General features: G+C 70.7%; 101 protein-coding genes and 1 other RNA gene (2 of these 102 only partly in view). 33 read left to right on the forward strand and 69 right to left on the reverse strand.

Going from position 1 to position 112,791, the window contains the following annotated elements; genetic code table 11:
• On the reverse strand, nt 1–436 hold the 5' portion of the coding sequence (locus AC2D80_RS10565; RefSeq protein ID WP_484632976.1) for a hypothetical protein. The gene continues 164 nt to the left of window position 1, outside the view; only the first 436 of its 600 coding nucleotides appear in the window; it begins with the start codon at nt 434–436; the stop codon falls past the left edge of the window.
• A 64-nt stretch (nt 437–500) separates the two neighbouring features.
• Between AC2D80_RS10565 and mpl the strand changes: the two genes are divergently transcribed.
• Nucleotides 501–1,913, forward strand: a complete 1,413-nt coding sequence (mpl, locus tag AC2D80_RS10570; protein ID WP_484632977.1) for a UDP-N-acetylmuramate:L-alanyl-gamma-D-glutamyl-meso-diaminopimelate ligase — start codon at nt 501–503, stop codon at nt 1,911–1,913.
• 15 nt (nt 1,914–1,928) lie between these two features.
• Here the strand turns inward: mpl and AC2D80_RS10575 are convergent, their stop codons facing one another.
• The 5 genes from AC2D80_RS10575 to AC2D80_RS10595 form a co-directional block, all read right to left on the reverse strand.
• Nucleotides 1,929–3,056 (reverse strand): 3-deoxy-7-phosphoheptulonate synthase, encoded by a 1,128-nt coding sequence (locus AC2D80_RS10575; protein WP_484632978.1) that lies wholly within the window; start codon nt 3,054–3,056, stop codon nt 1,929–1,931.
• 249 nt (nt 3,057–3,305) lie between these two features.
• On the reverse strand, nt 3,306–4,766 hold the full coding sequence (gene tldD / locus AC2D80_RS10580) for a metalloprotease TldD (RefSeq protein ID WP_484632979.1): 1,461 nt from the start codon (nt 4,764–4,766) through the stop codon (nt 3,306–3,308).
• Between the two features lie 64 nt (nt 4,767–4,830).
• Nucleotides 4,831–5,985 (reverse strand): rod shape-determining protein RodA, encoded by a 1,155-nt coding sequence (gene rodA, locus AC2D80_RS10585; protein ID WP_484632980.1) that lies wholly within the window; start codon nt 5,983–5,985, stop codon nt 4,831–4,833.
• Between the two features lie 9 nt (nt 5,986–5,994).
• Nucleotides 5,995–7,890 carry a sensor histidine kinase gene (locus tag AC2D80_RS10590; RefSeq protein ID WP_484632981.1) on the reverse strand — a complete coding sequence of 632 codons (1,896 nt, stop codon included), beginning with the start codon at nt 7,888–7,890 and terminating at the stop codon, nt 5,995–5,997.
• Nucleotides 7,869–8,525, reverse strand: a complete 657-nt coding sequence (locus AC2D80_RS10595) for a response regulator (protein WP_484632982.1) — start codon at nt 8,523–8,525, stop codon at nt 7,869–7,871. Before AC2D80_RS10595 ends, AC2D80_RS10590 begins: the two co-directional genes overlap by 22 nt.
• A 128-nt stretch (nt 8,526–8,653) precedes the next feature.
• On the opposite strand from AC2D80_RS10595, the gene AC2D80_RS10600 reads away from it, so the two are divergent.
• The 7 genes from AC2D80_RS10600 to ruvC are packed head-to-tail and all read left to right on the forward strand — an operon-like array spanning nt 8,654 to nt 15,174.
• A complete protein-coding gene (locus AC2D80_RS10600; protein WP_484632983.1) occupies nt 8,654–9,247 on the forward strand; it encodes a YqiA/YcfP family alpha/beta fold hydrolase in 594 nt (197 codons plus the stop codon).
• Nucleotides 9,248–9,279: 32 nt separating this feature from the next.
• Complete coding sequence (locus AC2D80_RS10605; RefSeq protein WP_484632984.1) at nt 9,280–11,364, forward strand: ribonuclease catalytic domain-containing protein; 2,085 nt, start codon at nt 9,280–9,282, stop codon at nt 11,362–11,364.
• Between the two features lie 7 nt (nt 11,365–11,371).
• Nucleotides 11,372–12,250, forward strand: a complete 879-nt coding sequence (locus tag AC2D80_RS10610) for an energy transducer TonB (RefSeq protein ID WP_484632985.1) — start codon at nt 11,372–11,374, stop codon at nt 12,248–12,250.
• A gap of 13 nt (nt 12,251–12,263) precedes the next feature.
• Nucleotides 12,264–13,010 (forward strand): monofunctional biosynthetic peptidoglycan transglycosylase, encoded by a 747-nt coding sequence (mtgA, locus tag AC2D80_RS10615; RefSeq protein ID WP_484632986.1) that lies wholly within the window; start codon nt 12,264–12,266, stop codon nt 13,008–13,010.
• Between the two features lie 17 nt (nt 13,011–13,027).
• On the forward strand, nt 13,028–13,624 hold the full coding sequence (locus AC2D80_RS10620; protein WP_484633323.1) for a lysophospholipid acyltransferase family protein: 597 nt from the start codon (nt 13,028–13,030) through the stop codon (nt 13,622–13,624).
• A gap of 10 nt (nt 13,625–13,634) precedes the next feature.
• Nucleotides 13,635–14,615 (forward strand): phosphatidate cytidylyltransferase, encoded by a 981-nt coding sequence (locus AC2D80_RS10625; RefSeq protein WP_484632987.1) that lies wholly within the window; start codon nt 13,635–13,637, stop codon nt 14,613–14,615.
• Between the two features lie 10 nt (nt 14,616–14,625).
• On the forward strand, nt 14,626–15,174 hold the full coding sequence (ruvC, locus tag AC2D80_RS10630; RefSeq protein WP_484632988.1) for a crossover junction endodeoxyribonuclease RuvC: 549 nt from the start codon (nt 14,626–14,628) through the stop codon (nt 15,172–15,174).
• A gap of 34 nt (nt 15,175–15,208) precedes the next feature.
• Here the strand turns inward: ruvC and AC2D80_RS10635 are convergent, their stop codons facing one another.
• From AC2D80_RS10635 to dapF, 26 genes are all read right to left on the reverse strand, one after another.
• Nucleotides 15,209–15,385, reverse strand: a complete 177-nt coding sequence (locus AC2D80_RS10635; protein WP_484632989.1) for a hypothetical protein — start codon at nt 15,383–15,385, stop codon at nt 15,209–15,211.
• 15 nt (nt 15,386–15,400) lie between these two features.
• Nucleotides 15,401–16,324, reverse strand: a complete 924-nt coding sequence (lpxC, locus tag AC2D80_RS10640) for a UDP-3-O-acyl-N-acetylglucosamine deacetylase (protein ID WP_484632990.1) — start codon at nt 16,322–16,324, stop codon at nt 15,401–15,403.
• Between the two features lie 245 nt (nt 16,325–16,569).
• The gene (gene ftsZ / locus AC2D80_RS10645) at nt 16,570–17,799 is read right to left on the reverse strand and encodes a cell division protein FtsZ (RefSeq protein WP_484632991.1); all 1,230 of its coding nucleotides are present in this window, start codon (nt 17,797–17,799) and stop codon (nt 16,570–16,572) included.
• A gap of 213 nt (nt 17,800–18,012) precedes the next feature.
• Nucleotides 18,013–19,242 (reverse strand): cell division protein FtsA, encoded by a 1,230-nt coding sequence (gene ftsA, locus AC2D80_RS10650; RefSeq protein ID WP_484632992.1) that lies wholly within the window; start codon nt 19,240–19,242, stop codon nt 18,013–18,015.
• Between the two features lie 11 nt (nt 19,243–19,253).
• On the reverse strand, nt 19,254–20,066 hold the full coding sequence (locus tag AC2D80_RS10655) for a cell division protein FtsQ/DivIB (RefSeq protein WP_484632993.1): 813 nt from the start codon (nt 20,064–20,066) through the stop codon (nt 19,254–19,256).
• An 8-nt stretch (nt 20,067–20,074) separates the two neighbouring features.
• Nucleotides 20,075–21,022 carry a D-alanine--D-alanine ligase gene (locus AC2D80_RS10660; protein WP_484632994.1) on the reverse strand — a complete coding sequence of 316 codons (948 nt, stop codon included), beginning with the start codon at nt 21,020–21,022 and terminating at the stop codon, nt 20,075–20,077.
• The gene (murC, locus tag AC2D80_RS10665; RefSeq protein ID WP_484632995.1) at nt 21,019–22,419 is read right to left on the reverse strand and encodes a UDP-N-acetylmuramate--L-alanine ligase; all 1,401 of its coding nucleotides are present in this window, start codon (nt 22,417–22,419) and stop codon (nt 21,019–21,021) included. Before murC ends, AC2D80_RS10660 begins: the two co-directional genes overlap by 4 nt.
• The gene (gene murG, locus AC2D80_RS10670) at nt 22,416–23,495 is read right to left on the reverse strand and encodes an undecaprenyldiphospho-muramoylpentapeptide beta-N-acetylglucosaminyltransferase (protein ID WP_484632996.1); all 1,080 of its coding nucleotides are present in this window, start codon (nt 23,493–23,495) and stop codon (nt 22,416–22,418) included. The genes murC and murG overlap by 4 nt, the downstream gene beginning before the upstream one ends.
• A gap of 144 nt (nt 23,496–23,639) precedes the next feature.
• The gene (gene ftsW, locus AC2D80_RS10675; protein ID WP_484632997.1) at nt 23,640–24,944 is read right to left on the reverse strand and encodes a putative lipid II flippase FtsW; all 1,305 of its coding nucleotides are present in this window, start codon (nt 24,942–24,944) and stop codon (nt 23,640–23,642) included.
• Nucleotides 24,944–26,707, reverse strand: coding sequence for a UDP-N-acetylmuramoyl-L-alanine--D-glutamate ligase (gene murD / locus AC2D80_RS10680; protein WP_484632998.1), 1,764 nt, complete (start codon nt 26,705–26,707; stop codon nt 24,944–24,946). Before murD ends, ftsW begins: the two co-directional genes overlap by 1 nt.
• Nucleotides 26,707–27,885, reverse strand: coding sequence for a phospho-N-acetylmuramoyl-pentapeptide-transferase (mraY, locus tag AC2D80_RS10685; RefSeq protein ID WP_484632999.1), 1,179 nt, complete (start codon nt 27,883–27,885; stop codon nt 26,707–26,709). Before mraY ends, murD begins: the two co-directional genes overlap by 1 nt.
• The gene (locus AC2D80_RS10690) at nt 27,875–29,299 is read right to left on the reverse strand and encodes a UDP-N-acetylmuramoyl-tripeptide--D-alanyl-D-alanine ligase (RefSeq protein WP_484633000.1); all 1,425 of its coding nucleotides are present in this window, start codon (nt 29,297–29,299) and stop codon (nt 27,875–27,877) included. Before AC2D80_RS10690 ends, mraY begins: the two co-directional genes overlap by 11 nt.
• Before the next feature lie 11 nt (nt 29,300–29,310).
• Nucleotides 29,311–30,816 (reverse strand): UDP-N-acetylmuramoyl-L-alanyl-D-glutamate--2,6-diaminopimelate ligase, encoded by a 1,506-nt coding sequence (locus tag AC2D80_RS10695; RefSeq protein WP_484633001.1) that lies wholly within the window; start codon nt 30,814–30,816, stop codon nt 29,311–29,313.
• A 1-nt stretch (nt 30,817) separates the two neighbouring features.
• Entirely contained in the window at nt 30,818–32,551 is a 1,734-nt protein-coding gene (locus AC2D80_RS10700; protein ID WP_484633002.1) for a peptidoglycan D,D-transpeptidase FtsI family protein, read from the reverse strand.
• Nucleotides 32,548–32,850, reverse strand: a complete 303-nt coding sequence (ftsL, locus tag AC2D80_RS10705; RefSeq protein ID WP_484633003.1) for a cell division protein FtsL — start codon at nt 32,848–32,850, stop codon at nt 32,548–32,550. Before ftsL ends, AC2D80_RS10700 begins: the two co-directional genes overlap by 4 nt.
• Nucleotides 32,851–32,902: 52 nt before the next feature.
• On the reverse strand, nt 32,903–33,823 hold the full coding sequence (gene rsmH, locus AC2D80_RS10710) for a 16S rRNA (cytosine(1402)-N(4))-methyltransferase RsmH (protein ID WP_484633004.1): 921 nt from the start codon (nt 33,821–33,823) through the stop codon (nt 32,903–32,905).
• Nucleotides 33,824–33,831: 8 nt separating this feature from the next.
• Nucleotides 33,832–34,257 (reverse strand): division/cell wall cluster transcriptional repressor MraZ, encoded by a 426-nt coding sequence (gene mraZ, locus AC2D80_RS10715; RefSeq protein ID WP_484633324.1) that lies wholly within the window; start codon nt 34,255–34,257, stop codon nt 33,832–33,834.
• Between the two features lie 278 nt (nt 34,258–34,535).
• Nucleotides 34,536–35,873: an ATP-dependent protease ATPase subunit HslU gene (gene hslU / locus AC2D80_RS10720; RefSeq protein WP_484633005.1), complete on the reverse strand. Its 1,338-nt coding sequence runs from the start codon at nt 35,871–35,873 to the stop codon at nt 34,536–34,538.
• A 34-nt stretch (nt 35,874–35,907) separates the two neighbouring features.
• Nucleotides 35,908–36,453, reverse strand: coding sequence for an ATP-dependent protease subunit HslV (hslV, locus tag AC2D80_RS10725; protein WP_484633006.1), 546 nt, complete (start codon nt 36,451–36,453; stop codon nt 35,908–35,910).
• A 108-nt stretch (nt 36,454–36,561) separates the two neighbouring features.
• Nucleotides 36,562–38,349 (reverse strand): STAS domain-containing protein, encoded by a 1,788-nt coding sequence (locus AC2D80_RS10730; protein ID WP_484633007.1) that lies wholly within the window; start codon nt 38,347–38,349, stop codon nt 36,562–36,564.
• 40 nt (nt 38,350–38,389) lie between these two features.
• The gene (gene dksA, locus AC2D80_RS10735; RefSeq protein ID WP_484633008.1) at nt 38,390–39,841 is read right to left on the reverse strand and encodes an RNA polymerase-binding protein DksA; all 1,452 of its coding nucleotides are present in this window, start codon (nt 39,839–39,841) and stop codon (nt 38,390–38,392) included.
• Between the two features lie 75 nt (nt 39,842–39,916).
• Nucleotides 39,917–41,011, reverse strand: a complete 1,095-nt coding sequence (locus AC2D80_RS10740) for a CobW family GTP-binding protein (protein ID WP_484633009.1) — start codon at nt 41,009–41,011, stop codon at nt 39,917–39,919.
• Nucleotides 41,012–41,083: 72 nt separating this feature from the next.
• Nucleotides 41,084–42,268 (reverse strand): class I SAM-dependent rRNA methyltransferase, encoded by a 1,185-nt coding sequence (locus AC2D80_RS10745; RefSeq protein WP_484633010.1) that lies wholly within the window; start codon nt 42,266–42,268, stop codon nt 41,084–41,086.
• 39 nt (nt 42,269–42,307) lie between these two features.
• Complete coding sequence (locus tag AC2D80_RS10750; RefSeq protein WP_484633011.1) at nt 42,308–43,258, reverse strand: tyrosine recombinase XerC; 951 nt, start codon at nt 43,256–43,258, stop codon at nt 42,308–42,310.
• A gap of 7 nt (nt 43,259–43,265) precedes the next feature.
• Nucleotides 43,266–43,967: a DUF484 family protein gene (locus AC2D80_RS10755; protein ID WP_484633012.1), complete on the reverse strand. Its 702-nt coding sequence runs from the start codon at nt 43,965–43,967 to the stop codon at nt 43,266–43,268.
• A complete protein-coding gene (gene dapF, locus AC2D80_RS10760; protein ID WP_484633013.1) occupies nt 43,964–44,848 on the reverse strand; it encodes a diaminopimelate epimerase in 885 nt (294 codons plus the stop codon). Before dapF ends, AC2D80_RS10755 begins: the two co-directional genes overlap by 4 nt.
• Before the next feature lie 86 nt (nt 44,849–44,934).
• Here dapF and AC2D80_RS10765 point away from each other — a divergent pair, with 86 nt between their 5' ends.
• Together AC2D80_RS10765 and AC2D80_RS10770 are read left to right on the forward strand one after the other, a co-directional pair.
• Nucleotides 44,935–46,656, forward strand: coding sequence for an MBL fold metallo-hydrolase (locus tag AC2D80_RS10765; RefSeq protein ID WP_484633014.1), 1,722 nt, complete (start codon nt 44,935–44,937; stop codon nt 46,654–46,656).
• Nucleotides 46,657–46,676: 20 nt separating this feature from the next.
• On the forward strand, nt 46,677–47,513 hold the full coding sequence (locus AC2D80_RS10770) for a metallophosphoesterase family protein (protein WP_484633015.1): 837 nt from the start codon (nt 46,677–46,679) through the stop codon (nt 47,511–47,513).
• Here the strand turns inward: AC2D80_RS10770 and rnpB are convergent.
• Nucleotides 47,508–47,887: RNase P RNA component class A (gene rnpB, locus AC2D80_RS10775), an RNA gene on the reverse strand. The genes AC2D80_RS10770 and rnpB overlap by 6 nt on opposite strands.
• An 87-nt stretch (nt 47,888–47,974) precedes the next feature.
• Here rnpB and AC2D80_RS10780 point away from each other — a divergent pair.
• Together AC2D80_RS10780 and AC2D80_RS10785 are read left to right on the forward strand one after the other, a co-directional pair.
• A complete protein-coding gene (locus AC2D80_RS10780) occupies nt 47,975–49,861 on the forward strand; it encodes an NAD(P)/FAD-dependent oxidoreductase (RefSeq protein WP_484633016.1) in 1,887 nt (628 codons plus the stop codon).
• Nucleotides 49,862–49,920: 59 nt separating this feature from the next.
• Entirely contained in the window at nt 49,921–50,697 is a 777-nt protein-coding gene (locus tag AC2D80_RS10785; RefSeq protein WP_484633017.1) for a glycine zipper 2TM domain-containing protein, read from the forward strand.
• A gap of 122 nt (nt 50,698–50,819) precedes the next feature.
• Here AC2D80_RS10785 and htpX read toward each other — a convergent pair whose 3' ends face one another.
• The 5 genes from htpX to AC2D80_RS10810 all read right to left on the reverse strand — a co-directional run bounded on the left by htpX (nt 50,820) and on the right by AC2D80_RS10810 (nt 56,718).
• Entirely contained in the window at nt 50,820–51,692 is an 873-nt protein-coding gene (gene htpX / locus AC2D80_RS10790; protein ID WP_484633018.1) for a protease HtpX, read from the reverse strand.
• A 140-nt stretch (nt 51,693–51,832) separates the two neighbouring features.
• A complete protein-coding gene (locus AC2D80_RS10795) occupies nt 51,833–52,642 on the reverse strand; it encodes a DUF3025 domain-containing protein (RefSeq protein WP_484633019.1) in 810 nt (269 codons plus the stop codon).
• The gene (gene pyrC, locus AC2D80_RS10800; protein ID WP_484633020.1) at nt 52,639–53,685 is read right to left on the reverse strand and encodes a dihydroorotase; all 1,047 of its coding nucleotides are present in this window, start codon (nt 53,683–53,685) and stop codon (nt 52,639–52,641) included. Before pyrC ends, AC2D80_RS10795 begins: the two co-directional genes overlap by 4 nt.
• A gap of 52 nt (nt 53,686–53,737) precedes the next feature.
• The gene (locus AC2D80_RS10805; RefSeq protein WP_484633021.1) at nt 53,738–54,658 is read right to left on the reverse strand and encodes a LysR substrate-binding domain-containing protein; all 921 of its coding nucleotides are present in this window, start codon (nt 54,656–54,658) and stop codon (nt 53,738–53,740) included.
• 92 nt (nt 54,659–54,750) lie between these two features.
• A complete protein-coding gene (locus tag AC2D80_RS10810) occupies nt 54,751–56,718 on the reverse strand; it encodes an ABCB family ABC transporter ATP-binding protein/permease (RefSeq protein WP_484633022.1) in 1,968 nt (655 codons plus the stop codon).
• A 37-nt stretch (nt 56,719–56,755) separates the two neighbouring features.
• Here AC2D80_RS10810 and AC2D80_RS10815 point away from each other — a divergent pair, with 37 nt between their 5' ends.
• A complete protein-coding gene (locus tag AC2D80_RS10815) occupies nt 56,756–57,184 on the forward strand; it encodes an acyl-CoA thioesterase (RefSeq protein ID WP_484633023.1) in 429 nt (142 codons plus the stop codon).
• Nucleotides 57,185–57,199: 15 nt separating this feature from the next.
• Here AC2D80_RS10815 and AC2D80_RS10820 read toward each other — a convergent pair whose 3' ends face one another.
• From AC2D80_RS10820 to AC2D80_RS10835, 4 genes are read right to left on the reverse strand one after another with little or no spacing between them, the layout of a single operon-like run.
• The gene (locus tag AC2D80_RS10820) at nt 57,200–57,934 is read right to left on the reverse strand and encodes a type 1 glutamine amidotransferase (RefSeq protein ID WP_484633024.1); all 735 of its coding nucleotides are present in this window, start codon (nt 57,932–57,934) and stop codon (nt 57,200–57,202) included.
• A 57-nt stretch (nt 57,935–57,991) separates the two neighbouring features.
• On the reverse strand, nt 57,992–58,783 hold the full coding sequence (locus tag AC2D80_RS10825) for a crotonase/enoyl-CoA hydratase family protein (protein ID WP_484633025.1): 792 nt from the start codon (nt 58,781–58,783) through the stop codon (nt 57,992–57,994).
• A complete protein-coding gene (locus AC2D80_RS10830; RefSeq protein ID WP_484633026.1) occupies nt 58,780–59,202 on the reverse strand; it encodes an AtuA-related protein in 423 nt (140 codons plus the stop codon). Before AC2D80_RS10830 ends, AC2D80_RS10825 begins: the two co-directional genes overlap by 4 nt.
• Nucleotides 59,199–60,593 carry an acyclic terpene utilization AtuA family protein gene (locus AC2D80_RS10835; RefSeq protein ID WP_484633027.1) on the reverse strand — a complete coding sequence of 465 codons (1,395 nt, stop codon included), beginning with the start codon at nt 60,591–60,593 and terminating at the stop codon, nt 59,199–59,201. Before AC2D80_RS10835 ends, AC2D80_RS10830 begins: the two co-directional genes overlap by 4 nt.
• A gap of 170 nt (nt 60,594–60,763) precedes the next feature.
• Between AC2D80_RS10835 and AC2D80_RS10840 the strand changes: the two genes are divergently transcribed.
• The 10 genes from AC2D80_RS10840 to AC2D80_RS10885 all read left to right on the forward strand — a co-directional run bounded on the left by AC2D80_RS10840 (nt 60,764) and on the right by AC2D80_RS10885 (nt 70,548).
• A complete protein-coding gene (locus AC2D80_RS10840) occupies nt 60,764–61,639 on the forward strand; it encodes a branched-chain amino acid ABC transporter permease (protein ID WP_484633028.1) in 876 nt (291 codons plus the stop codon).
• 58 nt (nt 61,640–61,697) lie between these two features.
• Nucleotides 61,698–62,774: a branched-chain amino acid ABC transporter permease gene (locus AC2D80_RS10845; RefSeq protein WP_484633029.1), complete on the forward strand. Its 1,077-nt coding sequence runs from the start codon at nt 61,698–61,700 to the stop codon at nt 62,772–62,774.
• Between the two features lie 117 nt (nt 62,775–62,891).
• The gene (locus tag AC2D80_RS10850) at nt 62,892–63,719 is read left to right on the forward strand and encodes an ABC transporter ATP-binding protein (RefSeq protein WP_484633030.1); all 828 of its coding nucleotides are present in this window, start codon (nt 62,892–62,894) and stop codon (nt 63,717–63,719) included.
• A 58-nt stretch (nt 63,720–63,777) separates the two neighbouring features.
• Nucleotides 63,778–64,566, forward strand: coding sequence for an ABC transporter ATP-binding protein (locus AC2D80_RS10855; protein WP_484633031.1), 789 nt, complete (start codon nt 63,778–63,780; stop codon nt 64,564–64,566).
• Nucleotides 64,567–64,606: 40 nt separating this feature from the next.
• Nucleotides 64,607–66,463: an AMP-dependent synthetase/ligase gene (locus AC2D80_RS10860; RefSeq protein WP_484633032.1), complete on the forward strand. Its 1,857-nt coding sequence runs from the start codon at nt 64,607–64,609 to the stop codon at nt 66,461–66,463.
• Between the two features lie 46 nt (nt 66,464–66,509).
• On the forward strand, nt 66,510–67,682 hold the full coding sequence (locus tag AC2D80_RS10865) for an ABC transporter substrate-binding protein (protein ID WP_484633033.1): 1,173 nt from the start codon (nt 66,510–66,512) through the stop codon (nt 67,680–67,682).
• Between the two features lie 66 nt (nt 67,683–67,748).
• Nucleotides 67,749–68,162: a DUF2784 domain-containing protein gene (locus AC2D80_RS10870; protein WP_484633034.1), complete on the forward strand. Its 414-nt coding sequence runs from the start codon at nt 67,749–67,751 to the stop codon at nt 68,160–68,162.
• Nucleotides 68,163–68,424: 262 nt separating this feature from the next.
• Nucleotides 68,425–68,943, forward strand: coding sequence for a hypothetical protein (locus AC2D80_RS10875; RefSeq protein ID WP_484633035.1), 519 nt, complete (start codon nt 68,425–68,427; stop codon nt 68,941–68,943).
• A gap of 113 nt (nt 68,944–69,056) precedes the next feature.
• Entirely contained in the window at nt 69,057–69,587 is a 531-nt protein-coding gene (locus AC2D80_RS10880; RefSeq protein WP_484633036.1) for a hypothetical protein, read from the forward strand.
• Between the two features lie 160 nt (nt 69,588–69,747).
• Nucleotides 69,748–70,548 (forward strand): SDR family NAD(P)-dependent oxidoreductase, encoded by an 801-nt coding sequence (locus AC2D80_RS10885; RefSeq protein ID WP_484633037.1) that lies wholly within the window; start codon nt 69,748–69,750, stop codon nt 70,546–70,548.
• 7 nt (nt 70,549–70,555) lie between these two features.
• Here AC2D80_RS10885 and AC2D80_RS10890 read toward each other — a convergent pair whose 3' ends face one another.
• From AC2D80_RS10890 to AC2D80_RS10925, 8 genes are all read right to left on the reverse strand, one after another.
• Complete coding sequence (locus AC2D80_RS10890; protein ID WP_484633038.1) at nt 70,556–71,044, reverse strand: thioesterase family protein; 489 nt, start codon at nt 71,042–71,044, stop codon at nt 70,556–70,558.
• A complete protein-coding gene (locus tag AC2D80_RS10895; protein ID WP_484633039.1) occupies nt 71,041–72,189 on the reverse strand; it encodes an acyl-CoA dehydrogenase family protein in 1,149 nt (382 codons plus the stop codon). The genes AC2D80_RS10890 and AC2D80_RS10895 overlap by 4 nt, the downstream gene beginning before the upstream one ends.
• Nucleotides 72,186–74,111 carry an acetyl/propionyl/methylcrotonyl-CoA carboxylase subunit alpha gene (locus AC2D80_RS10900; protein ID WP_484633040.1) on the reverse strand — a complete coding sequence of 642 codons (1,926 nt, stop codon included), beginning with the start codon at nt 74,109–74,111 and terminating at the stop codon, nt 72,186–72,188. Before AC2D80_RS10900 ends, AC2D80_RS10895 begins: the two co-directional genes overlap by 4 nt.
• The gene (locus AC2D80_RS10905; RefSeq protein WP_484633041.1) at nt 74,108–74,905 is read right to left on the reverse strand and encodes an enoyl-CoA hydratase/isomerase family protein; all 798 of its coding nucleotides are present in this window, start codon (nt 74,903–74,905) and stop codon (nt 74,108–74,110) included. The genes AC2D80_RS10900 and AC2D80_RS10905 overlap by 4 nt, the downstream gene beginning before the upstream one ends.
• 113 nt (nt 74,906–75,018) lie before the next feature.
• Complete coding sequence (locus AC2D80_RS10910) at nt 75,019–76,197, reverse strand: acyl-CoA dehydrogenase family protein (protein WP_484633042.1); 1,179 nt, start codon at nt 76,195–76,197, stop codon at nt 75,019–75,021.
• A 23-nt stretch (nt 76,198–76,220) separates the two neighbouring features.
• A complete protein-coding gene (locus AC2D80_RS10915) occupies nt 76,221–77,834 on the reverse strand; it encodes an acyl-CoA carboxylase subunit beta (protein WP_484633043.1) in 1,614 nt (537 codons plus the stop codon).
• A complete protein-coding gene (locus AC2D80_RS10920) occupies nt 77,831–78,721 on the reverse strand; it encodes an SDR family oxidoreductase (RefSeq protein ID WP_484633044.1) in 891 nt (296 codons plus the stop codon). Before AC2D80_RS10920 ends, AC2D80_RS10915 begins: the two co-directional genes overlap by 4 nt.
• Nucleotides 78,718–79,392 (reverse strand): TetR/AcrR family transcriptional regulator, encoded by a 675-nt coding sequence (locus AC2D80_RS10925; protein WP_484633045.1) that lies wholly within the window; start codon nt 79,390–79,392, stop codon nt 78,718–78,720. Before AC2D80_RS10925 ends, AC2D80_RS10920 begins: the two co-directional genes overlap by 4 nt.
• 106 nt (nt 79,393–79,498) lie before the next feature.
• Between AC2D80_RS10925 and AC2D80_RS10930 the strand changes: the two genes are divergently transcribed.
• The 3 genes from AC2D80_RS10930 (at nt 79,499) to AC2D80_RS10940 (ending at nt 82,909) form a co-directional block, all read left to right on the forward strand.
• A complete protein-coding gene (locus tag AC2D80_RS10930) occupies nt 79,499–80,101 on the forward strand; it encodes a hypothetical protein (RefSeq protein WP_484633046.1) in 603 nt (200 codons plus the stop codon).
• 32 nt (nt 80,102–80,133) lie between these two features.
• A complete protein-coding gene (locus AC2D80_RS10935; RefSeq protein ID WP_484633047.1) occupies nt 80,134–81,378 on the forward strand; it encodes a saccharopine dehydrogenase family protein in 1,245 nt (414 codons plus the stop codon).
• A gap of 112 nt (nt 81,379–81,490) precedes the next feature.
• Complete coding sequence (locus AC2D80_RS10940; RefSeq protein WP_484633048.1) at nt 81,491–82,909, forward strand: multicopper oxidase family protein; 1,419 nt, start codon at nt 81,491–81,493, stop codon at nt 82,907–82,909.
• A gap of 19 nt (nt 82,910–82,928) precedes the next feature.
• On the opposite strand, the gene AC2D80_RS10945 is transcribed toward AC2D80_RS10940, so the two are convergent.
• Nucleotides 82,929–83,483 carry a phosphatase PAP2 family protein gene (locus AC2D80_RS10945; RefSeq protein ID WP_484633049.1) on the reverse strand — a complete coding sequence of 185 codons (555 nt, stop codon included), beginning with the start codon at nt 83,481–83,483 and terminating at the stop codon, nt 82,929–82,931.
• Between the two features lie 69 nt (nt 83,484–83,552).
• Complete coding sequence (locus AC2D80_RS10950) at nt 83,553–84,710, reverse strand: flavin-containing monooxygenase (RefSeq protein WP_484633050.1); 1,158 nt, start codon at nt 84,708–84,710, stop codon at nt 83,553–83,555.
• Nucleotides 84,711–84,821: 111 nt separating this feature from the next.
• Between AC2D80_RS10950 and AC2D80_RS10955 the strand changes: the two genes are divergently transcribed.
• Together AC2D80_RS10955 and AC2D80_RS10960 are read left to right on the forward strand one after the other, a co-directional pair.
• On the forward strand, nt 84,822–85,730 hold the full coding sequence (locus AC2D80_RS10955) for a demethoxyubiquinone hydroxylase family protein (protein ID WP_484633051.1): 909 nt from the start codon (nt 84,822–84,824) through the stop codon (nt 85,728–85,730).
• 66 nt (nt 85,731–85,796) lie between these two features.
• The gene (locus AC2D80_RS10960; RefSeq protein WP_484633052.1) at nt 85,797–86,075 is read left to right on the forward strand and encodes a cupin domain-containing protein; all 279 of its coding nucleotides are present in this window, start codon (nt 85,797–85,799) and stop codon (nt 86,073–86,075) included.
• A gap of 9 nt (nt 86,076–86,084) precedes the next feature.
• Here AC2D80_RS10960 and AC2D80_RS10965 read toward each other — a convergent pair whose 3' ends face one another.
• Nucleotides 86,085–87,284, reverse strand: a complete 1,200-nt coding sequence (locus tag AC2D80_RS10965; RefSeq protein ID WP_484633053.1) for a class I SAM-dependent DNA methyltransferase — start codon at nt 87,282–87,284, stop codon at nt 86,085–86,087.
• A 13-nt stretch (nt 87,285–87,297) separates the two neighbouring features.
• The gene (locus AC2D80_RS10970; protein WP_484633054.1) at nt 87,298–88,062 is read right to left on the reverse strand and encodes an enoyl-CoA hydratase; all 765 of its coding nucleotides are present in this window, start codon (nt 88,060–88,062) and stop codon (nt 87,298–87,300) included.
• Nucleotides 88,063–88,227: 165 nt separating this feature from the next.
• Between AC2D80_RS10970 and AC2D80_RS10975 the strand changes: the two genes are divergently transcribed.
• Nucleotides 88,228–90,531 (forward strand): patatin-like phospholipase family protein, encoded by a 2,304-nt coding sequence (locus AC2D80_RS10975; RefSeq protein WP_484633055.1) that lies wholly within the window; start codon nt 88,228–88,230, stop codon nt 90,529–90,531.
• A 31-nt stretch (nt 90,532–90,562) separates the two neighbouring features.
• On the opposite strand, the gene AC2D80_RS10980 is transcribed toward AC2D80_RS10975, so the two are convergent.
• The 13 genes from AC2D80_RS10980 to AC2D80_RS11040 form a co-directional block, all read right to left on the reverse strand.
• A complete protein-coding gene (locus AC2D80_RS10980) occupies nt 90,563–91,372 on the reverse strand; it encodes an acyl-CoA thioesterase (RefSeq protein WP_484633056.1) in 810 nt (269 codons plus the stop codon).
• Between the two features lie 28 nt (nt 91,373–91,400).
• Entirely contained in the window at nt 91,401–92,609 is a 1,209-nt protein-coding gene (locus AC2D80_RS10985; RefSeq protein ID WP_484633057.1) for an acetyl-CoA C-acyltransferase, read from the reverse strand.
• A 1-nt stretch (nt 92,610) separates the two neighbouring features.
• A complete protein-coding gene (locus AC2D80_RS10990; RefSeq protein WP_484633058.1) occupies nt 92,611–93,117 on the reverse strand; it encodes a DUF4442 domain-containing protein in 507 nt (168 codons plus the stop codon).
• Nucleotides 93,117–95,528 (reverse strand): 3-hydroxyacyl-CoA dehydrogenase/enoyl-CoA hydratase family protein, encoded by a 2,412-nt coding sequence (locus AC2D80_RS10995; protein ID WP_484633059.1) that lies wholly within the window; start codon nt 95,526–95,528, stop codon nt 93,117–93,119. Before AC2D80_RS10995 ends, AC2D80_RS10990 begins: the two co-directional genes overlap by 1 nt.
• Nucleotides 95,529–95,667: 139 nt before the next feature.
• Nucleotides 95,668–96,108 (reverse strand): DUF2147 domain-containing protein, encoded by a 441-nt coding sequence (locus AC2D80_RS11000; protein WP_484633060.1) that lies wholly within the window; start codon nt 96,106–96,108, stop codon nt 95,668–95,670.
• Nucleotides 96,109–96,138: 30 nt separating this feature from the next.
• Nucleotides 96,139–97,935 carry an acyl-CoA dehydrogenase C-terminal domain-containing protein gene (locus tag AC2D80_RS11005; RefSeq protein ID WP_484633061.1) on the reverse strand — a complete coding sequence of 599 codons (1,797 nt, stop codon included), beginning with the start codon at nt 97,933–97,935 and terminating at the stop codon, nt 96,139–96,141.
• 42 nt (nt 97,936–97,977) lie between these two features.
• Nucleotides 97,978–98,670 carry a TetR/AcrR family transcriptional regulator gene (locus tag AC2D80_RS11010; RefSeq protein ID WP_484633062.1) on the reverse strand — a complete coding sequence of 231 codons (693 nt, stop codon included), beginning with the start codon at nt 98,668–98,670 and terminating at the stop codon, nt 97,978–97,980.
• Nucleotides 98,671–98,801: 131 nt separating this feature from the next.
• Nucleotides 98,802–99,509 carry a ligase-associated DNA damage response endonuclease PdeM gene (pdeM, locus tag AC2D80_RS11015; RefSeq protein ID WP_484633325.1) on the reverse strand — a complete coding sequence of 236 codons (708 nt, stop codon included), beginning with the start codon at nt 99,507–99,509 and terminating at the stop codon, nt 98,802–98,804.
• Nucleotides 99,506–100,183 carry a nucleoid occlusion factor SlmA gene (slmA, locus tag AC2D80_RS11020; protein ID WP_484633063.1) on the reverse strand — a complete coding sequence of 226 codons (678 nt, stop codon included), beginning with the start codon at nt 100,181–100,183 and terminating at the stop codon, nt 99,506–99,508. The genes pdeM and slmA overlap by 4 nt, the downstream gene beginning before the upstream one ends.
• Nucleotides 100,184–100,278: 95 nt before the next feature.
• Entirely contained in the window at nt 100,279–101,769 is a 1,491-nt protein-coding gene (locus AC2D80_RS11025) for an ATP-binding protein (RefSeq protein ID WP_484633064.1), read from the reverse strand.
• A complete protein-coding gene (locus tag AC2D80_RS11030) occupies nt 101,741–102,433 on the reverse strand; it encodes a response regulator (RefSeq protein ID WP_484633065.1) in 693 nt (230 codons plus the stop codon). The genes AC2D80_RS11025 and AC2D80_RS11030 overlap by 29 nt, the downstream gene beginning before the upstream one ends.
• 19 nt (nt 102,434–102,452) lie before the next feature.
• Nucleotides 102,453–103,349 (reverse strand): acetylglutamate kinase, encoded by an 897-nt coding sequence (gene argB, locus AC2D80_RS11035; protein WP_484633066.1) that lies wholly within the window; start codon nt 103,347–103,349, stop codon nt 102,453–102,455.
• An 82-nt stretch (nt 103,350–103,431) separates the two neighbouring features.
• Nucleotides 103,432–105,426: an SDR family oxidoreductase gene (locus AC2D80_RS11040; RefSeq protein WP_484633067.1), complete on the reverse strand. Its 1,995-nt coding sequence runs from the start codon at nt 105,424–105,426 to the stop codon at nt 103,432–103,434.
• Nucleotides 105,427–105,641: 215 nt separating this feature from the next.
• Here AC2D80_RS11040 and AC2D80_RS11045 point away from each other — a divergent pair, with 215 nt between their 5' ends.
• The 3 genes from AC2D80_RS11045 (at nt 105,642) to AC2D80_RS11055 (ending at nt 108,224) form a co-directional block, all read left to right on the forward strand.
• Entirely contained in the window at nt 105,642–106,226 is a 585-nt protein-coding gene (locus tag AC2D80_RS11045) for a phasin family protein (RefSeq protein ID WP_484633068.1), read from the forward strand.
• A 115-nt stretch (nt 106,227–106,341) separates the two neighbouring features.
• Complete coding sequence (locus tag AC2D80_RS11050; RefSeq protein ID WP_484633069.1) at nt 106,342–107,562, forward strand: patatin-like phospholipase family protein; 1,221 nt, start codon at nt 106,342–106,344, stop codon at nt 107,560–107,562.
• A 5-nt stretch (nt 107,563–107,567) separates the two neighbouring features.
• Nucleotides 107,568–108,224: a TetR/AcrR family transcriptional regulator gene (locus AC2D80_RS11055; RefSeq protein WP_484633070.1), complete on the forward strand. Its 657-nt coding sequence runs from the start codon at nt 107,568–107,570 to the stop codon at nt 108,222–108,224.
• 10 nt (nt 108,225–108,234) lie between these two features.
• On the opposite strand, the gene AC2D80_RS11060 is transcribed toward AC2D80_RS11055, so the two are convergent.
• Entirely contained in the window at nt 108,235–109,440 is a 1,206-nt protein-coding gene (locus AC2D80_RS11060) for a M20 aminoacylase family protein (RefSeq protein ID WP_484633071.1), read from the reverse strand.
• 108 nt (nt 109,441–109,548) lie between these two features.
• A complete protein-coding gene (locus tag AC2D80_RS11065; RefSeq protein WP_484633072.1) occupies nt 109,549–110,700 on the reverse strand; it encodes an ABC transporter substrate-binding protein in 1,152 nt (383 codons plus the stop codon).
• 133 nt (nt 110,701–110,833) lie between these two features.
• On the opposite strand from AC2D80_RS11065, the gene AC2D80_RS11070 reads away from it, so the two are divergent.
• Nucleotides 110,834–112,791, forward strand: partial view of a molybdopterin-containing oxidoreductase family protein gene (locus AC2D80_RS11070; RefSeq protein ID WP_484633073.1) — the 5' portion only. Its footprint extends 97 nt past the window's final position; 1,958 of the gene's 2,055 nt are visible here — the first part of the coding sequence; the start codon lies at nt 110,834–110,836; its stop codon lies off the right edge, out of view.

Here is a 112,791-nt window from a genome sequence, read left to right on the forward strand (position 1 = left end):
TCAGCGCGTCCACGCCCTCCCCCCGCACGCCCGGGGCCTGACCCGGGTGGTAGTCCACGCGGTGGTCGATCAGGGCCCATTCGGCCTGTTTGGGGTCGTCGCAGAAGAGGTGCATGTGGATGTCGTTGTGGCGGGTGGCGGTGCCGTGCCAGACGGCGCCGGCCAGGTGGGGACGGAAGTCGCGGAGTCGATCCATCCACACGAGCGCCAGTTCCCGCAACGCGCGAAGCTCGGTGGGCTGGGTGTCGGCGCAAAAGATGGCGATGTGCTCCCGCACGGCAGCCTCGATGGTCTCGTTGTCGGGCAGGGCCGCGCGTGCGCCCAGCCCGAGCTGGCGGGCTGCGTGGCGTTTGGCGGCGCCGTAGTCCATGCCTTCTTCGGCAATCATGCGCGCCGCCACGGCGGCGATGTCGGCGGCGGTGTCATCGCGGTGCATGCCCGGATTGTGCCCAGCCGCGTCCGCCGGCGCCGCCGCGGGGGCTCCTCCTAGAATCGCGGCCATGCACATCCACATCCTGGGCATCTGCGGCACCTTCATGGGCGGTGTCGCGGCCCTGGCCCGCGAGGCGGGCCACCGCGTGACCGGCTGCGACGCTGGCGTTTACCCGCCCATGAGCGACCAGCTCCGCGCGCTGGGCATCGACCTGATTGAAGGCTTCGGCGCCGACCAGATGGCGCTGGCGCCTGACGTGTGGGTCGTGGGCAACGTGGTGAGCCGCGCGCGCCACCCCGACGGCCGCCCGAAGTTTCCCCTGATGGAAGCCATCCTCGACGCCGGGGCCCGCTACACCAGCGGGCCGCAGTGGTTGTCAGAGCACGTGCTGCAGGGCCGCCATGTGATGGCCGTGGCCGGCACACACGGCAAGACCACCACCACGTCCATGCTCGCCTGGATCCTGGAGGCCACCGGCCGGCAGCCGGGCTTTCTGGTGGGCGGTGTGCCGCTGAACTTCGGCGTGTCCGCCCGGCTGGGCGGCCATGCGCAAGGCGCAAGCGCCGGGGCGCCGTTCGTGATCGAGGCCGACGAGTACGACACCGCCTTCTTCGACAAACGCAGCAAGTTTGTCCACTACCGGCCGCGCACCGCCATCCTGAACAACCTCGAGTTCGACCACGCCGACATCTTCGACAACCTCGCCGCCATCGAGCGGCAGTTTCACCACTTGGTGCGCACCGTGCCGTCGACGGGCCGGGTGGTGGTCAACGGGCTGGAGGAAAGCCTCGACCGGGTGTTACACATGGGCTGCTGGAGCGAGGTGCGCAGCTTCGGCGCGGCGGTGAGCGACATCACGGCGGACGGCGAACCGCACGACTTCGCCGTGCGCTGGGCGGGCGAGCCCGCCGGGCGCGTGCGGTGGGCGCTCAACGGCGTGCACAACCAACTCAATGCGCTGGCGGCCATCGCGGCGGCGGAGCACGTGGGCGTGGCACCGGCCGATGCGGCTCGCGCCCTGGCGGATTTCCAGAACGTGCGCCGCCGCCTGGAAGAACGTGGGCGCGCCGCTCGGCCTGGCGGCGACATCACGGTCTATGACGACTTTGCGCACCACCCCACCGCCATCCGCACTACGCTCGATGGCCTGGCGCGGCGGCTGGGTCACCCGCGCGGGCGCCTGCTGGCGGTGTTCGAGCCGCGCAGCAACACCATGAAGCTGGGCACGATGAAAAGCCAACTGCCCTGGGCGCTCGACAGCGCCGATCTGGCGTTCTGCCACACCGCCGGTCTCGACTGGGACGCGGGCGAGGCGCTGGCGCCGATGGGCGCTCGGGCCCAGGTGGCGGCCGACATCGACACGCTGGTGCGCCAGGTGGTCGCCGCCGCGCGCGACGGGGACCACGTGGTCTGCATGAGCAACGGCGGTTTCGGCGGCGTGCACCAGCGGCTGCTGGACGCCCTGCGCGCCGCTGGCTGAGGCGCGCGTGGCGGCTCAGCCGCGCGCGCGGGCCGCGGTGACGGCGTCGGCCAGGATCGCCAGCGCCTGCTCCGAATCGGCCCAGCCAAGGCAGGCGTCGGTGATGCTTTGACCGTAGGTCAGCTTGTCCACCGGGTCCTTGCCGGGCGTGAACTTCTGCGCGCCGGCCTCGATATGGCTTTCGATCATCACACCAAACACGCTGCGTGAGCCGCCGCTCACCTGCGCGGCGATGTCGCGCGCCACGTCAAGCTGCTTCTGGTGCTGCTTGCTGCTGTTGGCGTGGCTGAAATCCACCATCAGGCGGGGTACGAGGTGCGCCGCCTCCAGCTCCTTGACCGCCGCACCCACGCTGGCCGCGTCGTAATTGGGCGCCTTGCCGCCGCGCAGGATGACGTGGCAGTCCTTGTTGCCCTTGGTCTGGACGATGGCGACCTGACCATTTTTGTGCACCGACAGGAAGTGGTGGCCCCGCGCGGCGGCCTGGATGGCGTCGGTGGCGATCTTGATGTTGCCGTCGGTGCCGTTCTTGAAGCCGATCGGGGCGCTCAGGCCGGACGCCAGTTCGCGGTGAACCTGGCTCTCGGTGGTGCGCGCGCCGATGGCGCCCCAGCTGATCAGATCGCCGATGTATTGCGGGCTGATCACGTCAAGGAATTCGCTGCCGGCGGGCAGACCCAGGCGGTTGATCTCGATCAGCAGCTGGCGGGCGATGCGCAGGCCCTCGTCGATGCGGTAGCTCTCATCGAGGTACGGGTCGTTGATCAGCCCTTTCCAGCCGACCGTGGTGCGCGGCTTCTCGAAATACACGCGCATCACGATTTCCAGCCGGTCGGCGTAGCGGTCGCGCAGCGGCTTCAGGCGTCGGGCGTAATCGACCGCGGCCGCGGGATCGTGGATGGAGCACGGGCCGATGATCACCAGCAGGCGGTCGTCCTGCCCGTGGAGGATGCGGTGGATGCGGTGCCGCGTCTGGCTGATCAGCGCCTCGGTCGGCGTGCCAGCAATCGGGAAGAAACGGATGAGGTGTTCGGGTGGCGGCAGCACGGTGATGTCCTGGATGCGTTCGTCGTCGGTCTGGCTGGTCTTGTCGACGGGACGGGCGTACCAGGTGTCGCTGGCGTGGGACGGTTGGGCGGACATCGCGGGCTCCTGAGGGCGGTTGCGGGAAAGGGTGGGCGAAAAGCGGTGGCGGTCGGGGCGAAAAAAAACCGCCGGGCGTTGGGCCGGCGGTTTTGTCGAGATTCGGTGTGCGCTTACAGGCTCGCCTCTCGTCCGCCGGGGACAGAGAACCAAAAGTAAAAGCCAAAAAAGCCGTGGCAACGCATAGAGCCGCAATGTAGCACAGGCCGCATGACGGGGATCTGACGCGGGTGCGACGGCGCGGCGGCCTCAGGCGGTGCCACCAACGGTCAGGCCGTCGATGCGCAGCGTGGGCTGCCCCACGCCGACCGGCACGCTCTGGCCCTCTTTCCCGCAGGTGCCCACGCCGCTGTCGAGCCGCATGTCGTTGCCGATCATGCTCACGCGGGTGAGCGCGTCCGGGCCGTTGCCCACCAGCGTGGCGCCCTTGACCGGGTACTGGATCTTGCCGTTCTCGACCCAGAAGGCCTGGCTGGCGGAGAACACGAACTTGCCGCTGGTGATGTCGACCTGCCCGCCGCCGAAGTTCGTCGCGTACAGGCCCTTCTTGATGCTGGCCACGATTTCCTCGGGCGCCTTGTCGCCGCCGAGCATGTAGGTGTTGGTCATGCGCGGCATGGGCGTGTGGGCGTAGCTCTCGCGGCGTCCGTTGCCGGTGGGTTTGACCCCCATCAGGCGGGCATTCATCGAGTCCTGGATGTAGCCGCGCAGGATGCCGTCTTCGATCAGCACGTTGCGCTGCGAGGCATTGCCCTCGTCGTCGACGTTGAGCGAGCCACGCCGGTCGGCGATCGTGCCGTCGTCCAGCACGGTCACGCCCTTCGCGGCCACGCGCTGGCCGATGCGGCCGGCGAAGGCGCTGGAGCCCTTGCGGTTGAAGTCGCCTTCCAGGCCGTGGCCCACTGCCTCGTGGAGCAGGATGCCGGGCCAGCCGCTGCCGAGCACGACCACCATCTCGCCGGCCGGCGCCGGGCGGGACTCCAGGTTGGTGAGGGCCTGCTGCACCGCCTCATCCACGTAGGACTGCACGACCGCATCGTCGAAATGCGCGAGGCCGAAGCGCCCGCCACCGCCGGAACTGCCCATTTCGCGCCGGCCGTTTTGCTCGGCAATCACCGTGACCGACAGCCGGATCAGCGGCCGCACATCGGCGGCCAGCGTGCCGTCGGCCCGCGCCACGAGCACCACGTCGTGCTCCGCGGCCAGCCCCGCCATCACCTGCACCACGCGCGGGTCCTTGGCCTTGGCCAGACGCTCCACCCCTTCCAGCAGGGCGACCTTGGCCGTGCTGTCGAGCGTGGCGATCGGGTCGTCACCCCCGTACAGCGAGCGCGAGCGGGCGATCTTGGTCGCCGGCAGACGCACCCGGCGCGACTGGCCCTGGCCGCTGATGGTGCGCACGGTGCGCGCGGCGTCCAGCAGCGAATCCCAGGACAGGTCATCGGAGTAGGCGAACGCGGTCTTCTCACCGCTCACCGCGCGCACGCCCACGCCCTGGTCAATGCTGAAACTGCCGGTCTTGACAATGCCTTCCTCCAGGCTCCAGCCCTCGCTGCGGGTGGTCTGGAAGTAGAGGTCGGCGTCGTCCACGCCGTGCGACAGGATCTCGCCGAGGGCGCGTCGCAGGTGGTCGGTGGTCAGGCCAAACGGCTCCAGCAAAGCCGCTTCGGCGGTGGCAAGTCGGGCAAGGGTGGGTTCGCGGGCGATCATGCGCCCCATTGTAGGGAGCGGTGCCGCACGCGCCAGCGCCGGGGTTTTGGGCCGCGGACAGCTTTCAGGAGGGAATCAGCCGCCGCGACCGCGCCACCGACATCAGGATGCCCAGCCCCACGCCCAGCGTGACCATGGCGGTGCCGCCGTAGCTGATGAAGGGCAGCGGCACGCCCACCACCGGCAGGATGCCGCTGACCATGCCCATGTTGACGAAGGCGTAGACGAAGATGTTCATCGTGATCGCGCCGGCCAGCAGGCGGGTGAACAGAGTGGGTCCGTCGAGCGCGATCATCAGCCCGCGGCCAATGAGCGCCAGAAAGCCGCCGTACAGCACCAGCACACCCACCAGCCCGAACTCTTCGGAGAACGCGGCGTAGATGAAGTCGGTGGTGCGCTCGGGGATGAATTCCAGGTGGGTTTGCGTGCCCTGCATGAAGCCCTTGCCCCACACGCCGCCCGAGCCGATGGCGATCATGCCCTGGATGATGTGAAAGCCCTTGCCCAGCGGGTCCTTGGTGGGGTCGAGCAGGGTGCAGACGCGCTGGCGCTGGTACTCGTGCAGCACTTTCCAGTCCACCCCGGGGGCGCACCACTGCGGCTCCATCGCAATCAGCGTGAGGATGCCGATGACCCCCAGCACGACCGGCGGGATGATCAGCTTCCAGCTCAAGCCGGCGAAAAAGATCACGAACAGGCCTGAGGCCAGCACCAGCAGGGCCGTGCCGAGGTCGGGCTGCTTGATGATCAGCCCGACCGGCACCGCCAGCAGCGAGAGCGCCACGAGGAAATCGAGCGCCTTGACCTGGCCTTCGCGGCGGTGGAACCACCAGGCGAGCATCAGCGGCATGGCGATCTTCAGCAGCTCACTGGGCTGGATCACGATGCCCACGTCCAGCCAGCGCTGGGAGCCCTTGCGCTCGATCCCGGCGACCTCCACCGCGATCAGCAAGACCACACCCACCACGTACATCGGCACCGCCAGCGACATCAGCCGCTGCGGCGGCACCTGGGCCACCACAAACAGCACCGCCAGCGCAATCAGCATGTTGCGACTGTGCTGGGAGAAGCGCTCGCCGTGATCGAAGCCGACCGAGTACATCGTCACCAGCCCCAGCGCGGCCATGCCCAGCACGATGACGGCCAGCGGCAGGTCAAAGCCCCGGACGATCGGGGCCAGGCGCTGCAGCAGGGACGGTTTTTCGATGACGACGGCCATGGGGCCGGATTATCCCGCCGCCGGCGGCAGCCACACCTCCACCGCCGTGTGGCCGGGGTGGCTGCGCACGACCAGGCGCGCGCCGATCGCCCGGGCGCGGGTCTGCAGTGCGCGAAGCCCCTTGCCCGGCGGGCGCGTCGCGTCGAAACCCACGCCGTCGTCGATCACCGCGATCACCAGGCCCGTGGCCGAGGCGCGGGCGTGCAGCGTGACGCTGCGGGCTGCGGCGTGCTGCAAGACATTCGACAGGGCCTCGAACAACAGGTACTGCAATTCGTGCAAGGCCGTCGCGTCCAGCGCCGGCCAGGGCGGCAGGCCCACCGCGTCATGCCGGTACGTGAGCCCGCCATCCACCAGCCGCGGCTCCAGGCGGTGGCGCAGGCCGGCCAGCAGGCCCTGCACGTCGCCGGCCGGCAGCTGCAAAGCGTCCACCGACAGCTTGAGCTGGTCCAGCGAATCGCGCAGGGTTTGCAGCAGGTGGGACGGGGCGCCTGCGCCGTCCGCGCGCAGCTGGCGGATCGCACTGGCCAGGTGCGCACCCACGCCGTCGTGCATGTCGCGCAGGATGCGCGTGCGCTCGGCCGCGCGCGCCTGCTCCTGCGCGAGGTTGGCCATGGCCGCGTAGCTGCGCGCGAGTTCCTCTTCCCGGTCGCGCACGCGCTGCGTGAGGTGCGCCATGAGGTCGCGCGCCTGGGCAGCCACGGCCCGGAAACGGGCGATCACGATCAGGGCCAGCACCACGCCAAACAGCACCGAGCTGTAGCGCATCAGGGATCCCTCGCCCAGCACGGGGTCGAGCCGCAACCAGTACAGATCGCGCAGCCCCACGGCCACGTTCACCAGCACCGCCAGCGACACCAGCCGCAGCTGCCAGCCCGCGCGCCCGCCCGGGCGCCAGGCCACCGCGAACAGCACCGCGCCAAAGCCGAGGAACAGCACAGCGAGCGCGCCGTACCAGGCGGTCAGGGCGGCGGGCACGCCCCAGGCCAGCGCGGCCCAGGCGGCCAGGAGCGACAAGGGCAGCAGGGCGAGGACCGCGCGCCGGAACACACGGGCCGCCGGGTGCGCCGGCCAGCCCGCCAGATGCAGGCAAAACGTGCCCATGGCCCAGGCCCAGACGGCCATCGCCACCACCGGCACCACCCCCCACCACGGCCAGGGCAGCGGCGGGTCTTCGATCAGCGCGTCCCCCACCCGCAACGCCCAGCACAGCTCGGCCAGGGCGGCCAGCGCGTACAGCGGCTCCCGGCGCGGCGCGCCGCCGCCCGCCGGCGCACCGACCTGCGTCAGCCAGAGCGCCAGCGCGGTGGCCGCCACCAGCAGGCTGAAACCCACCACGGCCTGCGAGCCCGTCACCCGCCAGCGGTGGCCCCGCTCGTACAAGGGCTCGACCAGCGGCATCGGTCCCACCCAGGCCGCCGACAGGCCGCCGCGGCGCCCCAGATCGGCGCGCAGATCGATCCGCAGCGTGTTGTCCGCCAGCAGCAAGCCCGGTGGCAGCGACAGGAGGCGCGGCACCTGCCCGTGGTTGGAACCGTTGGGGCGATGCACATCGCCCTGCGCCTGCACCAGCACGCCGTTGAGCCAGACCGCATAGGCGTTGCCCACGCGCGGCAGGTACAGCCCCCACGGCTCCGCCGGCGGCGCGCTGGTCGAAAAGCGCAAGATGAATTGGGCCCGACCCGCTTCGCCCGGGTGTTCCCGGTCCCAGTGGTAAGGCAGCGCCACCGGCTCGCGCGCGGGGCCTTCGACCCGCTCGGCGACCTGCAGCCGCTGCACGCCCGCCGCCCGCGGGTCCGTGATGGCCGGACCCGACAGGGCTGCCATCAACACCCAGACCGCCAGCACCACCGCGGCGGCCAGGCCGGCCGCGCCCAGCGCCCTCAGCGCGGCAGCCAGCCGCACCGTTCGGCCTCGAACACGGCCTCGACCTTGGAGTGGACCGCCAGCTTCCCGTACAAGCCCTTGATGTGCGTCTGCACGGTGTGGATGCTGACGCCCTCGCGCGCCGCGATCTCACGGTACGACAAGCCCGCGGCGATGCCATCAAGCACGTCCCGCTCGCGCGGCGTCAGAGGCGACGGCGGCTCGGCGGCGCGGGCCGGGGCGACGGCCTGTCGGGCCAACCGCTCCAGCACCCGCCGGGCCACGCCGGGCGACATCGGCGCCTCACCCGCCAGCAGCGCGTGCACCGCGCCCGCGACCTCCAGCGGACCGGCGTCCTTGTGGAGGTAGCCGCCGGCCCCGGCCTCAATGCTGCGCACGATGTGCTCCTCGTCGCCAAACACGGAAATCACCATCGCCTCGGCGCGCGGGTGGCGCTCGCGCACCGCGCGGATCACCGACACGCCATCGCCATCCGGCAGGCCCAGGTCGACCAGGGCGGCGGCCAGCGGCGTCGGCGCGCCGGCCAGCCAGGCCTCGGCCGCCGCGCAGGAACCCACCACGGCCGCGACCCGCAGACCGGGATCGGCGTCCACGGCCGCCTGCAGGCACCGCGCCACCATGGGATCGTCCTCGACGATCAACACCTCTTGCACCACCGGTCTCCTGCGTTGTCGATTGTTCGGGTGACAAGAATACCGGGTAGAGCATGTCAGGGCAAAAGGCTCAGGCCCTCCGGGCGCGGGCCGAGGGCTGCCGGCCGGGGGACCGTTAGCATCCCGCCATGCCCCTGACCCACCTGCTTTACCTGCACGGCTTCCGGTCCTCGCCGCGGTCGATGAAGGCCCGACTGGTCGCCGCGCGCGTCCAGCGCGACCACCCGGATCTCGCGTGGCTCGCCCCGGCGCTGCCGCCCTCCCCGGCCGACGCGATGGCGGGCGTGCTGGCGGCCACCGCGCACTGGCCGGCCGCCACGAGCGCGGTGATCGGCTCGTCGCTGGGCGGTTTCTACGCGCGCTGGGTCGCGGCGCGCTGCGGCTGGCGCGCGGTGCTGCTCAACCCGGCGGCCCACCCGGCCCGCGACCTCGCTCGCCACATCGGCGAGCAGACCGCCTGGCACGACCCCGCCGAGCGTTTCTTCTTCGAGCCGCGCTTTGTGGACGAGCTGCGCGCCATGGAGACCGACCTGGCCCACGCGCCCCGACCCACGCCCGACCGGCTGCTCGCCGTGGTGGCCACCGGCGACGAGGTGCTCGACTGGCGCGAGATGAACGCCTTCGCGGCCGGCGGCACGCTGCGGCAGGTGCAGGGCAGCGACCACGCGCTGAGCGACTTCGACGACCACATCGACGCGGTCTTCGGCTTCCTGCGCGGCTGATCGCGCGCCACCCCCATGGGACAATCGCGCCCATGCATATCCTGTTTGACGAGGCCGGCAAATTCCTGACCGGCCGGCTGATGTCCGAGGCCGAGAGTTCGCTCCAGGTCGAACTCGACTCGGGCAAGCGCGTGAAGGTCAAGGCGGTCAATGCCTTGCTGCGTTTCGAGAAACCCAGCGGCGCCGAGCTCATGGCCGCCGCCGGCGCGCTGGCCGCCGACATGGAACTGGCGCTCGCCTACGAATTTGCGCCCGACGAGGAGTTTGGCTTCGCCGACCTGGCGCGCGACTACTTCAGCGCCCAGGCCGGCGCCGTGGAGCAGGCCGCGGCCCTGATCTGTCTGCAAGGCGCGCCGCACTACTTCCGCCGGGCCGGCAAGGGCCGCTTCCGCAAGGCGCCGCCCGACATCGTGGCCCAGGCCCTCGCAGCCATCGAGAAAAAGGCCCAGCTGCAGGCGCAGATCGACGCCTGGGCGACCGATCTGGTGGACGGCCGCTGCCCCGAACCCGTGCGCGAACAGCTCTACCGGATCCTCTTCCGACCGGACAAGAACGCGCCCGAGTACAAGGCCGTGGTCGACGCGGCCAAGCGCAGCCAGACGGCGCCGCTGGCGCTGCTGCAGCGCGCCGGCGCGATCACCAGCGCCTACGAGTTCCACTGGCAGCGATTCCTGTTTGACCAGTTCCCCAAGGGCACGGGCTTTGCGCCCCTGGCTGCGCCGGCGGTGGTCGACACGCTGCCCGTGGCGCCGGTGCAGGCCTTCTCGGTCGACGACTCAGCCACCACCGAGATCGACGACGCGTTGTCGGTGCAGGGCCTGGGCAGCGGACAGGTCACGGTGGGCATCCACATCGCCGCCCCCGGCCTGGCGATCGCGCCCGACAGCCCGCTCGACCAGGTCGCCCGCGCGCGCCTGTCCACGGTCTACATGCCCGGGCACAAGATCACCATGCTGCCGGACGCGGTGGTGGCGGCGTACACGCTGGAAGCCGGCCGCGACTGCCCGGCCGTGTCGCTGTACGTCACGCTCGACGAAACCAGTCTGGCGGTGGTGGCCAGCCGCACCGCGCTGGAGCGCGTGCCGGTGGCCCACAACCTGCGCCACGACAAGCTCGACGCGGTGATCACCGACGACTGGCTCGCTGGCACGCCCTCGCCCGACGCCCCGCCCGAGCTGGCGGCGCTGCAGCCGTCGCTCGCCTTCCTGCACCGGCTCGCGCGCCACCTCAAGGCGCAGCGCGAGGTCGCGCGCGGCAAGCCGGAAACCTTCACCCGCCCCGACTACACCTTCCGGCTCGAGGGCGTGGGCCCGGACGGCCCGCGCGGCGATGAGACAGTGCGCATCGGCACGCGTTCGCGCGGCGCGCCGCTGGACCTGATGGTGGCGGAAGCCATGATCCTGGCCAACAGCACCTGGGGGCAGTGGCTGGCCGACAGCGGCGTGCCCGGCATCTACCGCAGCCAGGCCAGCCTGGCACCCGGGGTGAAAGTCCGCATGGGCACCAAGCCGCAGCCGCACGCGGGCATCGGTGTGAAGTGCTACGCCTGGAGCACCTCGCCGCTGCGCCGCTATGTGGACCTGGTCAACCAGTGGCAGATCATTGCCTGCGCCCGCCACGGCCAGACCGCCGCACTCGCCGCGCCCTTCAAGCCCAAGGACGCGAACCTGTTCTCCGTGATCAGCGCCTTCGACGCCGCCTACACCGCCTACAACGGCTTCCAGGGCGGCATGGAGCGGTACTGGACCTTGCAATACCTGCGCCAGCAGGGCATCACCGAACTGGAAGCCACCGCCATCCGCGATGGGCTGGTCCGCGCCGACACCTTGCCGCTGGTGCTGCCGGTGCTCGGCGGCGACGGGCTGGCGCGCGGCGCGCGGGTGCGCGTGCGGCTGGGCGCGATCGACGACATCACGCTGGAAGTCAGCGGCACGGTGGTCGAGCGCCTGGATGCCGACCCGGCGGCGGCCGCCGAGGCGGTGGGTGACGACGCCGAGGACGACTCCCCGCTGGCAGCGCCGCTGGCACTGGCCATCGACGTGGCGGACGCGGACAAGGGTGTGGACCCCCATGCGGACAACCCCGAGGGTGCGGCTGGGGGCCCGGCCAACGGATAATCCGCGCGTGAGCAAGCCCGGCCGCCCGTTTCTGACGACCCTGCGAAACCTCAGCACCCTGCAGGTCGCGCTCGGCGTGTCGCTGCTGGTGCATGCGGCGGTGCTCACCATCCGCTTCGTCGACCCCGAGCGCTTCGACCGGATCATCCAGGACTCCCCGCTCGAGGTGATCCTGGTCAACGCCCGCAGCGACCAGCGCCCGGACAAGGCCGCCGCGATTGCGCAGAGCAACCTCGCCGGCGGCGGTGAAGCCGACCGCGGGCGGGCCACCTCGCCGCTGCCGCCCTCGGCCACCGCGCGCCTGGGCGACACGCCCGAAGACGACCAGCGCCGGGTCGAGGCGCTCAAAGAGCAGCAGACCAAGCTGCTGGCCCAGGTCAAGCGCGCCCTGGCCAGCCTGCCGCCGCCCGATCAGCCGTCCACCCAGCCGAGTCCGGAAGCGGTCGAGCGCGAGGAGCGCCGCAAGGCCCTGGTCAAGGCGCTGGCCGAGATCGAGAAGCGCATCAACGAAGAGAACGCCCGCCCCAAGAAGCGCTACATCAGCCCGTCCACCCGCGAGGCGGTCTACGCGATCTACTACGACGAGCTGCGCCGGCGCATCGAGGAGCGCGGCACCAGCAATTTCCCCGAGGCCGGCGGTCGCAAGCTCTACGGCGAGCTGACCATGATCATCACCGTCAACCACACCGGCGCGGTGCTGGCCACCGAGGTCGTGCAGGGCTCCGGCAACAACCTGCTGGACCGCCGCGCGCAGGCGATCGTGCGTGGCCTGTCCTTCGGCAGCTTCAGCGACGCCATGCGGCGACAGGCCGACCAGATCGTTGTCGTCTCGCGCTTCCGCTTCACGCGCGACGACGGGCTGCAGACGCAGCTCTCCGGTCAGTGAGGCGCCCGGCACGATGCGCGCGTTCGGTCGTTGGGTGTTGTGGGTGCTGCTGGCCGGCGTGGCACTGCAGCTGTTCTTCCTCGGACGCATCGCGGTGATGGTCGCGGTGGACCCGCACAGCACCGCGTTCCAGCGCTCCGAGGCCTGGCGGCTGGCGCGCGACAGCGTGCGCGGCGAGGAACGCTGGCGCTGGGCGCAGCGCTGGGTGGACGGCGACGCGATCAGCCCACACCTCAAGCGCGCGGTGATCGCGTCAGAAGACGCCGGTTTCCTCAGCCATCGCGGCGTCGACTGGGAGGCCATTGAAAACGCCTGGCAGAAAAACGAGCGGCGCGCGCAGCAAGCCGAACGCCGCGCGGCGCAGAACCCACAGCGCCCGGCCCGCGAGCCCAAGATCGTTGGCGGCTCGACCATCACCCAGCAACTGGCCAAGAACCTGCTGCTTTCGGGCGAACGCACGCTGCTGCGCAAGGGGCAGGAACTGGTGCTGGCGGTGCTGCTGGAGGCCTTGCTGAGCAAACCGCGCATCCTGGAGATCTACCTCAACAGCGTGGAATGGGGCGAGGGCGTGTTCGGCGCCGAAGCCGCGGCGCAGCGCTACTTCGGCAAACCGGCCAGCCGGCTCACACCCGCCGAGGCCGCGCGACTGGCGGTGATGCTGCCCAGCCCCAAGTTCTTCGAGACCCGTCCCGGCTCAGCCTACCTGGCCCGCCGCACCGGCACGATCCTGGTCCGCATGGGCGCGGTGGAGCTGCCGTGAACCTCGCCGCCCGGGCCATGAGCCTGTTCCTGCTCGGGCTGGTGCGCTTGCTCACCGGGGCGCAGGCGCGCTGGCACGGTTGTCCGCCCAAGGCGGAGCAACGCATCTATTTCGCGAACCACCAGAGCCACGCCGATCTGGTGCTGATCTGGGCCGCGCTGCCGCACGAACTGCGCGCCATCACGCGACCGATCGCCGCCCGCGACTACTGGACCGCCTCGCCGCTCAAGCGCTGGATCACCACCGCCGTGTTCAACGCTGTGTATGTCGAGCGGGAACGCAAGGGCGACGAAGACCCGCTGGCGCCGCTGATCGCCGCGCTGGAGAGTGGCGATTCGCTGATCCTGTTTCCCGAAGGCACGCGCGGCTTCGAGGAAGACCCGCAGCCCTTCAAGAGCGGGCTGTACAACCTGGCGCGCCGCTTTCCCGAGGTGGTGCTGGTGCCGACCTGGATTCACAACGTGCAGCGCGTGATGCCCAAGGGCGAGGTGGTGCCGGTGCCGGTGCTGTGCTCCGTCACCTTCGGCGAACCGCTGCGGCTCGGTACCGACGAAGACCGCGCCGAATTCCTCACGCGGGCGCGGGCGGCAGTGATCGCGCTGCGCGAAGTCTGACACCGGCATCATGGGATCCTTTCTGCGCAGCCTCAGCCCCAGCCAGCAGGTCGGCCTGCTGTTTGTGGTGGTGTTCGGCCTGCTGGCGCTGGCCACGGTGGCGGTGCTGCTGCTGTCGCTGCGCGAACGCGCCCACGACAGCGACGCCACCATCCAGCGCCGCCACGACAACCTCGCGCTGTTGCGCACCTCGTGGGTCATGGCCGTGGTGTTCTGGGTCGGCTGGGCGGCGGGCGAGCGCGCGGCGATCGTGATGTTCGCCGTCCTGTCTTTCCTGGTGCTGCGCGAATTCATCAGCCTGTCGCCCACCCGGCGCGGCGACCACCGTGCTCTCGTGCTGGCCTTCTTTGTCGTGCTGCCCCTGCAGTACGCGCTGGTCTGGACCGAGCGCTTCGACCTGTTCACCGTGTTTGTGCCGGTGTACGTCTTTCTGGCCATTCCGGTGGTCAGCGCCCTGCGCAACGACCCACAGCGTTTTCTGGAGCGCGCGGCGAAGCTGCAGTGGGGCATCATGGTGTGCGTCTACGGCCTGAGCCATGTGCCGGCGCTCTTGCTGCTGAGCTTCCCGCGCTGGAACGGCGAAAGCGCCTTCCTGGTGTTCTTTCTGGTGCTGGTGGTGCAGACCTGCATGCTGGTACAGCACCTGGCGGCGCGCGGGCGCACGCGCCCGGTGGCGCCCGCGATCAGCGACAGCTTCCACTGGGCGAGCTGGGGCTGGGGTCTGCTGGCCGGCGGTCTGGTGGGCGCCCTGCTGGCGGGCCTCACGCCCTTCAAACCACTGCCCGCCCTGGCCATGGCGCTGGTCGCGTGCGTGGCCGGCACGCTGGGCCACCTCGTCATGAAAGCCATCAAGCGCGACCGCGGGGTGACCCACTGGGGCGGCGCCAGCCGCTCGGTCACCGGCGCCGCCGGCCTGCTCGACCGGCTCGACGCGCTGTGCTTTGCCGCGCCGGTGTTTTTCCACTCGGTCCGCTGGACCTTCAACCTCTGAGCGCGGCGCCATGCGCATCCTTGGCATCGACCCCGGCCTGCAGTGCACCGGCTTTGGTGTGATCGACGCCGAGGGCGGGCGGCTGCAGTACGTGGCCAGTGGCACCATCCAGACCAGCCCGAAAGACGGCGCGCTGCTCCCCGCGCGCCTGAAGGTGCTGTTCGACGGCATCACCGAGGTGTCGCGCCGCTACACGCCGGCGGTGGCGGTGTGCGAGATCGTGTTTGTCAACGTGAACCCCCAGGCCACGCTGCTGCTGGGCCAGGCGCGCGGTGCCTGCCTGACGGCCCTGGTGGCCAATGACCTGCCGGTGGCGGAGTACACCGCGCTGCAGCTCAAAAAGGCGGTGGTCGGTTACGGCCGCGCCACCAAGGAGCAGATGCAGCTGATGGTGCAGCGGCTGCTCCAGCTGCCCGGTCTGCCGGGCAAAGACGCGGCGGATGCCCTGGGCCTGGCCATTACCCACGCGCAGGTCGCCCGCACCACGGCCGCCATTGCCCAGGTCGCGCCGCTGCGGGCCCGCACCCACGCCGCCTACAAGGGCGGTCGCAGCTACTGAAGGCGGCCGCCGGACCGGACCGGCCGGGGTGGGCTCAAACGACCCGCTCGAGGATCAGCACGCCGAAGAAGCCGAAGGCGGCGAGCACCGTCCACTTCAGCACGATCAGGCCCCACTGGCGGTAGCGCGCCTGGCCGGTGCCGATGTACATCGCAAAACACACACCGGCCACGATCAGCAGCAGGAAAACCGTCCAGCGAAACAGCAGCATCGTCGGCGTCCGCGCTCACCAGGCCGGTGCCAGCTGGGCAAAACCCGCGGGGGCCTCGCGGTCGTGGGCGAAGCTCACCACCTCGTAGGCGTCGGGCTGCGCCAGCAACGCGCGCAGGAGCTGGTTGTTCATCGCGTGACCGCTGCGGAACGCGCTGTACGCCGCCAGCAACGGCTTGCCCACGATGTAGAGGTCGCCCATCGCGTCGAGGATCTTGTGCTTGGCGAACTCATCGCCGTAGCGCAGGCCATCGGCGTTGAGCACTTTCACATCGTCCATCACGATCGCGTTGTCCAGCCCGCCGCCCAGCGCCAGACCGTGCGAGCGCATCATCTCCACGTCGCGGGTAAAACCGAAGGTCCGCGCGCGCGCGATTTCCCGCGCGTAGTTGCCGCTGCCCAGATCGAAGGTGACGCGCTGTCCGGTGGAGTTCACCGCGGGGTGGTCAAACTCGATCTCGAAACTCAGCTGGTAGCCGTGGTACGGCTCCAGGCGGGCCCATTTGAGCTGGCGCCCCTCCCCCTCGCGCACCTCCACCGGGCGCGTCACGCGGATGAAGCGCTTGGGCGCGGCCTGGGTGACGATGCCAGCGCTTTGCAGGAGATAGACAAAAGAGGCCGACGACCCATCGAGGATCGGCACCTCTTCGGCCGTGATGTCGACCATCAGGTTGTCGATCCCCAGCCCGGCGCACGCGCTCATGAGGTGCTCGATGGTGTGCACCTTGGCGCCGCCGTTGGCGATGGTCGAAGCCAGCCGCGTGTCGGTCACGGCCGTGGCATTGACCGGAATCTCCACCGGCACCGGCAGGTCCACCCGGCGGAACACGATCCCCGTGTCCGGCGCGGCCGGGCGCAGCGTCAGCTCCACCCGCTGACCGCTGTGCAGACCGACACCGACGGCCTTGGTCAGGGATTTGAGCGTTCGTTGGGCAAGCATGGCCTGGATTTTAGTTCTCCCCCCTGCGCCGCTGCGCGGCTTCCCCCCTGCTGCGCGGGGGGACGCACCCAGCAGCCCGGCAAAGCCGGTTCTGCGGGTGCCCCAGGGCACTGGACACGCGCGCCGACCGAGTGATCGGCGCGCGTGGACCCGACCGCGGGGCCCCGTGGATCGGGCTTGGCCCGGCCACTGGGGCCGTCCCCCCTCCGGGGGGAAGCCGCGCAGCGGCGCAGGGGGGGCACCGATCAATCGGCTTGTTTGCGCAGGAAGGCCGGGATCTCGAAGTCGTCCATGCCGCCGGAGGACAGCGCGTCGACCTTGGCGGCGGCCTGGGTGCGGTTGGTGCGCCAGACGCTGGGCACGGCCATGCCGTGGTAGTCGGGCTGGGCAGCGCTGGTGGGGGTGGCCGCGCCCGGACCGGAGACGGCCTGGTTGACCGTCGGCACGTGGAAAGGCACGTTGTCGGTGCCGGTGCGCAGGACCTGCAGCGGCGGGGCGGTGCGGCGCGACGCGCCGGCGCGGCTCAGGCCGGTGGCCACCACGGTGACGCGCATTTCATCGCCCAGGCTGTCGTCGTAGGCGGCGCCGTAGATGACATGGGCGTCCGGCGACGCGTAAGCGCGGATGGTGTTCATCGCCATCTTCGACTCAGACAGCTTGAGCGAGCCCTTGGCCGCGGTGACCAGCACCAGCACGCCCTTGGCGCCGGAGAGGTCGATGCCTTCCAGCAGCGGGCAGGCCACGGCCTGTTCGGCGGCGATGCGCGCGCGGTCCGGGCCGGCGGCGGTGGCCGTGCCCATCATGGCCTTGCCGGGTTCGCCCATCACGGTGCGCACGTCTTCAAAGTCGACGTTGACATTGCCGTACTCGTTGATGATCTCGGCGATACCCCCGACGGCGTTCTTGAGCACGTCGTTGGCCTGGGCGAAGGCCTCGTCCTGGGTGATGTCGTCGCCGTACACCTCCAGCAGCTTTTCGTTGAGCACCACGATGAGCGAGTCGACGTTGGCTTCCAGCTCGGCCAGACCGTGGTCGGCGTTGGTCATGCGGCGGCCGCCTTCCCAGTCGAACGGTTTGGTGACCACGCCCACCGTCAGGATGCCCATCTCCTTGGCCACGCGCGCGATCACCGGCGCGGCGCCGGTGCCGGTACCGCCGCCCATGCCGGCGGTGATGAAGAGCATGTGCGCGCCGTCGATGGCTTCCCGGATCTGGTCGACCGCGCCCTCGGCGGCTTCGCGGCCTTTCTCGGGCTTGCTGCCAGCGCCCAGGCCGGTGATGCCGAGCTGGATGGTTTTGTGCGCTGCGCTGCGGGTCAAGGCCTGCGCGTCGGTGTTGGCGCAGATGAACTCCACGCCCTGGACCTGCCGCGCGATCATGTGCTCGACGGCGTTGCCGCCGCCGCCGCCCACGCCGATCACCTTGATCTGGGTGCCTTGGTTGAATTCTTCGACTTCGATCATTTCGATGCTCATCTGGTTGCTCCTGGTGCAGTTGCCTGGGGGTCTGGTGATTTGTGGGAAAACGGGAATCAGGTCATCCGGGTGGTCCGGTGTGTTCAGCACACCGTCCTCGTCGTCGACATCGAGCGCCCGGGTCTAACCCGGCGACACCGAGGAACCGGCGTGGCCGGGCCTCAGGTGTCGCCCCCCTTGGGGGGTCACGCGGAGCGTGGCGGGGGGATCTCATCAGAACGTCCCGACGAACCAGTTCTTGACGCGCTCAAAGGCGCCCGACACCGAGCCGGCCTTCTGCGCCACCTTGTGGCCGCGCACCCGGGCCAGCCGGGCCTCTTCGAGCAGGCCCATCACGGTGGCGGCGCGGGTCTGCGCGACCATGTCGGACAGGGCGCTGGTGTAGTTGGGCACACCCCGGCGCACCGGCTTGAGGAAGATGTCCTCGCCCAGCTCGACCATGCCGGGCATGACCGCGCTGCCGCCGGTGAGCACGATGCCGCTGGAGAGCATTTCCTCGTGGCCGCTGTCGCGCACCACCTGCTGCACCAGCGAGAAGATTTCCTCCACCCGCGGCTCGATCACGCCGGCCAGCGCCTGGCGGCTGAGCAGGCGCGGACCGCGGTCGCCCAGGCCCGGCACTTCGACCTGCTGGTCGGGGTCGGCCAGCAGCTGCTTGGCGCAGCCGCTCTCGACCTTGATGTCCTCGGCGTCCTTGGTGGGCGTGCGCAGCGCCATGGCGATGTCGCTGGTGATCAGGTCGCCGGCGATCGGGATGACCGCCGTGTGGCGGATCGCGCCGCCGGAGAAGATGGCCACGTCGGTGGTGCCGGCGCCGATGTCCACCAGCGCCACGCCCAGCTCCTTCTCGTCGTCGGTGAGCACCGCCTGGCTGCTCGCCAGCGGGTTGAGCATCAGCTGGTCGACCTCGAGCCCGCAGCGGCGCACGCACTTGATGATGTTCTCGGCCGCGCTCTGCGCGCCGGTGACGATATGCACCTTGGCTTCCAGGCGGATGCCGCTCATGCCGATCGGCTCCTTGACCTCCTGGCCATCGATCACGAACTCCTGCGGCTCGACCAGCAGCAGGCGCTGGTCGGTGGAGATGTTGATGGCCTTGGCGGTTTCGATCACCCGAGCCACGTCGGCGGGCATCACCTCGCGGTCCTTGATGGCGACCATGCCGCTGCTGTTGATGCCGCGGATGTGGCTGCCGGTGATGCCGGTGTAGACGCGGGCGATGCGGCAGTCGGCCATCAGTTCGGCTTCCTTGAGCGCCTGCTGGATGCTCTGCACGGTGGCATCGATGTTGACGACCACGCCGCGCTTGAGGCCGTGGCTCGGCGCCACACCCAGCCCGGCGAGCTTGAGCGTGCCGCCGGGCAACACCTCGGCCACCACCACCATGATCTTGGCGGTGCCGATGTCGAGTCCGACGACGAGGTCCTTGTATTCCTTGGCCATGGCGATTCGGTCTAACGGGATGTGGGCACGCGCACGGGCGCGGGCCGGTTGGGGTTGAGGGGATCGGCCAGCGTGGTCACGCCGCGCACGCGCAGGGCGTAGCCGTTGGGGTAGCGCAGGTCCACCGACTGGAGGGCACCGGCGTAGCGCGCATCGAGCTGGCTCAGGGTGGCGGTGAAGCGGTTCAGGCGGGCCAGCAGCTCGTCCGACGTGCCCCGGCCCAACTCGACCACCGCCCCGCTGTCGAGCCGGGCGCGCCAGGCGCCGCGGTCGGTGAGCTCCAGGCGCTCCAGCCCGAGCTCGAGGCGTTCCAGCTCGGGCGCGAGGGTGCGGTACAGGGCCAGCACGCGCGCCGCCTGGCCATCGGGGCCGGCGAGTTCCGGCAGGTTGTCACCGTCGTCGGGGCTGGCGTCGAACACGGTGCCGTCGGTGTCGACCAGCTGGCCCGAGCCGCTGGCGTTCCACCACGCGACCGCCTGATGCTCGCGCAGCGTCACGCGCAAGCGGTTGGGAAACTCGCGCCGGACGACCGCCTGCCGCACCCACGGCAGGTCCTCGAACAGCTCGCGCACCGGCTGCAGGTCCAGCGCCAGAAAGCCCGGCTGCAGCCGCGGGCGCAGCGGCGCGGCCAGCTGGGCGCGCATCGCCACCGCGCTCTGGTGGGTGACATCGCCGTCCACGACGATCGATTTCACGGCCCACAGCGGCTGGCGCATCAGCCAGTTGCCCAGGGCGACCAGGCACAGCACGGCGAACACGCTCAGCAGCAGCTGGGTGGCCACGGCCATCAGCTTCACGTCCAGGGGCATGTCGGCGCTGTTCATGGTGGGCTTCAGGGCGCGGCGGTCTGGTCGAGCGCGGCGCTGGCCAGCAGGCGCAGGCAGAGATCTTCGTAGGAGATGCCCACCGCGCGGGCGGACATGGGCACGAGCGAGTGGCCGGTCATGCCCGGCGAGGTGTTGATCTCCAGCAGGTAGGGCCGTCGGGTGGCGGCGTCGATCATCACGTCGGCCCGGGCCCAGCCGCGACAGCCCAGGGCATGAAACGCCTGCAGCACCAGCGCCTGGATGGCCGCCTCCTCACCGTCGGGCAGGCCACATGGCACCAGGTACTGCGTGTCGTCGGTGAAGTACTTGTTCTGGTAGTCGTAGTTGCCACCCGGGGCGACGATGCGGATCACCGGCAAGGCCTGGGCGTCGGCGCCGCTGCCGATCACCGGGCAGGTCACCTCATCGCCGGCGATGAACTGTTCGCACATGACCATCGGGTCCTGCCCGGCGGCCAGCGCGTAAGCGGCATCGCATTGCTCGGGCGAGCTGACCTTGCTCAGGCCGATCGTGGAGCCCTCGCGCACCGGCTTGACGATCATCGGCGCGCCCAGCGCGGCCAGCGCCGCGCGGGTCTCGGCCGCGCTGCGCACCTGGCGCCAGGCGGGCGTGGGCAGGCCCTCGGCCAGCCAGATGCGCTTGGTCATGAGCTTGTCCATCGCCACCGCCGAGGCCATCACGCCCGGACCGGTGTAGGGGATGCCCAGCAGCTCCAGCGCGCCCTGCACCGTGCCGTCCTCGCCAAAACGGCCGTGCAGCGCGATGAAGCAGCGCGCAAAGCCTTCGCGTTTGAGATCGCCGAGATCGCGTTCGGCGGGGTCGAAGGCGTGGGCATCCACGCCGCGCGCCCGCAGGGCCTGCAACACCCCGCCGCCCGACATCAGCGACACCTCTCGCTCGGCCGAGCGGCCGCCCATCAGCACGGCCACCTTGCCGAATGCCTGCCCGTTCATTTTGCCAACTCCATGATGTGTCCCGCCACCGCGCCGATGGACCCCGCGCCCATGCACAGCACCACGTCGCCGTCGCGGCCGTTGTCCAGCACAGCCTGCGCCATCTGCTGGATGTCGTCCACAAACACCGGCTCGACCTTGCCGGCCACGCGCAACGCACGCGCCAGCGACCGACCGTCTGCGGCCACGATCGGCGCCTCACCCGCCGCATAGACCTCGCCGAGCAGCACCGCGTCGGCTTGCCCGATCACCTTCACGAAATCCTCGAAGCAGTCGCGGGTGCGCGTGTACCGGTGCGGCTGGAACGCCAGCACCAGCCGGCGACCGGGGAAGGCGCCACGGGCCGCAGCCAGCGTGGCGGCCATCTCCACCGGGTGGTGGCCATAGTCGTCGACCACGGTGATCTGGCCGCCACCGGGCAGCGCCGCCTCGCCGTAGCGCTGGAAGCGCCGCCCCACGCCCTTGAAATCCGCCAGGGCCCCCAGCACGGCCGCGTCGGACACGCCCAGCTCCACCGCGATGCCGATCGCCGCCAGCGCGTTGAGCACGTTGTGGCGTCCCGGGAGGTTGAGCACGACGTCGAGGTCCGGCAGCTGCACGCCGTTGCGGCGCTGCACGGTGAAATGCATCTGCGCGCCCACCGCGCGCACGTTGACCGCCCGCACCTGCGCGTCCTCGCTGTCGATGCCGTAACTGGTGATCGGTCGCGCGATGGCCGGCAGGATCTCGCGGATCGCGGGATCGTCCACACACACCACCGCGGCGCCGTAGAAGGGCATCTTGTGGAGAAAGTCCACGAAGGCGCCCTTGAGGCGGCCGAAGTCGTGGCCGTAGGTGTCCATGTGGTCCGCGTCGATGTTGGTGACCACCGCAATCACCGGCAGCAGGTTGAGGAACGAGGCGTCCGACTCGTCGGCCTCGACCACGATGTATTCGCCGCTGCCCAGCGCCGCGTTGGCCCCGGCGCTGTTGAGCCGCCCGCCGATCACAAACGTCGGGTCCAGCCCGGCGGCGGCCAGCACGCTGGCCACCAGGCTCGTGGTGGTGGTCTTGCCGTGCGTGCCGGCGATGGCCACGCCTTTGCGCATGCGCATCAGCTCGGCCAGCATCACCGCGCGCGGCACCACCGGGATGAGGCGTGCGTGGGCCGCGACCACCTCCGGGTTGTCCGGGCGGACCGCGGTGGAGGTGACGATCGCGTCGGCGCCCTCGATGTGACGCGCGTCATGGCCGATGTGCACCCGCGCGCCCAGCCCCTGCAGGCGCCGCGTGGTGGTCGATTCGCCCAGGTCGCTGCCGGAGACGGTGAAGCCCTGGTTGAGCAGCACCTCGGCGATGCCGCTCATGCCGGCACCGCCGATGCCGACGAAATGGATGTGGCGGATGGCGTGTTTCATGCCGTTCTGACTTTCGCGAGTTCGACGCAGGCGGCCACCACGGCCTCGACCGCGCCGGTCTTGGCCACGGTGCGGGCCTGCTCCGCCATGCCCAGCAGCTGGGCGCGGTTCAGGCCGCGCAGCAGCGCGGCGAGCTTGTCGGCGGTGAGCGCGGCCTGCGGCTCCAGCCACGCGGCACCGGCATCGACGAGGAAGCGGGCGTTGTGCGTCTGGTGGTCGTCCACCGCAGCGGGAAACGGCACCAGCAAAGACGCGGCGCCCACGGCGGCCAGCTCGGTCACCGTGCTCGCGCCAGCGCGCGCGATGACGAGGTCGGCTTCGGCGTAGGCGCGCGCGGTGTCGTCGATGAAGGGGGTGCAGGTCGCCTCCACGCCGGCCGCGGCGTAGTTCGCGCGCAGCTCGTCAATCTGCTTCTCGCCGCTTTGATGGATCACCTGAGGACGCTCGTCCGCGGGCAGCCGCGCCAGCGCCTGCGGCACCAGGCGGTTCAAGGCCTGCGCTCCCAGGCTGCCGCCCACCACCAGCAGCCGCAGCGCCCCCCCGCGACCGGCGAAGCGCTCGGCCGGCACGGCTTGCTGCAAAAAGGCCGCGCGCAGCGGGTTGCCCACCCACTCGGCCTTCGACAGCGCGCCCGGAAAGGCCGTGAAACGGCGGTCGGCCACCTCGGCCAGCACCTTGTTGGCCAGCCCGGCCACCGAGTTCTGCTCGTGCAGCACCAGCGGCTTGCCCAGCAGCACACCCATCATGCCGCCCGGGAACGTGATGTAGCCGCCCAGACCGACCAGCACGTCCGGCTGCACCCGGCGCACCACCGCAACGCTTTGCGCGAACGCCCGCAGCAGGTTCAGCGGCAGGAGCAGCTTGGTCAGCAGGCCCTTGCCCCGCAGACCGCCGAAATCGATGGTTTCGAGCGCAAAGCCGCGCGGCGGCACCAGCCGGCTCTCCATGCTGCCCGGCGCACCCAGCCAATGCACCCGCCAGCCACGCTCACGCAGCGCCTCGGCCACGGCGAGGCCGGGAAAGATGTGGCCGCCGGTGCCGCCGGCCATGATGAGGGCGCAGGGCTGACGTGTCATTCGACAACCTCCGCGCCCCGCGCTGCGGTGCGAACGCCTTCGGGCGGCCGAGCGGCGTTCACGACCGCGCCCCTTTCATCATGGATGCGTCCCGCATCCGCAGCCGCTGCGCGTCTGCCTGTCGGTTTTGATGAAACCGCGTCATCACGACCGCGCCCCTTTCATCATCTGGCGGTTTTCAAAATCCACCCGCATCACGATGGCGATGGCGATCAGGTTGAGCAGGATGGCGGAGCCGCCGTAGCTCATGAAGGGCAAGGTCAGGCCTTTGGTGGGCAGGGCGCCGAGATTCACGCCGATGTTGATGAAGGCCTGGAAGCCCAGCCACAGGCCCACCCCCTGTGCGACCAGCCCGGCGAACACCTGGTCGAGGGCGATGGCCTGGCGGCCGATGTGCATGACACGGCGGGTCATCCAGAGGAACAGCACGATCAGCGTGAGAACGCCCAGCAGGCCGAATTCCTCGCCGATCACGGCGAGCAGGAAGTCGGTGTGGGCTTCCGGCAGCCAGTGCAGCTTCTCCACGCTGCCGCCCAGGCCGACACCGAACAGCTCGCCGCGGCCGATGGCGATCAGCGCGTGGGACAGCTGGTAGCCCTTGCCCAGCGCGTGTTCCTCGCTCCACGGATCGAGGTAGGCGAAGATGCGTTCGCGGCGCCACTCGCTGGCCATGATCATGAGCGCGAACGCGGCCACCACCACGGCGGCGATCAGGAAGAACATCCGCGCGTTCACGCCGCCCAGAAACAGGATGCCCATGGCGATCACCACGATCACCATGAAGGCGCCCATGTCGGGCTGGGCCAGCAGCAGCATGCCGATCACGCCCAGCGCCACCGCCATGGGCAGCACGGCCTGCCAGAAGTTTTCCTTGATCTCCATCTTGCGGACCATGTAGCTGGCCGCGTAGAGCAGCACCGCGAGCTTGCCCAGCTCGGAGGGCTGGAAGTTCATGACGCCCAGCGAGATCCAGCGGCGCGCGCCGTTGACGCCTTTGCCGATGAAGGGAATCAGCACGATCACCATGAGCAGGATCGCCAGCGCAAACAGCCACGGCGCGACACGCTCCCAGGTCTTCATCGGCACCTGGAAGGTCAGCAGGGCGGCGACCAGCCCGATGGTCATCGACAGGCCGTGGCGGAACACGAAGTGGGTGTGCGCGTAATTGGCAAAGCGCGGGTTGTCGGGCAGCGCAATGCTGGCCGAATACACCATCACCAGCCCCCACGCCAGCAAAGCGACCACCACCCACAGCAGCGGCTGGTCGAAGCCCAGTTCGCGCACCGCGGTTGACGACGACGCGCCGTAGCGGCGGCTGCTCAGGCGCACGGGCAGCCCGTCGGCGCCGGCCAGCGATCCCGCGGCGGGCCACGCGGCGGCCAGGCGCTCGCGCAGCCTCTGCAGCAGCGGGGCGCGGCCCGGGGTGTTGGTCTGCGGTCGGCGGGCCATCACACGCCCTCCAGCGATTGGCCGTGGTCGGCGGCGAGCGCGGCCACGGCGTCGACGAACACCTGCGCGCGGTGCGCGTAGTCGCGGAACATGTCCAGGCTGGCGCAGGCCGGCGACAAGAGCACGGCATCGCCGGGCTGGGCCAGCGCGGCGGCAGCGCGCACCGCGGCGCCGAGGTCGGCCGCGTCGTGCAGCGGCACACCCGCGTCCGACAGCGCCGGCGCGAGGGCTTCGCGCAGGCGCGGGGCATCGCGGCCGATGAGCAGCGCCGCACGGGCGTGGCGGGCCAGCGGCGCGGCCAGCGGCGCGAAGTCCTGCCCTTTGCCGTCGCCACCCAGGATCACGACCAGCCGCCGCTCGGCGCCCAGGCCGTTGACCGCCGCCAGCGTGGCCCCGACGTTCGTGCCCTTGCTGTCGTCCACGTACTCGACCTCGCCGACGATGCCCACCGGCTCCACGCGGTGCGGCTCGCCGCGGTACTCGCGCAGACCGTGCAGCATGGGCCCGAGCGGTGCGCCGGTGGAGGTGGCCAGCGCGAGCGCGGCGAGCGCGTTGGCCGCGTTGTGGCGGCCGCGGATGCGCAGCGCCTCGGCCGGCATCAGGCGCTGGAAATAGATCTCGGGCGTGTCGTCGGCGCCGCGGCCGCGCGCGCGGGTTTCGTCCAGCGCCAGCGCGCGCACCAGCCAGGTCATGCCGTTGACCGTTTCCAGGCCCCAATCGCCCGGACGGGTCGGGGCGTCGAGTCCGAAGCTCGCCCAGGCGCGCGCCGGGCGCTGCCGGTGGCGGCCCGCGATCTTGACGCTGACCATCGCCGGCTGCCAGGCCATGACGACCGGGTCATCCCGGTTCAGCACCATCAGGGCCTCGGCGCCGAAGGCGGCGTGTTTGGCCTGCGCGTAGGCGGCCATGGAGCCGTGCCAGTCGAGATGGTCCTCGCTGAGGTTGAGCACGGCCGCAGCGGTGGGTACGGTGCTCCACGGCCCGGCGGCAGAGCCGTCGAGCTGGAAGCTGGAGAGTTCCAGCACCCACGCGGTGGGCAGGTGGGGGGGGGCGATGGCGGCCACGGGCGCCGGCGCCGGACCCTCCTCGTCGGCCGGGGGCAGGGGCTCGTCGTCGGCGGGGGCGTCGGGCTCGTCGCGGTCGGCCTCCGGCGCCACGGCCACCGGCGCAGACAGGGCCGGTGCCTCGGCGGGCGCTGACGCGGCGTCGGCCGCGGCCGCCGCATCGTCGGCGGCCTGGGCGCTGGCCTCGTGGTCGAGCGCCTGCGCCAGCACGTCGAGCAGCGCCGGACCGATGTTGCCCGCCACCGCGACGCGCTCGCCCGCGCGCCGCAGCAACAGGCCGGTCAGCGAGGTCACGGTGGTCTTGCCGTTGGTGCCGGTGATGGCCAGCACGCGCGGCCGGTATGGCCAGCGCTCCCGCTCGCGCAAGTCCAGCAGGGCCTGGGCAAACAGGTCGAGTTCGCCCCACAGCGGCACGCCGTGGGCCGCGGCCCAGGCCGTCGGCGCCGCCAGCGCTGCCGGCGAAAGGCCCGGGCTGCGCGCGATCAGGGCCCACGGCCCGCGATCCATCAGCGCCTCGTCAAACGGACCGGCGACGAAGGTGGCGGTCGGGCAGTCCTGCCGCAGCGCGGCCAGCTGGGGCGGGGCCTCACGCGTGTCGGCCACGGTCACGCGGGCACCCTGGCGCACGCACCAGCGCGCCATGGACAGGCCGGAGATGCCCAGACCGAGGATGAGGACCGCCTGATCGCGCATGGGCATCACCGCAGCTTCAGGGTGGACAGGCCGACCAGACACAGCAGCATGGTGATGATCCAGAAGCGGACCACGACCTGCGTTTCCTTCCACCCCTTCTTCTCGAAGTGGTGGTGCAGCGGCGCCATCTGGAAGAGACGCCGACCCTCACCGAAGCGACGCTTGGTGTATTTGAAGTACGACACCTGCAGCATCACCGACAGCGCTTCGACCACGAAGATGCCGCCCATGATGGCCAGCACGATCTCCTGGCGCACGATGACCGCGATCGTGCCCAGCGCACCGCCCAGGGCGAGCGCGCCGACGTCGCCCATGAACACCTGCGCGGGGTGGGTGTTGAACCACAGGAAAGCCAGCCCCGCGCCGGCCATGGCGCCGCAGAAGATGAGCAGCTCGCCGGTGCCCGGGATGTGGGGCAGCAGCAGGTAGCGCGAAAACACCGCGTTGCCGGTGACGTAGGCGAACACGCCGAGCGCCGAACCGACCATGACCACCGGCATGATGGCCAGCCCGTCGAGGCCATCGGTGAGGTTGACCGCGTTGCTCGATCCGACGATGACGAGGTAGGTGAGGATCACGAAGCCAGCCACCCCCAGCGGGTAGCTGATCTCCTTGAAGAACGGCACCAGCAGCCCGGACTGGGGCGGCAGGTCGACGGTGAAGCCCGAGGTGACCCATTCGATGAACAGCTCGGCCACGCGCGCGTTGCTGGTTTCCGAGACGGCGAACACCAGGTAGAACGCGGCCAGCAGGCCAATCACCGACTGCCAGAAATACTTCTCGCGCGAGCGCATGCCCTCCGGGTCCTTGTGGACGACCTTGCGCCAGTCGTCCACCCAGCCGATGGCGCCAAAGCCCAGCGTCACCAGCAGCACGATCCACACAAAACGGTTGCTCCAGTTGAACCAGAGCAGCGTGGACAGCGCGATCGCGAACAGGATCAGGACGCCACCCATGGTGGGCGTACCGCCTTTGCTCAGGTGCGTCTGCATGGCGTACTCACGCACCGGCTGGCCGATCTTGAGGGCACCGAGGTAACGGATGAACCACGGTCCGGCCACCAGCCCCACCAGCAGCGCGGTCATGGCCGCCATCACCGCGCGGAAGGTGAGGTACTGAAAGACCCGCAGGAATCCGAGGTCGGGAAAGAGGCCTTGCAGCCACAGGGCCAGGCTAGGCAACATGGGAACCGTCCTTGTTGTTGTCGAGGGCACCGGCGGCCTCCACCGCCGCTTGAACCGCCTGCACCACGCGCTCCATGCGCATGAAGCGAGAACCTTTGACGAGCAAGCTGGCCGGTGCAGTGGCGCCCTGCACCGCCGCGGCGGTGTCGGCCGCCAGCGCGGATACGTCGTCCCACACCGTGGGCGCGGCCTCGCCGGCGGCGCGCAGCGCGGCGGCGGCCTGCGCCATCCAGGCGCCGGCCACGTGGACATCGCGCAGGCCGCGGGCGTGGGCGTGGCGCAGGACCTCCAGGTGGAAGTCCAGGCCCTGCTCGCCCACCTCGCCCATGTCGCCGAGCACCAGCCGGTGCGGGGCAGGCAGCTCGGCCAGCACGTCGATGGCGGCGCGCACGGAGTCCGGGTTGGCGTTGTAGGTGTCGTCGACCAGCGTGAACGGTCGGCCGTTCACAGACAGCGCCAGCGCGCGCGAGCGGCCGCCCACGGGCTCGAAGGCCGTCAAACCGCGGGCCACCGCGTCGAGGGAAACGCCCGCCGCCAGAGCGCAGGCGGTGGCGGCCAGCGCGTTGCGCACGTTGTGGCGCCCGGCGATCCGCAGGCGCAGCGTGGTGGTGCCGGCCGGCGTGCGGGCCTGCACGGTCCAGGCGCCGTCGTGCCAGTCGGCCGCGGTGGCGTGCACGTCGGCGCCCGGGTCTGCGTCGCTGAACGTGATCGCGCGGCGCGCGCCGGCCAGCCCCCGCCACACCGGCGTGTGCGGGTCGTCGCTGGGAAACACGGCCACGCCCTGCGGCCCCAGCGCGTCGATGACGCTGCCGTTCTCCCGCGCCACCGCGGCGACGGTGGCCATGAACTCCTGGTGCTCGCGCTGCGCGTTGTTGACCAGCGCCACGGTGGGCGCGGCCATGGCCGCCAGACCGGCGATCTCGCCCGGGTGGTTCATGCCCAGCTCCACCACCGAGAGGCGGTGGCCGGCGTGCAGGCGCAGCAGCGTGAGCGGCACACCGATGTCGTTGTTGAAGTTGCCCTGCGTGGCGTGGGCGGCGTCACCGACGGCTGCGCGCAGGATGCTGGCGATCATCTGGGTGACCGTCGTTTTGCCGTTGCTGCCGGTGACGGCGATCAGCGGCAACGAGAAGCCAGCGCGCCAGCGCGCGGCCAGGGTGGCCAGCGCCGCGCGGCTGTCGGGCACCTCCACGCCGGGCAGCCCGGCCTCGGCCAGCCCACGCTCGGCCAGCGCCGCCACGGCCCCGGCGGCCTGGGCCGACGGGAGGAAATCGTGCGCGTCGAACCGCTCGCCGCGCAGCGCCACGAACAGGTCGCCCGCGCGCAGGCTGCGGGTGTCGGTGTGCACGCGCAGCGGCTCCCCGGGCGGCAAGCCCACCGGGCGGGCGCCGGGCAAGCCCTGGAGAAGCGTCATCAGGCCCTGCATCACGCGGTCCCTCCGGCGCGGCGCGCCAGCGCGGCGGCGGCCTGCTGCGCATCGCTGAAGGGGCGCTTGGTGCCGCCGATGTCCTGGTAGTCCTCGTGGCCCTTGCCGGCGATCAGCACCACGTCGGGCGGCGCGGCCTGCGCCACCGCGTGGGCGATGGCTTCGGCGCGGTCGATGATCAGCGCCGCGGCCTGCGGGCGCTGCAGTCCCACGCGCATCTGGTCGAGGATGGCCGCGGGATCTTCGCGGCGCGGGTTGTCGCTGGTCAGCACCACGCGGGCCGCGCCCGCTTCCGCCGCCGCGGCCATGCGCGGTCGCTTCACCGGGTCACGATCGCCGCCGCAGCCGAGCACCACCCACACCGCACCGCCGCGCCGGGCCGCCAGCGGGGCGACCGCCGCCAGCGCCTGCGCCACCGCGTCGGGCGTGTGGGCGTAGTCCACGAGCACCAGCGGCTGGTCTTCGCCGCCCGGCACCGCCTGCAGCCGCCCCGGCACCGGCCCGAGCGACCCACACGCTGCCAGCGCCTGCGACAGCGGCACGTCCAACGCGCGCGCCGCGGCGATCACCCCGAGCAGGTTGTGCACGTTGTAGCGCCCCACCAGCGGCAGGCTCAACGCCTCGCGCGCCACCACGCGGTCAAACGCATCGCGCTCCTCGATCGTGAAGGCCATGCCCGCCGGCGTGGCGGTCAGGGCGTGGGCCGACAAGCGCGCGGGCGCGTCGATGGCCACGGTCCAGACATCGAGTGCCCGCGCGCGCATGGCTTCGGCCAGCGCCGGGCCCTGCGGATCGTCGGTGTTGATCACCGCCGCCTGCAGGCCAGGCCAGTCGAACAGGCGGCGCTTGGCGGCCCAGTAGGCGTCCATGCTGCCGTGGAAATCGAGGTGGTCCTGCGTGAAATTGGTGAACACGGCCACGCCGATGCGCGTGCCGTTGAGCCGGCCTTCGACCAGCCCGATGGAGGACGCCTCGACCGCGCAAGCGCGCACGCCGGTGTCCACAAAGCGGCGCAGCGCGGTCTGCAGCGTCACCGGGTCCGGCGTGGTGAGCCCCGTGGTTTGGAGATCGCGGCCCGGCTGGCCGATGCCCAGGGTGCCAACCACGGCGGCGGGGCGTTGGCAGGCGCTGAACAGCTGCGCCATCCACCAGGCGCTGGAGGTTTTGCCGTTCGTGCCCGTGAAGGCCACCATGTCCAGCGAATCGCTCGGGTGACCCACGAAGGCGGCGGCCACCGCGCCGGCCTGCGCCTTCAGGTCGGGCATGGCCAGCACGCGGGGGTCGTCAAAGCCGAACGCCTCGGCACCCTCACGCTCCACCAGCGCCGCCACCGCCCCGGCGGCCAACGCGTCGCGCACGAAGCGGCGTCCGTCGGTCGCTGCCCCGGGCCACGCCACGAACGCGTCGCCGGGCACCACCGCGCGGCTGTCGGCGCGCAGCACGCCGGTCACGCTGGCATGCAACCAGCGGGCCACGGCATCGGCTTGCAGGAGCGTCTGGATCATGTCAGAACGACTCCTCCACCACCTCGGTCACGATCTGCGGCTTGACGTTCATGTCGGGCTGCACGCCGAGGATGCGCAGCGTCTGCTGCACGGTTTCGCTGAACACAGGCGCGGCGACCAGACCGCCGTAATAGGTGCCGTTGTTCGGCTCGTCCACCATCACCGCCACCACGATGCGCGGCTTCTCCACCGGCGCCAGGCCGACGAAGAAGCTGCGGTACTTGCGCTCGGCGTAACCCTTGCCTTCCTGCTTGCGCGCGGTGCCGGTCTTGCCACCGACCGAGTAGCCCATGGTCTGCGCCTTCGGGGCGGTGCCCCCGGGGCCGGTGGCCATGGCCAGCATCTGCCGCACCGCGATGGCGTTCTTTTCGCTGAACACGCGCACGCCGGTGGCCGGCACCTCGCTGCGCATCAGCGTCAGCGGAATCAGCTCGCCGTCCCGCGCGAACACGGTGTAGGCGTGGGCGAGCTGGAACAGCGAGGTGGACAGGCCGTAGCCGTAGCTCATGGTCGCCTGCTCGATCGGGCGCCAGCTCTTGTAGGGGCGCAGGCGACCACTGACCGCACCCGGAAAGGGCACCTGCGGCTTCTGGCCGAAACCGGCCTGGGCGTAGATCTCCCACATCTCGCGCGGGCTCATCTGCATGGCCATCTTCACCGTGCCGACGTTGCTCGACTTCTGGATCACCTCGGCCACCGTCAGCACGTCGTGCGGGTGTGTGTCGCTGATGGTGGAGCCGCCGATGGTGATGCGGCCGGGCGCGGTGTTGATCGGGGTTTCGGGGCGCACCAGACCCTTCTCCAGCGCCAGCGTGGCGATGAAGGGTTTCATGGTCGATCCGGGCTCGAAGCTGTCGGTCAGCACCCGGTTGCGGAGTTGCTCACCGGTGAGGTTCTGGCGGCGGTTGGGGTTGTAGCTGGGGTAGTTGGCCAGCGCCAGCACCTCGCCCGTGACCGTGTCCACCACGATCACGCTGCCCGCGCGCGCCTTGTGCGTGTGGACCGCGTCCTTGAGCTTCTGGTAGGCGAAGAACTGGACCTTGCTGTCGATGGACAGCTGCAGGTCCGGCCCATCGACCGGCGGCACCACGTCGCGCACGTCTTCCACCACCCGCCCCAGCCGGTCCTTGATCACGCGGCGCGAGCCGTTCTTGCCGGCGAGCTGCTGGTTGAACGCCAGCTCCACGCCCTCCTGGCCGCGGTCCTCGACGTTGGTGAAGCCCACCACGTGCGCGGCCGCCTCGCCCTCGGGGTACTGCCGCTTGTACTCGCGCCGCTGATGAATGCCCTTGATGCCCAGCGCGGCGATCTGTCGGGCCACCGGCTCGTCCACCTGACGCTTGATCCACACGAACGTGCGGTCCTCATCCGCCAGCCGCTTGCGCAGCTCCGCCAGCGGCATTTCCAGCAGGCGCGCCAGCTCGCGCAGCTTGGGATCGTTTTTCTCCACGTCCTCGGGAATCGCCCAGATGCTCTGCGCCACCACGCTGGACGCCAGGATCAGGCCGTTGCGGTCCAGCACCTTGCCCCGGTTGGCCGGCAGTTCCAGCGTGCGGGCGAATCGCACCTCGCCCTGGCGCTGGAAGAACTCGTTGCCAAACACCTGCACGTAGGCGGCGCGCCCGGCCAGACCGGCGAAAGCCAGCGCCAGGCAGGCCACGATGAACTTGCTGCGCCACACCGGCGTCTTGCTCGCCAGCAGCGGGCTGGAGGTGTAGTTGATGCTGCGGCTCATCGCGTGCCTCCGGCGGCGGGCACGGCGGCAGGCGCCTCGGGCAGGTTCACGTACTGCGTGATGCCGGGCGTGACCGGACGCATCTCCAGCTGCCGCGTGGCGAGCTGCTGCACGCGGGCCGGCGTGGCCTGTGCGCGCTTTTGCACCTGCAGCTGCTCGTGTTCGCTCTCCAGCTTGCGCGCCTGCGCCTGCGCACGGTCGATCGCCGTGTACAGCCGGCGCGACTCGTACTGGGTGTGGACCAGGTAGAACGCGCTGGCCAGCACCGCCAGCAGCAGCATGAGGTTCAGCCGGATCACAGCACCGCCCCTTCACCGCACCGCGGCAGGGCCACGCCGGTACGGACGGCACTCATGCGACCTCCGTGCGCGTGGCCGCGCGCATGACAGCGCTGCGCGCGCGCGGGTTGGCCACCACCTCGGCGTCCGACGGCATCAGGCGCGACACCTCGCCCAGGCGCACCGGCGCCGGCTCGGCGAAGGGCGCACGCCGATCCACCACGGTGCGCGAATGGCGCGCCATGAACTGCTTGACCAGGCGGTCTTCCAACGAGTGAAAGCTGATGGCCACGAGGCGTCCCCGGGGGCGCAAGACGCTCAGACTGGCGTCGAGCGCCTGTTGCAGCTCTTCAAGCTCGGCGTTGATGAAAATCCGAAGAGCCTGAAATGTGCGCGTTGCAGGGTCCTTGCCCGGCTCGCGGGTTTTGACCGCGCCAGCCACGACTTCGGCCAGCTCGGCGGTGGTTCGAACAGGGCCCCGTTCCTGTCGGCGACGATCAATCGCCTTTGCAATCGGTTGAGCAAACCGTTCTTCGCCGTATTCACGGATGACCTCCGCCAAGGTGGAAACGGGCACGACCGCCAGCCAGTCGGCCACGCTCTGGCCCCGCGTGGGGTCCATGCGCATGTCCAGCGGACCGTCGTGGCGAAAAGAAAAACCCCGGGCGGGGTCGTCGATCTGCGGCGAGCTCACGCCCAGGTCCATGAGGATTCCGTCCGCCGACCGCGGCGGCTCCTGCGCCAGCTGCGCAAAGCCCTCGTGGCGCACGCTCAGCCGCGCGTCCTGCGCGGCCAGCGCCTGCGCCACCGCAATGGCCTGCGGGTCTTTGTCGAACACCGTGAGGCGCCCCGCCGGCGAGAGCGCCTGCAGGATGGCGCGGCTGTGGCCGCCGCGACCGAAGGTGGCGTCGATGTAGTGTCCGTCGGGGTTGATCGCCAGCGCCTGCACCGCTTCGTTCAACAGGACGGTGTGGTGAATCCATGTGCCTTGCACCGCCGCCCTTAGAAAGAGAAATCCTTGAAGACGTCGGGCATCTCGCCCTTCATCGCCTCGGCTTCCTGGGCCGCGTAGGCGCGGGCGTCCCACAACTCAAAGTAAGCGCCCATGCCCAGCAACACGGCGTCTTTGTCGATGCCGGCGGCGGCACGCAACTCGGGCGAGACCAGCACGCGGCCGGTGGCGTCCATGTCCACGTCCATGGCGTTGCCCAGAAAAATCCGCTTCCACCACTGCGCTTGCATCGGCAAGGCGGCGATGCGGCCGCGGAACTCTTCCCACGCCGGGCGCGGGAAAATCATCAGGCAGCCGTGGGGGTGTTTGGTGATGGTGAGCTGTCCGCCGGCCGCGCCCAGGGCGTCACGATGCCGGGTCGGCACCGACAGGCGACCCTTGGCATCCAGACTCAGCGATGACGCCCCTTGAAACACCGTGTTCAGCCCCTCGAAGACACTTTTCACCACTTAATTGCACTTTTTTCCACTGTAGCAGGAAACGGCCGTGGCGCTGCGGGCGGCTGACACTTTTTTTCAATGAAATCAATCACTTAGGACACGTTTTGAAGCTCTTTTGCGGCAAAAAAGAACATACAAAGCAAGCACTTACAAAGCGCACTGCAAGTGAAGCTTGAAAACAAAAAGCCCCGGTCAATCGACCGGGGCGCTGACGGGCGGCAGGTGCCGCGGACGGGGCGGGCGCGCCGCCGCGCTCAGAGGATGTAGCGCGAGAGGTCCTCGTTGCGGCTGAGCGCACCGAGCCGGCCGTCGACATAGACCGCATCGACGGTCAGCGTGCGGCCCTGCCACTGGGTCGCGGCGAAACTCACCTCGTCGAGCAGGTGCTCCATCACCGTGGCCAGCCGGCGCGCGCCGATGTTTTCGGTGCGCTCGTTGACCTCGAAGGCGATCTCGGCGAGGCGGTGGATGCCGTCCGGGGTGAATTCCACCGTCACGCCCTCGGTCGCGAGCAGGGCCTGGTACTGGCGCACCAGGGAGGCGTGGGTCTGGGTCAGGATGGCCTCGAAGTCGGCCACCGACAGCGACTGCAGTTCCACGCGGATGGGGAAACGCCCCTGCAGTTCGGGGATCAGGTCGCTGGGCTTGGCGAGGTGAAACGCCCCGCTGGCGATGAACAGGATGTGATCGGTCTTGATCACACCGTACTTGGTGGACACCGCCGTGCCTTCCACCAGCGGCAGCAGGTCGCGCTGCACGCCCTGGCGCGACACCTCGGCGGTACCGCCGCCCTCGCTGCTGCGGCTGGTGACCTTGTCGATTTCGTCGATGAACACGATGCCGTTCTGCTCGGCGTTGTGCAGCGCGCGGGCCTTGACCTCGTCGTCGTTGATGAGTTGGGCGGCTTCCTCGTCGACCAGCAGCTTGAGCGCCTCGACAATGCGCAGCTTGCGCTTGTGCCGCCGCCCGGCGCCGAGCTGGCCGAACATGCTCTTGATCTGCTCGGCCATGTCTTCCATGCCGGCCGGCCCCGTGATTTCCATGGCCGGGCGGGCCTCGGCCACGTCGATTTCAATCTCGCGGTCGTCGAGCTGCCCTTCACGCAGCTTCTTGCGGAAGGTCTGCCGGGCCACGTTGTCGGTGGCCGGCGGCGGCGGCTCGAACCCGACGCTGCGCGGCGGCGGCACCAGCACGTCAAGGATGCGCTCCTCGGCCGCGTCTTCCGCGCGCGTGCGCTGCTGGCGCATGGCCTGTTCGCGCGCCTGCTTGACCGCCACTTCCGCCAGGTCACGCACGATGCTGTCCACGTCTTTGCCAACGTAGCCGACCTCGGTGAACTTGGTCGCCTCCACCTTGATGAAGGGCGCATCGGCCAGCCGGGCCAGCCGGCGGGCGATTTCGGTCTTCCCCACGCCGGTCGGGCCGATCATGAGAATGTTCTTCGGCGTGATTTCGGGCCGCAGCTTGTCGTCCACCTGCTGACGGCGCCAGCGGTTGCGCAGCGCGATGGCCACCGCGCGTTTGGCCGCGGTCTGGCCGATGATGTGGCGGTCGAGTTCGGAGACGATCTCCTGGGGGGTCATGGCGGACATGGCGGACATGAGGAAGGGGCGCGACCTGGCGCGCTCAGAGGGTTTCGACCGTGTGGTGCATGTTGGTGTAGATGCACAGTTCGCCCGCGATGCGAAGCGACTCGCGCACCACCTGCTCGGCGCTGAGATCGGTGTGATCGATCAGCGCGCGGGCCGCGGATTGGGCGTACGAGCCGCCGGAGCCGATCGCCACGATGCCGTGCTCGGGCTCGAGCACATCGCCATTGCCGGTGATGATCAGGCTGGCCGAGCGGTCGGCCACGGCCAGCATCGCCTCCAGCCGACGCAGCACCCGGTCGGTGCGCCAGTCGCGGGTCAGCTCGATCGCCGCGCGCGCGAGGTGGCCCTGGTGCTTCTCCAGCTTGGCCTCAAAGCGCTCGAACAGCGTGAACGCGTCGGCGGTGGCGCCGGCAAACCCCGCCAGCACGCGGTCGTGGTAGAGCTTGCGCACCTTGCGCGCCGTGCCCTTCACGACGACGTGACCCAGCGTGACTTGGCCGTCGCCGCCGATGGCCACTTGGACACCGGCGGGTGTCTCGCGCCGCACGCAAACGATGGTGGTTCCGTGAAATGCGTCCATGAGCGTCCGTAGAGGAGAGGTACGAGAAGGCAGTCTGCCGGGGCACGTCGCGCCGGATCTGCCGGTGCGGGCGCCGCGCCGCCGCCGCGCGGCAGCGGCCGGTGGGCCTCAGTCGTTGCGCAGAACGACCTTGGCGGCCTCGGTGATGCCGATGACGTGGAAGAAGGCCGACACCAGCCGGTGGACATCGACGAACTGCACCAGACGGCCCTGCGCGCGGTGGTCCGCGACCCAGTTCAGCAAGGTGCCGGCGGCCGAGAAGTCGACCCGGACAAGGTTGCGGCAGGAAATGATGAACACATCCGCCCCCGCCAGGCGCGCCTCCAGGGCCTCCAGGATCGGCTGGGGATCGCCGCGGATCTCGCCCGACAGCTCCACGAGGCCGAGGTGGCTGACGTCGCTGTGGGGCCCGTCCATGGTGGATTCGCCCGTCAGCGTGGAACTGACCGCTTCCATCATCGACTCGCCCAGGATCGAGTGGCCGGCGTCGCCGCCCACATCCGGCGTGAGCGACTGGTAGCGGCAGCGCGGCCGCTCCCAGCCCGGTGGCGAGAGTTCGTAGGTGACGCAGAAGTCGAGCGCCGCCAGTTCGAATTCGTCTGGCCGGTTCATGACGCGCAAGGCCGCCAGACGCAGCTCCCACCACACCTGTTCGACGTCGCGCCGCCCGGAAGGCGTGACCTCCTTGAGGCGGTCGCGCAACACATGGGCGCCCATGAATCGCAACTCGGCGTCTTGGTCACCCCACAGCGTGAAGATACCCAGCAGCGCGCGGGCGGCCTTAAGGTCGATCGACTCGAGGGGCGACCAATCGATCACCCACGGCTGCTTGGCGCGGGCCAGTACGTTTTGCAAGGTGCCCACCGCGTGGGCATCGAGTTCGTGTTCGCTGGTCCAGGCCGCGCGAAGCTGAGCACCCGCCGGGGCGGCGCCGGGCTTGCCGGTGGCGCTCGCCAGCCGCGCCACCGCCTCGGGCATGTCGTACCACTGCGGGGCCGAGCGGTGAAAGCGGTTGACGAAGTCGACGGCCCGGCTTTCGAACGGCGCCAGCTGACCGGTGGCGCGGTACAGGTCAAAAAGCGCCAGCCAGTCCCCGACGTGGCTGGCCTTCGGCGATCCGTCGGCCACGGTCTCCAGCAAGCCTTGCTCGGCGCCCGCGTCGTCGCCGTTGGCAAAGCGGATGGCCGCTTCCTCCACCTCGGGGTCCTGCGCGACCTCCTGCACGTCGAGTGCGAAGAAATGGGACGCGGAGAACGCACCGCCCTGCGGCGTCTTGCCGACGGGCGCCATCAGCCCGGTCAGCGCCGAGGGCACGGTCATCGGCGCGGCCGGCACCGGGGGCGCGCTGCGCGGGGGCAAGGCGTTGAGGTCGGCGGGCACGGTGGGTTCGTAGGCCCGGGCGTGCGCGTCGTCGGGCGCCAGCGTCGGTGGCGACTGGGCCGGGGACGACTGAGCCGGAGGCGCGGTGGACGCCGCGGCGCGCGGGGTCTGCCCGCCGCTCGCCATGCCAGCGCCGGTACTGACCGCGGAGTCGGTGCCTTTGGTTTTCCACCACTGCATCGACATCTGGGCCTCGATCTCGTCGATCTTCTTCAGCGTCATGGCCCGGTCGTCCGGCTTGGACTGCAGGCTGCTCTGGAAGAAGGACGGCCGCATGCCCGGCGTCTCGCCGGTGCTGCCCTCGCGGCTGCGGATCTTGCGCAACATGTCGAACTCGCGGCGGCGCACGAAGTCGTTGCGCCGCTTGCGCTCGATCATCTCCTTGAGCGCGGCTTTGCTGTACTCGCTCTCGCGGTCGGCGGTGCGGGTATCGAGGTCGGCCCAGCTCGTGGTCGGGTGACGCACGAACTTGACCACCTTGGAGAGGAAACCGCCGCTGGAGTCGTCCTTGGACATGAGGTGCGTGATGCCGGGTGCCGGAGGGTGGGGGAAACGATCAGTCGCCGAACATCTTCTGCTTGAGCTCGCGACGCTGCTGTGCCTCCAGCGACAGGCTGGCGGTGGGCCGGGCCATCAGCCGGCCCACGCCAATCGGCTCGCCGGTTTCTTCGCAGTAGCCGTAGTCACCGGCGTCGATGCGCGCGATCGCCTGTTCGATCTTCTTGAGGAGCTTGCGTTCCCGGTCGCGGGTGCGCAGTTCCAGGGCGTGCTCTTCCTCGATCGTGGCGCGGTCGGCCGGGTCGGGCACGACCACCGTATCTTCGCGCAGGTGCTCGGTGGTTTCGCCCGCGTTGGCCAGCATGTCGGCTTTCAGTCGCAGCAGCTTGAGGCGGAAGAACGCCAGTTGCTGGTCGTTCATGTATTCGCCGTCGGGCATGGCGAGCACATCCGCGTCGGTGAGTTGCTCGACCGGCAGGGTCTTCCAGTTGTTCGCCCGTTTCGGGTCTTTGTGCACAGGGGTGGGGGCGGGGGCAGTCATGACGCGTTCGGTCGTTTGGAAAAAAGTGGCCTTGGCGGCGTCCGGCGCGTGGGTCGGAACCGCCTCGGGCTGGGTCATCTGCTCCATCATGAGCTTTTTGGCCTCGCGTTTGCCCATGGGCGGGGGGCTAGGCTCAATCACCGGGGCGCCCGGTGCCTTGGCCTTGGCCGACGGCACCGCCGGTTTGGACGGGGCTTTCGGCACAGGCGCGGGAGCTTGCGCCACGGGCTTGGGCACCACGGGCGCCGCTTTGGCCGGCGCCGGCGACTTCGGTGCGGTTGTGGTGGTGGGTTTCGCGACAGGCTTCTCGGCTTTGGCGGCCGGTTTCGGCACGGCTTGGGCCGACGCCTTCACCAGGGTCTTCGCCGGGACCTTCGCCGCGGCTTTCGCCGGGGCCTTGGTCGATGCGGCGGCCGTCTTGGCGGGCGCCTTCACCGCGGGCTTGACGGGGGATTTGGCAACGGCCTTGGGCGACGTCTTGGCCGCGGCTTTCACCGGCGCCTTGACCACTGCCTTCGCCGCCGGTTTGGCAGCCCCTTTCACCGGGGGTTTGCCGGCCGGCTTGGCGGGAGCGGACTTGGCGGGCGCTTTCGGGGCGGCTTTACCGGCAGGTTTAGCGGCGGTTTTGGCCGCAGCGGCGGCCTTGGACGCGGGGCCCTTGGCGGTGGCCGGGCGGGCGGGAGACCGGGCCGGGGCGGCGGGCGCACGGGCGGCCGGGCGGGCGCCCTTGCCGGATTTCGCTGCCTGGGATGCCGGGGCTTTCACAACGGGTCTCCTTGGTGTGCTGACGGGTCGCGCGCGGAGGCTCGCGACCGAGGATGCCCGGCCTGACCCTCCCTGGGTCCGGCCGACAAACCCGCTGTTATACCCCCGTTGGACGACGGTCCCGCGGGTCCCGCCGGGACGCCCCGGCGGCACGGCGGCCCGCCAACTTGGGGCGCGATTGTAGCGACGACGCCACGGCGCCACCGGTTTGTTTCGGGCGGGGTGGCGGCGCCGTTGGAGAAGCGCGACAAGCCGCCGGGCGAAGGCCGCCCCGACCGGTCACAGGAGGCTCTGCTGCAGGCCCTGCTCCAGAATGTCGCGCGGCAGGTCGATGCCGATGAACACCATCTTGCTCACGCGCGCCTCGCCCTCGGCCCACAGAGGCCCGAGGTCGCTGCCCATGAGCTGGTGCACGCCCTGGAAGATCACCTTGCGGTCGGTGCCGGCCATGTGGAGCACGCCCTTGTAGCGCAGCATGCGCGGGCCGTAGACCTGCACGATGGCACCGAGGAAGTCTTCCAGCTTTTCGGGGCTGAACGGCCGGTCGGCGCGGAAGACGAAGCTCTTGACGTCGTCGTCGTGGTGGTGATGGTGGCCGTGCTCGTGGCCATGCCGATGCGAAGGGTGGTCGCAGTGCTCGCCGTGGGCATGGTCGTGGTGGTCATGCCCGTGATCGTGGTGATCGTGGTGATCGTGGTCGTGGTCGTGGTGATCGTCCGCCTTCAGGAAATCGGGGTCGATGTCGAGTTTGGCGTTGAGGTTGAAGCCGCGCAGGTCAAACACCTCCTTGAGCGGGACCTCACCGAAATGCACGGTGCGCACCGGCGCGCGCGGGTTCATGTGTTTGAGTCGGTGAATCAGCGCATCGACCTCGGCCGGGCTGACCAGGTCGGCCTTGCTGACGAACAGCTGGTCGGCAAAGCCGATCTGCCGGCGGGCTTCCTGACGGTCGTTGAGCTGCTGCGCGGCATGCTTGGCGTCGACCACGGTGACGATGGCGTCGAGCAGGTATTGCTCGGCGACCTCGTCGTCCATGAAAAACGTCTGCGCCACCGGACCCGGGTCGGCCAGACCGGTGGTTTCGATGATCACGCGCTCGAAATCCAGCTCGCCCCGGCGCTTTTTCTGCGCCAGGTCCGACAGCGTGGCGCGCAGATCGTCGCGGATCGTGCAGCAGATGCAGCCGTTGCTCATCTGGATGATGTTTTCGGTGGTGTCGGCAACCAGGATGTCGTTGTCGATGTTTTCTTCGCCGAACTCGTTTTCCACCACCGCGATCTTTTGGCCGTGCGCCTCGGTGAGCACGCGCTTGAGCAGGGTGGTCTTGCCGGCGCCGAGGAAGCCGGTGAGGATGGTGGCGGGAATGAGGGCCATGGGTGGGGTCGGGGTGCGGAGCCGCGTCGTTCAGAAAACGCAACAGTGTATCGATAAGGCGGTGACGCAGCCTCAGGGCCGTCGCATCACCACCAGGCCCTTGAGGTATTCGCCCTCGGGAAACTGCACCGTCATCGGGTGGTCGGGGGCGCCGCCCAGACGCTGCAGGAACACGCCGTCCACCCCGGCCTCCAGCCCCGCGGCGGCCACGATCTTGTGGAACAGTTCCACGCCGACGCCGCCGGAGCACGAAAACGTGAGCAACACGCCGCCCGGGCGCAGCAGCCTGAAGCCCAGCCGGTTGATGTCCTTGTACGCGCGGGCAGCGCGCTCGGCGTGGGCGGCCGTGGGGGCGAGCTTGGGCGGATCCAGCACGATGGCATCGAACTGCCGGCCTTCGTCGATGAAGCGGCGCAGCGTGGCGTTGACGTCCGCGTCGAGCCATTCGCAGCGCGAAGTGTCCAGCCCATTGAGCGCCACGTTGGCCGCGGCCTGCTGCAGCGCCGGGCCGGACGAGTCCACCGACACCACGCGCTGCGCCCCGCCGGCCAGCGCCGCCACGGTGAATCCGCCGGTGTAGCAATAGCAGTTCAACACCTCGGCCAGCCCGTGGCGGCGCACCAGCGCGGCGGCGATGGCGCGGTTGTCGCGCTGGTCGAGGTAGTAGCCGGTCTTGTGGCCGGTGGCCACGTCCAGGCCCAGACGCCAGCCGTGCTCCTGCAGCACGAGCGCGGTGTCGCCGCCGCCCCGCAGCCAGCCGGTGGCGTCGGGCAGGCCTTCGAGACGCCGGCTGCTGGTGTCGCTGCGCTCGTACAGCCGGTCCAGGCCGGTGAGGCTGAGCAAGGCGTCGGCGATCACCGGCTTCCAGCGCTCCACGCCGGCCGCGCCGAACTGCGCCACCAAGGTGTCGCCGTAGCGGTCCACGATCAGGCCGGGCAGGCCGTCGGCTTCGCCGTGCACCAGGCGCACGCCGTCGCTGTCCACGGCCAAGCGCTCGCGCAGCGCGATGGCCGCCCGCAACCGGGCGGTGAAGAACGCGGCGTCGATGCGCTCGGCCGCCTCAAAGCTCCAGGCGCGCACCCGGATCCGGGAGGCCGGCGAGCAGGCGCCCCAGGCAAGAAACTGGCCGTTGGCGTCGTCCACGCGCACGGTTTCGCCGGGATCGGCGCTGCCTTTGGCGACCGCGCCGTCGAACACCCAGGGATGGCGGCGCTGCAGGGAGCGCTCTTTGCCGGGCTTGAGTCGGATGGATTTCATGACCGCGATTGTCGCGGCCAGCAGCCTTGTCAACAGCGCTTATTGGCCGCGCGGCTTGCGGGCCTGCGCGCGAGGGTGGGCGGCGTCGTAGACCTGGGCCAGGTGCTGGAAGTCCAGCCGCGTGTACACCTGCGTGGTGCCGATGTTGGCGTGGCCCAGCAATTCCTGCACGGCCCGAAGGTCGCCGCTGGACTGCAGCACGTGGCTGGCGAAAGAGTGGCGCAACATGTGCGGGTGCACCGGCGTGGCCAGGCCGGCCTGCAGCGAGCGGCGCTTCAGGCGCACGCGGATATGCTGCGGCGTGAGCCGCTGGCCGCGGCCGCCGATGAACAGCGCCGGGTCGTCGCGCGCCCAGTCGGGGCGGCAGGCGAGCCACGCCTCGAGCGCCGCCAGCGCGGCGCGGCCCACGGGCACGCTGCGGCGCTTGCTGCCTTTGCCCAGCACATGGGCCTCGGCCGCCTGCCGGTCGATCCAGCCGCGCGCGGCCGGCCCGGCCTGCACATCCAGCCCGACCAGTTCACCGATCCGCAGGCCGCAGCCGTAGAGCAGCTCGGTGATGCAGGTGTCCCGCGCGGCCAGACGCGGGTCGTCGTCGGCCGGCACGTGCTCGGCCAGCCGCACCGCCTCGTCCACCGGCAGCGCCTTGGGCAGCGGTTTGCCGGCCTTGGGCGCGCGCACATCCTGCACCGGGTGATGGCCGATCAGGCCCTGACGGCCCAGCCAGCGGTAGAAACCGCGCCAGCCGCTGAGGATCAGCGCGATGCCGCGCGGACTGCGACCGCCGGCGTGCATGCGGGCGATCCAGCGACGCACATGCGCCGGCTGCACGGCGAGCAGCCCCACCCCGGCCTCGGCGGCCCAGGCCTGGAGCTTCTCCAGATCGGCGGCGTAGAGCAGCTGGGTCCGATCGGCCAGCCGCTTGTCCACCCGCACGTGCTCCAGGTAGGCCCGCACCAGGGCCGCGTCGTCGTGCGGGGCGGCGGGGGACATGCCGGATTCAGGCCGTCGCCAGCGGCACCACCGGGCGCAGGCGCGAGAGCGCGGCGCTGGTGAGTTCGCCGATGCGCTCCAGGAAGTCGGTGCCCATGTCGGCAGCGAAGCGCTGCGGGTCGGACGAGGCCAGCACCAGCAGACCAAAAGCCTGTGGCGCCGCGCCGGCGCGCAGCGGCACCAGCGCGAGCGAGGCGGCGGCTTGCGGGTCGTCGAGCCAGCGCGCGGCCTCCAGCCCCGGGTTGGCGCCGCAATACGGCAGGCTCAGGGAGGAGGCAAAGGCCTTGACGTCCTCGCTCACGCCCTGCGCGCAGGGCTCGTCAGCGAACTCGGGTGCCACGCCCCACACCTTGATGGCCACCTGCGGCACGAGGAACTGCCGCGCCACTTCCTGCGCCGCCACCGCGGGGATCTCGCGCGGGTCGCGCGCCAGCAGCAGCGCGCGCGTCCAGCGTTGCAGCTTGTCGGCAATCGCCGTGTTTTCCTGGCCGTGGCGGATCATCTCGGCGGCCTTGAGCTCCAGCGCGCGGATCTTCTCGCGCAGCATCTCGGCCTGCCGCTCCTGCAGGCTGACCGCGCGCTGGCCGTGGGGGCTGGTGAGTTGCACCGCGGCCAGCACCTCGGCGTGGCGCTCGAAGAACCCGGGCGTGTTGACCAGGTAGTTGGCGATGTCTTCTTCCGTGATCGGGGGAATGCTGTGCGTGGTCATGGGAGGTCGGGGATGTCGATGGCGCCTTCAAACACGGGCGTGGCCGGGCCGGTCATGCGCACCGGCGCGGCGAGGTCGGGGGTGGGTTCCCATTCGATGGTCAGCACGCCGCCGCGCGTGTGCACGTCCACGCGGGGGTCGAACCAGCCCAGGCGGATGCCGGCCACCACGGCGGCGCAGGCGCCGGTGCCGCAGGCCAGGGTCTCGCCGGCGCCGCGCTCGTACACGCGCAGCCGGGCGGTGGCGCGATCGACCACCTGCAGGAAACCGGCGTTGACGCGCTGCGCGAACCGCGGGTGGCCCTCGATCGCCGGGCCCCAGGTCGCCACCGGCGCGCGGTCCACGTCGTCCACGCGCAGCACGGCGTGGGGATTGCCCATGGACACCACCGCCACCGGCGCCACCGACGCGAGAGCGCCCTCGGACAGCGGCAGCGGCCAGCGCTCGAACCCGCCGAGCGGCTCCGGCGTCAGGCCGCCAGCGTCGAAGGGCAGCCGCGCGTGGTCAAACACCGGCGCACCCATGTCCACGGTCACGCGCCCGTCGGGCAGGCTGAGCAACTCCAGCACACCGTGGCGCACCTTCACGCGCAGCGGGTTGCGCGTGCTCAGCCCCTTGTCGTGGACGTAACGCACGAAGCAGCGCGCGCCGTTGCCGCAGTGCTCGACCTCGCCACCGTCGGCGTTGTGGATCACGTACTCGAAGTCCAGGCCCGGCCCGGGCGAGGGGCGCACGGTGAGCACCTGGTCGGCGCCGACGCCGAAGTGGCGGTCGGCCAGGAAACGGATCTGCGCCGGCGACAGCCCCAGCGGGCCGCGGGTTTCGTCGAGCACGACAAAGTCGTTGCCCGCACCCTGCATCTTGGTGAACCGGATGTGCATGGCCGCAATTATCGGCGCCCGACGGCCCGGGCGCGACAGCCCGGCCGCCCGCCTCTCCTCACCAGCGTTTCCCGCACAATGGCTGCATGGTCCGTCCCACCCAACGCCTCCACCCCGCCCGCACGCCGGCCGCGCTGCGGCCCGCCGCCACCGTGCTGCTCTTGCGCGACAGCGCCGACCCCGACCGCCCGGGGATTGAGGTGCTGATGACGCGGCGCTCCATGACGGCGAGTTTCGCGCCCGGCGCTTACGTGTTTCCGGGCGGCGGCATCGACGCGGCCGACGCCGCCTGCCACGCCCTGGCCACCCGCCGCGCGGGCCAGAGCGACACCGCCCTCACCCAGGCCATCGCCGCGATCCGCGAGAGCTTCGAGGAGCTCGGCGTGCTCATCGCGCGCCACGCCGACGGCCGTCCGGCCGACGACGCCGACATCGCCCGGCTGGACCGCCACGCGCCCTTTGCCGCGCAATGCGATGCACTGGGCCTGCGGCTGGACGCCGCGGGCGTGTACCTGCTGGCCCACTGGGTGACCGACCGCGACCTGCCGCGGCGCTTCGACGTGCCCTTCCTGGTCGCCCGCATGCCGCCCGACCAGCAGCCGGTGGCCGACGAAGCCGAGCAGTTCGAGCCGGTCTGGGTGCGGCCACAGGACGCCCTCGCCCGCCACGCGGCCGGCGATTTCTTCATCATCTTCCCGACCATCCGCACGCTGGAGCGCCTGCAGGCGCACGACACGGTGCAGAGCGTGCTCGACGCCTGCGCCGCCACCGAGGGGCCGCTGTGGTCCAGCTGCCCGCGCGCGGGGCTGACCAACGGCCGGGAAAGCCGCCACATGGAGCACGAAGCGCCGTTCGGCGAGCTGGCGCTGGTCTGCCCGGACGGGCAGATCGTGCACGCGCTGGACTGGCAGACCGAGGCGCCGGTGGCCCTGCTCAAGAACGTGATGCGCCTGACCGCGCCCAACCCCGGCTTCATGACCGGGCCGGGCACCAACAGCTACCTGGTGGGCGATCCGGCCACTGGCTACGCCGTGATCGACCCCGGCCCGGACGAACCCGAACACATCGAACGCCTGTGGCGCGCGGCGGCCGGGCAGGTGCGGGCCATCGTGTGCACCCACTCCCACCCCGACCACTCGCCCGGCGCCGTCCGGCTGCAGGCGCTGTGTGTCAACGCCGGGCTGGAACGTCCCCCCATCCTGGGCCTGCCCAGCGCACCGACAGCCCGCGCCAACAGCCACTTTGTGCCCGACCGCGCGCTGGCCGACGGCGAGCAGATCGTCCTGCTCGGGGCCGACGGCGCCGGCACCGTGACGCACACGCTCGAAGTCATCCACACGCCCGGCCACGCGGCCAACCACGTCTGCCTCGTGCTGGTCGAAGACGGCCTGCTGTTCACCGGCGACCACATCCTCAACGGCAGCACCACCGTGATCGATCCGCCGGACGGCGCCATGGGCGCCTACCTGGATTCGCTGGACAAGCTCGACGCCGCCTGCCAGCGCCACGGCGTGTGTTTCATCCTGCCGGCGCACGGGTACGTGCTCGGCGACTGGACCCAGAGCCCGGACCACCCGACCGCGCCGCCCGAAGGCGGCGCCCGGCGCGCCATCGCCCAGCTCAAGGCGCACCGACTGGCGCGCGAGGCCAAGGTGGCGCGCGCCATGCAGGCCCTGCCCGACGGCACCCCCGACGACTGGGTGCGCCTGGCCTACGACGACGTGCCCGAGCGGCTGTGGCCGGTGGCGCGCCGCTCGCTGATGGCGCACGTCGAGCGCATCCAGAGCCTGGGCGGCTTCAACGCCTGAACGCCGCAGGGACCTGCGCCGTGCGCCTGGCTTTCGTCGCCGACATCCACGGCAACCTGCCGGCGCTGCAGGCGGTGGCGGCCGACATCGCGCGCCACGGCGTGGCCGCGGTGGTGAACCTCGGCGACATGCTCAGCGGACCGCTGCTGCCGCGCGAGACCGCGCACTGGCTGATGGACCAGCCCGGCTGGCTGCACATCGCCGGCAACCACGACCGGGCCATCCTCACCCGCGCGCTGGAGCGCCAGGGTGCCAGCGACGCTTTCGCCACCCGCGCGCTGGACGACCGCGCGCGCGACTGGCTGGGCAGCGTGGTGTCGTCCACCGACGCGTCGCTGCACGACGGCAGCCGCTGGGCCACGCGCCTGGGCGGTGACGTGGCGCTGTGCCACGGCAGCCCGCGCCGCGACACCGAACCGTTGCTGGAAACGCCCGCTGCGCCGCTCATGCGCCTGGCCAGCGAGGCGGAGATCGACGAGCGGCTGGGCGGCCCGGGCGCGCCGGCGCTCGGCCCGGCGATCCGCTTGCTGGCCTGCGGCCACACGCACGTGCCCCGCGCCGTGCGCCGGCCGCGCGCCGGCGGCGACCTGCTCATCGTCAACCCGGGCAGCGTGGGCCAGCCGGCCTACGAAGACGGTCGCGGCGCGGACCGGCATTGGGTGGAAAGCGGCAGCCCCGACGCGCGCTGGGCGCTGGCCGAGCGCGGCGCCGATGGCGCCTGGCGGGCGTCGCTGCACAGCGTCCCGTACGACCACGGCGCCATGGCGGCGCTGGCCGAGGCGCACGGCCGACCCGCGTGGGCGCACGCCCTGCGCCATGGCCGCTGGCCGCGCGAGGACGGGACAGAAAAAGTGTGAAGCGCGCCGGTACGCCGGATTCTGTGCACCCCGGTTGCCCGGGGCGTGACCGCCATTCCTCTGGGCCGCGGGTCGCCCGCGCGGCTCGATGCCACCTACCCGCCAACACGCCTTGCGGAACCACAAGGAGCGCCGCCACGGCGAACCGCGGCGGCTCAGGCTGGCCTATTTGGTGTTGCTGCGCGTAGAGATTGCCCGTTTCACCCGCACTCAAGCGGCTCGTCTCTGTTGCTCTGATCCTCACCTTGGGGCCTTGCAGCCTTTCGGTGGAGAGGTGTTACCTCCTACGCTGTCCTGTGCAGTCCGGACGTTCCTCCAGTGCCCCCTTTCGGGTCCCCTTGCGGGGTGGCACCAGCGGCGGTCTGGCACGCTCCACGGCGCGGATTGTCCCACGCGCGGCGCCGCTCGGCGACAATCACGCCCTTCTCCAGCCGCCCGCTTGATCGCCACAAGCCGCCGCCATGATCCGCATCGCCGAACTCAAACTGCCGTTGGCCGAGGTGCCGTTCGAAGAACGCCGCGCCGCCGACGCGCCCACCGAAACCGATGTCGACCGCCAGCCCCCGCCGCACCCGCTGGCGGCGCTGACGCGGCTGGCCGCCCAGTCGCTGGGCATCGACCCCGGCGCCATCGCCGGGCTGCGCGTGTTCAAGCGCAGCTTCGACGCCCGCAAGGCGGCGCTGCAGGCGGTCTACATCGTCGACGTCGATCTGCACGACGCCCGCCTCGTGCCGGGGCTGCTCGCCCAACACGAGAAAAACCCGCACATCCGCCCCACCCCCGACATGGCCTGGCGCGCCCCCGGTCACGCCCCCGCGGGCTGGCCCGCCGCGCCCGACGAGCGCCCGGTGGTGATCGGCTTCGGGCCGTGCGGCCTGTTCACCGCGCTCACGCTGGCCGAGATGGGCCTGCGACCGATCGTGCTGGAACGCGGCAAGCCGGTGCGCCAGCGCACCAAGGACACCTGGGGCCTGTGGCGCCGCCGGGTGCTCGACCCGCAAAGCAACGTGCAGTACGGCGAAGGCGGTGCCGGCCTGTTCTCCGACGGCAAGCTCTACAGCCAGATCAAGGACCCGCGCTTCCTCGGACGGCGCGTGATGCAGGCCTTCGTGGACGCGGGCGCGCCGCCGGAGATCCTGTTCGCGGCGCACCCCCACATCGGCACCTTCAAGCTGGTGAAGGTGGTGGAGGCGCTGCGCGAAAAGATCATTGCGCTGGGCGGCGAGATCCGCTTCCAGCACCACGTCACTGGCCTGCGTCTGGCCGACGGCGGCGCCGCACCGCGGCGGCTGGCCGGCGTGAGCGGCACGCGGCTGGACACCGGCGAGGCGTTTGACCTGCCGGCGCGGCGCGTCGTGCTGGCGCTGGGACACAGCGCGCGCGACCTGTTCGCCACGCTCTGGGACGCGGGCGTGTTCATGGAAGCCAAGCCGTTTTCGGTGGGCTTTCGCATCGAACACCCCCAGGGCGTGATCGACCGCGCCCGCTGGGGCGCGCACGCCGGACATCCGCTGCTGGGCGCGGCCGATTACAAGCTGGTGCACCACGCCCACAACGGCCGCGCGGTGTACAGCTTCTGCATGTGCCCGGGCGGCACCGTGGTGGCGGCCACGTCCGAGCCCGGCCGCGTGGTCACCAACGGCATGAGCCAGTACTCCCGCGCCGAGCGCAACGCCAACGCCGGGCTGGTGGTGGGCATCACGCCCGCGGACTACCCGCAAACCTTCCCGCAGGACACGCCGCGCTGGGTGGCCGCGTTCGGCGAGACCGATGGGGCGCGCTACGCCGCGCAGGCCGCCGCGCTGGTGGCCCAGGGACGCGACCACCCGCTGGCCGGTGTGGTGCTGCAGCGCGAGCTGGAAAGCCGCGCGTTCGCGCTGGGCGGCGGCACCTACGAGGCGCCCGGCCAGCGCGTCGGCGATTTCCTGGCCGGCACGCCGAGCACCGCGCTCGGCGCGGTGGAGCCCTCCTACAAGCCCGGCGTGCACCTCACCGACCTCGCGCCGGCGCTGCCGGCCTACGCCATCGAGGCGATGCGCGAGGCGCTGCCGGTGTTTGGCCGGCAGATCCGGGGCTACGACATGCCCGATGCGCTGCTCACCGGCGTGGAAACCCGCACCTCCGCCCCCCTGCGCATCACCCGCGGCGAGGACTACCAGAGCCTCAACACCGCGGGCCTGTACCCAGCCGGCGAAGGCGCGGGTTACGCCGGCGGCATCCTGTCGGCCGGCGTGGATGGCGTGAAGGTGGCCGAGGCGCTGGCGTGCGACCTGCTCGGCCTGCCGCCGGTGGCGCCCGGTCGCGGCAGCGCGCCGGCGGGGATTTACACGGCAGACACCGCGCCTTAAGTGTGGCCGGTGCACCATACGCCAACCCTCCGTCCCACCGGACTTCTGGAGCCCCTGACATGAACGCCCTGCCCCCGCGCCACGCCCGTCCCCTGCTCGCCGCGCTCATCGCCGCCGGCGCCCTGCCCGCCGGCCTGTCCACCGCCTTCGCCCAGGAAGTGCAGGGGCGCGTGGTCAGCAGCACGCCGGTCATCCAGCAGGTGGCCGTGCCGCGCCAGGTGTGCAGCGACGAGACCGTGATCCGTGAAGGGCGTCCGTCCGGCGCCGGTGCCCTGCTAGGCGCGGTGGCCGGCGGCGCCGCCGGCAACGCCATCGGCAACGGCAGCGGCCGCGCCGCGGCGACCGTGATCGGCCTGATCGGCGGCGCCGTGGTGGGCAACCGCATCGAAGGCCCGGGCGAAAGCCGGACCGAGGTGGTGCGCCAGTGCGGCACGCAAACCTTCTATGAAAGCCGCACCGTGGCCTACGACGTGGTCTACGAGTACGGCGGCCAGCAGTTCCGCACCCAGATGCCGCACGACCCGGGCCGCTTCGTGCGCCTGAGCGTCACGCCGGTGGACGCGCTGCCCAGCGCACCGCCGCCCGGCGTGTACCCGGCGCGGCCGCAGGTGATCTACCAGACCGCCCCGGCGCGGGTCGTGGTGGAGAACACGGTGGTGCCGACCTACCCGGTGGTGGGCGGCGGCATCGTCTACATCAACGGCCAGGGCTACCACCGCCCCCCGCCCGGCGGCTGGGACGGCCACCGCCACGGCTGGCGCGGCGACGACCGCTGGGATGACCACCCGCGCCACGGCGAGCGCTGGCAAAACCGCGAGGAACGCTGGCACCGCTGAGCGCCCCCGGCCCGCCACGGCGCCAGACGCGCGTACAAAAAAGCCACCCGCGGGTGGCTTTTTTCATGGGGAAGCGGGTTGAAACCTCCGGCGCCGGCCGTGGCGGGCCGGCAACCGGGCGGTCAGCCTTGCGACTGCTGCAGCGCGGCGATGCGCTCTTCGATCGGCGGGTGGGTGCTGAACAGCTTGCCCAGACCACCGGCGATGCCCATCGCCTGCATGCCCTTGGGCAGCTCGCCGGGGTGCAGGCCGCCCAGCCGGGCCAGGGCGTTGATCATGGGCTGCTTGCGGCCCATCAGCTGCGCGGCGCCCGCGTCGGCGCGGAATTCGCGCTGGCGGCTGAACCAGGCCACGATGATGGCGGCCAGGAAGCCCAGCACGATGTCCATCACGATGGTGGTGACCATGTAGCCGATGCCGGGGCCCTGGCTGTCGCTGCCGCGGCGCAGGAAGGCGTCGACCGCGTAGCCGATCACGCGGCTGAGGAACACGACGAAGGTGTTCATCACGCCCTGGATCAGGGTCATGGTGACCATGTCGCCATTGGCGATGTGGGCCACCTCGTGGCCGATGACCGCCTCGACCTCCTCGCGGGTCATGCTCTGCAGCAGGCCGGTGGACACGGCCACCAGTGCGCTGTTCTTGAAGGCGCCGGTGGCGAAGGCGTTGGGCGCGCCTTCATAGATGGCGACCTCGGGCATGGCGATGCCGGCCTTGTCAGCGAATTTCTGCACCGTCTGCACGATCCAGGCTTCGTCGGCGTTGCGCGGCTGGTTGATGACCTGCGCGCCAGTGCTGAACTTGGCCATCGGCTTGCTGATGAGCAGCGAGATGAACGCGCCACCAAAGCCCATGATGAGCGAAAAGCCGGCCAGGGCGGTGAGGTTCAGCCCGTTGGCGGTGAGGAAGCGGTCGACGCCAAGCAGGCGCGAGGTGACGAGCAACACGGCCATGACGGCCACGTTGGTCAGGATGAGCAGGGCAATGCGCTTCATGGGTTCTCCAGATGGGGCGGCGGTGCACACGCGCACCGTGTGGCGCCTGCGACCCCGGCCGGTCGCCGGGGTTCCCGGGGCGCCCGGCGCGGGGCAGCGGATGATACCGAGAAGCCCATATGCCGCCGGGCGGCGCGGCTTCAAGACCCGCGCGGGCGCGGCGCGCGGAAGACGCCGGGGTCGTCGTAGAAGGCGGGTTCGGCGTTCGCCGGCCACCACCCGGGCACGCCCAGCACCGGCAGGGGCGTGAACGGCTTGCGGGCCAGCGTCTCGGGCGTGAGGGCCTCGGCGAGCGCGGCGTCCCAGGCCGCCAGGTCTTGGCCGAGCGCGTCCGGCACCGGCCACACGAACACATGCGCCGTGACCGATTTGTAAGGACTCACCAACTTCTCCAGGAGGGCGTGACCGAACAACACCAGCCGCGCCGACGCCCAGGCCGGTCGGCCCGCGCCGGTGAACAGCGCCGGCCAGTCCCGCGCCCGCAACGCGGCCCACAGCGCCGGCGGCGCCTGCAGCAGGGCCGCGTTTTCGTCGAACAGCGTCAGGGCGTCGCGCAGGGGGCCGCGGACCGCACCCACGCCGGCGCGGGCGATCTCGGCCGCCTGCAGGCGGTTGAGCCGCTGCTTGCTGCGGGGGAAGCGGTGCCAGACGAGGCCGTTGAAGAAGTCGTGCAGGTTGTCGCGCGTGGGCACGGTGCCGGTGGCGGCGATGTGGGCCTCATAGGCGGTGCCGTCGGGCAGGTGGGCCTGGGGCACGAAGCGCACCGGCGCGCCGCACGCGCTCAGGGCGCTCGGGACATTGAGGGCGGTCGGCAGATCGGCCGTTTGCCAGTCGCGCTGGACGACCGGGCCGAGCGGCGCCCAGGGCGCGAACCACGGGGCCGACCAGTCGATCGCCGCGCCGGCCGGCGGCGCGGGCGCGGCGGGAGACGGCCCGGCGGGGCCGGTCACGCGACGAGGCGCCAGCGCAGGGTTTCGCCGGCGCGCAGCGGCTTGAGCTCGGCGGCGCCGAAGGGGAAGGACTCGGGCGTGGTCCAGTCGTCGCGGCGCAGGGTGACGGTGCCGGCATTGAGCGGCAGGCCGTAGAAGGCCGGGCCGTGGCGGCTGGCGAAGCCTTCGAGCTGGTGGAGCGCGCCCGCGTCCTCGAACGCCTCGGCGTAGAGCTCCAGCGCGGCGTGGGCCGTGTAGCAGCCGGCACAACCGGTGGCGTGCTCCTTCAGGTGCGCCGGGTGCGGGGCGCTGTCGGTGCCGAGGAAGAAGCGGTCGCTGCCGCTGGTGGCGGCCGCCACCAGCGCGCGGCGGTGCTCCTCGCGCTTGAGCACCGGCAGGCAGTAGTAGTGCGGGCGGATGCCGCCGGTGAAGATGGCGTTGCGGTTGTAGAGCAGGTGGTGCGCGGTGATGGTCGCCGCCGTGAGCGGACCGGCCTCGGCGACGTACTGGGCGGCCTCGCGGGTGGTGATGTGCTCGAACACGATCTTCAGGCCCGGGAAGTCACGGCGCAGCGGGATCAGGTGCCGGTCGATGAACACCGCCTCGCGGTCGAAGAGGTCGATGTCGCTGGAGGTGACCTCGCCGTGCACCAGCAACAGGATGCCCTCGCGCTGCATCGCCTCCAGCGTGGCGTAGGTCTTGCGCAGGTCGGTGACGCCGGCGTCGCTGTTGGTGGTGGCCCCGGCCGGGTAGAGCTTGACCGCCACCACGCCGGCCTCGCGCGCCCGCCGGATCTCGTCGGGCGGCAGGTTGTCGGTGAGGTAGAGCGTCATCAGCGGCTCGAACGACACGCCGGGCGGCACCGCGGCCCGGATGCGCTCGCGGTAGGCCGCGGCCTGCGCCGCGGTGGTCACCGGCGGCTTGAGGTTGGGCATGATGATGGCGCGGCCGAACTGGGCGGCGGTGTGCGGCACCACGGCACGCAAGGCGTCGCCGTCGCGCACGTGCAGGTGCCAGTCGTCAGGGCGGATGAGGGTGAGGGTCTGGGGGGCGGCGGCGTTCATGCCGGGATTGTCGCAAACCCCTGCGACCGACGGCTCGGTCGGCGAAGGCCGATCACGCGGGGGCGATCAGCTCGCCCAGCCGCTGCCAGAAGGCGTGCACCGCGCCTTTGCCCTTGGCCGGGTCGGTGGGGCGCACGCGGTAGAGGCGGATGTCCAGCGTGATGTCCAGGCCGTCGGCGGCCGGCACGAGGCGCCGCGCGGCGGTCTCGGCCCGCACCGCGCTGGCCGGCAGGAAGGCCACGCCGTGGCCCTCCAGCGCCATCGCCTTCAGGCCCTCGGCCATGTCGGTTTCATACACACGCTCGAGCTGCGCGCCCATCTGGCGGTCCTTGAGCAGGTGTTCCACGGCGCGCCCGAGGTAGGCGCCGGGCGCGTATCCGAGGTAGGGCACGGCCGGCGCGGGCGACGGGCCGAGCGCAAACATCGGCGCGCCCTGGGCGTTGGGCTTGGCGTACGGGGCCACGCGCTCGGTGCCCAGCGGCAGCATGTCGTAGCGCGCGGGATCGAGCTGGATGGGCTGGGCGGCGTGGTGGTAGGCGATCAGGAGGTCGCAGCTGCCTTCGACCAGACGCAGCACCGCGTCGTGCACGTTCAGCGCAATCAGGCGGCTCTTGATCGGCCCGCAACTCTCGCGCAGGCCGGAGAGCCATTGCGGGAAAAAGGTGAACGCCAGCGTGTGGGGCACGGCGAACTCAATCACGTCCTGCGCGGCCGCGGTGTGGGCGCGGAGCATGGCGCGCGTGGTCTGCAGCGACTGCAGCATCTCCAGCGCCTGCTCGTACAGCGTCTGGCCGGCGGGCGTGAGCCGCGTGGGGTAAGAGGATCGGTCGACGAGGTCGGTGCCGGCCCAGGCTTCCAGCGACTGGATCCGGCGCGAAAACGCCGGCTGGGTCACGTGGCGCAGCTGGGCCGAGCGGCTGAAACTGCGCGTCTCGGCCAGACTGACAAAGTCCTCAAGCCACTTGGTTTCCATATTGACCCACCCCCGCGCCGCGCTGCGCGCGTCACCCCCTCAAGGGGGCGGTGCGTGCGGCCCGGCCAAGCCGGCGCCACCGCACCCTGGCTTCACACCGCGCTCGCCGGAATGCTGGCTCCTGTCTCGTACTGGTTGGCTTGTTGCAAGGACCACATTTCAGCATAGACACCGCCGGCGCGCGTGACCAGGTCGGCGTGGGTGCCGCGCTCGACGATCTCGCCCTGGCGCAGCACCAGGATTTCGTGCGCGTCCACGACGGTGGACAGCCGGTGGGCAATGACGAGGGTGGTCTTGTTGGCCGCGGCGCTCTTCAGTTCGGTCTGGATGGCGCGCTCGTTGGCCGAATCGAGCGCGCTGGTCGCCTCGTCGAAGATCAGGATGGGCGGGTTCTTGAGCAGGGTGCGGGCAATCGCCACGCGCTGCTTCTCCCCGCCCGACAGCTTGAGCCCGCGCTCGCCCACCGTGGTGCGGTAGCCCTGGGGCAGTTTCTCGATGAAGTCGTGAATGCGGGCGGCCCGGGCCGCGGCCACCGCGGCGTCGTGGCCGGCGTCGGGGCGGCCGTAGAGGATGTTGTATTCGATGGTGTCGTTGAAGAGCACCGTGTCCTGCGGCACGATGCCGATGGCCGCGCGCAGGCTGGCCTGCGTCACCTGCGCGATGTCCTGCCCGCCGATGGTGATGCGACCGCCCGCCGCGGGGAAGTCACCGTCAGGCCGTCCCAAGACGGCGGCCGGTCCTTCGGGGGGCAGCGAGCCGCCCGCCGTGGGTGAACCTCGAGGTGCATGGTTCGTGACATCGTAGAAGCGATACAGCAGGCGCGCCAGCGTGCTCTTGCCCGAACCCGACGGTCCCACGACCGCCACCGTCTTGCCGGCCGGGATCTCGAAGCTCACACCATGGAGGATCTCGCGCGCTGGCTCGTAGGCGAAATGGACGTTCTCGAAACGCACCGTGGGCGGACCGTCGAGGGCCAGCGGCCGGGCGTCCGGTGCGTCGTCCACCTCCCGCTCCTTTTCCAGGAGCACAAACATTTTGTCGAGGTCGGTGAGGCTCTGCTTGATCTCGCGGTACAGCACGCCGAGGAAACCCAGCGGGATGTAGAGCTGGATCATGAAGGCGTTGATCATCACCAGATCGCCCAGCGTGAGCGTGCCGGCCGCCACGCCCTGCGTGGCGCGCCAGAGCATGAGCACCAGCGCCACCGCGATCACCAGTTGCTGGCCGGTGTTGAGCAGCGACAGCGTGCTCTGGCTGACCAGGCGGGCGCGCCGCAGCTTCTCGAGCGACTCGTCGTAGCGGCGCGCCTCGAAGGCTTCGTTGTTGAAGTACTTGACCGTCTCGTAGTTGAGCAGCGAATCGATGGCGCGCGTCTGGCTGCTCGACTCCAGCTCGTTCATGCGGCGACGGAACTGCGTGCGCCATTCGGTGATGACCACGGTGAAGGCGATGTAGATCACCAGCGCAACCAGCGTGATCCACACGTAGACCATGTCAAAGCGGCTGCCCAGCACGGCCAGCACCAGCGCCACCTCGATCAGGGTGGGCACGATGCTGTAGAGGGAGTAGGAGATGAGCGACTGCACGCCGCGCGTGCCGCGCTCGATGTCGCGCGTCATGCCGCCGGTCTGGCGCTCCAGATGGAAACGCAGGCTCAAGGCGTGGAGGTGGCCGAACACCTGCAGGGCGATGTGGCGCGTGGCTCCCTCGGTGGCCTTGGCAAACACCAGTTCGCGCAACTCGGTGAACAGGCTGGTGGACAGGCGCAGCGCGCCGTAGGCCAGCAGCAGCGCCACCGGCACGACCAGCAGCGCCTGCGCGCTGCCGGGCGGGATGGTCATCGCATCCACCAGTTCCTTGAGCAGCACCGGCACGCCCACGTTGGCCACCTTGGCCGCCACCATGAAGGCCAGCGCGGCCACCACGCGCCACTTGTAGACCCACAGATAAGGCAACAACCGGCGCAATGTGGCCCAGTCGGAGCGGCGGGGCGCGGCGCCGGCAGGGCCAGCGGCGGGGGTCGGGGCCACGCGGACGTGGGCGGGAGCATCGGTTCGCATGCGTGACACACTCGGGGTTTTCACGGAGATTGTGCCCATGTCCACCCAAGCGAGCGCGCCCCGCACCGACTTGCCCACCGACCGCGAACTGGTGCTCAAGGTCATTCCGATGCCGGCCGACTGCAACGCCAACGGCGACATCTTCGGCGGCTGGGTGATGGCGCAGGTGGACCTGGCCGGCGCGGTGCTGCCGGCGCGCTACGTGCGCGGGCGCATGGCCACGGTGGCGGTCAACCAGTTCATCTTCAAGCAGCCGGTGCGCGTGGGCGACATCCTGAGCTTCTACGCCCACCTCACGCGGGTCGGACGCACCTCGATCACGGTGCAGGTGGAGGTGTTCGCGGAGCGCTTCTCGGCGCAAGGCCAGTATGTGAAGGTCACCGAAGCCAGCCTGACGTACGTGGCGATCGACCGGGACGGGCGCCCGCGCCCGATCGAACGCGACGGCCTGCCGCCCGGGCTGTGAGGCCCGCCGCGCGCCTCAGCGGCGTGCCCAACGGGACCGCCAGACCGCGTACAGGCGGTCGGCCACGGCTTCGCTGCCGGCCTGGTGGCGCTCGGTGAGGGCCTGCATCACGGCCGGCGGCTGCACCGTCTCGGGATGGCGGCCGATGGCCTCGGGGTACACCAGGCCGGGGTTGGCCAGCCAGTCGCCCACCTTGCGCGGGTCGATCTCGATGTGGAACTGCATGGCCAGGTGGGGGCCGATGGCGAAGGCCTGGTGGGGACAAGCCGGCGACGCCGCGATCCACTCCGCCCCGGCGGGCAGGTCCACGAAGTTGTCGTAGTGCCATTGGTAGACCACCGCCTCGCGCACCGACCCAAACCACTCGCGCGCCCGCGGCGTGTCGTGTACCTGGATCGGCAGCCAGCCGATCTCCGGCGCGGGCAAGCGCTCAACGCGCCCCCCAAAGGCCCGGGCCATCAACTGGCCGCCGAGGCAATGCCCGATGACCGGGATGCCCAAGGCGTCGGCCTCGCGGATCAGCGCTTCGGCCTGGCGCAGCGAGGCACGGTCGTCGTTGGCGCTCCATTCGCCGCCCAGCACCGCCAGGCCGCGGTAACCGCGCACGCTGTCGGGGTAGGCCTCGCCGGCTTCGGCGCAGCGCACGGTCCACGCGTGGCCCTGCAGGTCCAGCCAGCGACCGAGGTGGGCCGGGCCGTCTTCCAGGGTGTGCTGCAAGACCAGAACGTCGGGCGGGGCGGGCGGGCTCATGCGCGCGGATGCTAGCGAGCCGCGCGGCCCGCCATGGGGCCATTCGGGCGCACGCGCTCAGAACCGGCCATGCCGCCCCTCGCCCGCGCTGAAACGCCGCGCGCCGTCCACCGCGTCGGCCAGCCGTTCGCGACCGCGCACCCACTCCTGATGCAAGGCGTCGCCCAGCGGCAGGTCCCACTGCGCATGGGCGCTTTCCCGGTCGGCGCGCAGGGTGGCCTGCGGAAACGCGGCCAGCTCACGCGCCAGCGCCACCGCGGCCTCGCGGGCCTGCCCGGTCGGGACCACGCGGTTGACCAGCCCGATCTGCCGGGCCTCGGGTGCATCCACCCGCCGCCCGGTGAGGATCAGGTCCATCGCGTGCCCCATGCCGATGAGCCGCGGCAGCCGCACGGTCCCGCCGTCGATCAGCGGCACGCCAAAGCGGCGACAGTAGACGCCGAGGTAGGCGTCTTCTTCCATGACACGCAGGTCACACCACAAGGCGAGCTCCAGCCCCCCGGCGACGGCAGCGCCGGCGATGGCCGCCACCACCGGCTTGGACAGCCGCAGGCGGCTGGGCCCCATGGGGCCGGGCGCCCTTGGGTCAGCGGGATCGAATTCCAGCGCCGGCAGGGCCTGCGCGGGATCGACGGCGCGGGCGCCGGCCTGCAGATCCCAGCCGGCGCAGAAGTGGCCGTTCGCGCCGTGAAAGACCGCCACACGCGCCTGCGGGTCGTCGTCAAACGCGAGGAAGGCCGCGTGCAGCGCCTGCGCGGTGGGCGTGTCCACGGCGTTGCGCACCGCCGGGCGGTCCAGCGTGATGACCCAGACATCGCCCAGCGCCTCGGTGCGCACCGCCGGGTTCATGCGCCTTCCCCCCACCAGCCCACGCGCGGCGCGGCCAGCGCGGCGGCCAGCTCGTCGGCGCCCACGTCGATCTCCAGCCGCAGCAGCGCGCCGGCCATCGCCTTGCCCAGGTTGTCGTGGCGCAGATTGCGGGCGCCACCGCCCTGCAGCGCGCCCTTGAGCACGAACTTGATCGCCAGGATATTCGGCAGGGCCCAGGCCTCCACCTCACCAGGGAGCCACGGCGCGAAGTGCGCGCGCACCCGCTCGGCCGTGACTTCGCGCTGCAGGATCGCGTAGCCCTCGGCATTCCAGGCGAACAGGCCGAAGTCCACCCAGTCGGCCTTGTCGCCGCTGCGCGCGTGGGCCAGCCGCACCAGCGCCACGCGCTGGCGGCTGGCGCCGCTCGGGGAGGTGGTCGAAGCCGTCGAGGGGGTCATGTGCGGTCTCCCAGCCAGTGGATCGTGACGCCGGGCTCCACCGCAGCGCGCGGCACCAGGGTGGGCCAGATGCCCAGCAGCTCGCCGGTGTGGTGCAGGCCGCTGAAGCCACAGGTGTAGGCCGGCCCGCTCAGGCCGATCCAGGGGAACAGGCGGCCAAAGCCATCGGCCGCGGCCTTGTCGGGGGTGCGCAGCACCAGCCGGGTCCAGACCTCATGGAGCTCGTTGAGCGCCTCCGGCGGCGGCAAGGGGGCGAGCGGTCCGTGGGCGGCGTTGAGACCGGGGTATTCGACGAACAGCTCATCGTGCGGGACGCGGCGCTCGCGCAGCAGGGTGCGGATCGTGGCCTCGGCGGCCTGCGCCTTGTCCCAGGCGTCCGGCCAGGAAAAGCCCCAGGTGACTTCGGCCTTGTAGCCGTCGCGGTAGCCGGCCACCACCTTGAGCTGGTCGCCAGGCGGATGGCCACGCGCGCCCGTGAGGCGCACCCGGTCGTGCCCTTCGTCGTCCAGCCGCAGCGCGCCCATGTCGAGCACCACGTCGGGGCTGTGGTACGCGTGGGGGTTGTGCACCTCGTAGAGCAGCTGCTGGCGCACCGTGTCGAAATTGACGCGCCCGCCGGTGCCCGGCGCCTTGGTGATGAGGGCCGTGCCGTCGGCCTGCACCTCGGCGATGGGGTAGCCGATGTGGACCAGGTCGGGAATGGCCTGCCACGCCCCCTGGCTGCCGAAGTTGCCGCCGCTGCCCTGCCCCGAACACTCCAGCAGGTGACCCACGGTGAGGCCCTGGGCGAGACGGTCCAGGTCCGACGGGGCGGTCGCGTCGGTGAGGCGCCAGCCCAGCGCGTGCACCAGCGGTCCCAGAAAAAGGGCCGCGTCGGCCACGCGGCCGGTGATGACGATGTCTGCCCCTTCGTCCAGTGCCCGCGCAATCGGTGCGGCGCCCAGATAGGCATTGGCAAACACCAGCCGGTCCCGCACCGCGGTCACGTCGGCCCCGGTGAACAGGTGAGGGTGCGTGAGCGCCGGGTCGTGCAGGCGCGGCAACACGTCGTCGCCCGCCACCACCGCGATGCGCGCCTTCAGCCCACGCGCGGCCAGCGCCGCAGCCACCGCCGCGCCGGCGCCGGCCGGGTTGAGCCCGCCGGCGTTGCAGACAAAGCGCACGCCGCGCGGCTGCATGAGCGGCCACAGCCGCAGCAGCATGGGCACCACGTCGCGCGCGTACCCCAGCGCCGGGTCGCGCTGGCGGTCTTTCTGCAGGATGGCCAGTGTGAGTTCGGCGAGGTGATCGCTGGCGATGAACTGCACGCCGCCGCGCTCGATCGACGCGACGACGGGCTCCCAGCTGTCTCCGTAAAAACCCAGCCCTGCGCCGATGCGGATGGAAGTCATTCGGTGATCTTTCGATGGAACCTGTGCGACTGTCCGTCGGGACAACCCCTAGCGTCAGTCTCGTGCAAGACAGCTATAAACGCAGCCCATTGTCTGGCGCGCCTGCAATGGATATTGCAGCACCGGAACAACCCCACACCGAGCAAAAAACGACATCAGGAGACGCGTCTGTGCAGTTGCTGCAATTGCTGATCAGCGGCATCGCCCAAGGGTGCATTTACGGCCTGATCGCGCTGGGCTTCGTGCTCATCTACAAGGCCACCGAAACGGTGAGTTTCGCCCAGGGCGATCTCATGATGGTGGGCGCCTTCGGCGGTCTCGCGGCCATGACGATGCTGGGGTTTCCCTTCTGGCTGTCGGTGCCGGCGGCGATCATCGGCATGGCGCTGTTCGGTGTGCTGGTTGAGCGGGTGGTGATCCGCCCGATCCTGGGCCAGCCGGCCTTCTCCATCGTGATGCTCACCATCGGCGTGGGCTATGTCCTGCGCGGGCTGATCACCATGATCCCCGACGTGGGCACCGACACCCACACGCTGCCCGTGCCCTACGCGGGCGAGGTGATCCGCCTCGGCGGGCTGGTGATCTCGGCCGAGCAGCTGGTGGTCATTGGCGCCACCGCGGTGCTCTGTCTGGGGCTGTTTGCCATGTTCAGCTACAGCAAGCTGGGCATCGCCATGCAGGCCTCGTCGCAAAACCAGCTGGCCGCCTATTACATGGGCATTCCGGTCAAGCGGCTCAACGGCCTGGTGTGGGGCCTGGCGGCCGGCGTGGCGGCCATCGCCGGCCTGTTGCTCGCGCCCATCACCTTCGTGCACGCCAACATGGGCTTCATCGGCCTCAAGGCCTTCCCGGCGGCCGTCGTGGGCGGCTTCACCAGTCTGCCCGGCGCGATCGTGGGCGGGCTGATCATCGGCATCGTCGAGGCGCTCTCGGGTTTCTACCTGCCCGAAGGCTTCAAGGACATCGCGCCCTACATCGTGGTGCTGATCATGCTGGTGCTCAAGCCCAACGGCCTGTTCGGCGAGAAGCTGCGCAAGAAAGTCTGAAGGTCCCACCGCGCGCGCCGCGCCGACCCGACCGCCACCGACGAGGACACCCCCCAACATGCGATTCCTTTTCAAGACCGACTACGACCAGGACATCCGGCTGGCCAAGCACGGCGGCCACGTCTTCTGGTACAGCCTGCTCGGCGTGGCCCTGGTGCTGGCGCCCTGGGTCTTTCCCGAGTACTGGGTGGCGCAGTTCACCTTCGTGCTGATCTACGCGATCGTCGGCCTGGGACTGATGCTCCTGGCGGGCTTCACGGGCCTGTTTTCGCTGGGCCACGCCGCGTTCCTGGGTGTGGGCGCCTACACGCAGGCCATCATGGTCAACGCCGGACTGCCTTTCCCGCTGGCCCTGGCCTGCGCCGGCCTGCTTGCCGCGGCGGTGGGCATGGTGGTCGGCCTGCCGGCCCTGCGGGTCAAGGGCATCTACCTCGGCATGGCCACGCTGGCCTTTGGCTTCATCGTGGAAGAAGGCATCGCGCGCTGGGAAAGCGTGACCGGCGGCAACGCGGGCCTGATGGTCAAGTACCCCAGCCTGTTCGGCAAGGAGCTCGACACCACCGCCGAGTTCTACTTCCTGTGTCTGGTGATCTGTGTCGGCGCCACGCTGGCGATCGTCAACCTCATGCGCTCGTCCACCGGCCGCGCTTTCGTGGCGATCCGGGACTCTGAAATCTCGGCGCAGAGCATGGGCATCCACCTCGCCCGCTACAAGACCCTGAGCTTCGCGCTGTCGGCCGCGCTGGCGGGCTTGGGTGGTGCGCTGTATGCCCACAAGATCCAGTTCCTCTCGCCCGAGCAGTTCGGCATCATCCAGTCGATCGACCTGCTGCTGATGGTGGTGATCGGCGGTCTGGGCTCGATCCACGGCGCGTTCCTCGGCGCCATCTTCCTGATCGTGATGCCGCAGCTGATCGCCATGGGCAAGGACTTCCTGCCGGCGGCGATCGGCCAGGCCGCCGGCCTGCAGGGCACGGTGTACGGGCTGGTGCTGATTGCCTTCGTGCTGTTTGAGCCCATGGGCCTGTACGGCCGCTGGCTCAAGGTGCGCGCGTACTTCCAGCTCTTCCCCTTCTACCGCCAGGGCATGTTCAAGCGGCAGAAGTCGTTCCAGAAGTCCGACCGCCTGAAATGAGGACCACCCCCGCAGCACCTGCGGTGCATCCCCCCGCCAGCGGCCCGGCCAAGCCGGTGCCGCCGCACCTCGCGGTGCTGTGTCTGTGCGCGCTGCGCCAAAGGCAAGAAGAAACGTATGAGTGATGTGCTTCTCTCCGCAAAGAACCTGAGCGTGCGCTTCGGCGGCGTGCTGGCGGTCAACAACGTGAGCTTCGACGTCAAGAAGGGCGAGGTGTTCACCCTCATCGGCCCCAACGGCGCCGGCAAGACGACGGTGTTCAACCTGATCAGCCGCATCTACACGCCCACCACCGGCACCATCGACTACACCGGGCCGCAGGGCACGGTCCGCCTGACCGACCAGGCGCCGCACACGATCGCCACCCTCGGGATCGCGCGCACCTTCCAGAACATCGAGCTGTTCGAGCACGCCACCGTGCTGCAGAACCTGCTGATCGGCCGCCACACCCACCGCCGCACGGGGCTGTGGAGCGAGATTTTTTTCACCGCCAAGACCCGCGCCGCCGAGATCGAGGCGCGTGAAAAGGTCGAGCACGTCATCGACCTGCTGGACCTGCAGCACCACCGGGAAAGCATGGTCGCCGGCCTGCCCTACGGCGTGCGCAAGGTGGTGGAGCTGGCGCGGGCGCTGTGCACCGAGCCGCGCCTGCTGCTGCTGGACGAACCGTCGTCCGGTCTCAACGTGGAAGAGACCGAGGACATGGCGTTCTGGATCAGCGACATCAAGAAGGAACTGGGCATCACGGTGCTCATGGTCGAGCACGACATGAGCCTGGTCTCCAAGGTGTCCGACCGCGTGCTGGCGATGGCGCAGGGCCAGGAGCTGGCCACCGGCACGCCGGCGCAGGTGCAGAGCCACCCCGGGGTCATCGAGGCCTACCTCGGCTCGGTGGACGACGTGTCCAGCCTGCGCCGCGAGAACCACGACAAGGTGTCCGCATGAACCCCGCTCGGCCGCTTGAAAGCGTTCGCATCGAAGCGCGAATCGCGGAGAAATCCCAATGACCGTTGCCACCACCGACGCTCCCGTGCTGAAGCTCTCCAACGTGGAGAGCGCCTACGGGCCCATCAAAGCCATCCGCGGCGTGAGCCTGCAGGTCCGCCGTGGTGAGATCGCCACCGTGCTGGGCTCCAACGGCGCGGGCAAGACCACCATCCTCAAGACCATCAGCGGCATCATCGACCCGCGCAAGGGGACGGTCGAGTTCAAGGGTGAAAACATCACCGCCCAGGACCCGTCGTTCATCGTGCAGCAGGGCCTGAGCCACGTCCCGGAGGGCCGCGAGGTGTTCCCGCTGCTCAGCGTGCGGGACAACCTGCTGATGGGCGCCTACACGCGCAAGGACCGCGACGGCGTGGCCCGCGACATGGAATCGGTGTTCACCTATTTCCCGATCCTGCGCGAGCGCGCCGCGCAGGACGCCGGTCTGCTCTCGGGCGGCCAGCAGCAGATGCTGGCCATCAGCCGCGCGCTGATGGCCAACCCCGACCTGATCCTGCTGGACGAGCCCAGCCTGGGCCTGTCGCCGAAACTGACGAAGGAAATCTTCGAGATCGTGGTGCGCATCAACCGCGAGCGCGGCACCACCATCCTGCTGGTCGAGCAAAACGCCAACATGGCCCTGAACGCATCGGACTACGGCTACGTGCTGGAAAACGGCCGCATCGTGATGGAAGACACCTGCGCCCGCCTGCGCGAGAAGGACGACATCAAGGAGTTCTACCTCGGCATGAAGGAAGAAGGCGTGCGCGCCGACCGACGCTGGAAGAAGAAGAAAAACTGGCGGTGAGCGCCAGCCGCCCGCCCCTTTGTCACCGAGAGACCGACACATGAGCTACCTCTGGGACCTCTCCCACATCCAGCCCGAAACCCGCGTCGTGATGCCGGGCGACACCATCCCGGCGATGTTCTGGAACGCGGTGAAGGCGCGCGGCCCGAACATCTGGATGCGGCAGAAAGACCTGGGCATCTGGCGCAGCTGGACGTGGAACCAGACCGGTGAGGCCGTGGCCGAGATCGCCCACGGCCTGATGGCGCTGGGCTTCGAGCCGCGCGAGACCGCGTCCATCCTCTCCAACACCACCATCGAGTGGGTGCTGTGCGACCTGGCGGTGCTGAGCGCCGGCGGCGTGGCCAACGGCATCTACCCCACCGACGCGGCCGAGCAGGTGCAGTACCTGTGCGAAGACTCGCGCACAACGGTGCTGTTTGTGGAAGACGACGAGCAGCTCGACAAGGCGCTGGAGGTGCGCGAACGGCTGCCGCTGCTCAAGAAAATCGTCGTGGCCGACATGGAAGGCCTGCGCGAGCTCAACGACCCGGGCGTGATGAGCCTGGACGCGCTGCGCGAACTCGGGCGCGAGCACCGCCGCCAACACCCCGACGCACTGATGGCCCGGGTCAACGCGGTCAAGCCCGAAGACCTGGCGATCCTCGTCTACACCTCGGGCACGACCGGCAAACCCAAGGGCGCGATGCACGCGCACAAGGGCCTGGTCTACACCGTTCGTGGCTACAACACGCTGATCGCCCGCAACGAGCAGGACGAGTGCATGTGCTTCCTGCCGCTGTGTCACATCGCCGAGCGCATGGGCGGCGAGTATTTCTCGCTCTACACCGGCGCCAAGCTCAACTTCGTCGAGAACCCGGAGACGGTGCCCGAGAACGTGCGGGAGATCGCACCGACCGTGTTCACGGCCGTTCCCCGCGTGTGGGAAAAGTTCTACTCCGGCGTGATGATCGCGCTCAAGGAGGCTGGCAAGCTGCAGCAAGCCGCTTACGCGTGGGCCATCGGCGTGGGTCAGCGCGTGGCCGACCACGTGCTCAAGGGCGAAGACGTGCCCGGCGGCCTGCGGCTGCAGTTCCGGCTGGCACGGGCGCTCGTGCTCAACAACGTGCGCAAGCTCATCGGCATCCACCGCGCGCGCTTCCTGGTGACGGGCGCTGCGCCGATCTCGCCGGACCTCGTGCGCTGGTACCTCGCCCTCGGCGTGCCCATGCTGGAGGTCTGGGGCATGACCGAGACCTGCGGGGCGTCGACGGGCGTACCCGCCGACCGCATCCGCCCGGGCAGCATCGGCCCGGCGGCCAGCTACAACGAGGTGCGCCTGGACCCGGCCACCGGCGAGATCCTGGTGCGCGGCCCCAACGTGTTCATGGGCTACCTGAACCTGCCGGAGAAAACCGCCGAGACCATCGACGCCGACGGCTGGCTCCACACGGGCGACGTCGGTGTGGTGGATCAGGAAGGGTTTTTCCGCATCACCGACCGCATGAAGGACATCATCATCACGGCGGGCGGCAAGAACATCACGCCCAGCGAAATTGAGAACGAACTGAAGTTCTCGCCCTACATCACCGACGCGGTGGTCATCGGCGACAAACGAGCCTACCTGACCGTGATCATCATGATCGACCAGGAAAACGTGGAGAAGTACGCGCAGGACAACGATGTGCCCTTCTCCAACTACGCCAGCCTCACGCGCGCACCGGAGGTGCAAGCCCTGATCCAGACCGAGATCGACCGGGTCAACAAGAAATTTGCCCGCGTCGAACAGGTCAAGAAGTTCTTCCTGCTCGACACCCAGCTGACCGCGGAAGACGAGGAACTCACGCCCACGATGAAGCTCAAGCGCAAGCTGGTGCAGCAGAAGTACGCCCCGCAAATCGAAGCCATGTACCGCTGACGCGGACGCCGCCCCCTTTTACCCAGCCACCCAACGGAGACAAACCATGAGAATGAAACTGACCCTGATCGCCAGCGCGCTGGCCCTGGCCTCGGGCGCCGCCCTGGCCCAGACGCAAGGCGTGACCAAGGACGAGATCGTGCTGGGCTCGATCCAGGACCTCTCGGGCCCGCTCGCCGGTTTCGGCAAGCAGGTCCGCCTGGGCATGCTGCTGCGTGTGGACGAGGCCAACGAGCAGGGCGGCATCAACGGCCGCAAGATCCGCCTGCAGGTGGAAGACTCCGCCTACGACCCGCGCCGCGCCGTGCTCGCCGCGCAGAAGCTGGTCAACCAGGACAAGATCTTCGCGATGGTCGGCCACATCGGCACCGCGCAAAACATCGCCGCGATGCAGGTTCAGTTTCCGAAGAACGTGATCAACTTCTTCCCGGTGACCGCGGCGCGCGAAATGTACGAGCCCTTCCACCGCCTGAAGTACAGCTTCGCCGCGACCTACTACGACCAGATGCGCATCGCCGTGCCCAAGCTGGTGAAGGAAAAGAACGCCAAGAAGGTCTGCACGATGTACCAGGACGATGAATTCGGCCTGGAGGTCAAGCGCGGAGCCGAAGAGGGCCTGAAGTCCATCGGCATGACCCTGGCCGAAGAGACCACCTTCAAGCGCGGCGCCACCGACTTCGCCTCCCAGATGCAGAAGCTCGCGGCCAGCCAGTGCGACTTCGTGGTGCTGGGCACCATCATCCGCGAGACCATTGGCGGCATCGGTACCGCCCGCAAGCTGGGCTTCAACCCGACCTTCCTGGGCTCCAGCGCGGCCTACACCGACCTGATCCACAAGCTCGGCGGTCCCGCCATGAACGGCCTGTACGCCACCATGACCGTGCAGCACCCGTACCTGGACGAGGCCTCGCAGCCGATCCGCTTCTGGGCCAACAAGTACAAGACCAAGTTCAACGAAGACCCGACGGTGTTCTCGGTGTATGGCTACAACGCGGTGGACTCCTTCCTGCGCGCGGCCAGCAAGGCCGGCCCGAACCTGACCACCGACAGCTTCATCAAGGCGATGGACACCATGACCATCCCGCCGGACATCTTCGGCAGCGCCGAGGCCACCTTTGGGCCGCAGAAGCGTCTGGGCAGCAACGCCTCGCGTCTGTCGCAGTTGCAGGACAACCGCTGGAAGGTGGTGTCCGAGTACATCAAGGCCGACGCGAAGTAATCGCGCCGGTCCCCAGCAGCCCGCGCCCCGTGCGCGGGCTTTTTTTCGTCCTGACGCCCCACGCCCGTGATCGCCGGTCTGTCACCCACCACCGCCGCCTGGCTGGCCGACGCGCTGCTGGTGTTCCACGCCGGCATCGTCGTGTTCGTGGTGGGTTTGCTGCCGCTGGTGGCGGTGGGGGGTGCCCGCGGCTGGGCGTGGGTGCGGTCGCCGATGTTGCGCGCCATGCACCTGCTGCTGATCGCGGTGGTGGTGGCGCAGGCCTGGCTTGGGCGGCTGTGTCCGCTGACGATCTGGGAGCAGGCGCTGCGCGCGGCCGCTGGTCAGCCCACGCACGGCGAGGGCTTCATCGCGCACTGGGTGGGTCGCTGGCTCTACTGGGACGTGCCGCTGGCGGTGTTTGCGCTGATCTACACCGCGTTCGCCGCCGCGGTGGTGTGGGCCTGGTGGCGGGTTCCACCACGGCGCACACGTCGCTGATGTGCTGTCACGCCGATCCGTGCACACGCAAAACCGATGGATCGCAGGTCAGGGCCAGGCGAAAACCGCAGCGATACCCGCAGGTCTCGCGAGGACTTGCCACGCCGCCCTGGCCTGAAAGACGCGGATTTGCGTGCAGGTATGAGCGGCACCGCACACCACGCCCCGGGCGAATAACCCCAAAACCCAGTCGCCGCGCGGGTCTCCGCGGACGGGCACCATCACGGGCTTTGCGTTCCGCCCCCCACCCCACGGAGACACCATGTTCCTCATCGATTTCCTGCGCGACCACGACCACCTCTGGGAGATGTTTCTGGAGGGCCGCAATCCGGAGTCCGAGCGGCTGTTGAACACCGCGGAAATCGACGCCGTGCGCCCGCACCTGGCCGCCGACGACGCCATCCGGGCCTGTGTGCGGGGCCGGATCGTGGGCGCCAACCGCGGTTTCTGGGTGGTGACCGACCGCCTGCTGCTGGTGGTGGAAATGGGCCTGAAGCCGACGGTGCGCCAACTGCCGCTGGCCCATGTGGATTTCATCGGTCACGAGGCCGGCAAGTACGGCCACGGCCTGTCGGTGGAAGGCGACGGGCGACGTTTCGCCCTGTATGCGGCAGCGCCGGGGCTGGCCCAGCTGGTGGCCGAAACGGTCGCGCGCGTGAGCGGCACGTCGCCCGTGGGCGACGCGCAGCCGGCCGGCGATGCCGCCCTGGCCCACGCCCGCTACCTCGCGCTCGACGCCTCGGTGCGCGCGCAGCCCGTGCGCCACCTCGCTGCCGCCTGAGCGAACGCCCGACCGGTCGACGCCGGTCCCTTGACCGATCCGTTACCGACGGTCACCCACCGCCCTGGTGGGGCGCGCCACAATCCGGCTCCTTGTGGTTTCCGGAGATGGACATGATCGCCTCGATTCGACACACCGCCCTGGTCGCCAGCTGGCTGCTCGCGGCGGGCAGCGCGGCCGCGGCCGGGCAGGACTTCAGCAGCGTGGTGGCCCGGCAGAAACTCAGCCAGGAGGGCATCACCAACCCCACGCCCGCCCAACTCGATGCGGCGCGTCAGACCGTGCAATCCATGCGCGACGACGGCATGGGCTGGGGCGCCATCGCCAACCAGCTGGGCGTGCGGCTTGGTGAGGCCGTGAGCGCGGCCAACCGCTCGCCCCGCGCGGCGGAGGCCCACGCCACCAACGCCGCGCGGGCGGCCGACCGGTCGAGCGCCACCAGCCTTGCCCGCGCCGGGGCCGCCACCGGCGGCGACGCCGGCGGTGGCCAGGGGGGTGGCCGCGGCAAAGGTGGGAACGGTGGCGGAAACGGTGGTGGTGGTGGTGGCGGTGGTGGTGGTGGTGGCGGTGGTGGCGGCGGCGGCGGTGGCGGTGGCGGTGGCGGTGGCGGTGGCGGTGGCGGTGGCGGCGGCGCGGGCCGCTGAGCAACGGCCGCGACGAGGGGAACGATGACCACCCTGCAGGACCGGGTTTGCCTGATCACCGGCGCGGGCCGAGGCATNCGGCGGTGGCGGTGGCGGTGGCGGTGGCGGTGGCGGTGGCGGCGGCGCGGGCCGCTGAGCAACGGCCGCGACGAGGGGAACGATGACCACCCTGCAGGACCGGGTTTGCCTGATCACCGGCGCGGGCCGAGGCATTGGCGCGGCGATCGCCGAGACCTTCGCCCGGGCCGGCGCGCGCGTCTGGGTCAGCGACATCGATGTCGACCGGGCGACGGTCGTGGCCCGCGCGATCGGGGGATCGGCGCTCGCGCTGGACGTGCGCGAGGAAGCCCACTGGAACGCCGCCATCGACGAGGTGCTCGGCCGTGACGGGCGGCTGCACGTGCTGGTCAACAACGCGGGCATCACCGGCCTGGAAGACGGGGCCGCCCACGACCCGGAGTACGCCTCGCTGGCCGACTGGCGCGCCGTTCATGCCACCAACCTCGATGGCGTGTTCCTGGGCTGCCGCGCCGCGCTGCGCGCCATGCGGCGGCTGCCGCCGGGCGAGACGGGCAGCATCGTGAACGTGTCGTCCCGCTCCGGGCTGGTGGGCATTCCGGCAGCGGCCGCCTACGCGTCGAGCAAGGCGGCGGTGCGCAACCACACCAAGACGGTGGCGCTGTACTGCGCTGAGCAGCGGCTGCCGGTGCGCTGCAACAGCCTGCACCCCGCGGCCATCCTCACGCCGATGTGGGAGCCGATGTTGGGCGACGGCCCGGAACGCGAGGCGACCATGGCGGCGCTGGTGGCCGACACGCCGCTGCGCCGCTTTGGGACCACCGCGGAAGTCGCGCAGGCCGCGCTGTTCCTCGCCAGCGACGCGTCGTCCTACATGACGGGCGCTGAGCTGCACCTCGACGGCGGCCTGCTCGCCGGCTCGGCCGCGGTGCCGTCGTCGTGAGGCGGACTCAGGAGACGATGTAGGCGCCGGCGCCGCTGGACAGCAGCTTGCCGTCGGCGGCGCAGAAACTCATGCGCGTGGTGGCCACGCGCGAGCCCAGCCGCAACACCTCAGCGCTGAGCAGAAAGTGATCCCCGATGCCTGGGCGCAGGTAGTCAATGCGCAGGTCGATGGTGCCGAGTTTGCCGAAACGGTGCAGGCGCTGGTCGGGTGTTTCGTCCATGTGCCGCGCACCGATGGCGGCCATCACCGCCAGGCCGCCCATGGCATCGAGGCTGGCGCTGATCACCCCGCCGTGCACGCGGTTGTGGGCGTAATGGCCGATGAGTTCGTGCCGCATGTCGATCCGCCCCGCCACACGGTCGGGCGCGAGATCGGTGATCTTCAGGCCCAGCACCTGGTTGAAGACGATCTTTTCCTCAAAGATGGCCTTCAGGCCGGCGATGAACGCCGGCTCGAAAGCCGCGGGGGTGTCGGTGGCGGGCGGTTTGCTCATAGGCCGCATTGTCGGGCAGCGAGGTCCTTCATGATCTCCTCGGCACCGCCGCCGATCATCATGACCTTGACCTCGCGGTAGATGCGCTCGCTGGCGGTGCCGCGCATGTAGCCCATGCCGCCCAGGATCTGCACCGCCGCGTCGGCGTTGGCCTGCATGGCTTGGGTGCTGTGGTTTTTGAGCAGGCACACCTCGCTCACCCAGTCCGGCCCTTCGTCGCCCGTGTCGATGCGGTCGCCCAGCGCGTCGACCCAATGCTGCGTGGAGGCGATGCGCATGCGCATGTCCATGAGCTTGTGGCGGATGGCCTGGTGCTCGACCAGCGCAGCGCCGAAGGTCTTGCGCGCGCGCGCCCAGGCCAGGGCCTCCTCCAAGCAGGCCTCGGCAAAGCCCAGCGCCAGCGCGCTCATGGCCAGCCGCTCGCCGTTGAAGTTGCCCATGATCAGGCGAAAGCCCTTGTGCTCTTCGCCGATCAGGTATCGGGCCGGCACGCGCACACCGTCGAAGCGCAGGTGGCCGGTGTCGCTGGCGTGCCAGCCCATCTTGTGCAGCGCGGTGCGTTCCATGCCTTTCGCATCGCAAGGCACGGCGATGAGACTGATGCCACCCGCGCTTTTGTTTGCCGCATCCGTTCTCACCGCGAGCGTGATCCAGTCGCAACGCACGCCGGAGGTGATGAAGGTCTTCTCGCCGTCGATCACGTAGTCGCCACCGTCGCGCCGCGCGGTGGTGCGCAGGCTGGCCACGTCGCTGCCACCGCCGGGCTCGGTGATGCCCAGCGCCGCGATGCGCTCACCGCGCAGCACGGGCGGAATGATCTCGGCCTGCAGCTCGGGCGCACCGTGCTTCAGGATCGGTGGCAGGCCGATGTTGTGGCTGAACAGGCTGGCCAGCAGGCCGCCGCTGGCGGTGCGCCGCGCCAACCGCTGCGACACCGCGTTGCGCGCGCGCCAGGGCGCGGGCGTACCGCCCAGGTGCTCGGGGTAGCCGAGGCCGAGCAGGCCAATGGCCGCGGCCTGTCGGTACACCTCGCGGGGGAAGCCGGCCTGCGCGTCCCAGTCGTTCACGTGCGGCACCAGGGCTTCGCGCGCAAAGCGCTCCACCGTGTCGAGCAGGGCGGTGGTGTCCTCGGGCGTCCAGTTCATGCGGGGGCCTCCGCGGCGAAGGTGATGAGCAGCTGACCGGGCGCAACCTGCTGACCAGGTTCCACCGGAATGGCGGCCACCACGCCATCGCGGGGGGCGGCGATCTGGTGTTCGATCTTCATGCTCTCGATGGCGAGCAGCGCGTCGCCCTTGGCCACGCGCGCGCCCGGCTGCGTGTGCACCGCCACGAGCTTGCCGTTGAAGGGCGCGCGCAGCTCGCGCGCGGCGCTGGCGGCATCGGCGCGCTCGCGCGGGGCGAAACCCAGGTCGTGCAAGGTGAGGGTGTGCGGCCCCACCTGTGCCTGCCAGGCGCCGTCGCCCAGCGCGGTCGCGTGCACGGCGTGCGCGGTGCCGTCGATCACGACGCAGCCCGGCTCGACCACCGCCTCGTGGACACGCGCGCCCTGCGCGATGCGCAACGCGCCCTGCCCCACCTCCAGCACCGCGAGGTCGAGCACCGCATCGCCGTGCCGCCAGCGCAGCGGGCGGGCGAACGGGCCGGGCAGGCTGCGGGCGCCGCCCTGTGGGTAAGCCGACGCCAGCACGCCGGCCAGCACGGCGTCGGCGGGCGGCTGGAGCGCTTCACGCAGCGCGTCGCCGTGGTCGGCCAGAAAGGGAATCAAGGCCCCGCCCGCGCCGAACACCGGGTGACGCAGGCAGGCCGCCAGGAAGCCGCGGTTGGTGGGCAGGCCCAGCAGCACGGTGGCGTCGAGCGCGTGCGCCAGTTGCGCGATGGCCTGCGGGCGGTCGGGCGCCTGCGCGATCAGCTTGCCCAGCATGGCGTCGTAGTGCGGCGTCACCACGGCCCCCACCTCGATGGCGTGGTCGAAGCGCAGGCCCGCGTGCCGCGGCGGCTCGATGAAGGCGCGCACGGTGCCGGTGTGTGGCGTGAAGCGTTCGTCCTCCGCGCACAGGCGCACCTCGATGGCGTGGCCGTGCAGCGCCACCTGGTCTTGCGCCAGCGGCAGGGGCTCGCCCCGCGCCACGCGGATCTGCCATTCGACGAGATCCAGGCCGGTCAGCATTTCGGTCACCGGATGCTCCACCTGCAGCCGCGTGTTCATCTCCATCAAATAGAACCGGTCGCCGTCGAGCAGGAACTCCACCGTGCCCGCGCCCTGGTAGCCCGCGGCCTGCGCCAGCGCCACCGCGGCGGCGCCGAGGCGTTCGCGCAGGGCCGGTGACACCGCCGGGCTCGGAGCCTCCTCGATGATCTTCTGGTGCCGGCGTTGCACCGAGCAATCGCGCTCACCGAGGTGAATGCCGCGGCCGTGGGCGTCGCAGAACACCTGAACCTCCACATGACGCGGGCGCAGCACGGCGCGCTCGATGAGCAGATCGGCGTTCCCAAAGCCGGCCAGCGCCTCGGCGCGGGCGCTGGCCAGCGCAGCGGGCAGCTGCGCGGCCTCGCCGACGAGGCGCATGCCGCGCCCGCCGCCGCCTGCCACCGCCTTCACCATCACCGGGTAGCCGATGCGCACGGCCTCGGCGGCGAAGGTGGCGTCGCTCTGGTCGGCCCCGAAGTACCCCGGCAGCACCGGCACGCCGTGCTGCTGGGCGAGCGCCTTGGCGGCCGACTTGCTGCCCAGGGCGCGGATCGCGGCCGGCGGCGGCCCCACCCAGATCAGGCCGGCGTCGATCACCGCCTGCGCGAAATCGGCGTTCTCGCTCAGGAATCCATAGCCGGGGTGCACCGCGTCGGCGCCGCTCGTCCGCGCGGCGGCGATGAGTTGGTCGATGCGCAGGTAGGAGTCGGCCGCGCTCGCACCACCCAGCGACACCGCGGCGGTGGCCTCGCGCACGTGCAGCGCGCGCGCGTCGGGCTCGCTGTGCACCGCGACGGTGGCGATGCCCAGCCGGTGCGCGGTGCGGATGATGCGGCGCGCGATCTCGCCGCGGTTTGCGATCAGGAGACGCTTCATGACCGATCCACCCACGGTGCGGGTTGCTTCTTGGCGAACGCCGCCAAGCCCGCCGCCGCCTCGGGACCGCGCAGCGCGGCCGCGAAGGCGGCCGCGGCGGCGTCCCGCAGGTCGGGCGGATCGCCGCGCAGCCGCTGCAACAGCCGCTTGGTGCTGTCGACGGCTCCGGGGGCGCTGCGGCGCAGGCGCTGCAGGCGCTCCTGCAACACCGTGGACAAGGTGCCGTCGTCGGCCACCTCGTCCACCAGGCCGAGCTTCATGGCCGCCTCAGCGCGAAAGCTCAACCCCTGCAACAAACACTGGCGGGCCGCGGCGTCGCCCAGTCGCATCCACACGAACGGAGCGATCTGCGCCGGTGGCAGGCCCAGCGTGACCTCGGGCGTGCCGAACACCGAGCGCTCGGTGGCGATCACATGGTCCGCGCAGCACACGAGACCGAAACCGCCCCCCATGGCCGCGCCATCGACCGCGCACAGCAGCAGCTGCGGCAGGTCGCACAGCGCGTGCAGCACATCGCCGAAGGCGCGGTTCATGGTCACCAGCGGATCGTCGGCGCCGGGCGGCAGCGGCTGGCCAATCGCGCTGGCGAAGCCGCCCAGACTGCCGCCGGCGCTGAACGCCCCGGGCGCGCCTGTGAGCACCACAAAGCGCAACCCACGATCCTGCCGCGCCCGCACACAGGCCTCGGCCAGGCCCAGCACCATGGCATCGCTCAGCGCATTGCGACTGGCCGGGTCGTTCAACGTCCAGGTTTCCGTGTCGCCGTCTCGATCCACGGTGAATGGGTGGCTCATGCATTTGCTCCTAGTCCGCGACAGCGTCCGGCGCGAAGGGTGGGGTCCAGCGGTCGGCGAGGATTCGGCTGTGCCGGTCCAAGACGACGTCCCCCCTCCGGGGGGAAGCGGCGTCAGCCGCGCAGGGGGGATACCTTCCTGACCCCCATGATCTTGGTCAGGATGCCCAGCATCACCTCGTCGGCCCCGCCGCCGATGGAAGCCAGACGACCGTCGCGGTACATGCGCGAGACCTTGTTCTCCAGCGTGAAGCCCATGCCGCCCCAGAACTGCAGGCAGGTGTCGGGCACGATCCGGTTCAGGCGTCCGGCCTTGAGCTTGGCCATCGTGGCCCACTCGGTCACGTCGGCGCCCGCGATGTAGTGCTCACAGGCCTGGTAGGTGAGCGCGCGCAGGCTCTCGACCTCGGTCTTGAGTTCGGCCAGCTTGAACTGCACCCACTGCTGGTCGGCCAGCGTGCTGCCGAACAGCTTGCGCTCCTGCGCCCATTCGATGGTCCAGTCGATGCAGTTCGTCAGGCTCTGGATGCAGCTCGCCGCCGCCCACAGCCGCTCCTCCTGGAACTGCTGCATCTGATAGATGAAACCCGCGCCTTCCTCGCCGATGCGGTAGCGCTGCGGCACGCGCACCTCGTCGAAGTACAGCAGGCCGGTGTCGCTGCTGTGCATGCCGATCTTGCGGATCTTCTTGCCCACCTCGAAACCCTTGACCGGCTTGCCGTTCTCGCGCAGCGGCACCATCACCAGGCTCTTGTTCTTGTGGGCCGGTCCTTCGCTGGTGTTGACCAGCATGCACATCCAGTCCGCCTGCAGGCTGTTGGTGATCCACATCTTCTGGCCGGTGATGACGTAGTCGTCGCCGTCCTTGCGGGCGAAGGTCTTGATGCCGGCCACGTCGCTGCCCGCCGCGGGCTCGCTCACCCCGATGCAGGCGACCGCGTCGCCCGCGATCGCGGGCGCGAGGAATTCGCGCTGGAGTTCCTCGCTGCCAAAACGCGCCAGCGCCGGCGTGGCCATGTCGGTCTGCACGCCGATGGCCATGGGCACGCCGCCGCAGTGGATGTGTCCCAGCGTCTCGGCCATGGCCACGCTGTAGCTGTAGTCGAGCCCGGCGCCCCCGTGGGCCTCGGGCTTGGTCAGGCCCAGCAGCCCGAGCCGGCCAAGGCCCTTGAAGACCTCATGGGCGGGAAACATCTCGGCCGCCTCCCACTCATCCACATGGGGATTGATGTGGTCGTCAATAAAACGCTTGAGCGTCTTCTGGATCTCGCGGTGTTCGTGGGTGAATTGCATGGCCTGTCTCCGGGTGAATGGGTCTACATGCGGGCCACGCCGAAGGGCAGCGGCCGAGGGCTTCGCGCCGCGGCTTCGGCGCAGGTGTCTAGGCAGAACATCAGCACGGCGCGCGTGTCGCGCGGGTCGATCACGCCGTCGTCGAGCACCAGACCGCTGGTGTGGAAAGCGTCGGCCTGGCTCTCGAACACCCGCACGATCTGGTCGTACTGCCGCTGCATCTGCGCCGGGTCGGGCGTGATGCCTTTGCGGGCGTAGCCGGCCTCGGCCACGATCTGCATGGTGCGCGCCGCCTGCTCTCCGCCCATGACCGCCGTGCGGGCCTGTGGCCAGCTGAACAGGAAGCGAGGATCAAAGCCACGCCCGCACATGCCGTAGTTGCCGGCGCCAAAAGACGCGCCGCACTGGATGGTGATCTGCGGCACGGTGGCGCCGGTCACGGCCTGGATCATCTTGCTGCCGTGCTTGATCATGCCGGCCTGCTCGCTGTCCTTGCCGACCATGTAGCCGGTGGTGTTCTGCAGGTAGATGAGCGGGTGGCCAAGCTGGCACATCCACTGGATGAAATGCGTCGCCTTGTTGGCGCCGGCCACGTCGATCGGCCCGTTGTTGCTGATCAGGCCGACCGCGTGGCCACCGATACGCGCCTGCACGCACAGCGTGGCGGCGCCGTAGAGTGGCTTGAACTCCAGCAGCGCCGAGCCGTCGGTCAGTCGCGCCATCACCTCTCGCATGTCCACCGGCTCGCGGTGGTGCGTGGGCATCAGGGCCAGCAGGTCATCGGCCGGGAGCAGCGGCTCAGTGAAGGCCGGCGCCGCGTGGCGCACGAAACCGTCCCTCAGCTGATCGACGATGCGCCGCGCGATGCCCAGCGCCTCGCGGTCGTCCTCGGCGAGGTACTCGCCCAGGCCCGAGACGGTGGTGTGCATCTCGGCGCCGCCGAGTTCCTCTTCGGTGGCGATTTCTCCGGTGGCCGCCTTGAGCAGCGGTGGTCCGGCGAGGAAGGCGCGCGAGCGACCGCGCACCATCACCACCACGTCGCTCAGCCCCGGCATGTAGGCCCCGCCCGCGGTGCCCGAGCCGTGTTGCACGGTGATCACCGGCAGGCCCGCCGCCGAGTGCCGCGCGAGGTTGCGGAACAAGGCACCGCCGTGCACGAAGCCTTCGACCTTGTACTTCGTGAGGTTGGCACCGGCGCTCTCCACCAGGTGCACGAACGGCAGACGGTTCTCCAGCGCGATGTCCTGCACGCGCAGGATCTTCTCCAGCCCGCGTGGCTGGATGGCGCCCGCCTCAATGCCCGAGTCGCTGGCCACCACCATGCAGCGAACACCGGCGATGAAGCCGATGCCCGCGACCACGCCCCCGCCGGGCACGCTCTGCTCGGCATCGGGCGTGTCTTGCAGGAAACCGGCGAGACCGCACAAAGGCAGCCATGGCGCGCCAGGGTCGATCAGGAGTGCGATCCGCTCGCGGGGCAGCAACTGGCCGCGCTTGTCGAACACCGGCTTGCTCAGGGCCGATGCCGCCGCGGCGCGTGCCTCCAGGGCGCGCAACTGCGCGATGCGCTCCAGCATCGCGGCGCGGCGCGCCTGCGCGGCCTCGCCGTGGGGGTTGAAGGCAGAGACGAAGCTCATGACTGGAACACCTTCGGCGTGACATAGCGGTGAAACCCGTCGAAGGGCTTCACCGCATCGCGCTGCTGGGCCTCGGCGGGCGCCGCGATGTCGCCCCAACCCAGCCGCACCTGCGGCCGCGCGCCGTCCACCCGCAGCACGCTGCCGCTGATGAAGCTGGCCGCGGGCGAGAGCAGGAAGGCAATCGCCGCGCTGGTCTCGGCCTCGTTGCCGAAGCGCCCCAGGGGCACGGTCTCGCGCATCTCGCGCAGCATGGGGCCGGCCTCGGGCGGGTAATGGTCCATGCCGCTGGAGGCGATGTAGCCCGGCGCCACCGCGTTCACCCGCACGCCGGCTTTCGCCCATTCCAGCGCCGCGGTTTCGGTGAAGCTCACCATGCCCGCGCGCGCCGCGCCGCTGTGGCCCATGCCCGGCATGCTGCCCCACATGTCGGCCACGATGTTGACGATCGAGCCGCCGTGTTCCTGCATGCTCTGCAGGTAGCACTCGCGCGCCACCAGAAAGCCGCCGGTGAGGTTGGTGTCGATCACGGCCTGCCAGCCCTTGGCCGAGATCTTTTCCAGCGGGCTGATGTACTGGCCGCCGGCGTTGTTGACCAGCCCGTGGATGCGCCCGTGGGTGACGATGATGGCGGTCACCAGCGCGCGCACCGCGGCCTCGTCGCGAATGTCGGTGGCGTGGAAGCTGGCGCAGCCGCCGTCGACCACGATTTCTTCCGCCACCGTCTGCAACTTTTCCAGGTTGCGCCCCACCAGCACCACGTGCGCGCCCAGCGAGGCGAGTTCGTGCGCCGTGCAGCGGCCAATCCCGGATCCTCCCCCGGTGACGACGATCACCTGGCCGGTCAGCAGGCCGGGCCGGAACACAGAGCGGTAGCGGGCGGTCATGGCGCGTCCTTCAGAAACAGCTGCATCGCGGTGTCGGTGAGGTCGTCCAGCGACGACCGGCCGTTCGGCACGTACCACTGGGCGGACCAGTTGAGTGCGCCGAACAGCATGAGGCGCGCCACGCGCGGGTCGCCCCGCAACGCGCCCGCCCGGTGCAGCGCCGCCAGCACCGGGACCCACACCGCCTCGTACTCGTCCTTCAGCCGGTTGACCGCGCGCTTCTGGGCGTCCGACAGCACGCGCCACTCGTACAGCATCACCGGGATGTGGTCGCTCTCGGGCCCGAGCAGGTTGTCGAAGTGGCTGCGCACCAGCACCCGCAGGCAGTCGCGCGCACCCAGCGGCGCCGGGGCAGCCGCCACGGCCGCGTCCATGGCCGCGCGCTGGTGCGCCAGGGCGCGCTCCATGCCCTCTTCCATCACCGCGGCCAGCAGGGCTTCCTTGTTTTCGAAGTGGTAGAAGGGCGAACCCGAACGCATGCCCACCGCGGCGGCGATGTCGCGCGTGCTGGTGGCGTCAAATCCCTGCAGGCGAAACAGGCGCGCGGCTGCGCGCAGCAGCTGCTGGCGCCGGTTGCCGTCGTCGCGCTCGCCCGCGGTTTTGCGGGGCCGGCCGCGCGCGCGGCGGGCCGGGGCATCGGCAGGAGCGGGCGAAGCGTCGGCAGCGGTCATGCAGCAACCATAGCAAACCACCTTATTTTTAGCAAGCGGTTGCTTGGTGAAAATAAAGCCACCCCCGCGCGGTGCGAGGCCATGGCCGGCCGCCGACAATCGCCCCATGGACTTTGCTGTGTGGATGATGATGGGCGCGCTCGGCGCGCTGGTGCTGACCCGGGTGGATCAGGCCCGCCGCGTGATGCTGCTGCGCCGGGTGCTGGCGCCCTACCAGATCGAAAAACTGCTGGAAACCCTCACCGAGGGCTACCTGCGCGCGCTCGGCGAGGACGACGCCGAACGCCGCCGCGCGGTGTGGCTGGTCATGGACGGCCATGAGACCGTGCTCTCCGGCCAGCTGCAACGGCTGGCGCAGGACATGGCCGGGCTGCCGGCCGCGGACACCCGCTTCTCCACACTGCCGCTGGCGCTGCCGATGGCCAGCCGCCTGCCGCTGCCATCGGCCGACTTCCGGCAGGTCGTGCGCCTGCACGCCGAAGGCATCGCGACCGTGGCGGCCAACGGCGAGGGCCTTTCGGCGCGCGACAAGGCCTTCCGGCTGAGCGCCGAGCTCCTGCTGTTCCAGCACAGCTGCCACGCCTTCTGCCGCAGCCGCGGCGTGGCCAGCGCCCGGCTGGCCGCCCGACACGGCACCACCCACGCCCAGGCCCTCGCCGCCGCCAGCGCCGCCACGCGCGACGGCCTGCGCGCCGCGGGTCTGGCCTGACACCCACACCACCCACCCACCCACGATCCGCCATGACCGCCACGCAACCCGCCAGCCCGCGCGAATTCGACCTCGTGGTGTTCGGCGCCACCGGCTTCACCGGCCGCCTGGTGGCCGAATACCTGCACCGCACCCAGGCCGACAACCCGCCGCTGCGCTGGGCGCTGGCCGGCCGGCAAGCCGCGCGACTGGCGCAGGTGCGCGACGAGCTCGGCCTGGGCGACGGGGTGCCGCTGCTGGCGGCCGATGCCACCGACCCCGCCGCCATGGCCGCGCTGGCCGCCCGCACCCGGGCGGTGATCACCACCGTCGGGCCCTACCAGCGCCACGGCGAGGCCCTGATCCGCGCGTGCGCGGCCGCCGGCACCGACTACCTCGACCTGTGCGGGGAGCCCGCGTGGATGGCCGCCATGATCCCGGTGCTGCAGCCGGTGGCGGCGGCCAGCGGGGCGCGGCTGGTGTTCTCCTGCGGCTTCGACTCGATCCCTTTCGACCTCGGCGTGGTCTTTCTGCAGCAGGCCGCGCAGGAACGCTTCGGCGCGCCGCTGACGCGCGTCAACGCCCGCGTGACCGTGATGAAGGGCACCTTCTCCGGCGGCACGGCCGCCAGCCTGCTGGCCTCGGTGGAAGCCGCGGGCCGCGACCCGGCGGTGCGGCGCGCGCTGGTCGATCCGTTCGCACTGACCCCCGGCTTCCGCGGCCCGCGCCAGCCGGCCGACGGCCCGGTGGCGCTGGCCGACGAACTCGACGGCGGCTGGACCGCGCCGTTCGTGATGGCACCGATCAACACGAAGAACGTGCACCGCACCCACTTCCTGCGCGGCCACCCCTGGGGCACCGACTTCCGTTACAGCGAGCGCCTGGCCACCGGCGATGGCCCCGCGGGCGAGCGCCGCGCCCGCGCGCTGGCGCGACAGACCCGCTGGCAGAACCTCGCGCTGGCCTTCGCGCCCACGCGCGCGCTCGTGCGCCGCTTCGTGCTGCCCGCGCCCGGCGAGGGGCCCACCGCCGAGCAGCGCGAGCGCGGCCGGTACGAGCTGCGCTTGACCGGCGAGACCGCCGACGGCCGGCGCCTGCGCGCGGTGGTGCGCGGCGACCGCGACCCGGGCTACGGCTCCACCAGCAAACTCATCAGCGAGGCCGCGCGCTGCCTGCTCACCGAGATCGATCACCGCGCCACGCCCGGCGGCGTGTGGACGCCCGGCGCGGCCATGGGGCTGCGGCTCGTGGCGCGTTTGCACGAGCGCGCCGGCCTGCGCTTCGACATCGACGGCTGACCCGGCGACCGGGCTGAGGGCTGAGCGGACGCGCCGCAAGGCCCGGCGCTGGCGTGGGTTGGCCGCGCCGCGCTAGCCTTCGGCCCGTGTGTGTTTCGACGATTGCCCCACCATGCGCCGACGCGACCTGCTGACCACCCTCGCCTGCGCTCCGCTGCTGGGCGCTGCCGCCCGCGCGGGTGCCGCGCCCCACGCGACGCCCCGCCTGCTGACCGCCGCGCCCGCCACCGCCGCCGCGGCCGGCGAAACCGCGCTGCCGGTGTGGGCCTACGACGGCCTCACCCCCGGGCCGGTCCTGCGCTTTCGCCGCCGCGACGTGCTCGACATCGAGCTGCTCAACCGCCTGCCCGACGCCACCACCATCCACTGGCATGGCATCCGCCTGCCCAACGCGATGGACGGCGTGCCCCACCTCACGCAGGCGCCGGTCGCGCCCGGCGAACGCTTCCGCTACCGCTTCGCGCTGCCCGACGCCGGCACCTTCTGGTACCACCCGCACCTCGGCACGCCCGAGCAGGTGGAACGCGGCCTGGCCGGCGCGCTGATCGTGGAGGACGACGCGCCGCCGCCGGTGGACGAAGACCGCGTGGTCGTGCTCGACGACTGGCGCCTGGACGCGCAGGGCCGCGTGAGCGAAGACTTCTACCGCTTCCACGACGTGGCCCACGCCGGGCGCCTCGGGCAGCGCCTCACGGCCAACGGGGCGCTGGCCCCCGAGTGGCCGGTGCGCACCGGGCAGCGCTGGCGGCTGCGCCTGATCAACGCGGCCAATGCCCGCATCTTCGGCCTGGAAATCCCCGCGGGGCTGCGCGGCTGGCTGATCGCGCGCGACGGCGTGCCGGCCTCGCAGGCCGTGCCCTGGGAGGGACAGCTGCTGCTCGGGTCCGGCATGCGCGCGGACCTGATCATCGACCTCGATGCCCCGGGCCGATTCGCCCTGACCGACACGAACGGCCGCGAACCCGTGGCACTGGGCCATTTCGTGGTGGACGGCGCTTCCAGCCGCCGCGCCAGGCCGGCGCCGCGGCCGGCGGCGTTTGAGCCCTTGCCCGAGCCCGACCTGGCGCAGGCGCTCGAACACACCATCGCCATCGGCGGCGGCGCGCGCAGCCGCCAGGGCTGGCCCGACGACCCGCCCGAGGCCCGCGAAGCGCGGCGCCAGCGCCGGGCCGCCGGCGCCCGCGAGGCCGACCCGGCCTGGACGCTGAACGGGAAGGCCCACGTCGGCGACCACGCCCACCACCACGCGCCCGAGTTCCGCGTCGCGCGGGGCCGCAGCGTGCGGCTGCGGCTGGACAACGCCACCGCCTGGTGGCACCCGATGCACCTGCACGGCCACCACTTCCGCGTGCTGGCGCGCAACGGCACGCCGGTGCCCGACGCGCCCTGGCGCGACACGGTGCTGATGGCCCCGGGGGACCGGCTCGACATCGCTTTCGTGGCCGACAACCCGGGCCGCTGGATGCTGCACTGCCACGTGCTGGAGCACCACGCCGGCGGCATGGGCACGGTGTTCGAGGTCGAGGGCTGAGCCGCCGCGGTCCAGGCGCCTAGTCAAGCGGCCACGCGCCGAGCAGACCGCCCCAGGCAGCGCCCACCGCGAGACCCACGATCACGTCCAGCGCGAAGTGGGCCCCGGTGTGCACGCGCGCCCAAGCCGTGGCCAGCGCGACGGCGGCGATCGCGGCCGACAGCGGATCGCCCGCGTGCGGCGCCAGCGCGCCCCACACCGCGCCCATCACGATCGCGTGGCTGCTGGGAAAACCGGCCCGGCCCGCGTGACCCAGGTGGTTCGGGCACAGACCCAGGGCGAAGGGGCGCTGGGCCGTCCAGCGCCGCGCGCAGCGTTTGGCCACCCACTGGGCCAGGCCGGCGTGCAGCAGGGCGGCCAGGGCCAGCGCCCAAGCACCGGGCCGCGTCACCGCCACCAGCAGCACCAGCGCCAGCAGCGCCCAGAGGCTGTGCCGCGCGACCGCGCGGGCCACGGCCATCAACGCAGCCGGGCCCGTCCCCGCGCCCAGGCGCCGGAACAGCCACACGTCCAGCCGCAGCCAGACGCCCACCGGCGCGGGCCGCGACAAAGACAGGGGCAGGGGGTGGTCCATGCGCGGGACGATGCGGCCCGCGCGTGACGGGGCAGTGACACCCCGGCGGTGGCCGGGGTCGGGCCGGGCTCAGGCGGCCGCCACCAGCGACCGCGCCAGGTGCGCCGCCACCGCCTCGGCCTGCTGGCCGATGGTGCGCAGCAACCCACCGGGCTGGCGCACGTCGAAGCCCACGAAACACAGGCCGGCCAGCGGGCCGCTGCCGACGGGCGCGCGCGGCATGCCGCGAGCGTCCAGGTCCAGCGGCAGGTCGGGCAAGAGCTCGGTCAGGGCCGCGTCGTAGCCGGTGGCCAGAATCACCGCGTCGAACGGGTCCTCGCGGCCGTCGGTGAAGCGCACGCCGGTGGCGGTGAGCGTGGCGATGCCCGGACGCACGGCAATCGCGCCGCGGCGGATGGCAGCCACCGTGCCAAGGTCGATCACCGGCGTCTTGCCGTCTTCGCGCAGCTGCTGCAACGGCGACATGGCCGGCTGGCGCAGGCCCCAGCGGCTCAGGTCGCCCACCGTCCAGTCGCGCAGCCAGCGCGCCAGCCGGTGGCCAAGCGCGGGCGGCAGGCGCGCCAGCGCGATGGAGCTCAGCTGCGTGGGCCGGCCAAGCACGTCGCGGCGCACGATGTTGACCGGCGAGCGGACCGACAGCGTCACCGCGGCGCCGCCCTCGGCGAGGTCGAGCGCGATCTCCGCGCCGGTGTTGCCCATGCCCACGACCAGCACGCGCCGACCGGCCCAGGGCGAGGCGTCGCGGTAGGCGCGGCTGTGCAGCAACGCGCCGCCGAACACCGCCGCGCCCGGCAGCGACGGCTCGCGCGGCACGCGGTTGGCCCCGGTGGCGATCACCACGGCTGGCCCGCGCCACACCGGCCCCGCGGCGGTGTGCACCGCCCACGCCGCGCCCTCGCGCGCCACGCGCGTGACGCGCTGGCCGGTGAAGGGCTGCAGGCCGTGGTGCGCGGCGTAGCGCTCCAGATAGTCCACCACGCCCTGGCGCGACACGTAGCGCGGCGCGTCGTCCGGAAACGGCAGGCCCGGCAAGGCCGAATGGGTCTTCACGGTGTGCAGGTGCAGCCGTGCGTAGTGGCCGCGCCACGACGCGCCCACGGCACCGGCCTGCTCCAGCACCCGGCTGGCCACGCCACGCTGGCGCAGCGCCGCGGCCACTGCCAGCCCGGCCGGTCCGGCGCCCAGGATCAGCGGGGATGCGTCGTCGAGGGGCAGGGCGGTGCTCATGCGCGGCATTGTGGCGCGCGGCCGCCGCCCGGCCGTGTCGCGCGCGCGGCGGGCTGCCCCCACACCGCAGTCGGGTGTGCGGGCATCGGTCCCGGCCTAGCATCACGTGCCATGCCGCCCGCCACCTGCCCGCCCGCCGACGACACGCTCACCGTCCTGTACGACGGCAGCTGCCCGCTCTGCCGCCGCGAGATCGCCCTGTACCGCGACTTGCCGGCCGACGCGCCGCTGGCGTGGTGCGACGTGAGTGCGCCGACGCAGCCCCTGCCGGACGGCGCGGCGCGCGAGACGCTGATGGCGCGCTTCCACGTGCGGCGCGCCGACGGCGAACTGCTCAGCGGCGCCGCGGCCTTCGTGGCGCTCTGGGCGCGACTGCCCGGCTGGCGCTGGCTGGCCGCGCTGGCGCGCGCGCCAGGCGCCACCGCGGTGATGGAAGTCGCCTACCGCGGCTTCCTGCGCGTGCGGCCGATGGTGCAACGCGTGGCCCGCGCCTGGGACACGCCGGGCGTGCCGGCCGATCTGGTGGCGGACCTGCGCAGCGACCACGCGGGCGAGACCGGCGCGGTGTGGATCTACCGCGGCATCCGCGCGGTCACGCGCGACCCCGCGCTGCGCGCCTTCGCGCAGCGCCACGGCGCCACCGAGTCCGAGCACCTGGCGCTGGTGGAAGAGTGGCTGCCGCCGGCGCGGCGCAGCTGGCTGCTGCCGGGCTGGCGCATCGCGGGCTTTCTCACGGGCGCGCTGCCGGCGCTGGCCGGCCCGCGGGCCGTGCACGCGACCATCGCCGCGGTGGAAACCTTCGTCGACCACCACTACCAGGACCAGCTGGACAAGCTGGCCGGCCGGGCCGACGGCGAGGCGCTGGCGAGCGTGTTGCGTCGCTGCCAGGCCGATGAGGTGGCCCACCGAGACGAGGCGCGCGCGCTGCTCGCGGCGCCGCCGGGCGCGCTGCTGCGGGCCTGGTGCGCGCTGGTGGGCAGCGGGTCGGCGCTGGCGGTGCGGCTGGCGCGCCGGGTCTGAGAACCCCCCGCGCGGGGTGTCGCGCTGGCGGTGGCGCACCGCGCGCGTCCGGCCGACAATCGCCGCATGAACGCCGCCTTCGACACCTTCCGCACCCAGGCGCTGGCCGAGGGCTTTGACGAGGTCCTGGAGCGGCGCTGGGAGCCCGACACCGTGCTCGACACCCACACCCACCCGTTCGCGGTGAAGGCGGTGGTCACGGCGGGCGAGATGTGGCTCACGGTGGACGGGCAGACGCGCCACCTCCAGCCCGGCGACACCTTCACGCTCGACCGCGACGTGCCCCACGCCGAGCGCTACGGCCCCGGCGGCGCCGCCTATTGGGTGGCACGGCGCAACGGCTGAACCGCCAGGTCAGGCCGGGCGCTGCAGCAGCGCGTACCAGCCCATCACCGGCCGGCCCTGGTCGTGGCGGATCGGCGCGTCCCACAGGGACCGCACCGACAGCCCGTGGGCCGCGGCGAGCGCCTCGATGCTGTCGCGGCCATGCGCGTAGCGCAGGCTGGGCCGCAGCTGCAGGTCGCGGCCGGCGTCGGCCTGCTCGACCGAAAACGCCCACACGCCGCCCGGCGCCAGGCGCGGCATCACCGCGCCAAACACCGGCGCAAGCGGGCCGGTGTAGATGAACACGTCGGCCGCCACCACCAGATCGGCCCGCCCGGTGTCGGCGCGAAGCCAGGGCACCAGGCTGCCTTCGTCCACGCGCCGGTAGGCACCGCTGGCCCGGGCCCGGGTGACCATGGCGGGCGCGATGTCCACGCCGTCCACCGCGTCAGCCACCGGGGCCAGGAGGCGGCCGCACAGGCCAGTACCGCAGCCCAGGTCGAGCACGCGCGAAAACCGAGCCCCGCTGTCCAGCAGCGGGCGCAGCAGGGTTTCGTGCGCGGTGTAGCGCAGGGTGTGCAGCAGGTGGTCCTGGAAGTCGTCGGCGTAATCGTCGAACAGGGCCTGGGCGTACACCTCGGGTGGCGCGGGCGGCTCGTCGGCGTCGGTGACCGCGGCGAGGTAGTAGCGGTGCAGGGCTTCGTGGGCGCCGCGGGCCAGCGCCTCGCGGTAGCAGCGCGCGGCCTCGTCGAGGCGGCCGGTCTCGCGGAAGAGGTGGCCGCGTTGCGACCAGGCCTCGGCCAGCGTGGGGTCGAGGTGCAGGGCCTCGTCGAGCGCGGCAAGCGCCTCGTCCAGCCGGTTCAGGCGCAGCAGGCACATCGCGCGGGTCAGCGAGAGCGTGCCGGCGCGCGCGCCGAGCGCGGCCGCGCGGGCCAGGGCGCGTTCCGCCTGTTCCCAGCGGCCCAGTGCCTCGCCCGCCAGACCGAGCGCGGCCCAGGCGTCGGTGTGGGCGGGGTCGGCCGCCGTGGCCTGCGTCAGCAGATCCACCGCCGTCTCCCAGCGCGCCTGGCGGCACCGCATCAGGCCCAGGTTGGCCAGGACCGAGGCGCGGCCCGGCGCGAGCGCCAGCGCGGCCTCGTAGGCCGCCGCGGCCTCGTCTACGCGGCCCGCCTCGGCGTGGGTGTTGCCCGCCAGAAAGTGGGCCCGGGCCTGCTCCAGCGCGTCGCTCATGGGTGGCGGGCGCTCACACGCGCGAGAAGTCGGGCTTGCGGCGCTCCATGAAGGCCGCAAAGGCTTCGCGGGCCGCGGGTTCGCGCAGCATGCGGCCGAAGCTGGCGCCCTCTTCCGCCATCACCGCCTGCACCTGCGCGGCCTGGCCCTTTTTCATGAGGCGCTTGGTTTCCAGCAGGGAACTCAGCGGCTTGGCGGCGAGCTTGGCGGCCCAGGTCTGGGCGTAGGCATTGGCCTCGGTGGGCGGCACCACGCGGTTGACCAGCCCGACCTCCAACGCGGCCTCGGCCATGAAGGGCTCGCCCAACAACAGCGCCTCGGCGGCCCGGTGGTAACCCATCATCTGCGGCACGAGCAGGCTGCTGGCGGCTTCCGGGCACAGGCCCAGGTTGACGAAAGGCATGGAGAAGGCGGCGTTGTCGCCGGCCACCACCAGGTCGCAGTGGAACAGGAGGGTCGTGCCCACGCCCACGGCCGGGCCGCACACCGCGGCCACCACCGGCTTGGGGAAGGCCGCGATGCCGCGCAGGAAGCGGAACACCGGCGCGCCCTCGCCGGCGGGCGGCTGGTTGAGGAAGTCGCCGATGTCGTTGCCGGCGGAGAACACGGTGGCGTCGCCCTGGAAGACGACCACGCGCACCGCCGGATCGGACTCGGCAGCGGCCAGCGCGTCGGCCATGGCACCGTACATGGCGGCGGTGATGGAGTTCTTCTTGTCGACGCGGTTGAGGGTGATGGTGCAGACGCCGGCTTCGGTGTGGACGAGGATGTCGGTCATGGCGGGGCTCGGGGCGAGGGGTTGGGCGCGGGGCGCCGGGGGTTCGGTGAGGGGCGGCTGAGCGCGGGCGCCAAGTTACCACGAACGACCGTGCTTTTTGTGTCGCCCGCGCGGGCGTGCGGGTGCATCGGTCGGTCGGCACCAGCCACCTACACTCCCGCCACCATGAAGATCCGAGATTTGCTGAGCCCGCTGCGGCGGGCACTGGGCGCGCTGGTCGCGCTGGTCGCGCTGGTGCCGCCGGCGTGGTCGCAACCCGCCGCCCCGACGTCACCCCCCACGGCCGCGCCGGCGTTGGCCGCCGACCGGCCGAAGGTCGGTCTGGTGCTGTCCGGCGGCGGCGCGCGCGGCTTTGCGCACGTGGGTGTGCTCAAGGCGCTGGAGGCGGCGCAGGTGCCGGTGGACGTGATCGTCGGCACATCCATGGGCGCGATCGTGGGCGGGCTGTACGCCAGCGGTCTGAGCGCGGCCGACCTGGAGCGCGAAATCCTCGCGGTGGATTGGGATGGCCTGTTCAGCACGCGCGAGCCGCGCCAGCTCCTGTCGCAGCGGCGCAAGGAGGAAGACTTCGAGCTGTCGCCGGTGCTGGCGCTGGGCATCCGCGACGGCGAGTTCCGGCTGCCCACGGGCGCGGTGTCCAGCCGCTCGCTGGAGGTCCTGCTGCGCCGCTACACGCTGTCCACGCGCCACCTGGCGGACTTCGACCAGCTGCCCACGCCGTTCCGCGCCGTGGCCACCGACATGGAGACCGGCCAGCCGGTGGTGATGGACCGTGGCGACCTGTCGGTGGCGCTGCGGGCCAGCATGTCGGTGCCGGGCGTGTTTTCGCCGGTGGCGGTGGGCGAGCGGATTCTGGGCGATGGCGGCCTCGTGAACAACCTGCCGGTGGACGTGGCGCGCGCGCTGGGTGCGGACGTGATCATCGCCGTCAACATCGGCACGCCGCTGGCCGGCCGCGAGACGCTGGGCACCGTGCTGGGCATCACCGCGCAGATGGTCAACATCCTGACCGAGCAGAACGTGCAGGCCAGCATCGCGCTGCTGGGCCGGCAAGACCTGCTGCTCACGCCGCCGCTGGGCAAGCTCACCTCGGCGGACTTCGGGCGCGCGGCGGAGCTGGTGAAGATCGGCAACGACTATGCGCGCACGATGACCGCGGCGCTGGAACGCTTCAGCGATCCGGCCCGGCACGGCGCCTGGGCCGCCGCCCGGCAGTCCGCCGTGGCCGCCAACACCGAGCGCGTCGGCCGCGTGGCCAGCATCCGCTTCGAAGGCGTCGACGAGACGCGTGCGCCGCGGCTGGCCACGGCGCTGGACACCGCGGTGGGCGAGCGGGTGGACGTGCCCACGCTGGAACAGGACCTGCGCAAGCTGGCCGCCACCGGCGACTACGAACGCATCGACTACAGCCTGGCCCGCCGTCCCGGCACCGACCAGGAGGACCTGAGCATCCTGCTGCGCGAGAACAACTGGGGACCGAACTACCTGCGCGTGGGCATCGACCTGCGCACCGACTTCCAGGGCGAAGGCGCGTTCAACCTGCGGGTCAGCCACAACCGGCACTGGCTCAACGACAGCGGCGCCGAATGGCGCAACCGCGTCCAGCTCGGCGAGACGCTCGGCCTGTTTTCCGAGCTGTACCAGCCGCTCGATCTGGGCAGCGAGCGCTTCGTGTCGGCCTACGTGGACGCCCGGCTGCGCAAGGTGGAGTTGTTCGCCCCGACCGGCGAGGCGGTGGCGCTGGTGCAGCGCCAGGGCATCCAGGTCGGCGCCGACGTGGGCTGGGCCATGGGCCAGCGCGGCACGGTGGGCGACATGCGCCTGGGGCTGGTGGCGGCGCAGCGCCGCGCCACGCCCGAGCTGATCTCCGCGGCCGTGCCGGTGGCCGGGGTGCGCACGCTGCAGTGGCGCGAGGCCGGCGTGCGCGCGGCGGTGATCGCCGACCAGCTGGACTACGCCAATTTCCCCTCGGCCGGCTACCGCGCGCTGGGCGAGCTGGTGATCGGGCGGCGCGCCTACAACGGCGGCAGCAGCAGCGGCTTCTCGCGCCTGGAAGGCTCGCTGACGACCGCCACCAGCTGGGGACCGCACACGCTCAACCTGGGCGCGCGCTTCGCCCGCGCCAGCGACATCCCGATCGGCGCGATCGACGAATACTCGCTGGGCGGCTTCCAGAACCTCTCGGGCTACCGCGTCGGTCAGGTGGCGGGCAACTACCTGCTGTTCGGCCGCGCCACCTACTACCGCCGCCTGCCGTTCAACGTCGGCGTGGCGCGCGCGCTGTTCGTGGGTGGCTCGCTGGAAGCCGGCAATGCATGGGCGCAGCGCAGCGACATCACGCTGCGCCAGCTGCGCGGCGCGGGCAGCCTGTTTGTGGGGGCGGACACCGGCATCGGGCCGCTGTACCTGAGCGTGGTGACCGCCCCGCGCGGCACGACGGGGCTGTACCTGTTCCTGGGCCGGCCCTGAGGCCGGTGGGCGTCGGGTCAGCCCTCGAGGATCAGCCCTTGAAGTAGACCACCTGGTGCGTGGTCGCCAGCAAGGCGCCGGCCTCGCTCCAGAGCTGGGCGGTCTGGTCGAAGAAACCGTGGGCAAACACCTGGCTGCGGGCTTGCCCGAGCAGCCAGGGCTGGCTGCCCAGGGCCGCCAGGGCAGCCGCGCCGGCGTGGAAATACACCGTCATCGACACGGTGCCCACCGGCACCCGCGTGGCGCGGCGGCGCCAGACGCGGGGGTAAAAGATGTCGGCCATGGCGGCCAGGCCGCAGGCCTCCAGCGGCCGCGGCGCGGCCTCGCGCATCCACAGGCGGGTCGTGCTGTCGTGCAGGCTGTCGTCCCAGGCGGTCGGGATCGGGCCTTCGATGAAGCGCATGTCGTAGCGACGCACCCACTCGACCCCGGGCGCCACCGTCGGCGGGGCCACGGCGTCGGGCCGGGGCACGGCGGGCGCCGGCGCGTCGAGCTGCGACCACGTGTCGCGCATCACCGCGGTCACTGCCGTGGCCGTGAGGGCGACCGCGCCGCCCTGGGACAGGCTGATCGTCCAGTGCTGTGTGGAGCGGTTGGTGCACACCGGCTCGGCCCGCACCTCGAAGGGCCCGTCGGCCAGCGCGGCGCAGAAATTCACCGTCAGCGACAGCGGCTCACCCAGCAGCGCCGGGTGGCGGCACACGGCGTTGAGCGCGGTCGCCGCGCTCACGCCGCCAAACGGTCCGACCATGTTCGCGTAGGCCGGCGAAGTGGCGCCGGTGAAGCGCCCGTCGCCGAGGGCGGTGAGGGCGATCGCCCGGTCGAAGGGATGGTCGGTCATGGCCGAGACGGGTGGCGCGGGCGCGGCGTCAGACGCGCTCGAAGATGCCGGCCGCGCCCTGCCCCATGCCCACGCACATGGTCACCATGCCGTAGCGCTTCTGGTGGCGGCGCAGCGCGTGCACCACGGTGGCCGAGCGGATCGCGCCGGTGGCGCCCAGCGGGTGGCCGAGTGCGATCGCGCCGCCCATGGGATTGACCTTGGCCGGGTCCAGGCCCAGGGTGTTCATCACCGCCAGCGACTGCGCGGCGAAGGCCTCGTTCAACTCGAACCAGTCGATGTCGTCCTGCTTCAGTCCCGCGTACTTCAGCGCGGCCGGGATCGCTTCCACCGGGCCGATGCCCATGATGTGGGGCGGCACACCGCGGCTGGCGTAGCTCACGAAGCGCGCCAGCGGCTGCAGGCCAAAGCGCTTGACCGCGGCCTCGCTGGCGAGGATCAGCGCGCCGGCGCCGTCGCTGGTCTGCGAGCTGTTGCCCGCGGTGACCGAGCCGCGCGCGGCAAACACGGCGCGCAGCTTGCCCAGGCCTTCCAGGCTGGTGTCCGGGCGGGCCCCTTCGTCCAGACTGACGGTGCGGCTGCGGGTGCTGACCTCGGCGCTCTCCAGGTTCACGCTGCGCTCGGTGACCTCCACCGGCGTGATCTCCTGGGCGAACTCGCCGTTCTTCATGGCGATCACCGCGCGCTGGTGGGACTGCAGGGCGAAGGCATCCTGCGCGTCGCGCGAGACCTTCCACTGCTGCGCCACTTTTTCGGCGGTGAGCCCCATGCCGTAGGCAATGCCGTACTGCTCCACGTCCTGCGTGTTGGCAAAGATGGTGGGCGACAGGCTCGGCCCGTTGCCCATCATCGGCACCATGCTCATGCTCTCCGTGCCGGCCGCGATCATCACGTCGGCCTCACCCACGCGGATGCGGTCGGCCGCCATCGCCACCGCCGACAGGCCGGAGGCGCAGAAGCGGTTGACCGTGATGCCGCCCACGCTGTTGGGCAGGCCGGCGAGGATGGCGCCGATGCGCGCCACGTTCAGGCCCTGCTGCGCCTCGGGGATGGCGCAGCCGCAGATCACGTCTTCGATCGACTTCGGATCGAGCGACGGCACCTGGGCGAGCGCCGCGCGCAGCGCGTGGGCCAGCAGGTCGTCGGGCCGCAGGTGGCGGAACGATCCCTTGTGCGACCGGCCGATGGGCGTGCGCGTGGCGGCCACGATGTAGGCATCCTGCACTTGTTTGCTCATGTCAGACTCCTTTGCGGGGCGCAGCGGGGATCCACGCCCAGATGAATTCACACTCGACCGGGTTCACGCCGGCCTCGTCGGTCACGGTGACCGCCACACTCACTTCACCCATGTCACTGGCCTGCATGGCCGCGCGCTGGGCATCGGTCAACTGAGCCACGGCGCGCAAGCCGCCGGTGGCGCGCTTGCGAAACACCATGCGCAGCTCCTTGGCCAGGGGCAGGCAGTCGTCGCGCACGTTCATGCCCACGACCATGCCGGTGGCCGTCTCGGCCAGCAGGTTCATGGCCGAGGCATGCACGCCGCCGATGTGGTTCTGCACCGGCCGGCGGTTGGCCAGCGCCACCGTCACCTGGGCGGGCGTCAGGGCCTCGAACTGGATGCCCGCGGTGCCGGTGAACGGCACCGCGCGGCCCAGCACGCGGTTGCGCAGCCAGGGCCGCAGGACAGCGGGCAACCCGTCGAGGCGCGCCAGCTGCCGCTGCAATCGGTTGGGCGGCGTCAGCATCAGTTGCGCACCGGCTTACCGGTGTTGAGCATGCCCAGGATGCGTTCCTGCGTCTTCGGGTTCGTGATCAGCGCGCAGAACGCCTGGCGCTCCAGCGTCATGAGGTATTCCTCGCTGACCAGCGTGCCCGGGTCCACGTCGCCGCCGGTCACCACGTGGGCAATCAGGCTGGCGATGTGGAAGTCGTGCTGGCTGATGAAACCGCCGTCGCGCATGTTGACCAGCTGGCCCAGGATCGTCGCCTTGCCGTCGCGGCCAGCCACCGGGAACAGGCGCTTGTGCGGCGCGCGGTAGCCGGCGCGGAACATGGCCTTGGCCTCGTGGATGGCCACGTACAGCAGCTCGTCCTTGTGGGGCACCACCAGATCGGACTCCAGCAGGTAGCCCAGCGCGCGCGATTCCAGCGCACTGGTGCCGACCTTCGCCATGGCCGCCGCGGTGAATCCTTCGGTGAGGAAGGGCAGCAAGTCCCTGCCGGTGGACGCGCGGGCGTTCTCGGCCGCGCGGCGGGCGATGTAGGTCAGCCCGCCGGCACCGGGGATCAGACCCACGCCCACCTCGACCAGGCCGATGTAGCTCTCCATGTGGGCCACGCGCTTGCCGCTGTAGACCGCCAGCTCGCAGCCGCCGCCCAGGGCCATGCCGCGGATCGCGGACACCACCGGCACGCCGGCGTAGCGCAGGCGCAGCATGGTCTGCTGCATGAAGCCCTCGGCGTCCTCGATGGCCACCACGCCCACCGCCATGAAAGCCGGCAGCATGGCCTGCAGATCGGCGCCGACGCTGAACGGCTCGTCGCCCGACCAGACCACCAGGCCCTCGTAGCGCTCCTCGGCGAGTTCGACCGCGCGCATCAGACCCTCACACACCTCGGGGCTGATGGCGTGCATCTTGGTCTTGATGCTGGCGATCAGCACGCCATCCAGCCCGTGGCTGTCCAGCGTCCACAAGCGCACGGCCGGCGTTTCTTCCACCGTCGTGCCGGCGGTCTCAAAGCGCGCGCCGGCTTCGCCCAGCAGCCACTCGGGAAAGGCCTGGCGCTCGTACACCGGCAACGCGCGGCGCGGCTCGAAGCGGCCGGTGGACGGATTCCACGAACCTTGCGCGGTGTGCACGCCACCGGCCTCGGCCACCGGCCCCTCGAACACCCACGCCGGCAGCGGCGCGCGACTCAGCGCCTTGCCGGCGTCGATGTCCTCCTGGACCATCTTCGCCACCTCCAGCCAGCCCGCCTCCTGCCAGAGCTCGAACGGGCCTTGCTTCATGCCAAAGCCCCAGCGCATGGCCTGGTCCACGTCGCGGGCCGTCTCGGCGATCGAGGCCAGATGCACCGCGGCGTAGTGGAAGCCGTTGCGCAGGATCGCCCAGAGGAAGCGGCCCTGCGGGCCGGTGCTGTCGCGCAGCAGGCGCAGGCGCTCGGCAGCCGGCTTCTTGAGCATGCGGCCGTACACCTCGTCGGCCTTTTGCCCGGCGGGCACGTACTCGCCGCTTTCCAGTTCAAAGCGGAGCACATCGCGCCCCACCTTCTTGAAGAAGCCCGCCTTGGTCTTCTGGCCCAGGTGCCCCTTGTCGAGCAGCGCCTGGAGCACCGGCGGCGTGCCGAAGCTGCCGTAGAACGGATCCGTGTCGAGGCTCAGGTTGTCCTGCAGCGTCTTGATGACGTGGGCCAGCGTGTCCAGCCCCACCACGTCGGCGGTGCGGAAGGTGCCGCTGCTGGCGCGGCCCAGGCGCTTGCCGGTGAGGTCGTCCACCACGTCGTACGTGAGGCCGAAGTTCTCGACCTCCTTCATCGTCGACAGCATGCCAGCGATGCCGATGCGGTTGGCGATGAAGTTGGGCGTGTCCTTGGCCCGCACGACGCCCTTGCCCAGACCGGAAGTGACGAAGGTCTCCAGCTGGTCGAGGATCAAGGGCTGCGTGGCCGGCGTGGCGATCAACTCCACCAGCGTCATGTAGCGCGGCGGGTTGAAGAAGTGGATGCCGCAGAAGCGCGGCTTGAGGCTCTCGGGCAGGGCTTCGCTGAGCTTGGTGATCGACAGGCCCGAGGTGTTGGAGGCAACGATGGCGTGTTTCGCCACGTGCGGCGCGATCTTCTGATACAGGTCGAGCTTCCAGTCCATGCGCTCGGCGATCGCCTCGATCACCAGATCGCACTCGCCGAGCAGCGCCATGTGCTCCTCGTAGTTCGCCGCGACGATCAGGTCGGCCTCGGCCGCCACCCCCAGCGGCGACGGCTTGAGCTTCTTGAGGTTGTCGATCGCGCGGGTGACGATGCCGTTCTTCGGACCTTCCTTGGCCGGCAGGTCGAACAGCACGACGGGCACCTTGACGTTGACGAGGTGGGCCGCGATCTGCGCGCCCATCACGCCTGCGCCGAGCACGGCGACTTTGCGAACGTTGAATCGGTTCATGGTTGAGGACTCTTTTCGTTTAGACCACACTGCTTCGCGTGAGAAGGCTTTGCCGAGAAACACCGAGGAACCGGCTTTGCCGGGCCTCTGGTGTTGCCCCCAAGAGGGGGTCGCGCGCAGCGCGGCGGGGGAGGCTCGTTCACTCCACGCGCTGCCAGACCTGGGTGCGGAAGAACGGGCCGATGTAGCCCCGCATCTCCAGCTGCGCGCCGCCGTTGACCGGCTTCAGGCGCGCGCGGTAGCTCTTGCCGTTGTTCGGGTCGACGATGGTGCCGCCCTCGAACACGGTTTTGTCGCTCTCGCCGGGCTTGATGCCGCGCAGGATTTCCAGTCCCAGCACCGGCTTGTCCTTGCGGTCGTCGGTGCACTTTTCGCACACGGCCTTGGGGTCGGTGCTGGGGTCGAGCAGCTTCTCGATCCGGCCACTGAAGACCCCGTTGCTCTCGGTGATCCGCACCAGCGACTTTTCCTTCTTTGTTTCGTCGTCGATGGTCTTCCACAGGCCGACCGGCGTCGTCTGCGCGTGGGCGAGGCCCGCGCAGCCGATCAGCGCGGCGGACAGCATCGTGGTGGTCTTCATGGCAACTCCAGGGCTGGGCGGGTGGAAGAATCAGGCCAGGGCCAGGTCGGTGTCCATGAGGACCTTGCTGCCGGAGCGCGCCAGCTTCATCTGCGTGGCGGTTTCCGGATAGAGCTTGGCGAAGTAGAAGCGCGCGGTCTGCAGCTTGGCGGCGTAGAACGGATCGGTGCTGCCGGCGGCAATGGCGCGCAGCGCGGCCTGGGCCATGCGGGCGAAGAAGTAGGCAAACACCAGGTGGCCCGCGACCCGCAGGTAAGGCACGGCGGCGGCGCCCACCTCGTCGGCGTTCTGCAGGCCCTTGAAGCCCAGCTCGGTGGTGAACTTGGTCATCTGGTCACCGAGCAGCGCCAGCGGGTTGATGAACTCGGCCATCTGCTCGTTCACGCCCTCTTCCTCCACCAGCGCGGCGACCAGCTTGCCGAACTTCTTGAGCGTGGCGCCGTTGTTGCCCAGCACCTTGCGGCCCAGCAGGTCGAGGCTTTGCACGGTGTTGGTGCCCTCGTAGATCATGTTGATGCGGGCATCGCGCACGTGTTGCTCCATGCCCCACTCCTTGATGTAGCCGTGGCCGCCGAACACCTGCAGGCAGTGGTTGGTGGCCTCGAAGCCGTTGTCGGTGAGGAAGGCCTTGGCGATCGGCGTGAGCAGCGCGGCGAGGTCGGCGCTGTCCTTGCGGACTTTCTCGTCCGGGTGGTGCAACTCCTTGTCCAGCAGCAGCGCGCAGAACATCAGCAGCGCGCGGCCGCCCTCGGCGTAGGCCTTGGCGGTCATCAGCATCTTGCGCACGTCGGGGTGCACGATGATCGGGTCGGCCGGCTTGCTCTTGTCCTTCACGCCGGAGAGGCTGCGCATCTGGATGCGGTCCTTGGCGTAGGCCAGGGCGTTCTGGTAGGCGACTTCGGTCAGGCCCACGCTCTGGTTGCCCACGCCCAGTCGGGCGGCGTTCATCATCACGAACATCGCGGCCAGGCCCTTGTTGGGCTCACCCACCAGCGTGCCCACCGCGCCGTCGAGCACCATCTGGCAGGTGGCATTGCCGTGGATGCCCATTTTGTGCTCCAGGCCGCCGCAGTAGATGCCGTTGCGCGCGCCGACGCTGCCGTCGGCGTTGACCAGGTACTTCGGCACGATGAACAGGCTGATGCCCTTGCTGCCGACCGGCGCGTCGGGCAGGCGGGCGAGCACAAGGTGCACGATGTTGGCCGCGAGGTCGTGCTCGCCGGCGCTGATGAAGATCTTCTGGCCGGTGAGGCGGTAGGTGCCGTCGGCCTGCGGTTCGGCCTTGGTGCGCAGCATGCCGAGGTCGGTGCCGCAGTGCGGCTCGGTCAGGCACATGGTGCCGGTCCACTCGCCGCTGGTGAGCTTGGGCAGGTACAGCGCTTTCTGCTCGGGCGAACCGTGCGCATGCAGGCACTCGTAGGCACCATGCGACAGGCCGGGATACATGGTCCACGCCTGGTTGGCGCTGTTGAGCATTTCGTAGAAGCCCTGGTTGACCACGAAGGGCAGGCCCTGACCGCCGTACTCGGGATCGCAGGAAAGCGCGGGCCAGCCGCCTTCGACGTAGCGGGCGTAGGCTTCCTTGAAACCGGCGGGCGCCTTGACCTCGTGGGTGGTCTTGTCGAGCTGGCAGCCTTCGGCGTCGCCGCTGATGTTGAGCGGGAAGGTCACTTCCGCGGCGAACTTGCCGCCCTCTTCCAGCACCGCATTGATGGTGTCGGCATCGACCTCGGCGTGCTTGGGAATCTGGCTGAACTCGGCGGTGACGTTGAGCACCTCGTGCAGCAGGAACTGCATGTCGCGCAGGGGCGGGGTGTAGGTGGGCATGGGAACTCCTGGGGACGGTGGGTGAAAAGGGAGACGGACGGATCAGCGCCGCCGCGCGCGCGGGGCGGCGGCGGGCGCGGGTTCGGGGGCCTGCGGCGTGCGGTGGCGCTCGACGATGCTTTCAAAGGCGCGCACCGCGCGCTGCAGCGAGTCGGGGCTGCGCAGGAAACGGGCCTCGTAGTGCAGCGCCAGGATCTGTGCGTGAACCTCGAAGGCGACCTGCGTGGCGTCGGTGTCGGCGCGGAAATGGCCTTCCGCCACCGTGAGTTCGATGGCGCGGCGCATCGCGGTGAGCCAGGTGTTGACCGAGCTGGCCAGCGCGTCGCGCACGGGGCCGGGCCGGTCGTCGAACTCGACGGCACCGCTGATGTAGAGGCAGCCCGAGTCGATCTCGACCGAGGTGCGTTGCATCCAGTTGGCGAACAGCGCCCGCAGGCGCGGCAGGCCGCGCGGGGCATTCATCGCGGGGTAGAAAACCTCGTCTTCAAAACGGGTGTGGTACTCACGCACCACGGAAATCTGCAGCTCTTCGCGCGACCCGAAGTGGGCGAACACGCCCGACTTGCTCATCTGCATCACCTCGGCCAGCGCGCCGATCGACAGGCCTTCCAGCCCGATCTGCGTGGCCAGGCCCAGCGCCGCGTCCACGATCGCGGCCTTGGTCTGCTGGCCTTTCTGCAGCGGACGGCTGGGCGCGGGCGCGGCGGGTCGGCGGGTGGGGGTGGAGGTGGGCATGGGCGGGCAGAAAATCGAACGCTCGTTCTATTTTGACCCCAAAACCGAAAACCCGGGGGGGTTCCGCGCCAATCCGGCGGGTTTTGTTTAGAGCGCGTGCTCTAACGCACGGGCCCTGGCCGCGCCGCGGCTCAGGCGGGCAGGCGCCGCACCAGCCCGTCGGCCACGACCCACACGCGATCGGCGGGCCGGCGTTCGATCGGGTGCATGCCGGTGAAATGCCCAAAGGCCGGCAGCACGCCCACCGGCCGCGCCACCGGATCACCCAGCCAGAAACAAGGCAGCCGCAGCCGGTCTTTCGCCGGCCCCCCGAGGCGCACGCACGGGTGCCAGTGACCGGCCAGCGCGTACGCCCCGTCCACGGGCTGCGGTTCGTGGCACAGCGCCCAGGGGCCGCGGCGCCAGGGCTCGTTGTGCACCGCCAGGCCCCAGGCGGGCGGTGGATCGCCGGCGGCGCGGTCGTGGTTGCCGCGGATGAGGTGAACCGCCAGGCCCGGCGAGCGGGCGCGCCAGCCATCGAACGCGGCGCCCACGGCCCGGTCGAGCGTGGGCCCGCGGCCGCGGGCGGCGTGCAGCAGGTCGCCCAGGAACACGAGATCGGTCCGCCTGGCGTCGGGCGGCAGGCTGTCGAGCACCGCGCCCACCGCGGCCAGCGTGGCCTCGCTGGAGCCGCGGGGCACCGGCACGCCGAGGCGCCGGAAGCTGGCGGCCTTGCCGAGGTGGGCATCGGCGATCAGCAGCGCGCCCGGGTCCGGGAGATAGGCCGCGCCCAGCGGGTGGAGCCACAGCGTCAGGCCCGGGGCCAGCGCGGCGGGCTCCCAGGGCGGGGGCGGGGTCAGAGGCGGCCGCCCGGCAGCAGCAGGGCGAGACAGTGATCCAGGTTCTCGCCCGGCGAACGCTTGAAGCCGCTGCGCGCGAAGCGCTGCAGGCGACCCACGCAGAAGGCCGTGATGGCCGATGCGTCGGCGGCGGCATCGACCGTGGGCGTGGCGGCGTTGGTGAGCACCGCCGCTTCGCGCAGGTTCTGCCGCAGCGCGGACTCGATCTTGTCGAAGAACAGGTTCATGCGCTGCTGCAGCCGCTCGTTTTCGAACACGAGCGCGTCACCCACCATCACGCGGGTCATGCCGGGATTCTTCTCGCCGAACTGCAGCAGCAGGGCCACCAGCTTGCGGGCCCGCAGGCGCGGGTCGGGCTCGCGGTCACCCAGCTGGTTCACCAGCCCGAACACCGACTGTTCGATGAACTCGATCAGGCCTTCGAACATCTGCGCCTTGCTGGCGAAATGGCGGTACAGCGCGGCTTCGCTGACTTCCAGCCGCGCGGCCAGCGCGGCGGTGGTGATGCGCTCGGCGCCGGGCTGCTCGAGCATCGTGGCCAGCGCCTGCAGGATCTGCACCCGGCGCTCGCCGGGCCGGGGACGCTTGCGGGTGGGCGCGCTGGCCTCGGTGTCGGTCTCCGGGGAGCCGGGGGGGGCGGCGTCAGCCGGTGAGTCGCTGGCGTTCGAGCTCATGGGGCGTTCCGTGCGGGCAGACCGACGGCGGTCTGCGCGGCATTCTCGCACAGCCGGTAACGATTGCTTACCCAGGCGCGGCGCGGGTTGCCGCGTCAGTGGGTGGCCGCATCGAGCACGACCCGCACGCGCAATCCGCGCCCGCCGGCGCCGCTGTCCAGGCGCAGCGCGGTGCCGTGCGCGCGGGCGATGCCGTCGGCGATGGCCAGCCCCAGCCCGTTGCCCTCGCCGACCGTGCCGGGCACGCGGTAGAAGCGCTGCAACACCCGCTCGCGCTCGTCGGGCGGGATACCGGGACCATCGTCCTCGACCTCCAGCCACACGCTGGCGGCGGGTGCGGCGCAACGGCCGCAACGCACGGTGATGTGCCCTCCCGCGGGGGTGTACTTGACCGCGTTGTCCACGAGGTTCATGAGCAGTTCGCGCAGCAGCCACGCGTGGCCCAGGGCGAGCGCCGGCGCCGTGTCAAGGCCCAGATCGAGGTGGCGGGTGCTGGCCGCGTCGAGCTGCGCGGCCAGCACGGTCTCGCACAGCTCCACGAGATCGATCGCTTGCAGCGGTTGGCCGTCGGTGTTCACCGAGTCCGCCCGCGACAGCGCGAGCAGCTGGTTGGCCAGCTGCGAGGTTCGACGGGTCGCGTCGCGCAGGCGCAGCACCTGTTCGGCCCGCAGGCTCAGCAGTTCGCCGGGGGTCATGCTGCGCGTGGCCTGCGCCCACGCCTCGACCTGCGCCTGCAACCCGGCCAGCGGCGTGCGCAGCTGGTGCGCTGCGTCGGCGACGAAGCGGCGCTGCGCCTCGGACTGCGCGTTCACGAGCGCAAACAGGCGGTTGAGCGCGTCCACCAGCGGCCGCACCTCGGCCGGCGTGGCGTCGGTGTCGATGGGGCTGAGGTCGCGCGGCGAACGGTTCTCCACCGCCTGCTTGAGGTCGATCAGCGGCTGCAGCGCGCGGGCCACACCCCACACCAGCACGACCGCGGCCACCGCGAAAAGCAGCAGGTTGGGCAGCAGCACGCGGGTCGCACCGCTGAGCAGCCAGTGCTGGCGCGGGTCGCTGCCGTCGGCCAGCATGACCACCAGCTCGCCCGCGTCGGTCATCACCCGCTGGGCCACGACGCGGTAGGTCACGCCGCCATCGACCACACTGAGAAACTCCGGGTCCGCCGTCGCCGGCAGCACGGTGGGTAGCCACCGCTCGCCAATCAACAGCGCGCCCTGCCCGTCGAGCACGCCGATCGCCGCGTTGCCCTCGCCGTCCTGCAGGAACTCCAGCAGCGCTGGCGCGAGCAGCAGCGAAGGGGTGGCCACCAGCGCCTCGGCGCGCGCGAGCGAATCGTCCAGGCCGGCCGGGCCGCGCTGCACGATCTGGCCCTTGACCACCGACGCCGCGAGCAGCGGGACCAGCCGCAGCAGGCGCTGGTCCTGCTGGGCGGCGGCGGTGCCAGCGCCCTGGTAGTGGAAAAAGACGCTGACCGCCGCGATCACGCCGATGGTCAGCAGCAGCGTGACGAGCAGGCGGCGCTGCAGGCCGCCAATCACGCCGCGCGAGAACACGGTCTCAAGCAGGGCCGGCCGGGTCGGTTTCACCACGAAGCTCCAGCCGGTAACCGAAGCCGCGGATGGCGCGCAGCGCCACACCCGCCGGCTCCAGCTTGGCGCGCAGACGCGACACGTACACCTCGATCGCGTTCGGCGTGATTTCCTTGTCCCAGCCGGTGAGGGCGGCCAGCAGCTTGTCCTTGGCCGCCGGTTTGGGCGCCTGCAGCAACAGGTACTCCAGCACCGTCCACTCGCGGGGCCCCAGCTCCAGCGACTGGCCGCCCAGCGTGGCGCGGCGCAGGGCGGTGTCCATCTCGAGCGGGCCAAAGCCCAACACCGCCGAGGTGGCGGTCTGCGAGCGGCGCAGCAGGGCGCGCAGGCGGGCCAGCAGTTCGGGCAGCTCGAAAGGCTTGACCATGTAGTCGTCGGCACCGAGGTCCAGGCCCTGCACCCGGTCCTGCAAGGCGTCGCGCGCGGTCAGGATCAGGACCGGCATCGTCAGCCCCTGCCCACGCAGCCATCGCGTCAGGCTCAGACCGTCGGCGCGCGGCAGGCCGATGTCCACGATCGCGGCGTCAAACGACTCGGACTGCAGCGCCTGCTCGGCACGCTCTGCGCTGCCGACCCAGTCAACCGTGTAGCCCGCGTCGGTGAGGCCCAGCTTGATGCCGCTGGCCACCATCACGTCGTCCTCGACCAGCAGCAATCGCATGGCAGGCGGGTGTCGGGGGTCAGCCCTTGATCATGGTGCCGAAGGGCTCGTTGCCCAGCACCTCCAGCAGCAGCGCGTGCGGTACGCGGCCGTCGAGGATGTGGACCGCGTGCACACCGCTGCGGGCGGCGTCAAGCGCGCCGGCGATCTTGGGGATCATGCCGCCGGAGATCGTGCCGTCGCTGCACAGCTCGTCGATGCGGCGCGGGGTGAGCTCGGTCAGCAGCTCGCCGTTCTTGTCCAGCACGCCGCGGATGTTGGTCAGCATCAGCAGCTTCTCGGCCTGCAGCACGGTGGCCAGCTTGGCCGCCACCACGTCGGCGTTGATGTTGTAGCTCTCGTTGTGCTCGCCAAAGCCGATCGGGCTGACCACCGGGATGAACTGGTCGTCCTGCAAGGCCCGAACCACCGACGGGTCAATGGACACGATGTCACCCACCTGGCCGACGTCGTGCTCCCGGCTGGGGTCCTGCGTGTCCGTCATGCGCAGTTTGCGGGCGCGAATCATGGCGCCGTCGCGGCCGGTGAGGCCCACCGCCTTGCCACCGGCGGCGTTGATCAGGCCCACGATGTCCTGTTGCACCTCGCCGGCGAGCACCCACTCCACGACCTCCATGGTCTCGGCGTCGGTGACGCGCATGCCCTGGATGAATTCGCCCTTCTTTCCCAGTCGCTGCAGCAGCGTCTCGATCTGCGGGCCGCCGCCGTGCACCACGACCGGGTTGATGCCGACCAGCTTGAGCAGCACCACGTCTTCCGCGAAGGCGCGCTGCAGGGCCGGGTCCGTCATGGCATTGCCGCCGTACTTGATGACCATGGTCTTGCCGTGGAAACGGCGGATGTACGGCAAGGCCTGCGCCAGCACGCTGGCGCGGTCGCGCGGGGCGATGGAGGAGATATCGACGGGCGTGGTCATGGTCGGGTGGGGCGTCGCGTGCGAAGCACGAAGCCCCGCATTTTACGGACGCCCCACCGGCGCCCCGGGCGGCCGAAGCCGCTCAGAAATGGATGCCGCGCATCATCTGCTGCATCGCGATCGCCTCGGGGGAAAGCTGCGCACGGCCGCCCTTCTCGCCCTTGGCCGCATCGCTGTCGGGGAACATGCGGAAGCTCGTGTTCATGACGATCTGCGCCACGCGGGGCGCCACCGCGTGCAGCAGTTCGCCGGTGATGCCCAGACGCGTGGCGATGCGCACCGGCTTGTCGATGCAGGCCTGCGCGATCATCTCGGCGGCCTCTTCCGGGCTGAGCGTGGGCACGTTGTTGTAGATCTTGGTCGGCGCGATCATCGGCGTGCGCACCAGCGGCATGTTGATCGTGGTGAACGTGATGCCCTGGTCGGCGAACTCGCTGCTCGCGCACCGGGTCCAGGCGTCCAGCGCGGCCTTGCTGGCCACATAGGCGGAGAAACGCGGGGCGTTGGTGAGCACGCCGATGGAGCTGATGTTGACCACATGGCCCTTGCGCTTGGCCACCATGCCAGGCAGCAGCCCCATGGTCACGCGCAGGCAGCCGAAGTAGTTCAGGTCCATCGTGCGCTGGAAATCGTGGAAACGGTCGTAGCTCGACTCGATCGCACGGCGGATGGAGCGCCCGGCGTTGTTGATGAGGAAGTCAACCCCGCCGTGTTCGTCGGTGATCGCCTTGACAAAGGCCGCGCAGCCGGCCTCATCGGCGATGTCCACGCTGTAGCTGTGAACCTGGGCGTCTTTGCCCGCGACGGCCTTGATCTCCTTGACCGCTTCGGCCAGTTTGTCTTCGTCGCGCGCACAGATCAGGGTGATCGCGCCGGCCTGGGCAAAGCGGCAGGCGGCTGCCAGACCGATGCCCGAAGAGCCGCCGGTGACCAGCACCACCTTGCCGCCCACGGTGCCCTTGAGGCTGCGGTCCACAAAAAGCGCCGGATCGAGGTGACGCTCCCAGTAATCCCAGAGACGCCAGGCGTAGTCGTGCAGGTTGGGGCATTCGATGCCGCTGCCCTTGAGCGCTGCGGCGGTCTCGCGGCAATCGAAGCGGGTGGGGTAATTGACGAAGGTGAGGATGTCTTCCGGCAGCCCCAGGTCCTTCATCACGGCGGCCCGGATGCGGCGAACGGGCGCCAGCGCCATCAGGCCCTTCTTCACACTCTTCGGAATGAAGCCCAGCAGCGCTGCGTTCACGAAGACGTTCATCTTCGGCGCGTGCGCCGCCTTGCTGAAGATGTCGAGCACGTCGCCCACGCGGTAACCGACCGGATCGACCAGGTGGTAACACTTGCCGCTGGCGTGGAAATGGTGGCTGATGTGATCGAGTGCGGCGACCACGTAGTCCACCGGCACGATGTTCACGCGACCACCCTCCAGGCCCACGCTGGGCATCCACGGCGGCAGGATCTGCCGCATGCGCTGGATCAGCTTGAAGAAGTAGTAGGGCCCGTCAATCTTGTCCATCTCGCCGGTGCGCGAATCGCCCACCACCATCGCCGGGCGGTACACCGTCCACGGCACACGGCACTCCTTGCGCACGATCTTTTCGCTCTCGTGCTTGGTGGCGAAGTAGGGGTGATCGAGTCCTTCGGCCTCGTCGAACATGTCCTCGCGGAACACGCCCTCGTACAGGCCGGCGGCGGCGATCGACGACACGTGGTGAAAGTGCTTCGCATCGATCGCCCGGGCGAACTCGACGGCCGCGCGGGTGCCTTCGATGTTGACCTTGACCTGACTTTCCTCGTCCGCCGACAGGTCGTACACCGCAGCCAGGTGGTAGAGGTGGTCGATCTGGCCCTTGAGCGTTTTCAGGTCGTCGGCACCGACACCCAGCTTCTTGCTGGTCAGGTCACCCACCACCGGCACGGCCCGCGACTTGCCCACGCCCCAGTAAGACAGCAGCTCCGGCACCTTGTCCAGGGATCCCTCGCGCAGCAGGAAATACACCACGGCGCCGCGGCGGGCCAGCAGGGTCTTGACGAGGCGGCGGCCGATGAAGCCGGTGGCACCGGTGACGAAATAACGCATGAACAAGCTCCTGGAACGCGTCGAAAAGGGATAGCAAGGGAAAGAACGACGGCCGATTCTGGCGCGGGCCACGGGCCGTTCGAGTCCGAACAAACCCGCGAACGACGGGGCCACATTAGGCCGGCGCCCCTACACACGCCCGCGGCAGCGCGCCACCATGGCAGCCGTACCCGCCCCTGGCGGCCGCCCCAACCCCTGCTACGGAGAGCATCCCCATGGTCAAGAAAGTCCAAAAGAAAACCGGCGCCCGCGCCACCGCCAGCACCGCCGCCGCCGGCGCCTCCCCGCTGGCCAACGCCGTGAAGGATTCGGCCCAGCAGATCTGGCTGGCCGGCCTGGGGGCATTCGCCAAGGCCCAGTCCGAGGGCGGCAAAGCCTTCGAAACGCTGGTCAAGGAAGGCCTGTCGATCCAGCGCAAGACGCAGGCCGCCGCCGAAGAGCGCATCACCGAAGCGACCCAGAAAGTGAGCTCCATGGCCACCGAAATCTCGTCCAAGGCCACCGGCCAGTGGGACAAGCTGGAAAACCTGTTCGAAGACCGCGTGGCCAAGGCCCTGAACAAGCTCGGCGTGCCGTCCGCGCGTGACGTGGAGGCGCTGATCGCCCGCATCGACGAGCTCAACGCCCACGTGCAGCGCCTGAGCGGCAAGGCCACCAAGCCGGCGGCCAAGCCCGCCGCGACCAAGGCCCCCGCCCGCAAGGCCGCGGCCAAGCCCGTGACCAAGGCCGCCGCCAAGCCGGCGGCCAAGCGCCCCGCGCGCAAGGCGGCCGCGCCCGCTGCGCCGGCGGCCGAAGCCTGAAGCGGCGACGCGCCGCTGACCCGCAGACAGGGGGCGCGCGGCGCCCCCTGTCTGTTTCCGGCCCCTTGCTGCAACGCAGCAGCCCGCGCCGCACATACCCCCTACACTCGATCGCATGAGCCTCCGTCCCGACCGCCGCCGATCGCGCCGCCGCGCCGGCCCGCCGCGCATCGCGCTGGCCCTCGCCGGTGGCGGACCGCTGGGCGCCATCTACGAAATTGGCGCGCTGTGTGCCTTGGACGACTGCCTGACGGGTGTCGATTTCAACGCCGTGGACCACCACATCGGTGTGTCGGCTGGCGGCTTCATCGCCGCGGCGCTGGCCAACGGCATCACCCCGCGCGAACTCAGCCGCGCCTTCATCGAAGACGCGCCCGGCCCGGACGGCTTCGATCCCTCCTGGCTGTTGAGCCCCGCCTGGGCGGAGTTCGCCGACCGCGCCGCGCGCCTGCCCGGCCTGCTGACCTCGGCGCTGTGGGCGTGGGGCGTGCAAGGCAAACGCCTGACGCACGCGATGGAGCGTCTCGGTGCAGCGCTGCCCACCGGCGTGCTGGACAACGAAGCGGTGCACCGCCAGCTCGAACGCCTGTTCAGCCAGCCGGGGCGCACCAACGACTTCCGCCGCCTGCGCGGCCGCCTCACGCTGGTAGCCACCCAGCTCGACACCGGCGAAGCCGCCCCGTTCGGCCAGCCCGGCTGGGACCACGTGCCGATCTCGCGCGCCATCCAGGCCAGCGCCGCCCTGCCCGGCCTGTTCCCGCCGGTGTGCATCGACGGTCAGCACTACGTGGACGGCGCGCTCAAGAAAACGCTCCACGCCACCGTCGCCCTCGACGAGGGTGTGGACCTGCTCCTGTGCGTCAACCCGCTCGTGCCTTTCCGCGCGGAAGACAGCGCCTGGTCCGCGCAGCGCATCCCCGCGCTGGTCGAAGGCGGTCTGCCCGCGGTCATGAGCCAGACCTTCCGCTCCATGATCCATTCGCGGCTCGCGCTCGGCCTGAAGCACTACGAGCGCGCCTACCCCGACACCGACATCGTGCTGGTCGAACCCGATCAGCGCGACGCCGAGCTGTTCTTCGCCAACACATTCAGCTACCGCCAGCGCCGCGAGATGGCCGAACACGCGTACCAGCAAACCCGGCGCCTGCTCGCGCGGCATGCGGCGACCTGGGCTCCGCGCCTCGCGCGCCACGGCATCGGGCTGGACCGCGCGGCCCTGCACGACCCCGCGCGGCATCTGGTCACCACCGCCGCGCCGGCGCCCAGCCCCGCGCAGCGCCTGCACGCCACGCTCGACCAGCTGCAAGCCGCGCTGCCCGTCCCTTCAGCCCGCTGAGGCCCATGGCCACCCGAAAAGCCCCCCGCCGCACCGCCGAGCGCATCCTGGAGACCACGCTCGACCTGTTCAACCGCTTCGGCGAGCCCAACGTGTCGACCACGCTCATCTCGGCGGAGCTGGGCATCAGTCCGGGCAACCTCTACTACCACTACCCCGCCAAGGACGAGCTGATCAACTCGCTGTGCGAGCGCCACGAACGCGCGCTGGCCGAACTGCTCGGTGCGGCCGATAACGTGCGCGACGTGGAAGACGCGTGGTTCTTCCTGCACTCGCTGTTTGAAATCATCTGGCAGTACCGTTTCCTCTACCGCGACCTCAACGACCTGCTGTCGAAGAACCGGCTGCTGGAGACCCGCTTCCAGGCGGTGATCCAGGCCAAGACCCGCGCGGTGCGGCAGCTGCTGGCCAGCATGAGCCGCCACGGCGCGGTGCTGATCGATGCCCGCGAGGTCGACGCCACCGCCAACAGCATGGTCGTGCTGCTGACGTACTGGCTGAGTTTCGAGTTCGTGCGCGACCCGCGCCACGCGCTGGAGCCGGACAACGCACAGCGCGCCCTGTTGCGCGGCGCCTACCATGTGCTGCACCTGATGGCTCCGTACCTGGAAGTCGGGCAGCGCCAGCACCTGCTGGCCCTCAGCGCGGCCTACCGCGACTGAGCCACGCCCTTCAGGGACGCGGCACCGACAGCCAGCGATCCACCAGGCGCACCCAGAAGGTTGCCCCCAGCGGGATCAGGTCGTCGTTGAAGTCGTAGCTGGGGTTGTGCAGGGTGCACGGCCCGCCGCCATGGCCGATCTCGCGGTGGGAGCCATCGCCGTTGGCGATAAATCCATAACAGCCGGGGCGGGCCTGCAGCATGTACGCAAAGTCCTCGGCGCCCATGGTGGGCTCCTGGGCCAACACCCGTTGCGGGCCCACCACCTCGGCCATCACCTCGCGCATCACCGCCGTCTCGGCCGCGTGGTTCACCGTGGGCGGGTAGTTGCGCCGGAAATGAAACTCCACCGTCGCGCCGAACGCGGCCGCGGTGTGCTCGGCGATCAGCCGCATGCGCTCTTCGATCAGGTCGAGCACTTCCAGCGTGAAGGTGCGGACCGTGCCCTGGATCTCGCAATGGTCGGGCACCACGTTGGTCGCTTCGCCCGCGTGGATCATGGTCACCGAGATCACGCCCGCGTCCACCGGCTTCTTGTTGCGGGTGATCACGGTCTGGAAGGCCTGCACCATCTGGCAGGCCACCGGCACGGGATCGATGCCGTTGTGGGGCAGCGCGGCGTGCGAGCCCTTGCCGCGGATGACGATCCGGAACTCGTTGCTCGACGCCATCACCGGCCCGGGGCTGGCCGCGAAGCTGCCGGTCGGCAGTCCCGGCCAGTTGTGCAGGCCGAACACCGCCTCCACCGGAAAGCGCTCGAACAGGCCGTCCTTGATCATCTCTCGCGCGCCACCGCCGCCCTCTTCCGCCGGCTGAAAGATCAGCACCACCGTGCCGTCGAAATCCCGGTGGCGGGCCAGATGCTGGGCGGCTCCCAGGAGCATGGCGGTGTGACCGTCGTGGCCGCAGGCGTGCATCTTGCCGGGGTGGCGGCTGGCGTGGGCGAAGGTGTTGCGCTCTTGCATGGGCAGCGCGTCCATGTCGGCGCGCAGGCCGATGGCGCGTCCACAGGCGCCGCCATCGCGGCCGCGAACGACACCGACCACCCCGGTTGTCCCCAGTCCGCGGTGCACCTCGATGCCCCAGTCGGTGAGTGCGCGGGCCACCAGCTCGGCGGTGCGCTGCTCCTCAAAACACAGCTCGGGGTGGGCGTGGATGTCGCGGCGCAGCGCGGCAATGCCGGTGGCCTGGGTGACGATGGAGTCGATGAGCTTCATGGCGGCGATCTCGCGGCAGGCGGTGTGTGCCCCATGGTAGCCCGACACCGGATGGATCGGTGTGTCGGCGGCCGAGAGCCCGTCGCCACCGGGCGGGTGATGCCAGGCTCAGCGGCGGATGCGCCCGTCTTCGGTCAGCAGCGTGAGTTCGACAAAGCGCGAACCGGTGTGGTCGTTCGGTCCGAAGTCGACGGGGAATCCGCCCAGATCGACGTTGCGCATCGACTCAATCGCGTTGATGAAGGACTCGCGGGTCACGCCACGGCCGGCGCGCTGCAAGCCTTCGCAGAACACCCGGGCCGCCACGAAGCCCTCCATGCCCGAGTAGTTGGGCGCGCGGCCCTGTTTGGCCTTGACCGCCGCGAGGTAGTCGCCGGAAATGCCCGTGACCGGCGAATACGGGAACGGCATGACCTGGCTGATGACGACGCCCTTGGCGTCCGACCCCAGCTCATCGAGCAGCGCCTGGGTGCCCACAAAGGACACGTTGTAGAAGCTGCCCGCATAGCCGGCCTTGCGCGCGGCGCGAATGAAGGCCGCACACGACTTGTAGGCACTGACCTGCACGATGGCCTCGGGCTTCTGGGCCATGATGGCCTGCACCGCCGCGGCCACATCCACCGAGTTGCGCTCCACCGTGCCGGTGGCGGCCGGCTGGAGGTTTTGCGCCTGCAGCGCGCGCGTCACGCCCTCCAGACCGGTCTTGCCGTAGGCGTCGTTCTGGTAAAAGACCGCGATCTTGCGGATGCCGACCGAGGTGGTCTGCTTGACGATCGCGGCGGTCTCGTCGAAGTACGAGGCGCGCACATGCAGCGCGTAACGGTTGAAGGGCTCGCGCAGGGCCTGGGCGCCCGTAAAAGGCGCGAAGAACGGCACCTTGGCCTCGGTGGCCAGCGGCAGCGCGGCCAGGCTGGTGGGGGTGCCGATGTAGCCAAACAGCGCGAACACGCCCTCGTTGATGAGCTGCCGGGTGTTGGCGGCGCACTTGTCGGGCTCGTAGCCGTCATCGAGGCGCTTGAGTTCGATCTTGCGCCCCTGGATGCCGCCTTTCTGGTTGACCTGCTCAAAGTACAGCTGCGCCCCCAGGTAGAACTGCAGGCCGAGCTGCTCGGCCGCGCCGCTGAACGGCGCCGACTGACCCAGCACGATGGCGTTGTCCGTCAGCCCGGCGGTCTGCGCGTGGCCCACGTGGGCCCACAGGCCGAGGCCGGAGGCGGTGGTGATTCGGGCCAGGCTGGCCAGGGCTTCGCGACGCTGCATGGAACACTCCGGATGTGCTGAAATCGGACGGGTACCGACCCCCGCCCGGGCGTCGATCACCACACTACTGGGCAGGGTATTGCAGCCTTTTGTATCCACCATGACCGAATCGACCTCTGGTGCCTCCGCCCCGATGAACGCCACCGAGACCGTGGTCATCGGCGCGTGCCCGCACGACTGTCCCGACACCTGCTCGCTGCTCACCACGGTGCGCGATGGCGTGGCCGTTCGGGTGCAGGGCAACCCGGCCCACCGCCACACCGACGGCGTGTTGTGCACCAAGGTGTCGCGCTACGCCGAGCGCACCCACCACCCCGAGCGCGTGCTCACGCCGCTGCGCCGTGTCGGACCCAAGGGCAGCGGCCGGTTCGAACCCATGGGCTGGGACGAAGCGCTGGACACCATCGCCGCCCGCCTGGGCGAGATTGCCGCCCGCGATCCCCAGGCCATCCTCCCTTACAGCTACGCCGGCACGATGGGCCTGGTGCAGGGCGAGGGCATGGCCGCGCGCTTTTTCCACCGCCTCGGCGCCTCGCTGCTGGACCGCACGATCTGCGCCGCGGCGGGCGGCGAAGGCCTGGTCCAGACGCTGGGCGGCAAGGTGGGCATGAAGGTGGAGCATTTCGCCCACGCCCGACTGATCCTGATCTGGGGCAGCAATTCGATCGGCAGCAATCTGCACTTCTGGAAGCTCGCGCAGCAGGCCAAGCGCGATGGCGCGCGGCTGGTGTGCATCGACCCGCGCCGCACCGAAACCGCCGAGAAATGCCACGACCACATCGCGCTGCGCCCGGGCACCGACGCAGCGCTGGCGCTGGCGCTGATGCACGAACTGATCGTCCACGACTGGCTCGACCACGACTACATTGAACGCCACACGCTGGGCTGGGCGGGCCTGCGCGAGCGGGCACTGCAATGGCCACCGGCGCGCGCGGCGGCGGTGTGCGGCGTGCCGGAGGCGCAGATCCGGGACCTCGCCCGCGCCTACGGCACCACCCGGCCCGCGGCCATCCGCCTGAACTACGGCATGCAGCGCGTGCGCGGCGGCGGCAACGCCGTGCGCGCCGTGGCCTGCCTGCCGGCGCTGGTGGGCGCGTGGCGCGATCCGGCCGGCGGCATGCTGCTGTCCGCGTCGGGCCATTTTCCGGTGCGGCGCGAGGCGCTGTTCCGACCGGACCTGCTCGGCACACGCCGGCCGCGCACCATCAACATGAGCACCATCGGCGACGACCTGCTGCGCGACAGCAGCCCCTCCTTCGGCCCGCGCATCGAGGCGGTGGTCGTCTACAACAGCAACCCGGTGGCGGTCGCGCCCGAATCGGGCAAGGTGGTGCGGGGCTTCGCGCGCGAGGATCTGTTCACCGTGGTGCTGGAGCACTTCCTCACCGACACCGCCGACCACGCCGACATCGTCCTGCCGGCCACCACCCAGCTCGAACACTGGGACATCCACACCAGCTACGGCCACACCGACGTCCTGCTCAACCGCCCCGCCCTCGCACCGCTGGGCCAGTCGCGACCCAACACCGCGGTGTTCCGCGCGCTGGCGCGCCGCCTGGGTTTCACCGAACCCTGCTTCGACGACGATGATCTGATCCTGTGCCGCACGGCGTTTGATGGCCTGATCGATTTCGACCGGCTGCTGGCCGACGGTTTCGCCAGCCTCGCCGTGCCGGACGCCCCATTCGCCGACGGCGGCTTTCCCACGCCCTCGGGGCGCTGCGAGTTCCACAGCGCGCGCCTGGCCGCGCAAGGCCTTGATCCGCTGCCCGACCACATCCCCAACGCCGAAGCGCCCGGCGCCGACCCGCGCCACCCGCTGGCCATGATCTCGCCGCCGGCGCGCCACTTCCTCAACAGCAGCTTCGTGAACGTGAAGAGCCTGCGCGACATCGAAGGCGAGCCGCGGCTGGAAATCCACGCCGACGATGCCGCCGCGCGCGGGATTGAGAGCGGCCAGATGGTCCGCGTCTTCAACGACCGGGGCGAATACCGCTGCCGGGCGGAGGTGTCCCCGCGGGCGCGGCCGGGCGTGGTCAACGGGCTGGGGATCTGGTGGCGCAAGCTGGGGCCCGCCGGCACCAACGTCAA

The organism is Hydrogenophaga sp. T66 (assembly GCF_057219855.1).

Coding starts and splice junctions, on each gene's coding strand:
- murC (WP_484632995.1), bottom strand. CDS start 22,419: ATGAAACACGCCATCCGCCACATCCATTTCGTCGGCATCGGCGGTGCC.
- AC2D80_RS10750 (WP_484633011.1), bottom strand. CDS start 43,258: ATGTCCCCCGCCGCCCCGCACGACGACGCGGCCCTGGTGCGGGCCTAC.
- AC2D80_RS10700 (WP_484633002.1), bottom strand. CDS start 32,551: ATGAGCCGCAGCATCAACTACACCTCCAGCCCGCTGCTGGCGAGCAAG.
- lpxC (WP_484632990.1), bottom strand. CDS start 16,324: ATGCTTGCCCAACGAACGCTCAAATCCCTGACCAAGGCCGTCGGTGTC.
- argB (WP_484633066.1), bottom strand. CDS start 103,349: ATGACCACGCCCGTCGATATCTCCTCCATCGCCCCGCGCGACCGCGCC.
- murD (WP_484632998.1), bottom strand. CDS start 26,707: ATGCCCATGCGCGATCAGGCGGTCCTCATCCTCGGTCTGGGCATCTCC.
- AC2D80_RS10925 (WP_484633045.1), bottom strand. CDS start 79,392: ATGACCGCTGCCGACGCTTCGCCCGCTCCTGCCGATGCCCCGGCCCGC.
- AC2D80_RS10620 (WP_484633323.1), top strand. CDS start 13,028: ATGAGCCTGTTCCTGCTCGGGCTGGTGCGCTTGCTCACCGGGGCGCAG.
- AC2D80_RS11065 (WP_484633072.1), bottom strand. CDS start 110,700: ATGCAGCGTCGCGAAGCCCTGGCCAGCCTGGCCCGAATCACCACCGCC.
- AC2D80_RS10855 (WP_484633031.1), top strand. CDS start 63,778: ATGACCGTTGCCACCACCGACGCTCCCGTGCTGAAGCTCTCCAACGTG.
- AC2D80_RS10600 (WP_484632983.1), top strand. CDS start 8,654: ATGCCCCTGACCCACCTGCTTTACCTGCACGGCTTCCGGTCCTCGCCG.
- AC2D80_RS10625 (WP_484632987.1), top strand. CDS start 13,635: ATGGGATCCTTTCTGCGCAGCCTCAGCCCCAGCCAGCAGGTCGGCCTG.
- AC2D80_RS10690 (WP_484633000.1), bottom strand. CDS start 29,299: ATGACGCTTCTCCAGGGCTTGCCCGGCGCCCGCCCGGTGGGCTTGCCG.
- AC2D80_RS10965 (WP_484633053.1), bottom strand. CDS start 87,284: ATGAGCGACGCGCTGGAGCAGGCCCGGGCCCACTTTCTGGCGGGCAAC.
- AC2D80_RS11040 (WP_484633067.1), bottom strand. CDS start 105,426: ATGCGTTATTTCGTCACCGGTGCCACCGGCTTCATCGGCCGCCGCCTC.
- AC2D80_RS10850 (WP_484633030.1), top strand. CDS start 62,892: ATGAGTGATGTGCTTCTCTCCGCAAAGAACCTGAGCGTGCGCTTCGGC.
- AC2D80_RS10880 (WP_484633036.1), top strand. CDS start 69,057: ATGATCGCCTCGATTCGACACACCGCCCTGGTCGCCAGCTGGCTGCTC.
- AC2D80_RS11060 (WP_484633071.1), bottom strand. CDS start 109,440: ATGAAGCTCATCGACTCCATCGTCACCCAGGCCACCGGCATTGCCGCG.
- ftsZ (WP_484632991.1), bottom strand. CDS start 17,799: ATGAGCATCGAAATGATCGAAGTCGAAGAATTCAACCAAGGCACCCAG.
- AC2D80_RS10955 (WP_484633051.1), top strand. CDS start 84,822: ATGCCGCCCGCCACCTGCCCGCCCGCCGACGACACGCTCACCGTCCTG.
- AC2D80_RS10990 (WP_484633058.1), bottom strand. CDS start 93,117: ATGCTGACGCCGCCCAACCGATTGCAGCGGCAGCTGGCGCGCCTCGAC.
- AC2D80_RS10865 (WP_484633033.1), top strand. CDS start 66,510: ATGAGAATGAAACTGACCCTGATCGCCAGCGCGCTGGCCCTGGCCTCG.
- htpX (WP_484633018.1), bottom strand. CDS start 51,692: ATGAAGCGCATTGCCCTGCTCATCCTGACCAACGTGGCCGTCATGGCC.
- AC2D80_RS10730 (WP_484633007.1), bottom strand. CDS start 38,349: ATGTCCAAGGACGACTCCAGCGGCGGTTTCCTCTCCAAGGTGGTCAAG.
- AC2D80_RS11005 (WP_484633061.1), bottom strand. CDS start 97,935: ATGCCCACCTACACCCCGCCCCTGCGCGACATGCAGTTCCTGCTGCAC.
- AC2D80_RS10635 (WP_484632989.1), bottom strand. CDS start 15,385: ATGCTGCTGTTTCGCTGGACGGTTTTCCTGCTGCTGATCGTGGCCGGT.
- pyrC (WP_484633020.1), bottom strand. CDS start 53,685: ATGAACGCCGCCGCCCCCCAGACCCTCACCCTCATCCGCCCTGACGAC.
- AC2D80_RS10835 (WP_484633027.1), bottom strand. CDS start 60,593: ATGACTTCCATCCGCATCGGCGCAGGGCTGGGTTTTTACGGAGACAGC.
- AC2D80_RS10895 (WP_484633039.1), bottom strand. CDS start 72,189: ATGAACTGGACGCCCGAGGACACCACCGCCCTGCTCGACACGGTGGAG.
- AC2D80_RS10765 (WP_484633014.1), top strand. CDS start 44,935: ATGGTCCGTCCCACCCAACGCCTCCACCCCGCCCGCACGCCGGCCGCG.
- mtgA (WP_484632986.1), top strand. CDS start 12,264: ATGCGCGCGTTCGGTCGTTGGGTGTTGTGGGTGCTGCTGGCCGGCGTG.
- ftsW (WP_484632997.1), bottom strand. CDS start 24,944: ATGGCCCGCCGACCGCAGACCAACACCCCGGGCCGCGCCCCGCTGCTG.
- AC2D80_RS10860 (WP_484633032.1), top strand. CDS start 64,607: ATGAGCTACCTCTGGGACCTCTCCCACATCCAGCCCGAAACCCGCGTC.
- hslV (WP_484633006.1), bottom strand. CDS start 36,453: ATGGACGCATTTCACGGAACCACCATCGTTTGCGTGCGGCGCGAGACA.
- AC2D80_RS11030 (WP_484633065.1), bottom strand. CDS start 102,433: ATGCGATTGCTGCTGGTCGAGGACGACGTGATGGTGGCCAGCGGCATC.
- slmA (WP_484633063.1), bottom strand. CDS start 100,183: ATGAGCTCGAACGCCAGCGACTCACCGGCTGACGCCGCCCCCCCCGGC.
- AC2D80_RS11000 (WP_484633060.1), bottom strand. CDS start 96,108: ATGAAGACCACCACGATGCTGTCCGCCGCGCTGATCGGCTGCGCGGGC.
- AC2D80_RS11045 (WP_484633068.1), top strand. CDS start 105,642: ATGGTCAAGAAAGTCCAAAAGAAAACCGGCGCCCGCGCCACCGCCAGC.
- AC2D80_RS10935 (WP_484633047.1), top strand. CDS start 80,134: ATGACCGCCACGCAACCCGCCAGCCCGCGCGAATTCGACCTCGTGGTG.
- AC2D80_RS10995 (WP_484633059.1), bottom strand. CDS start 95,528: ATGAACCGATTCAACGTTCGCAAAGTCGCCGTGCTCGGCGCAGGCGTG.
- mpl (WP_484632977.1), top strand. CDS start 501: ATGCACATCCACATCCTGGGCATCTGCGGCACCTTCATGGGCGGTGTC.
- dapF (WP_484633013.1), bottom strand. CDS start 44,848: ATGCACATCCGGTTCACCAAGATGCAGGGTGCGGGCAACGACTTTGTC.
- AC2D80_RS10745 (WP_484633010.1), bottom strand. CDS start 42,268: ATGAAATCCATCCGACTCAAGCCCGGCAAAGAGCGCTCCCTGCAGCGC.
- AC2D80_RS10755 (WP_484633012.1), bottom strand. CDS start 43,967: ATGACCACGCACAGCATTCCCCCGATCACGGAAGAAGACATCGCCAAC.
- AC2D80_RS10875 (WP_484633035.1), top strand. CDS start 68,425: ATGTTCCTCATCGATTTCCTGCGCGACCACGACCACCTCTGGGAGATG.
- AC2D80_RS10815 (WP_484633023.1), top strand. CDS start 56,756: ATGTCCACCCAAGCGAGCGCGCCCCGCACCGACTTGCCCACCGACCGC.
- AC2D80_RS10885 (WP_484633037.1), top strand. CDS start 69,748: ATGACCACCCTGCAGGACCGGGTTTGCCTGATCACCGGCGCGGGCCGA.
- AC2D80_RS10695 (WP_484633001.1), bottom strand. CDS start 30,816: ATGATCCAGACGCTCCTGCAAGCCGATGCCGTGGCCCGCTGGTTGCAT.
- AC2D80_RS10785 (WP_484633017.1), top strand. CDS start 49,921: ATGAACGCCCTGCCCCCGCGCCACGCCCGTCCCCTGCTCGCCGCGCTC.
- AC2D80_RS11055 (WP_484633070.1), top strand. CDS start 107,568: ATGGCCACCCGAAAAGCCCCCCGCCGCACCGCCGAGCGCATCCTGGAG.
- AC2D80_RS10910 (WP_484633042.1), bottom strand. CDS start 76,197: ATGCAATTCACCCACGAACACCGCGAGATCCAGAAGACGCTCAAGCGT.
- AC2D80_RS10950 (WP_484633050.1), bottom strand. CDS start 84,710: ATGAGCACCGCCCTGCCCCTCGACGACGCATCCCCGCTGATCCTGGGC.
- AC2D80_RS10980 (WP_484633056.1), bottom strand. CDS start 91,372: ATGACCGACCATCCCTTCGACCGGGCGATCGCCCTCACCGCCCTCGGC.
- AC2D80_RS10660 (WP_484632994.1), bottom strand. CDS start 21,022: ATGAACGGGCAGGCATTCGGCAAGGTGGCCGTGCTGATGGGCGGCCGC.
- AC2D80_RS10825 (WP_484633025.1), bottom strand. CDS start 58,783: ATGAACCCGGCGGTGCGCACCGAGGCGCTGGGCGATGTCTGGGTCATC.
- AC2D80_RS10905 (WP_484633041.1), bottom strand. CDS start 74,905: ATGAGCCACCCATTCACCGTGGATCGAGACGGCGACACGGAAACCTGG.
- AC2D80_RS10900 (WP_484633040.1), bottom strand. CDS start 74,111: ATGAAGCGTCTCCTGATCGCAAACCGCGGCGAGATCGCGCGCCGCATC.
- AC2D80_RS10890 (WP_484633038.1), bottom strand. CDS start 71,044: ATGAGCAAACCGCCCGCCACCGACACCCCCGCGGCTTTCGAGCCGGCG.
- AC2D80_RS10820 (WP_484633024.1), bottom strand. CDS start 57,934: ATGAGCCCGCCCGCCCCGCCCGACGTTCTGGTCTTGCAGCACACCCTG.
- AC2D80_RS10605 (WP_484632984.1), top strand. CDS start 9,280: ATGCATATCCTGTTTGACGAGGCCGGCAAATTCCTGACCGGCCGGCTG.
- hslU (WP_484633005.1), bottom strand. CDS start 35,873: ATGTCCGCCATGACCCCCCAGGAGATCGTCTCCGAACTCGACCGCCAC.
- rodA (WP_484632980.1), bottom strand. CDS start 5,985: ATGGCCGTCGTCATCGAAAAACCGTCCCTGCTGCAGCGCCTGGCCCCG.
- ruvC (WP_484632988.1), top strand. CDS start 14,626: ATGCGCATCCTTGGCATCGACCCCGGCCTGCAGTGCACCGGCTTTGGT.
- AC2D80_RS11050 (WP_484633069.1), top strand. CDS start 106,342: ATGAGCCTCCGTCCCGACCGCCGCCGATCGCGCCGCCGCGCCGGCCCG.
- AC2D80_RS10960 (WP_484633052.1), top strand. CDS start 85,797: ATGAACGCCGCCTTCGACACCTTCCGCACCCAGGCGCTGGCCGAGGGC.
- AC2D80_RS11010 (WP_484633062.1), bottom strand. CDS start 98,670: ATGCCCACCTCCACCCCCACCCGCCGACCCGCCGCGCCCGCGCCCAGC.
- AC2D80_RS10810 (WP_484633022.1), bottom strand. CDS start 56,718: ATGCGAACCGATGCTCCCGCCCACGTCCGCGTGGCCCCGACCCCCGCC.
- AC2D80_RS10920 (WP_484633044.1), bottom strand. CDS start 78,721: ATGACCGCCCGCTACCGCTCTGTGTTCCGGCCCGGCCTGCTGACCGGC.
- AC2D80_RS10575 (WP_484632978.1), bottom strand. CDS start 3,056: ATGTCCGCCCAACCGTCCCACGCCAGCGACACCTGGTACGCCCGTCCC.
- AC2D80_RS10930 (WP_484633046.1), top strand. CDS start 79,499: ATGGACTTTGCTGTGTGGATGATGATGGGCGCGCTCGGCGCGCTGGTG.
- AC2D80_RS10940 (WP_484633048.1), top strand. CDS start 81,491: ATGCGCCGACGCGACCTGCTGACCACCCTCGCCTGCGCTCCGCTGCTG.
- AC2D80_RS10970 (WP_484633054.1), bottom strand. CDS start 88,062: ATGACCGACATCCTCGTCCACACCGAAGCCGGCGTCTGCACCATCACC.
- tldD (WP_484632979.1), bottom strand. CDS start 4,766: ATGATCGCCCGCGAACCCACCCTTGCCCGACTTGCCACCGCCGAAGCG.
- AC2D80_RS10655 (WP_484632993.1), bottom strand. CDS start 20,066: ATGAACAGCGCCGACATGCCCCTGGACGTGAAGCTGATGGCCGTGGCC.
- murG (WP_484632996.1), bottom strand. CDS start 23,495: ATGACACGTCAGCCCTGCGCCCTCATCATGGCCGGCGGCACCGGCGGC.
- AC2D80_RS10830 (WP_484633026.1), bottom strand. CDS start 59,202: ATGACCCCCTCGACGGCTTCGACCACCTCCCCGAGCGGCGCCAGCCGC.
- AC2D80_RS10945 (WP_484633049.1), bottom strand. CDS start 83,483: ATGGACCACCCCCTGCCCCTGTCTTTGTCGCGGCCCGCGCCGGTGGGC.
- AC2D80_RS10845 (WP_484633029.1), top strand. CDS start 61,698: ATGCGATTCCTTTTCAAGACCGACTACGACCAGGACATCCGGCTGGCC.
- AC2D80_RS10780 (WP_484633016.1), top strand. CDS start 47,975: ATGATCCGCATCGCCGAACTCAAACTGCCGTTGGCCGAGGTGCCGTTC.
- AC2D80_RS10740 (WP_484633009.1), bottom strand. CDS start 41,011: ATGGCCCTCATTCCCGCCACCATCCTCACCGGCTTCCTCGGCGCCGGC.
- AC2D80_RS10915 (WP_484633043.1), bottom strand. CDS start 77,834: ATGAGCTTCGTCTCTGCCTTCAACCCCCACGGCGAGGCCGCGCAGGCG.
- AC2D80_RS10975 (WP_484633055.1), top strand. CDS start 88,228: ATGAAGATCCGAGATTTGCTGAGCCCGCTGCGGCGGGCACTGGGCGCG.
- AC2D80_RS10985 (WP_484633057.1), bottom strand. CDS start 92,609: ATGAGCAAACAAGTGCAGGATGCCTACATCGTGGCCGCCACGCGCACG.
- ftsA (WP_484632992.1), bottom strand. CDS start 19,242: ATGGCCAAGGAATACAAGGACCTCGTCGTCGGACTCGACATCGGCACC.
- mraY (WP_484632999.1), bottom strand. CDS start 27,885: ATGTTGCCTAGCCTGGCCCTGTGGCTGCAAGGCCTCTTTCCCGACCTC.
- AC2D80_RS10805 (WP_484633021.1), bottom strand. CDS start 54,658: ATGGAAACCAAGTGGCTTGAGGACTTTGTCAGTCTGGCCGAGACGCGC.